The organism is Streptomyces cavernae (assembly GCF_004023625.1).
GTDB lineage: Bacteria > Actinomycetota > Actinomycetes > Streptomycetales > Streptomycetaceae > Streptomyces > Streptomyces cavernae.
In genome coordinates, this window is sequence record NZ_RPDJ01000016.1 from 56,767 (window position 1) to 172,109 (window position 115,343).

Annotated in this window: 82 protein-coding genes, 2 pseudogenes and 2 riboswitches (2 of these 86 only partly in view); of the genes and pseudogenes, 23 read left to right on the forward strand and 61 right to left on the reverse strand. The window is 71.3% G+C overall.

From position 1 onward, the window contains the following. On the reverse strand, positions 1-345 hold the 5' portion of the coding sequence (locus EF387_RS26430) for a glycine hydroxymethyltransferase (RefSeq protein ID WP_128379102.1). Its footprint begins 1,110 nt before the window's first position; only the first 345 of its 1,455 coding nucleotides appear in the window; it begins with the start codon at positions 343-345; its stop codon lies off the left edge, out of view. 30 nt (positions 346-375) lie between these two features. Beyond that, positions 376-462, reverse strand: a riboswitch (ZMP/ZTP riboswitch). 172 nt (positions 463-634) lie between these two features. Beyond that, a pseudogene (gene pdxR / locus EF387_RS26435) lies at positions 635-2,027 on the reverse strand (MocR-like pyridoxine biosynthesis transcription factor PdxR). A 138-nt stretch (positions 2,028-2,165) separates the two neighbouring features. Between pdxR (EF387_RS26435) and EF387_RS26440 the strand changes: the two are divergent. Then, the gene (locus EF387_RS26440) at positions 2,166-2,885 is read left to right on the forward strand and encodes an isocitrate lyase/PEP mutase family protein (protein WP_128379272.1); all 720 of its coding nucleotides are present in this window, start codon (positions 2,166-2,168) and stop codon (positions 2,883-2,885) included. Between the two features lie 180 nt (positions 2,886-3,065). Here EF387_RS26440 and EF387_RS26445 read toward each other — a convergent pair whose 3' ends face one another. From EF387_RS26445 to EF387_RS26505, 13 genes are all read right to left on the reverse strand, one after another. Continuing rightward, positions 3,066-4,022, reverse strand: a complete 957-nt coding sequence (locus EF387_RS26445; RefSeq protein ID WP_128379103.1) for an ABC transporter substrate-binding protein — start codon at positions 4,020-4,022, stop codon at positions 3,066-3,068. A gap of 1 nt (position 4,023) precedes the next feature. Next, complete coding sequence (locus EF387_RS26450) at positions 4,024-5,964, reverse strand: ABC transporter permease (RefSeq protein WP_128379104.1); 1,941 nt, start codon at positions 5,962-5,964, stop codon at positions 4,024-4,026. Then, on the reverse strand, positions 5,964-7,289 hold the full coding sequence (locus EF387_RS26455) for a quaternary amine ABC transporter ATP-binding protein (protein ID WP_128379105.1): 1,326 nt from the start codon (positions 7,287-7,289) through the stop codon (positions 5,964-5,966). Before EF387_RS26455 ends, EF387_RS26450 begins: the two co-directional genes overlap by 1 nt. Continuing rightward, positions 7,289-8,824: a GMC family oxidoreductase gene (locus tag EF387_RS26460; protein WP_128379106.1), complete on the reverse strand. Its 1,536-nt coding sequence runs from the start codon at positions 8,822-8,824 to the stop codon at positions 7,289-7,291. The genes EF387_RS26455 and EF387_RS26460 overlap by 1 nt, the downstream gene beginning before the upstream one ends. A gap of 188 nt (positions 8,825-9,012) precedes the next feature. Beyond that, positions 9,013-10,524, reverse strand: coding sequence for an aldehyde dehydrogenase family protein (locus tag EF387_RS26465; protein WP_128379107.1), 1,512 nt, complete (start codon positions 10,522-10,524; stop codon positions 9,013-9,015). Positions 10,525-10,697: 173 nt separating this feature from the next. After that, on the reverse strand, positions 10,698-11,024 hold the full coding sequence (locus EF387_RS26470; protein ID WP_420802621.1) for a hypothetical protein: 327 nt from the start codon (positions 11,022-11,024) through the stop codon (positions 10,698-10,700). A 135-nt stretch (positions 11,025-11,159) separates the two neighbouring features. Next, positions 11,160-11,882 carry a hypothetical protein gene (locus tag EF387_RS26475; RefSeq protein ID WP_128379109.1) on the reverse strand — a complete coding sequence of 241 codons (723 nt, stop codon included), beginning with the start codon at positions 11,880-11,882 and terminating at the stop codon, positions 11,160-11,162. 614 nt (positions 11,883-12,496) lie between these two features. Continuing rightward, on the reverse strand, positions 12,497-12,874 hold the full coding sequence (locus EF387_RS26480) for a hypothetical protein (RefSeq protein WP_128379110.1): 378 nt from the start codon (positions 12,872-12,874) through the stop codon (positions 12,497-12,499). Beyond that, entirely contained in the window at positions 12,867-14,669 is a 1,803-nt protein-coding gene (locus tag EF387_RS26485; protein WP_128379111.1) for a hypothetical protein, read from the reverse strand. The genes EF387_RS26480 and EF387_RS26485 overlap by 8 nt, the downstream gene beginning before the upstream one ends. A gap of 228 nt (positions 14,670-14,897) precedes the next feature. Then, the gene (locus tag EF387_RS26490) at positions 14,898-15,887 is read right to left on the reverse strand and encodes a malate dehydrogenase (protein ID WP_128379112.1); all 990 of its coding nucleotides are present in this window, start codon (positions 15,885-15,887) and stop codon (positions 14,898-14,900) included. A gap of 547 nt (positions 15,888-16,434) precedes the next feature. After that, on the reverse strand, positions 16,435-17,553 hold the full coding sequence (locus EF387_RS26495; protein ID WP_128379113.1) for an XRE family transcriptional regulator: 1,119 nt from the start codon (positions 17,551-17,553) through the stop codon (positions 16,435-16,437). An 855-nt stretch (positions 17,554-18,408) separates the two neighbouring features. Beyond that, on the reverse strand, positions 18,409-18,867 hold the full coding sequence (locus EF387_RS26500; RefSeq protein ID WP_128379114.1) for a DUF3017 domain-containing protein: 459 nt from the start codon (positions 18,865-18,867) through the stop codon (positions 18,409-18,411). 616 nt (positions 18,868-19,483) lie between these two features. Continuing rightward, a complete protein-coding gene (locus tag EF387_RS26505) occupies positions 19,484-20,338 on the reverse strand; it encodes a bifunctional methylenetetrahydrofolate dehydrogenase/methenyltetrahydrofolate cyclohydrolase (RefSeq protein WP_128379115.1) in 855 nt (284 codons plus the stop codon). 267 nt (positions 20,339-20,605) lie between these two features. On the opposite strand from EF387_RS26505, the gene EF387_RS26510 reads away from it, so the two are divergent. Beyond that, positions 20,606-21,163: an RDD family protein gene (locus EF387_RS26510; protein WP_128379116.1), complete on the forward strand. Its 558-nt coding sequence runs from the start codon at positions 20,606-20,608 to the stop codon at positions 21,161-21,163. A gap of 255 nt (positions 21,164-21,418) precedes the next feature. Here the strand turns inward: EF387_RS26510 and purH are convergent, their stop codons facing one another. Both purH and purN read right to left on the reverse strand, forming a co-directional pair. After that, the gene (purH, locus tag EF387_RS26515) at positions 21,419-22,990 is read right to left on the reverse strand and encodes a bifunctional phosphoribosylaminoimidazolecarboxamide formyltransferase/IMP cyclohydrolase (protein WP_128379117.1); all 1,572 of its coding nucleotides are present in this window, start codon (positions 22,988-22,990) and stop codon (positions 21,419-21,421) included. Continuing rightward, entirely contained in the window at positions 22,987-23,625 is a 639-nt protein-coding gene (gene purN / locus EF387_RS26520; RefSeq protein ID WP_128379118.1) for a phosphoribosylglycinamide formyltransferase, read from the reverse strand. The genes purH and purN overlap by 4 nt, the downstream gene beginning before the upstream one ends. A 296-nt stretch (positions 23,626-23,921) precedes the next feature. Between purN and EF387_RS26525 the strand changes: the two genes are divergently transcribed. After that, positions 23,922-24,821 carry a hypothetical protein gene (locus tag EF387_RS26525; protein WP_128379119.1) on the forward strand — a complete coding sequence of 300 codons (900 nt, stop codon included), beginning with the start codon at positions 23,922-23,924 and terminating at the stop codon, positions 24,819-24,821. Positions 24,822-24,961: 140 nt separating this feature from the next. On the opposite strand, the gene EF387_RS26530 is transcribed toward EF387_RS26525, so the two are convergent. From EF387_RS26530 to EF387_RS26565, 9 genes are all read right to left on the reverse strand, one after another. Further along, entirely contained in the window at positions 24,962-26,761 is a 1,800-nt protein-coding gene (locus EF387_RS26530) for a cell division protein PerM (protein ID WP_128379120.1), read from the reverse strand. A 615-nt stretch (positions 26,762-27,376) separates the two neighbouring features. Further along, on the reverse strand, positions 27,377-28,261 hold the full coding sequence (gene sucD, locus EF387_RS26535; protein ID WP_128379121.1) for a succinate--CoA ligase subunit alpha: 885 nt from the start codon (positions 28,259-28,261) through the stop codon (positions 27,377-27,379). A 21-nt stretch (positions 28,262-28,282) separates the two neighbouring features. Next, positions 28,283-29,464, reverse strand: a complete 1,182-nt coding sequence (sucC, locus tag EF387_RS26540; RefSeq protein WP_128379122.1) for an ADP-forming succinate--CoA ligase subunit beta — start codon at positions 29,462-29,464, stop codon at positions 28,283-28,285. 425 nt (positions 29,465-29,889) lie between these two features. Beyond that, a complete protein-coding gene (locus tag EF387_RS26545; protein ID WP_128379123.1) occupies positions 29,890-31,092 on the reverse strand; it encodes a hypothetical protein in 1,203 nt (400 codons plus the stop codon). A 198-nt stretch (positions 31,093-31,290) separates the two neighbouring features. After that, complete coding sequence (locus EF387_RS26550; protein ID WP_128379124.1) at positions 31,291-32,253, reverse strand: hypothetical protein; 963 nt, start codon at positions 32,251-32,253, stop codon at positions 31,291-31,293. Between the two features lie 215 nt (positions 32,254-32,468). Beyond that, on the reverse strand, positions 32,469-33,668 hold the full coding sequence (locus EF387_RS26555) for a VWA domain-containing protein (RefSeq protein ID WP_238431713.1): 1,200 nt from the start codon (positions 33,666-33,668) through the stop codon (positions 32,469-32,471). Then, positions 33,665-36,415 (reverse strand): DUF5682 family protein, encoded by a 2,751-nt coding sequence (locus EF387_RS26560; protein ID WP_128379125.1) that lies wholly within the window; start codon positions 36,413-36,415, stop codon positions 33,665-33,667. Before EF387_RS26560 ends, EF387_RS26555 begins: the two co-directional genes overlap by 4 nt. Beyond that, positions 36,405-36,542 carry a hypothetical protein gene (locus EF387_RS46775; protein WP_155589789.1) on the reverse strand — a complete coding sequence of 46 codons (138 nt, stop codon included), beginning with the start codon at positions 36,540-36,542 and terminating at the stop codon, positions 36,405-36,407. The genes EF387_RS26560 and EF387_RS46775 overlap by 11 nt, the downstream gene beginning before the upstream one ends. After that, positions 36,539-37,726 carry an ATP-binding protein gene (locus EF387_RS26565; protein WP_128379126.1) on the reverse strand — a complete coding sequence of 396 codons (1,188 nt, stop codon included), beginning with the start codon at positions 37,724-37,726 and terminating at the stop codon, positions 36,539-36,541. The genes EF387_RS46775 and EF387_RS26565 overlap by 4 nt, the downstream gene beginning before the upstream one ends. A 134-nt stretch (positions 37,727-37,860) precedes the next feature. On the opposite strand from EF387_RS26565, the gene EF387_RS26570 reads away from it, so the two are divergent. Together EF387_RS26570 and EF387_RS26575 are read left to right on the forward strand one after the other, a co-directional pair. Beyond that, a complete protein-coding gene (locus EF387_RS26570) occupies positions 37,861-39,231 on the forward strand; it encodes an SWIM zinc finger family protein (RefSeq protein WP_128379127.1) in 1,371 nt (456 codons plus the stop codon). Positions 39,232-39,254: 23 nt separating this feature from the next. Next, on the forward strand, positions 39,255-40,868 hold the full coding sequence (locus EF387_RS26575) for a DUF5691 domain-containing protein (RefSeq protein ID WP_128379128.1): 1,614 nt from the start codon (positions 39,255-39,257) through the stop codon (positions 40,866-40,868). A gap of 212 nt (positions 40,869-41,080) precedes the next feature. On the opposite strand, the gene EF387_RS26580 is transcribed toward EF387_RS26575, so the two are convergent. Further along, complete coding sequence (locus EF387_RS26580) at positions 41,081-41,497, reverse strand: coenzyme B12-dependent isobutyryl CoA mutase small subunit (protein ID WP_128379274.1); 417 nt, start codon at positions 41,495-41,497, stop codon at positions 41,081-41,083. 554 nt (positions 41,498-42,051) lie between these two features. On the opposite strand from EF387_RS26580, the gene EF387_RS26585 reads away from it, so the two are divergent. Then, the gene (locus EF387_RS26585) at positions 42,052-42,909 is read left to right on the forward strand and encodes an esterase/lipase family protein (RefSeq protein WP_128379129.1); all 858 of its coding nucleotides are present in this window, start codon (positions 42,052-42,054) and stop codon (positions 42,907-42,909) included. A gap of 494 nt (positions 42,910-43,403) precedes the next feature. After that, positions 43,404-44,948, forward strand: a complete 1,545-nt coding sequence (locus tag EF387_RS26590) for a M23 family metallopeptidase (RefSeq protein ID WP_128379130.1) — start codon at positions 43,404-43,406, stop codon at positions 44,946-44,948. Positions 44,949-45,055: 107 nt separating this feature from the next. Here the strand turns inward: EF387_RS26590 and pcrA are convergent, their stop codons facing one another. Then, positions 45,056-47,524 (reverse strand): DNA helicase PcrA, encoded by a 2,469-nt coding sequence (gene pcrA, locus EF387_RS26595; protein ID WP_128379131.1) that lies wholly within the window; start codon positions 47,522-47,524, stop codon positions 45,056-45,058. Between the two features lie 1,008 nt (positions 47,525-48,532). Next, positions 48,533-48,694, forward strand: a riboswitch (cyclic di-AMP (ydaO/yuaA leader). Positions 48,695-50,207: 1,513 nt separating this feature from the next. Here pcrA and EF387_RS48615 point away from each other — a divergent pair. After that, positions 50,208-50,651, forward strand: a pseudogene (locus EF387_RS48615) (C40 family peptidase); the annotation flags it as partial. A gap of 123 nt (positions 50,652-50,774) precedes the next feature. Here the strand turns inward: EF387_RS48615 and EF387_RS26605 are convergent. Continuing rightward, on the reverse strand, positions 50,775-51,128 hold the full coding sequence (locus EF387_RS26605) for a hypothetical protein (RefSeq protein WP_128379132.1): 354 nt from the start codon (positions 51,126-51,128) through the stop codon (positions 50,775-50,777). Positions 51,129-51,589: 461 nt separating this feature from the next. Next, positions 51,590-53,035 (reverse strand): MocR-like pyridoxine biosynthesis transcription factor PdxR, encoded by a 1,446-nt coding sequence (gene pdxR / locus EF387_RS26610; RefSeq protein ID WP_128379133.1) that lies wholly within the window; start codon positions 53,033-53,035, stop codon positions 51,590-51,592. Here pdxR (EF387_RS26610) and EF387_RS26615 point away from each other — a divergent pair. Next, the gene (locus EF387_RS26615; protein WP_238431714.1) at positions 53,001-54,251 is read left to right on the forward strand and encodes a methyltransferase domain-containing protein; all 1,251 of its coding nucleotides are present in this window, start codon (positions 53,001-53,003) and stop codon (positions 54,249-54,251) included. The two genes, pdxR (EF387_RS26610) and EF387_RS26615, sit on opposite strands and share 35 nt — an antisense overlap. A 26-nt stretch (positions 54,252-54,277) precedes the next feature. Here the strand turns inward: EF387_RS26615 and EF387_RS26620 are convergent, their stop codons facing one another. The 3 genes from EF387_RS26620 to EF387_RS26630 form a co-directional block, all read right to left on the reverse strand. Continuing rightward, entirely contained in the window at positions 54,278-54,718 is a 441-nt protein-coding gene (locus tag EF387_RS26620; protein ID WP_128379134.1) for an ASCH domain-containing protein, read from the reverse strand. Between the two features lie 84 nt (positions 54,719-54,802). Then, positions 54,803-55,594, reverse strand: a complete 792-nt coding sequence (locus EF387_RS26625) for a LuxR C-terminal-related transcriptional regulator (protein ID WP_420802629.1) — start codon at positions 55,592-55,594, stop codon at positions 54,803-54,805. 86 nt (positions 55,595-55,680) lie between these two features. Beyond that, on the reverse strand, positions 55,681-56,967 hold the full coding sequence (locus EF387_RS26630) for an ATP-binding protein (RefSeq protein ID WP_128379135.1): 1,287 nt from the start codon (positions 56,965-56,967) through the stop codon (positions 55,681-55,683). Positions 56,968-57,146: 179 nt separating this feature from the next. Here EF387_RS26630 and EF387_RS26635 point away from each other — a divergent pair, with 179 nt between their 5' ends. Together EF387_RS26635 and EF387_RS26640 are read left to right on the forward strand one after the other, a co-directional pair. Next, on the forward strand, positions 57,147-58,520 hold the full coding sequence (locus tag EF387_RS26635; RefSeq protein WP_128379136.1) for a PspC domain-containing protein: 1,374 nt from the start codon (positions 57,147-57,149) through the stop codon (positions 58,518-58,520). Beyond that, positions 58,507-58,737 carry a hypothetical protein gene (locus tag EF387_RS26640; RefSeq protein ID WP_128379137.1) on the forward strand — a complete coding sequence of 77 codons (231 nt, stop codon included), beginning with the start codon at positions 58,507-58,509 and terminating at the stop codon, positions 58,735-58,737. The genes EF387_RS26635 and EF387_RS26640 overlap by 14 nt, the downstream gene beginning before the upstream one ends. A gap of 875 nt (positions 58,738-59,612) precedes the next feature. Here the strand turns inward: EF387_RS26640 and EF387_RS26645 are convergent. Both EF387_RS26645 and EF387_RS26650 read right to left on the reverse strand, forming a co-directional pair. Beyond that, the gene (locus tag EF387_RS26645) at positions 59,613-60,140 is read right to left on the reverse strand and encodes a DoxX family protein (RefSeq protein ID WP_128379138.1); all 528 of its coding nucleotides are present in this window, start codon (positions 60,138-60,140) and stop codon (positions 59,613-59,615) included. Positions 60,141-60,589: 449 nt separating this feature from the next. Further along, positions 60,590-61,855, reverse strand: a complete 1,266-nt coding sequence (locus EF387_RS26650) for a hypothetical protein (protein ID WP_128379139.1) — start codon at positions 61,853-61,855, stop codon at positions 60,590-60,592. Positions 61,856-62,219: 364 nt separating this feature from the next. Between EF387_RS26650 and EF387_RS26655 the strand changes: the two genes are divergently transcribed. Beyond that, a complete protein-coding gene (locus tag EF387_RS26655; RefSeq protein ID WP_128379140.1) occupies positions 62,220-63,146 on the forward strand; it encodes a DUF4429 domain-containing protein in 927 nt (308 codons plus the stop codon). Between the two features lie 209 nt (positions 63,147-63,355). Here EF387_RS26655 and EF387_RS26660 read toward each other — a convergent pair whose 3' ends face one another. Then, entirely contained in the window at positions 63,356-64,150 is a 795-nt protein-coding gene (locus EF387_RS26660; protein ID WP_128379141.1) for a class II aldolase/adducin family protein, read from the reverse strand. Positions 64,151-64,325: 175 nt separating this feature from the next. Between EF387_RS26660 and EF387_RS26665 the strand changes: the two genes are divergently transcribed. After that, positions 64,326-64,895 carry a hypothetical protein gene (locus EF387_RS26665; protein WP_128379142.1) on the forward strand — a complete coding sequence of 190 codons (570 nt, stop codon included), beginning with the start codon at positions 64,326-64,328 and terminating at the stop codon, positions 64,893-64,895. A gap of 95 nt (positions 64,896-64,990) precedes the next feature. Next, the gene (locus EF387_RS26670) at positions 64,991-65,482 is read left to right on the forward strand and encodes a pyridoxamine 5'-phosphate oxidase family protein (protein WP_128379143.1); all 492 of its coding nucleotides are present in this window, start codon (positions 64,991-64,993) and stop codon (positions 65,480-65,482) included. A gap of 188 nt (positions 65,483-65,670) precedes the next feature. On the opposite strand, the gene guaA is transcribed toward EF387_RS26670, so the two are convergent. Next, entirely contained in the window at positions 65,671-67,242 is a 1,572-nt protein-coding gene (gene guaA, locus EF387_RS26675; RefSeq protein WP_128379144.1) for a glutamine-hydrolyzing GMP synthase, read from the reverse strand. A gap of 461 nt (positions 67,243-67,703) precedes the next feature. Between guaA and EF387_RS26680 the strand changes: the two genes are divergently transcribed. Continuing rightward, entirely contained in the window at positions 67,704-68,078 is a 375-nt protein-coding gene (locus tag EF387_RS26680; RefSeq protein WP_128379145.1) for a chorismate mutase, read from the forward strand. Positions 68,079-68,720: 642 nt separating this feature from the next. Here EF387_RS26680 and EF387_RS26685 read toward each other — a convergent pair. Together EF387_RS26685 and EF387_RS48620 are read right to left on the reverse strand one after the other, a co-directional pair. Further along, positions 68,721-69,536: a hypothetical protein gene (locus EF387_RS26685; protein WP_128379146.1), complete on the reverse strand. Its 816-nt coding sequence runs from the start codon at positions 69,534-69,536 to the stop codon at positions 68,721-68,723. 319 nt (positions 69,537-69,855) lie between these two features. Next, positions 69,856-70,197 carry a hypothetical protein gene (locus EF387_RS48620; protein ID WP_238431715.1) on the reverse strand — a complete coding sequence of 114 codons (342 nt, stop codon included), beginning with the start codon at positions 70,195-70,197 and terminating at the stop codon, positions 69,856-69,858. Between EF387_RS48620 and EF387_RS26690 the strand changes: the two genes are divergently transcribed. Then, entirely contained in the window at positions 70,196-70,888 is a 693-nt protein-coding gene (locus tag EF387_RS26690) for a hypothetical protein (protein ID WP_238431716.1), read from the forward strand. The genes EF387_RS48620 and EF387_RS26690 overlap by 2 nt on opposite strands. A 326-nt stretch (positions 70,889-71,214) precedes the next feature. On the opposite strand, the gene EF387_RS26695 is transcribed toward EF387_RS26690, so the two are convergent. From EF387_RS26695 to EF387_RS26725, 7 genes are all read right to left on the reverse strand, one after another. Beyond that, positions 71,215-72,999 carry a GMC family oxidoreductase N-terminal domain-containing protein gene (locus tag EF387_RS26695; RefSeq protein WP_128379148.1) on the reverse strand — a complete coding sequence of 595 codons (1,785 nt, stop codon included), beginning with the start codon at positions 72,997-72,999 and terminating at the stop codon, positions 71,215-71,217. A gap of 91 nt (positions 73,000-73,090) precedes the next feature. Further along, entirely contained in the window at positions 73,091-74,758 is a 1,668-nt protein-coding gene (locus tag EF387_RS26700; RefSeq protein ID WP_128379149.1) for a succinic semialdehyde dehydrogenase, read from the reverse strand. 149 nt (positions 74,759-74,907) lie between these two features. Then, complete coding sequence (locus tag EF387_RS26705) at positions 74,908-76,620, reverse strand: serine/threonine-protein kinase (protein WP_128379150.1); 1,713 nt, start codon at positions 76,618-76,620, stop codon at positions 74,908-74,910. A 107-nt stretch (positions 76,621-76,727) separates the two neighbouring features. Beyond that, a complete protein-coding gene (locus EF387_RS26710; RefSeq protein WP_128379151.1) occupies positions 76,728-78,416 on the reverse strand; it encodes a serine/threonine-protein kinase in 1,689 nt (562 codons plus the stop codon). Positions 78,417-78,485: 69 nt separating this feature from the next. Then, a complete protein-coding gene (locus EF387_RS26715; RefSeq protein WP_128379278.1) occupies positions 78,486-80,150 on the reverse strand; it encodes a serine/threonine-protein kinase in 1,665 nt (554 codons plus the stop codon). Between the two features lie 254 nt (positions 80,151-80,404). Further along, positions 80,405-83,323 carry a protein kinase gene (locus tag EF387_RS26720; RefSeq protein WP_128379152.1) on the reverse strand — a complete coding sequence of 973 codons (2,919 nt, stop codon included), beginning with the start codon at positions 83,321-83,323 and terminating at the stop codon, positions 80,405-80,407. 143 nt (positions 83,324-83,466) lie between these two features. Further along, positions 83,467-85,941 carry a serine/threonine-protein kinase gene (locus EF387_RS26725; RefSeq protein WP_128379279.1) on the reverse strand — a complete coding sequence of 825 codons (2,475 nt, stop codon included), beginning with the start codon at positions 85,939-85,941 and terminating at the stop codon, positions 83,467-83,469. A gap of 749 nt (positions 85,942-86,690) precedes the next feature. On the opposite strand from EF387_RS26725, the gene EF387_RS26730 reads away from it, so the two are divergent. Beyond that, positions 86,691-87,695 (forward strand): serine hydrolase domain-containing protein, encoded by a 1,005-nt coding sequence (locus EF387_RS26730; protein ID WP_420802622.1) that lies wholly within the window; start codon positions 86,691-86,693, stop codon positions 87,693-87,695. A gap of 30 nt (positions 87,696-87,725) precedes the next feature. Here the strand turns inward: EF387_RS26730 and EF387_RS26735 are convergent, their stop codons facing one another. Further along, the gene (locus EF387_RS26735; protein WP_128379154.1) at positions 87,726-89,432 is read right to left on the reverse strand and encodes a glycerol-3-phosphate dehydrogenase/oxidase; all 1,707 of its coding nucleotides are present in this window, start codon (positions 89,430-89,432) and stop codon (positions 87,726-87,728) included. 265 nt (positions 89,433-89,697) lie between these two features. Between EF387_RS26735 and EF387_RS26740 the strand changes: the two genes are divergently transcribed. Next, positions 89,698-90,906 carry a nucleotide sugar dehydrogenase gene (locus EF387_RS26740; protein ID WP_128379155.1) on the forward strand — a complete coding sequence of 403 codons (1,209 nt, stop codon included), beginning with the start codon at positions 89,698-89,700 and terminating at the stop codon, positions 90,904-90,906. A 736-nt stretch (positions 90,907-91,642) separates the two neighbouring features. Here the strand turns inward: EF387_RS26740 and EF387_RS26745 are convergent. From EF387_RS26745 to EF387_RS26760, 4 genes are all read right to left on the reverse strand, one after another. After that, positions 91,643-92,767, reverse strand: coding sequence for a GuaB3 family IMP dehydrogenase-related protein (locus EF387_RS26745; RefSeq protein WP_128379156.1), 1,125 nt, complete (start codon positions 92,765-92,767; stop codon positions 91,643-91,645). 140 nt (positions 92,768-92,907) lie between these two features. After that, positions 92,908-94,413, reverse strand: coding sequence for an IMP dehydrogenase (gene guaB, locus EF387_RS26750; RefSeq protein ID WP_128379157.1), 1,506 nt, complete (start codon positions 94,411-94,413; stop codon positions 92,908-92,910). A gap of 244 nt (positions 94,414-94,657) precedes the next feature. Beyond that, a complete protein-coding gene (locus EF387_RS26755) occupies positions 94,658-95,233 on the reverse strand; it encodes a sigma-70 family RNA polymerase sigma factor (RefSeq protein ID WP_128379158.1) in 576 nt (191 codons plus the stop codon). A gap of 257 nt (positions 95,234-95,490) precedes the next feature. Beyond that, complete coding sequence (locus tag EF387_RS26760; protein ID WP_003948568.1) at positions 95,491-96,102, reverse strand: response regulator transcription factor; 612 nt, start codon at positions 96,100-96,102, stop codon at positions 95,491-95,493. Between the two features lie 391 nt (positions 96,103-96,493). On the opposite strand from EF387_RS26760, the gene EF387_RS26765 reads away from it, so the two are divergent. Continuing rightward, positions 96,494-96,826, forward strand: coding sequence for a WhiB family transcriptional regulator (locus tag EF387_RS26765; protein ID WP_128379159.1), 333 nt, complete (start codon positions 96,494-96,496; stop codon positions 96,824-96,826). Between the two features lie 271 nt (positions 96,827-97,097). Here EF387_RS26765 and EF387_RS26770 read toward each other — a convergent pair whose 3' ends face one another. Then, positions 97,098-97,991, reverse strand: coding sequence for a LysR family transcriptional regulator (locus EF387_RS26770; protein WP_128379160.1), 894 nt, complete (start codon positions 97,989-97,991; stop codon positions 97,098-97,100). An 80-nt stretch (positions 97,992-98,071) separates the two neighbouring features. On the opposite strand from EF387_RS26770, the gene EF387_RS26775 reads away from it, so the two are divergent. The 3 genes from EF387_RS26775 (at position 98,072) to EF387_RS26785 (ending at position 100,405) form a co-directional block, all read left to right on the forward strand. Beyond that, on the forward strand, positions 98,072-98,740 hold the full coding sequence (locus tag EF387_RS26775; protein WP_128379161.1) for an MOSC domain-containing protein: 669 nt from the start codon (positions 98,072-98,074) through the stop codon (positions 98,738-98,740). 89 nt (positions 98,741-98,829) lie between these two features. Continuing rightward, positions 98,830-99,603: an SDR family NAD(P)-dependent oxidoreductase gene (locus tag EF387_RS26780; RefSeq protein WP_128379162.1), complete on the forward strand. Its 774-nt coding sequence runs from the start codon at positions 98,830-98,832 to the stop codon at positions 99,601-99,603. A gap of 94 nt (positions 99,604-99,697) precedes the next feature. Then, the gene (locus EF387_RS26785; protein ID WP_128379163.1) at positions 99,698-100,405 is read left to right on the forward strand and encodes an ester cyclase; all 708 of its coding nucleotides are present in this window, start codon (positions 99,698-99,700) and stop codon (positions 100,403-100,405) included. Between the two features lie 256 nt (positions 100,406-100,661). Here the strand turns inward: EF387_RS26785 and groL are convergent, their stop codons facing one another. The 3 genes from groL to EF387_RS26800 all read right to left on the reverse strand — a co-directional run bounded on the left by groL (position 100,662) and on the right by EF387_RS26800 (position 104,058). Next, positions 100,662-102,287: a chaperonin GroEL gene (groL, locus tag EF387_RS26790; RefSeq protein WP_128379164.1), complete on the reverse strand. Its 1,626-nt coding sequence runs from the start codon at positions 102,285-102,287 to the stop codon at positions 100,662-100,664. A 120-nt stretch (positions 102,288-102,407) separates the two neighbouring features. Beyond that, positions 102,408-102,716, reverse strand: a complete 309-nt coding sequence (gene groES / locus EF387_RS26795) for a co-chaperone GroES (protein WP_014178834.1) — start codon at positions 102,714-102,716, stop codon at positions 102,408-102,410. A gap of 280 nt (positions 102,717-102,996) precedes the next feature. Beyond that, positions 102,997-104,058, reverse strand: coding sequence for a polysaccharide deacetylase family protein (locus EF387_RS26800; RefSeq protein ID WP_238431717.1), 1,062 nt, complete (start codon positions 104,056-104,058; stop codon positions 102,997-102,999). Positions 104,059-104,327: 269 nt separating this feature from the next. Between EF387_RS26800 and EF387_RS26805 the strand changes: the two genes are divergently transcribed. Beyond that, positions 104,328-105,551, forward strand: a complete 1,224-nt coding sequence (locus tag EF387_RS26805; RefSeq protein WP_128379280.1) for a class I SAM-dependent methyltransferase — start codon at positions 104,328-104,330, stop codon at positions 105,549-105,551. A gap of 808 nt (positions 105,552-106,359) precedes the next feature. Here EF387_RS26805 and EF387_RS26810 read toward each other — a convergent pair. The 6 genes from EF387_RS26810 to EF387_RS26835 form a co-directional block, all read right to left on the reverse strand. Continuing rightward, positions 106,360-109,068, reverse strand: a complete 2,709-nt coding sequence (locus EF387_RS26810; protein ID WP_128379166.1) for a YfhO family protein — start codon at positions 109,066-109,068, stop codon at positions 106,360-106,362. 467 nt (positions 109,069-109,535) lie between these two features. Beyond that, entirely contained in the window at positions 109,536-110,795 is a 1,260-nt protein-coding gene (locus tag EF387_RS26815) for an RNA polymerase sigma factor (protein WP_128379167.1), read from the reverse strand. Positions 110,796-111,113: 318 nt separating this feature from the next. Next, complete coding sequence (locus EF387_RS26820; RefSeq protein WP_128379168.1) at positions 111,114-111,470, reverse strand: YciI family protein; 357 nt, start codon at positions 111,468-111,470, stop codon at positions 111,114-111,116. A 118-nt stretch (positions 111,471-111,588) separates the two neighbouring features. Then, complete coding sequence (locus tag EF387_RS26825) at positions 111,589-112,644, reverse strand: LCP family protein (protein WP_128379169.1); 1,056 nt, start codon at positions 112,642-112,644, stop codon at positions 111,589-111,591. Positions 112,645-112,781: 137 nt separating this feature from the next. Continuing rightward, a complete protein-coding gene (locus EF387_RS26830) occupies positions 112,782-115,094 on the reverse strand; it encodes a beta-xylosidase/alpha-l-arabinosidase (RefSeq protein ID WP_128379170.1) in 2,313 nt (770 codons plus the stop codon). A gap of 49 nt (positions 115,095-115,143) precedes the next feature. Further along, a protein-coding gene (locus EF387_RS26835; protein ID WP_420802623.1) for a carbohydrate ABC transporter permease crosses the window boundary here: on the reverse strand, positions 115,144-115,343 show its final stretch. Its footprint extends 697 nt past the window's final position; the window shows 200 of its 897 coding nt (coding positions 698-897); its start codon lies beyond the right edge, outside the window — the gene reads right to left on this strand; the stop codon is at positions 115,144-115,146.

Here is a 115,343-nt window from a genome sequence, read left to right on the forward strand (position 1 = left end):
GGCGTCGATGCCGGAGTGGGGCTGGGCGTAGGCGTGGGCGGCGCCGAAGAGTTCGCGGGCGTGTTCGGCGGCGACGGACTCGACGGTGTCGACGTTGCGGCAGCCGGCGTAGAAGCGGCGGCCGACGGTGCCCTCCGCGTACTTGTCGCTGAGCCAGTTGCCCATGGTCAGCAGGGTGGCCGGGGAGGCGTAGTTCTCGGAGGCGATCAGCTTGAGCATCTCGCGCTGGTCGGCGACTTCCTGGCCGATCGCGTCGGCGATCCGGGGCTCCACGCCGCGGATCACTTCGAGAGCACTGCGGAAGGCGGTGGACACGGTGGAAGGATGCTCTGGCAGGTCGGGCATGACGGCCTCCGTCGACGTGGCGTTCGCTCGCGGTTCGGCCCAGGCGCACGGCACACAGTTCGCGGGCCGCTCCCCGATGGTCGGTCCCATCCCAGCGCGCCAGTCACGGCCCGCGGGCCAGCCTACCCGGCGTCCCGGACCGCGGGTTTCCCCGGTCCACCATGCGGGCGACTCTGCACTGCGCCGGCGGGCGAGGTGGGGGCCGAGGCGGTTGGCGCGCGCACTCGAGCGGGTGGCACAACGACCATGGGCGGCCCAAGTACAGGCCGCCAGTACAGGGCCGCAGCGGTTACGGCAGCACTCCGAGCAAGGCCTCCAGTGCCCCCGTCCAGGCGTGTTCCGGTGGTGTTCCGTAGCCGACGACCAGGGCGTCGCGCGGTTCGGTGAGGAGGGCGTCGGGGTGACGGTAGTGGTCCAGTCCGTGTACCGCGAGCCCCTGCCAGGCGGCGGAGCGCACCACCGGCCGCTCCGTGCCGGGCGGCAGCCGCAGCACCGCGTGCAGCCCGGCCGCGATCCCGGTGGCGCGGACCTCGGGGGCGTGCTCGGCCAGGGCCGCGACCAGGGCGTCGCGGCGGCGCCGGTAGCGGAGGCGGGTGGCGCGGATGTGCCGGTCGTAGGCGCCGGAGGTGATGAACTCGGCGAGCGTCAGCTGGTTCAGTGCGCTGCAGGACCAGTCGGTGCCGCCCTTCACGGCGAGGACCTCGTCGAGGAGGGCGGGCGGGACCACCATCCAGCCGAGACGCAGCCCGGGGGCGAGCGACTTGCTGGCGGTGCCGAAGTAGACGACCCGGTCCGGGTCCAGACCCTGCAGGGCGCCGACCGGCTGGCGGTCGTAGCGGAACTCGCCGTCGTAGTCGTCCTCCAGGACCACCCCACCGGTCCGCCGCGCCCAGTCGACGACGGCCGCCCGCCGTTCGGGGCGCAGGGGCACGCCCGTGGGGAACTGGTGCGCGGGGGTGAGCAGCACGGCGGGGGCCGCCAGGTCCTCCACCCCGGGTCCCGAGTTCGTCGAGGCCCAGCGGAGTCGTCCGCAGACCCGTCCTGACCAGCAGGCCCCAGTGGGCGTCCAGGCCGTAGGACTCCACCGCGATCTCATGGACTCCGCGTTGCCGCAGTGCCCGGCTGAGGAGCATCAGGCCGTGGGCGAATCCGGCGGAGATCACGATCCGCTCCGGATCGGGGCGGACTCCGCGGGCGCGGGACAGGTAGTCCGTGAGGGCCGCGCGCAGTTCTGGTCGGCCACGGGGATCGCCGTAGCCGAGTGCCTCGTTGGGGGCCGCGGTCAGGGCCCGGCGGGCGGCCTTCAGCCACTCCGTGCGGGGGGAGGAGCCGAGGTCCGGCGCCCCGGGGACCAGATCGTAGGCGGGTCGGCCGGGAGTACGGGCCGGGGTGGTCGGGCCGGTCGCCGGGGACACGACGGTCCGTTCGGCCACCCGGGTGCCCGAGCCCTGGCGCGCGGTGAGCCAGCCCTCGGCGACAAGGTCGGTGTATGCGTCGGCGACGGTGTTGCGCGCCATGCCCAGGTCGGCGGCCAGGGAACGGGAGGAGGGCAGCCGGGTGCCGGGGGCCAGCCGACCGGTGCGGACCGCCTCCCGGAGCGCGCCGGTCAGTCCGCGGCGCAGACCGGTGCCGGTCGGTTCCAGGTGCAGGTCGACGCCCAAAGTGGCCCAGCGTTTCGCCATGGAAATGGACCATACCCCTGGGCCGAACCGCACGTACGGTGGTCCGCATGACGACGGATCACGCCCCCGAACCCACACCCCGGGTGAGTCACCGGATCCCGATCCCGCGGGAAGTGCGGGGTGGGTGAACGCGGAGTGGTGAACAAGGTCGAGGTGTTCCGCGCCCTCCACCACGGCAGGACTCCGGACGACCCCCTCGTGCTGCCCGGCCCCTGGGACGCGGCCGCCGCGCGCGTCCTCGCCGAGACCGGCTTCCCCGCGCTCGCGACACCCAGCGCCGGGATCGCGGACTCGCTCGGCTACACGGACGGGGGCGTGCCCGCCGAGGAGATGTTCGCGGCCGTCGCGCGGATCGCCCGGGCCGTCGACGTGCCGGTCTCGGCGGACCTCGAGGACGGCTACGGGCTCGCGCCGAAGGAACTGGTGGATCGGTTGCTGGAGACGGGCGCCGTGGGCTGCAACCTGGAGGACTCGCACCGGGGTGTCCTCAAGGATCCGCGGCAGCACGCCGACTGGCTCGCGGAGGTACGGGCCGCCGCGGGCGACCGGCTGTTCCTCAACGCCCGGATCGACACTTTCGCACGAGGCGTCGCCGATCCCGAACGAGCCCTGGAACGGGCCGCGTTGTACGTCGCCGCCGGCGCCGACTGCGTGTACCCGATCCACGCCCCGGCCGGCAGGCTGCCGCTGCTGCGGGCCGGGATCCGGGGGCCGATCAACGTCATGGGACGACTGGACGGGGAAGGCCCCTCGCCCACCGAACTCGGTGAACTCGGGGCCAGCCGGGTCACGTTCGGGCCGGGGCTCCAGCGACGCGCGGTGGCCGTGCTGCGCGATATCGCGGCGGGGCTGCGTTGAGACGCCGTGCCTGGGCCGCCCCTGCGCCGCGCCGGACCGGCCCAACTGGGGCCCTGCGCCCTGCCGGACGGCCCAACGCGGGGCCCTGCGCCATACCGGACCGCCCTGCGCGGCACCGGGCCGGCCCTGCGCGTACCGGACCGGACCGGTGCGCCACCGGACCGCCCCTGCGCCGGTCCGTCAGGACAGCCACTTCCTCCACACGGACTCGTGACCGTCCACCCACTTCTTCGCCGCCTCCTCCGGTGTCATCTTCTGGTCGGCGATCAGCAGCGAGACCTGGTTCTGGTCCTCCGTGGTCCACTCGAAGTTCTTCAGGAAGGCCGCCGCCCGGCCGCCGGAGCGGGCGAACTTCGCGTTGAGGTACTTCTGGAGGGGCGTGTGCGGGTAGGCGCACGCGACCTTCTCGGGGTCGGCGTCGCAGCCCTCCTTGTACGGCGGCAGCTTCACCTCCGTCATGGGAACCTTCCGGAAGAGCCACTGCGGGGCGTACCAGTACGTGAGGAAGGGCTTCCGCTCCTTCGCGAACTGCCTGATCTGGGTGATCTGCGCCGCCTCGGAACCGGCGAAGACGACCTGGTAGTCGAGGTCCAGATTCTGCACCAGCGCCTTGTCGTTGGTGACGTAGGACGGGGAGCCGTCCAGCAGCTGGCCCTTGCCGCCGCTCTCCGGGGTGCGGAGCTGGTCGGCGTACTTGTTCAGGTTCTTCCAGTTCGTGACGTCCGGGTGTGCCTTGGCGAAGTACGTGGGCACGAACCAGCCGATGTGGCCGGTGACCCCGAGGCCGCCGCCGCGGGCGATGGTCTTCTTGTCGGCGACGTAGCGCTGTTCCTGCTCCGGGTGGCCCCAGTCCTCCAGGATCGCGTCGACACGGCCCTGGCTGAGCGCGTCCCACGCCGGCACCTCGTCGACCTGGACGGTGTCGACGCGGTAGCCCAGTTCGTGTTCGAGGAGGTACTGCGCCACCGCCACATTTGCCTGAGCGCCCACCCAGGACTGCACGGACAGCGTCACGGTCCTGGCGCCCTGGGCGTTCGCGAAGGGCGAGGTCTGCTTGGTCATGTCGGCGGCGCCGCAGCCGGTGAGCACCAGCAGGGAGCAGCCGGCCGCCATCACGGCCTTCGTACGCGTACGCATGTCACGCTCCCTCTTTCGCGCGCCGCTGAGTCGGCTGGGTCACCCGGTCGAGCATCAGACCGAGGCAGACGATGGCCGCTCCGGCGACCAGACCGGTCGCCAGGTCGCCCTGGGCGAGCCCGAAGACGACGTCGTAGCCGAGGGCGCCACCGCCGACCAGGCCGCCGATGATGACGACGGCGAGGACCAGCACCACGCCCTGGTTGACGGCGAGCAGCAGGGCCGGCCGGGCCAGCGGCAGCTGGACCTGGCGCAGTTGCTGTCCGCTGCCGGCGCCGAGCGAGCGCGCGGACTCGAGTGCGGCCGGGTCGACCGAGCGCAGCCCCTGGGTCGTGATGCGGACGACGGCGGGCAGCGCGTAGACGACGGCCGCGGCGACGGCGGGTGCGCGGCCAACACCGAACAGGGCCACCACCGGGATCAGGTACACGAACTGCGGCATCGTCTGGAAGACGTCCAGGACGGGGCGCAGCAGCCGTTCGACGCGTGCGCTGCGGGCCGCCGCGACGCCCGTCGCGAACCCGAGCACCAGCGTCACGGCGACCGCGGCGAGGACCTGGGACAGCGTGTCCAGCGACGGGTTCCACAGCCCGAGCACACCGATCGCGGCCATCGCGAGGACCGCGGTCAGGGCGGTGCGCCAGGTGCCGATGAGCCAGGCCAGCGCCGCGACGATCAGCAGGACCGACCACCAGGGCAGCCACTGCAGTCCGTCGCGCAGCGGATCGAGGACCCAGGTGGTGAAGTGGCCCGCCCAGTCGGCGGTGCCGCCGATGTAGGGCACGCCGGAGTAGAGGTGCGCGGTCATCCAGTCGACGGCGCGGTTCACCGGCTCGGCGATGTTCACGGCCCAGGGCTCGGGCCATTCCAGTCGGCCGGTGAAGCGGCCCGCGAGGGCGACCGCCACGGCCGCCAGGAGGGCGAGCGCCCACCGCGTCGCACCGCCGCGCGAGTCGTCGAGCGCGGCCGCCGCTCCCGTCACCCGGTCCAGCACGACCGCCAGCAGCACGATCGGGATGCCCGCGGCGAGCGCGGCGCCGACGTCCACGGAGGCCAGTGCCTGGTAGACCCGGTCACCGAGGCCGCCCGCCCCGATCACCGACGCGATGACCGCCATGGACAGGGCCATCATGATGGTCTGGTTGACGCCGAGGAGGAGTTCCTTGCGGGCCAGTGGGATGCGCGCGGTCAGCAGTCGCTGGGGGCCGGTCGCACCCAGGGACGCCACCGCCTCCATCACGCCCCGGTCCGCGTCGCGCAGTCCCAGCGCGGTGAGCCGGGCCATGGGCGGGGCCGCGTAGACGACGGTGGCGAGGACTGCCGCCGGGACGCCGATGCCGAAGACGAGCACGACCGGCAGGAGGTAGGCGAAGGCCGGCAGCACCTGCATGGTGTCCAGGACGGGACGCAGCGCCCGGTGCGTGCGGTCCGAGAGCCCCGCCGCGAGACCGAGCACCGCCCCCACGACCACGGAGGCCGCGACGGCGATCACCATCAGCGCGAGGGTCTGCATGGTGGGGATCCACATGCCGAGCAGTCCGCAGGCGAGGAACGCGACCGCCGTGCCCAGCGCCAGGCGCACGCCGGCGACCCGCCAGGCGACGGCCGCCGACACGGCCGTGACGCCGGCCCAGCCCGCGGCGAGCAGGACGAGGTAGACGGCGCGCACGGAGAGGACGACCGCGTTGCTGATGTGGCCGAAGAAGTAGAGGAACAGCGGGTGGCCGTCCCGGTTGTCGATGATCCAGTCGCTGGCCCGGCCCAGGGGTTCGGAGAGGTCCACGGTGAGGGCGTCCGGCCAGGTGCCGCTCGCCCAGCGGGCGTTGGCCAGCGGCACGAGGACGGCCGCCGCCACGGCCAGGAGGGCGAGCTTCGCCGTGGCCCGGTGCTTGAGGAAGCCGGGTATGCCGGTGCGCGGGAGGGCAGCACTGACGGTGGCCATCAGCCGACCCCCTCACCGGGCTCGGCACCGGTGTCCTGGTCCGGCGCCGCGGGTGCCGGTGCCGCGGGCCGGGGAGCGGCGGACGCCGCGGGGCCCGGGGCCGCACGGTCCGCTGCCGCTGGGCCCAACGCAGCGGGGTCCGCAGTCGCCGGGCCCAGGGCCGCACGGTCCTGCACCGCCGTGCCCAGCGCCGCGCGGGCCCGTGCCGCCGCGTGGGCCACGCGTGCCTCCGCCGCCGCCTCAGCGTCGGTCCCGCTGTGAGCGGACGCGGCGGCCGTCCCCGCCACCACTCCCAGCAGGGTCTCCGGGTCCACGATCCCGAGGCAGCGTCCGTTGTCCACGACCCGGGCCGGCATGCCCGCCCGGGCCACCGCTTCGATGGCCTCGGAGACCGTGGCGTCCGGGGACACCGCCGGTCCGCCGCCCGCCTCCTCCGCGGCGGCGGCCCGCATCGCGGTGCGGACCGTCATGACCTGCTCGCGCGGCACCTCTCGTACGAACTCGCGTACGTAGTCGTCCGCGGGCGAGCCGACGATCTCCTCGGGGGTGCCCAGCTGCACGATCTCGCCGTCGCGCATCAGGGCGATGCGGTCGCCGAGTTTGAGGGCCTCGTTCAGGTCGTGGGTGATGAACACCATCGTGCGGCCCTCCTCGCGGTGCAGCCGGACGACCTCGTCCTGCATGTCGCGCCGGATCAGCGGGTCGAGGGCGCTGAACGGCTCGTCGAAGAGCAGGACCTCGGGGTCGACGGCCAGTGCCCGGGCCAGTCCCACACGTTGCTGCTGGCCGCCGGAGAGCTGGGCTGGGCGGCGTTGTTCCATGCCCTCCAGACCCACCTTCTCGACGACCTCCTGAGCCTTGGCGCGCCGCTCGCTCCTGCCGACGCCCTGGATCTCCAGGCCGTAGGCCACGTTGTCGAGGACGGAGCGGTGCGGCAGCAGGCCGAAGTGCTGGAAGACCATGGCGGCTCGGTGACGGCGCAGTTCGCGCAGCCGGGTCTTGTTCATGGCGAGCACGTCCTCGCCGTCGATGGCGAGCGTGCCGCAGGTCGGCTCGATCAGCCGGGTCAGACAGCGCACCAGCGTGGACTTGCCGGAGCCGGACAGGCCCATGACGACGAAGACCTCGCCCTTGCGCACGTCGAAGCTGACATCGCGGACGGCGGCGGTGCAGCCGGTGCGGGAACGCAGTTCGGCGGGGGCGAGCTCGGTCAGCTCCGGGTCGGCGGGGACCCGGTCGGCCTTCGGTCCGAAGACCTTCCACAGCCCGTCCACCGAGAACACGGGGGCGTCCGCCGTAGCGGTCGGGGCGTTGGTCGTGGTCATCACGCGGCACCCTCCACCAGGTCGGCGCACTTCTCACCGACCATGAGGACCCCGATCATCGGGTTCACGGCGGTCATGGTCGGGAAGACGGATGCGTCGGCGACACGGATTCCGTCCAGGCCTCGGATGCGCAACTCCGGGTCGACGACTGCGAGTTCGTCGGAGCCGTCGCCCATGCGGCAGGTGCCCGCCGGGTGGTACACGGTGTGCGCGACCTTGCGGGCGTACTCGCTGAGTTCCTCGTCGCTCCTGATGCCCGGCCCCGGACACACCTCCCGTTTCAGCCAGTTGGCCAGCGGCTCGGTCCTGGCGATCTCACGCGCGATGCGGATGCCGTCGACGAGGGTGCGGGCGTCGTAGTCGTCCTCGTCGGTGAAATAGCGGAAGTCGAGGGCGGGTTTGACGGACGGGTCCGGGCTGGTCAGGTAGAGCCTGCCGCGGCTCCTGGGCTTGGGGATGTTCGGGGTCATGGAGACCCCGTGCGCGGGGCGTCGATAGCCCAGGCGTTCGGGATTGTCCGTGAAGGGGACCTGGTAGAAGTGGAACATCAGGTCGGGTCCCGGCTGTTCGGGATCGCGTCGTACGAAAAGGCCGGCGTCGGAGTCCATCGCGGAGTTCTCGGGGATTGGACCGTCGGTCTCCCAGACGATCACCGACTCGGGGTGGTCGAGCAGGTTCTCGCCGACGCCCGGCAGATCGTGGACGACGGGGATGCCGAACTTCTCCAGGTCCGCGCGCGGCCCGATGCCGGAGTGCAGCAGCAGCCGCGGGGAGTCCACCGCGCCCGCGCACAGCAGGACCTCGTGGCGGGCCCGTACGAGGGTCTCCTCGCCGTCCTTGGTGCGGACGTGCACGCCCCGCGCCCGGGTGCCGTCCACGTCCAGCCGGAACGCCCAGGTCTCCAGCCACAGATGGAGGTTGGGCCGGTCCAGGAACGGGTGGAGGTAGGCCACCGACGCCGACGACCGCTTGTTGTCCTCCGGGTGGTACGCGAGGTCGAAGAAGCCGACGCCCTCGGTGAACGGCTTGGCGTTGAAGCCCTCCACGCGCGGCACGCCGAGCGCGGTCTGGGCGGCGTCCACGAAGTCGCGGGCGACGGCGTTGCGGTCCTTCTCGTCGACCGGGACGATGTTGTTGCGCAGCCGGGCGTAGTACGCCTCCATCGGAACGGCGCCCCAGCCCTTGGCGCCGGCAGCCTCCCACTCGTCCCAGTCGGACGGCAGCGGCTTGAACGCGATGAGCGTGTTGTGCGAGGAGCAGCCGCCGAGAACACGGGCGCGGCTGTGCCGGATGTGCGAGTTGCCGCGCGGCTGGGCGGTGGTCGGGTAGTCATAGTCGAGTTCGCCGCCGAGCAGGCCCATCCAGCGGCGCAGGGTCAGGACGTCCTCCCGGTCGACGTCGCTCGGGCCGCCCTCGATGACGGCGACCGTGACCTCCGGGTTCTCGGTCAGCCGGGAGGCGATGACGGAGCCCGCCGTGCCGCCGCCGATGACGACGTAGTCGTACATTTTCTGATGCTCGGACCTGTCGGACATGTGGGGGTGCTCCTCTTGGTCATGCAAGGTGCTGCGCGTCATGACGGGTCGCGCGGGGGGGGACGCGTCGTCGAGCCCGTCCGCGGGGACCGGTCGTACGGTGACCTGTCGTGCGGACGCGATCCCGTCCGGGGAATGGGTTGTGCTGCCGCGGGCACGTCCGGGGACCGGTCGTGCGGCCGCGTGACTCAGCCCGCGAACCAGCGCACGGGCTTGGGCCGGAGGTTGTGGTACACGTGCTTGGCCTCGCGGTACTCGGCGAGCCCGGCCGGGCCCAGTTCGCGGCCGACTCCGCTCTTTCCGAAGCCGCCCCACTCCGCCTGGGGCAGGTAGGGGTGGAAGTCGTTGATCCATACGGTGCCGTGGCGCAGCCGTCCGGCGACCCGGCGGGCGCGGCCCGCGTCGGCGGTCCAGACGGCGCCGGCGAGCCCGTACTCGGTGTCGTTGGCGAGGGCGACGGCCTCATCCTCGGTGCGGAAGGTCTCGACGGTGAGGACGGGCCCGAAGACCTCCTCACGGACGACCTTCATACCGCGGTGGCACCGGTCGAGGACGGTCGGCTCGTAGAAGTAGCCGGTGGCGGGCCGCGCGGACGACGGTTCGGGGCGTCGGCCGCCGGCGCGCAGGACCGCGCCCTCGACGAGCGCGGACGCGACGTACGCCTCGGTCTTCTCCCGCTGCTGCTCGGACACCAGCGGCCCGCACTCGACGCCCTGCTCGGTGCCGCGGCCGAGCCGGATCCGCTCGGCGCGGCGGGCGAGTTCGGCGACGAACCTGTCCCGCACGGACTCCTCGATGATGAGGCGTCCGCCCGCGGAACAGACCTGGCCGCTGTGGATGAACGCGGCGTTGAGGGCCTGGTCGACGGCGGTGTCGAAGCCCTCGTCGGTGGCGCAGGCGTCCGCGAAGACGACGTTGGGGTTCTTGCCGCCGAGTTCCAGGGCGACCTTCTTGACGCCTTCGGCGGCGGCCCGGGCGACCTTGGTGCCGGAGACCAGACCGCCGGTGAAGGAGACCAGGTCGACGCCGGGGTGCTCGGCGAGCCGGGCGCCCACCGACTGCCCCGGGCCGGTCACGATGTTGGCGACCCCGGCGGGCAGTCCGGCCTCCACGAGCAGTTCGATCAGGGCTACGGTGGTCAGCGGGGTGATCTCGCTGGGCTTGATCACGAAGGAGTTCCCGGCTGCGAGTGCGGGTGCCACCTTCCAACTCGCCTGCAGCAGCGGGTAGTTCCAGGGGGTGATCAGCGCGCAGACGCCGACCGGTTCATGCACGACCACGCTGTGGACGTCCGGTGAGCCGGCGTCCACGACTCGGCCCGCGCCCTCCGCCGCCACGAGGTCGGCGAAGTAGCGGAAGGCGTCGGCCACACAGTCGATGTCGACGCGGCCCTCCTCGACGGTCTTGCCCGCGTCCCGGCTCTCCAGCAGCCCCAGCTCTTCGCGGTCGCGTACGAGGAAATCGGCGACGCGGCGCAGTAGGGCGGCACGCTCGGCGGCCGGTGTCCGGGGCCATGCGCCCTCGTCGAAGGCCCGGCGGGCGGCCTCGACCGCGGTGTCCGCGTCCTTCTCGTCACCCTCCGCCACCACGGCGAAGGACCGGCCGTCCGCAGGGTCGAGGATCTCGCGCGTGGCCCCGGAGGCGGCACTTCGCCACGCTCCGTCCACATGGATCGTCTGCTGCGCTTCTCGTCCCGACATGCGCCGTCGCCTTTCCTTCCCGTTCACATCCGCAGATCACACGGATGTGACCCACGTAGGCGGCGTGCGCCTGCCCGGGCGACGGCGAAGCATGCGCGAACGGTGACCGAAAGTGTGCCGCATCACTTGACGGCCTCGCACGGCGATCGGCCTCGACGGCTTCGGTGCGCCTCTCAGTCGGCGTACGCCACGGCGTCCTTCTGCAGTTGCACGGCCGCCAGGAGGCTCAACTGCGGCTCCGCCCTGCGCAGCTCTTTGAGCGCATCGAGCGATGCGGGGTCTCCCGTGAATCCGACGGCGGCCAGCCGGGAGCTCACCCAGCGGGCGCGCAGTTGTGCTTCGGAGGCTGCCGCGGTGGACTCGACGAGCGCGGCGGCTCGTTCCAGGGCCGGGCGGTCCTCGGGCGAGGCCTCGGCGAGCGCTTCGCGCAGGGCCGCCGCGACGACGTCCGAGTCCCGGACGAGCAGTACGTAGTCGTTCTTCTTGTTCAGTCCCAGCATGTGGATCATGCTGGGACTCGGATCCCTTGCTACTCAAGCAACTTGAGGAGTTTCAGAGGCTGGGCCGCCGATCCGCTCGGCAGGTCCGGCGACTGCGCGGCGGAGGCTCCGGAGACCTTGACCATTCGTGTCGCCTCAGCACACTCCGCCGAGGCAGAAGGAGCCGACCGCCGTTTCGAGGACCTCCCGCTGCTCGGGCCACGCGTCGGCCGGCCCGGAGGCAAGCACGACGTAGAGTTCACCGGCGTCGGCGTCGGCGTGGATGACGCGGTCCAGGGTGCGCAGTTCCAGCCCCCACTTCTCGCTCCGGGAGGAGTAGTCCAGCTCGGCCGCCTCGCCCCGGTCGTCGGCGACGCCGGCCAGGCTGTTGCGCCGATAGTCCGGAGCCCGCTGCTTCAGGTCCTTCTCGGCGGTCCTGAGCGTGCCCAGCGGGGTGGCGTCCGGCTCGGTGACCCGGAAGACCTGCAGATAGCGCGGTCCACCGCCGGGCTCCTCGTAGAAGTACACGGTGACACCCTCGAGTCCGGACTGCGTCCGCTGCTGCCAGCTCTCCGGTACGACGATGTCGAACTCTCCTTCGGAGACGGCCCGGTAGCCCGGCGGAGGTTCGGCGGAGGACTCGGACGGCGACGCGGACGTTCCCTGCGTGGTCCCACCGGACTCCGACGGGGCGGACTGGGTCGCGCCGCCGGGTTCGCCGCCCGGGTCGGGGGCGGCGGTCGTCGGCGCGGTGGAGACCTTGGGCCGGGCGTCGTCCCGACGGGAGCCGTCCTCGCGGCCCCACAGGTACCAGCCACCCAACCCGGCCCCGGCGCCCACCAACACGGCGGCGGTCAACACCACGACCACCTTGTCCACGGGACGGCGCCAGGGACGGCGGAGGCCGGGTCCGGTCCCGGGCCCAGTCCCAGTCCCCGTCCCGGGACCAGGATCAACACCAGGACTGAGGCCGGGGACGGAGCCGATGCCGACGACCGGCCCAGGGCCGAGATCCGGACCGGGACCGAGACCGGGATACGAGCCGGGAGTCGGGCTTCCGGGATACGAGCCGGAACCAAGGCCGGCACCGGAACCGGAACCGGGGCCAGCACCGGCACCGGGGCCAGGACCGGCACCGGCACCAGAACCGACGCCCGGACCGGAACCAGAACCGAGGCCAGGACCGGAACCAGAACCGAGGCCAGGACCGAGACCGGGTCCGAGACTGGGGCCTGGTCCGGGACTGGATCCGGAGCCGGGACGCGGTCCGACACCGGAACTGGGGCCGGGCCCGGGGCCGGGTCCGGGGCCGGGCCCGGGGCCGGGTCCGGGGTCGGACCCGGGTGTCGGCTCGAATCCGGGTCGGGGCGGGGGCGGTGGGGTGCAGGGCCCCTGCCCCGTGCCCGTGTCCCAGCGCTGGGTGTCCGGGTTCCAGTACACCTCGACCCGGCCCGGACCCCCCTCGCCCTCGCCCTCGCCCTCCAATGCCACGCTCAGCTCCCCGACAGTGTGCCGACCACCTGAGCGACCGCGGCCGCCGAGGCGAGCAGGCCGGTCAGCGCTCCCGCGTCCGCGAGGGCCTGCCGGATCCGGGCGAGCCGCCCCTGCCCGGCCCGGCCCGTCTCCTCGATCTCGGCCTCGGTGTCGGCGAGTTCCCGGTCCAGTGCGGCCGTCTGGTCACTGGTGACCAGTCGGCCGAGGTCGGCGCGGAGTTCGCGCACCGCGCGCAGCAACTCCTCCTGCGCGGGGTCCCGTTGCGGCACACCAGCGCCCGGCTGGTTGACGACGTTGTTCCCGTCGCCGATCGCGAACGCCCCCTGCACATTGCTGACGTGGATGCCGCCCTTGTCGGCGCTCGGTCCCTCAGCCATTCCCATCCGCTCCCGCCTTGTTCTGCGCACTTGGCGCACTCGGCGCACTCGGCGTGCGCGGCGTGCCCGACGCACTCCGCGCCCCCGGCGCCGGACTGTTGGTGATCACGTTGTTGTCTCCGATGGCGAACGCCCCCGGCACGTTCTCAATCAGCGTGCTGCCGCCGCTGACGTTCACGATCTTCTGCGCGAACTCGTCGGTCCGGTAACCGGAGTCCTTCAGCACCTGCTTCACGCCCTGCGCGACACGGTCCTGGATCGACTTCAGATAGCGGCTGATGTCCATCTCCTGGAAGAGCGAGGCGTGATCGCCCGAACCCAGCTCACGGACCGAACCGGCGGGGCCGTCCGGCAGCGCCGAGCCGTTGCCCGCGGTGAGTATCCGCCAGGTCACGGCGGCGCCACGGCCCAGCGTCAGCAGCGCCAGGACCATCGAACGCGGAGTCCGCGCCAGCGCCCAGACCGCCTTGCCGAACGCGCTGTTGTGGCGGTACTGGTGCGCCACGCGGTCCGCGTCCTGGAAGTCGGCGCGCACCGGCAACAGGACGTGCGGGGCGATCTCCAGCATCAGCATGCCGCCCTGGGTGTGCACCCGGACGAAGACGGACGTGACGACCTCCTCCTCCCAGCCGCCGACCCGGGCCCGCAGGAAGTGCCGCCGGGCCTCTCCGCCCTCCTCGACGGACTCGGCGCGGTGCGCCAGGAACGCGTCCGGGTGGTACGGCGCCAGGTCGCGCCGCGGCAGCCCGGCCACCGGCAGGAACACGCACTCGTCGAGTTCGAGACGGCGCAGCCGGTCCCGGACCGCGCCCCCGGCATGCGGCGAGGGCAGCCGCAGCCGGGCAAGGAGTTCGTGCACCTTGCCCAGGATGATCTGGTTGTTGACCGGTCGCGGCGGCTCGGCGCGATCCGGGTCCGGCCGCAGTTCCACGGCGAGCGTCCAGGCGTCGTACGCGTGCCCGGCGCCCCGGAAGGGCCGTGCCGCCCGGTACATCACCAGCGGAGAGTGCTGTTCGAGCCGGATCCGCTGCCGCAGCCGCTGGAAGCGCCGCCCCTCGAAGCGCTCGGCCGGGTCGCCGGCCATGTCACCGAAGCGCGTCGGGTGCAGTTCGTTCGCCAGGGACCGGGCGAACTGCCCACGCTGCGCCGCGACGCACGCCGCCACCAGCAGCAGGACCACGAGAGCGGCCCAGGCGCGGAACGGCTCGACGTACACGGCGCCGGACACGCCCGTCAGCCCGGCGAGGAAGTCGGGCACGAGAACCTCGATGAGTTCGGCGAGCTCCGTTCCGTCACCGGCACCGAAGGCGGTCTGCGCCATCACGACCAGGGACAGGACCAGGACGAGCCGCCCCCACCAGCGCAGCCACCAGGCCGGTAGCCGCCGGTACCACGGGGGTTGCTCCTGCGCGCCACGGATCCACGCGGCGGCGGCCAGCATCAGGCACGGCAGCAGGAAGACGATGAGGACGTACTCGGTGACGGGGAGCCCCACCACCCACAGTCCCAGGATCACGGCCGCCCAGCCGAGTTCGATGCGCCGGGCACGCAGGGCGTGCGCCAGGACACGGGCCGCGTCACAGCCCAGTGAGGGCGCTGCGATGCGTTCCTCGTGGACGTACAACTCCTCGATGACCGCGTCGCGGTACGCCGCGTCGAGATAGGTGCCCGCACACAGCAGCCGGGTCGCCTCGCTCGCGCCGGGCGGCACACCGCTCTCGTCCGGGCGAGCCGCGTGCGACTGCCCCGACGACGGCTGCTGCGGCTGCTGCGGAACCTGGAACGTCTGCGTCAACGCTGCTCCCCCGAGGCGTGAACTACCGTACGCAACGCACTGATTGCCGTGTGCGACTGCACAGCTTAGGGGACCGGCGGGAGTCCCGGCGCGTGGTTTGCGGCGCGGGGAAGTCTGTGCACGGTGCCTTCGCATACGCCACAGGAGCGTCACAGGAAGTCCCGCGGAAACGACACGGCCCCGGGCCGGGAAACCCGGACCGGGGCCTGTGCACCGAGTTCTGTGGGATCAGATCAGGCCGAGGGCGCGCACCGCCTCGCGCTCCTCCTCCAGCTCCTTCACCGAGGCGTCGATGCGGGCGCGGGAGAAGTCGTTGATCTCCAGGCCCTGGACGATCTCGTACGTGCCGTCCTTGGTGGTGACCGGGAAGGACGAGATCAGTCCCTCGGGCACACCGTACGAGCCGTCCGACGGGATACCCATGGAGACCCAGTCACCCTCGGGGCTGCCGTTGACCCAGGAGTAGATGTGGTCGATGGCGGCGTTGGCGGCGGAGGCGGCCGACGACGCGCCACGGGCCTCGATGATCGCGGCACCGCGCTTGGCGACGGTCGGAATGAACTCGTCGGCGAGCCACTGCTCGTCGCTGACGACCTGGGCGGCGTTCTTGCCGGCGACCGTGGCGTGGAAGATGTCCGGGTACTGGGTCGCGGAGTGGTTGCCCCAGATGGTCAGCTTCTTGATGTCGGCGACCGTGGCGCCGGTCTTCTTCGCGAGCTGCGTCAGCGCGCGGTTGTGGTCGAGGCGGGTCATCGCGGTGAACCGCTCGGCCGGTACGTCCGGTGCGGCGGCCTGGGCGATGAGCGCGTTGGTGTTGGCCGGGTTGCCGACGACCAGGACCTTGATGTCGTCCGCGGCGTGGTCGTTGATGGCCTTGCCCTGCGGCTTGAAGATGCCGCCGTTGGCCTCGAGGAGGTCACCGCGCTCCATGCCCTTGGTACGGGGGCGGGCGCCGACCAGAAGCGCGACGTTGGCTCCGTCGAAGGCCACGTTGGGGTCGTCGGAGATGTCGATGCCCTGGAGCAGCGGGAAGGCACAGTCGTCGAGCTCCATGGCGGTGCCCTCGGCGGCCTTCAGTGCCGGGGTGATCTCCAGCAGGCGCAGCTTGACCGGCACGTCCGCGCCGAGCAGCTGGCCGGAGGCGATGCGGAAGAGCAGGGCGTAACCGATCTGGCCGGCCGCGCCGGTGACGGTGACGTTCACGGGAGTGCGGGTCATGGCGTTCTCCGTATGACAGCTGGCGGTGGGGCGTCCCTGCCCCGGGTGCTGGATCCCTTTCCGCGTCCGTCCGGGCTACCGATCAAGCGTACGACCAAGGTGCTCGCGCGTGCGTTTGATCGATCTCTCGGCGTCAAGAGAGATCCGGTCGTCAGGCTATCGCGCATCCGTCATCCCGGACGGCCGGGGATGTGTGGCCCGTCCCACAACAACACGAAGAAGCGGCCGCCCGCCCGGGAGAGAGGGCGTGGCGACCGCGTGGGGTACCGGAAGGGGCAGGAGGGCGATGTCATGGCGCCGACCCTCCCACCCCGCACCGGATCCCGTGGGGGTACCGTCCGCCTGCCCCGTCGGAAGCCGGGCATGCCCCTTCGATCCGAAGTATCCGAAGTATTTGGAGAACGAGGCCGCAAGGCCGATGCGGGCGTGCGGGGGCGGCAGCCCAAGACAGGGGCCCCTGCCCGGGCGAAGCGGAGAGCTCGGGGGAGGCGGGGGGAGGGAGGGAGCCGGACCGGCCGGAGGAACGGGCCGGTCCGGGAGGGGAGTACTACTCGGTGCAGCCCGTCTCACCGGTCTTCAGCGTGGCGCACGCCTTCGCGTCACCCTTGCCCTTCACGGCCACCATGGGCGTGTAGGCGTCGGTGTCCGTCTTGACCGAACCCTGCTGATCGTTCGCCCCGGAGGAGCTGACCGTCACCTGGTCGCCCGCGGCGGCCTGGGTGATCCGGGCCCAGGCCGCGTTGCACGTCTTGCTGTAGCGGACCTCGATGCGGGCGGTGCCCACCGTTGCGGTGCTGGCGGTCGTGGCCAGCTCACCGCCACAGCCCATGTCCTCCGGGTCCTGCCCGGTGCAGTCCTCGCCACTGCACTTGACCCCCGCCGGCAGCTCGGGAGCGGTGCTCGCCGTGGGGGAGGGCGTCTCCGGCGCGCTCTCGTTCTTCGTGACGCCCCCACCCTTGGTGAGGAAATACGCCGCGGCGAACAGCACGAGCACGCCGACGACTCCGGCGAGGAACATGGAGAACCGGCGCTTGCCACGCTGTTTGCCCGAGTCGGCCCGACGCGGCGCACCGGGTGCGCCACCGGAAGGTGCCGTCGCACCCCGGCCGCCACCAGGGGCGGAGCCGTTGCCGTACGGCCTGCCGTACGCGGGGGAGCCGGCGGAGCCGCCGTATCCGGAGCCGGCGCCGTACGACGCCCCCTCCCGGTCGTGGGCGGACGGCTGCGACGGCACACTCGGCGAAACGCCCGCCGGCCCCGCCACGCCGGGCGTCGCCGTGGCGCTGCGCCCGGCCTTGCCGTTGCGGCCCTTGGACGGCGGCGCACCGAACTCGCTGAGCGCGGCGCGCGCCTGCGAGATACGGATCGCCTCCATCGTCATGTCGTGCCGCATCTCGGAGCGGCTCCACGCCCGCTCCGCCAGCTCCCACATCGTCGTGAGGTGCACGGGATTGGTGCCGGTGACCTCGGCCAGCGCGACGATCGCGCCCTTCGGCGCGAGGAGCCGGCCGTTGAGATAGCGCTCCCAGGACGTCTTGCTGTAGCCGGTGCGGTCGGAGACCGCGGCTATGCTCAGCCCGCTGCGGTCCACGAGTCGCCGCAGCTGGCTGCAGAACTCGCGTACCTGCGGATCGAGTTCATCGGGCAAGGCCTTCCAACGGGCCATTGCTTCCCCCCTCTTTCCCCCCGAATGGTGCCAGTATCTTTCCCGTGCGTGACGCCCTGTGCCGAGCCCTTCTCCGGTTACCCAGTGGGGGGCGTCCAGACAGGATCCCAGTTCCCGGGGTGGGGGCGCACGGAAGTGTGTCAGACCTGGGGCATGCACCGTTGCACGCCTGCTGGCCTGCGGTCCAGTCTCCCACCGACTTCCCATAGCACCGCACGGAACCCCTGCTCATCGCGAGGGACGCCCCGGAGCGTCCCAATTGAACAGGTTAGCGGCGTTGTCGAACTCGATCAGCGTAAATCCTTGAACTTGTCAATACATCGACACAACAAGACCACGGATGCAACCCCAGTGGCCACTTCAGCGCTCGGCGGGCACACGAGCGACGATGTCGCCCGGGTCCGCCAACTTGCCTCCACATCGGACCGGTCATCCGTATATCACGTGATCGGCCGTCCGTATTACTTGGCAGGTCATCCGTACCACCTGACGAGTTATTGACCTCTTTCTGACGGTTCATCCGCGGCATCACCCGAAAGTGAGCGCGCCCGCCAGGGCGATGACGTTCGAAGTGACGGCGGAGAAGGGTGATTCGGTTCCGCAACGCCGCCCGGCCAACAGTCCGTAGCGGAATGGTCACCTCCGTGCCACAGCGAACGGACAGGTGTTGTGACCGGGATGGCACGTCCATGACTCTGGTCTCCCGGGCGCTGCAGCGCTCGGGACGGTGCCCGTCCTCCCACGGGGGAGAGGACGGGCACCGGTTTTTCCCCCGCAGAGCGCTCACTGGCGGCTTTCCTGCGGCGCCGTCGTCCGTGCACCGAATCCGAACGGGTCCTCGTCAGCGGATCGTCGTCAGCGGATCGTGAAGTGCAAGGCGTCGTTCAGGAACGGGATCTTCAGCCAGGGATCGGGCTGCGCCATCAGGGCCAGCAGCACGATGGCGGTGCCGAGCACGCCGTAGGTGACCAGGTCCGTGAAGCGGGAACGGACCGCGAGCATGCCCACGTCGGGCAGGATCCAGCGCAGTACGGCCCCGACGACCAGAGCGGCGCCGATCAGGAGCGTCCCGACCCGGAACGTGTCCAACGCGGTGAGCAGCAGCCCGAGTCCGACGGTCGCGAGCACCACGAGAATGGGCCACTGGCGTGCCGGAGCCGGGGCGTCCCGCGAGGCCGCCCGGCCGCCGCCCTCGGGGCGTGCGGTGTCCCGGGTGAACAGCGGGAACCGCCGAGTGGTGCGCCGCGGCGTGCCTTCGGCGTCCGGCGCACTGATCGCGTCCCGCACGGTGAGCTCGGGCTCGGCCTCGTTCACCGAGACGCCCGTTGCCTCGGGCCCGGCCCCGTTCGCCGAGACGCCCGTTGCCTCGGGCCCGGCCCCGTTCGCCGAGACGCCCGTCGTTGCGGGCCCGGCCCCGTTCGCTGAGATGCCCGGTGCCGCTTCGGCGGGGCCATGCTCCTGGGAGACGTGCGACCCCGCACCCGGCCCCCCGGAGGAAGGCCGCTCGCCGGACCCCGTCTCCGCGTGCGTCCGCCGCCTCGTCGCGGGCGGCTCCGTGTCCGTCCGCCGCTCCGCTGCGGGCGTCCCTGCCTTCGCCCCGCGGCCCGCCGCGGACGACCCTGGTTCGGCGGCCGGCCCTGATTCGGCGGCCGACGGGCGACCGGCCCCGGGTGTCACGGCAACGCGGCCCTCACGTCCCGCCGGATCCGCCTGCCTCGCCGGATCCGGCTCATCCGCGTCGCCCGACCGCCCCGCCGCAGGCGCCACACCCTCGGCGCGGTCGGCGCGGTCGGCGCGCTCGACACTGTCGGCGTCGGCGCCCCGCCGCCGCGCCGTCACAGACGCCCCGCGGTCAGCCCGATCCGCTCCGCCGGGCCGGTCGGCCCGGTCCGCCGGCCGCTCCGCCGCGGGCACCCGCTCGGGCCTGTCCTCAGCCGACACTGCGCTCCGCCGCCTCGACCACGTTGACGAGCAGCTGCGCACGGGTCATCGGGCCGACCCCGCCCGGGTTCGGGGAGATCCAGCCCGCCACCTCGGCGACTCCCGGGTGGACATCGCCCACGATCTTGCCCTCGGCGTTGCGCGAGACGCCGACGTCCAGCACGGCCGCGCCGGGCTTCACGTCCTCCGGGCGGATCAGGTGCGCCGAGCCCGCCGCGGCCACGATGATGTCGGCGCGCTTGAGGTGCGAGGCGAGATCACGCGTGCCCGTGTGGCACTGCGTCACCGTCGCGTTCTCGCTGCGTCGCGTCAGCAGCAGCGGCATCGGGCGCCCGATGGTCACGCCCCGGCCGACCACGACGACCTCGGCTCCCTTGATCTCCACCCCGTGGCGACGCAGCAGCGTCAGCACGCCGTTGGGGGTGCAGGGCAGCGGGGCGGGCTCGTTGAGGACGAGCCGGCCCAGGTTCATCGGGTGCAGCCCGTCCGCGTCCTTGGCCGGGTCCATCAGCTCCAGGATGCGGTTCTCGTCGATGCCCCTGGGGAGGGGCAGTTGCACGATGTACCCCGTGCACGCGGGGTCCTCGTTCAGCTCCCGGACGACGGCCTCGATCTCCTCCTGCGTGGCGGTCGCGGGCAACTCCCGCTGGATGGAGGCGATGCCGACCTGCGCGCAGTCGCGGTGCTTGCCCGCGACGTACTTCTGGCTGCCCGGGTCGTCACCGACCAGGATCGTCCCGAGGCCGGGCGTGACGCCCTTCTCCTTCAGGGCCGCCACGCGGACGGTCAGATCGGACTTGATCGCGGCTGCGGTGGCCTTGCCATCGAGAATCTGGGCGGTCATGGCTCCATCCTCGCGGATGACCCGGTCCGGTTCCAATCGGCCCCGGCACTGTCCCGACCTCCCGGCCCGGTCCCCCGTCGACGGCGAGATCCCGCAGGTTGCAGCTGCACAACACCTGAACCCGTGGTCTGGACAAGGACTACCCACCCTAGAACGATGAACGGCGCACAATCGCGGTCAGTGTTGGGGGGCAAAACCGCTCGAAACACGACGTTCCTCCGCGCCCATCCGCGTAGTCCCCGCTTTTGTCAACGGAGGAAACCCGCAATGAGTTTCGGCGCGCCCAACGACCCCTACGGTCAGCCGCAGAACCCGCAACAGGGCTACGGCTACCCCCAGCAGGGCCAGCAGCCCGGCTACGGCTACCCCCAGCAGGGCATCCCGCAGCAGCAGGGCTACGGCTACCCGCAGCAGCCGGGCTACGGCGTCCAGCCGCCCTACGCGAACTGGGGGCAGCGGGTCCTCGGCACCCTGGTCGACATGCTGGTGTTCGCCGTCCCCTACGTCCTCGTGATCCTGGGGAACGGGCGCGCCTCCACGCTCCTGGTGGCGGTCGGCGCCATCGCCCTCCTCGCCATCGCGATCTGGCAGCTGATCCAGGAGGGCCGCACCGGCCAGACGATCGGCAAGAAGGCGCTGGGCATCCGTCTGGTGCGGGAGCGCGACGGGCAGCCGCTCGGAATCGGCATGGCGTTCGTCCGCCGGATCGCCCACTTCCTGGACAGCATCGCGTGCTACGTCGGCTGGCTGTGGCCGCTGTGGGACTCCAAGAGGCAGACGTTCGCGGACAAGGTCTGCTCGTCGATCGTGATCAAGACGCAGTGAGCCGCTGAGCGCGGCAGCGGTGTCTTCCGCCCGCCACACGTGCCCGGGGCAGTGTCACGGTGTGACACTGCCCCGGCGCCTTTCCGGCTCTTCGTTGCTCTTCGTCCTGCCGGCACTTGGTCTAACCGGCTCTGCGTCCCGGCGTCTCGGCGTCCTGGCGTCCCGGTGTCCTGGCGTCCCGGTGTCCTGGCGTCCCGGTGTCCTGGCGTCCCGGTGTCCTGGCGTCCCGGTGTCCTGGCGCCCGGCCGTCTCGCGTCAGTGGAAGAAGTGACGCGTTCCGGTGAAGTACATCGTGATGCCGGCCTTGGCGGCGGCCTCCACCACCAGTTCGTCGCGGACCGAACCGCCGGGCTGGACAATGGCCTTCACCCCAGCGGCACCCAGGACGTCGATGTTGTCCGGGAAGGGGAAGAAGGCGTCGGAGGCGACGTAGGAACCCCGCGCCCGCTCGGCCCCGGCCCGCTCGACGGCGAGCTTGCAGGAGTCCACCCGATTGACCTGCCCCATCCCCACGCCGACCGAGGCACCGTCCTTGGCGAGCAGGATCGCGTTGGACTTCACGGCGCGGCACGCCCGCCAGGCGAAGGCCAGTTCGGCCAGTTCCGCCGCGGAGAGCGCCTCACCCGTGGCCAGGGTCCAGGAGGCCGGGTCGTCGCCCTCGGCCTGCAGCCGGTCGGTGACCTGCAGCAGCGCCCCGCCGTCGATCTGCTTGAGCTCCGCGGGGTTCGACGGGCCGTCAGGGGCCTTCAGCACCCGGATGTTCTTCTTCTTGGTGAGGGCGTCGAGTGCGCCCTCCTCGTAGTCGGGCGCGACGATGACCTCGGTGAAGATCTCCGCGACCTGCTCGGCCATCTCCTTGCTGACCGGGCGGTTGACCGCGATCACCCCGCCGAACGCGGAGAGCGGGTCACAGGCGTGCGCCTTGCGGTGCGCCTCGGCGACGTCCGCGCCGACCGCGATGCCGCAGGGGTTGGCGTGCTTGATGATCGCGACGCAGGGCTCGTCGTGGTCGTACGCGGCACGGCGCGCGGCGTCCGTGTCCGTGTAGTTGTTGTACGACATCTCCTTGCCGTGCAGCTGCTCCGCCTCCGCGAGGCCGCTGCCACTGCCGTCGACGTAGAGGGCGGCGGGCTGGTGCGGGTTCTCGCCGTAGCGCAGGGTGCTCTTGCGCTCGAAGGTGGCGCCGAGGAAGTCGGGGAAGACGGATTCGTCCACGGGCGCGTACGAGCTCGCGAACCACGACGCGACCGCGACGTCGTACGCGGCGGTGTGCTGGAAGGCCTCCGCGGCGAGCCGCTTGCGCGCGGTGAGGTCGAACCCGCCGTCGCGGACCGCGGCGAGCACGTCGGCGTACCGCTCGGGGCTGGTGACCACGGCGACGGACGGGTGGTTCTTGGCCGCGGCGCGGACCATGGAGGGGCCGCCGATGTCGATCTGCTCGACACACTCGTCGGGGGTGGCGCCGGAGGCGACGGTCTCACGGAACGGGTAGAGGTTGACGACGACGAGGTCGAAGGGCTCGACGCCGAGTTCGGCGAGCTGCTGCCGGTGGTCGTCGAGACGCAGGTCGGCGAGGATGCCCGCGTGCACCTTCGGGTGCAGCGTCTTGACCCGGCCGTCCAGGCACTCGGGGAAACCGGTGAGCTCCTCGACCTTGGTGACCGGCAGGCCGGCCGCCGCGATCCGTCCGGCGGTGGAGCCGGTGGAGACGAGCTCGACACCGGCCTCGGCGAGGCCGCGGGCGAGGTCCTCGAGCCCGGTCTTGTCGTAGACGCTGACCAGCGCCCGACGGATGGGCCGCTTGGTGTTCGTACCTTCGACGGTCACGGGATAACTACCTTTCGTCCCTCAATGCGATGGCCGTGGCGGGCGAGCCGCCCGACGACATCGACGAGCAGTCTTCGCTCGACTTCCTTGATGCGCTCGTGCAGAGCGACACCCTCGTCTTCGTAGTCCTCGTCCCGGACCTCCACCACGCCCTGGGCGATGATCGGTCCGGTGTCGACGCCGTCGTCGACGAAGTGGACGGTGCAGCCGGTGACCTTCGCTCCGTACGCCAGCGCGTCACGCACGCCATGCGCCCCCGGGAAGCTCGGCAGCAGGGCGGGATGGGTGTTGACGAACCGCCCGCCGAACCGCGCGAGGAACTCCTTGCCCACGATCTTCATGAAGCCCGCGGAGACCACGAGGTCGGGCTCGTACGAGGCGACGGCCTCGGTGAGGGCGGCGTCCCACTCCTCGCGACTGCCGTAGTCCTTGACCCGGCGGACGAAGGTGGGCAGACCTGCGCGCTCGGCACGCGCGAGCCCCTCGATTCCGGCGCGGTCGGCGCCGACGGCCACGACCTCGGCTCCGTACGCCTCTTTGCCCTCCTGCTCGACGGCGTCGAGGAGTGCCTGCAGGTTCGTTCCGGATCCGGATACCAGGACGACGAGTCGCTTGGCCACGGGCTTGGCGGCCACGGTGGGGCCCTTTCTCGGGAAGCTGTGTGTACGGCCGGCTTGTACTTTCGTACAAAGGCTTCGTGCCCCTGGATACAGGGAAGTCTACGAAGCGGTCGACCGTCAGCAACGATACCGGCACACCGGGCCGCCCCCACGGGACGGGGGCGTGGCCGGAAGGTAGCGTCTGTGGCGTTCCGCCGGGGAACGCCGTGTGCGCACGGGACGTTCACCACAGGACGGGTAAGCACCAGCCAGAGACCCAGTCAGTTCCGACCGGATCCGCCGAGATCCACCAAGGGGAAGACGCACACCTGATGCCGGACCGCAGCCTCCGACTCCACGCCGTCCTCCCGCCCTTCCCGCAGTCGTCTCAGCCCCGGACCGGGCTTGCGCGGGCAGCCGAGCGGGAGCCGATGCCGCCTGCGGTTCTCGCACCGGGCGGAGGGATCCTCTGGCGCGAGGGCCGGCCCTCCACTCCGGTACCGCCCCGGGAGAACTCCTCCGAGGGAGGGGGCTCCGGCGAACCCGGGGGCTCGGGGAGCACGGGGGGTGGGCAGTCGTCGGGCGGCGAGCGGTCCGGCTCCGGGCAGGCCCCGGCCGACGACAACCCCTTCGCCCCGCCGCCGGAGGGAACGCCCGACCGTCCGTGGCAGCCGCGACGCCCCGCCGGCGGTGGTGACGACGACGAGCAGGACGAGGGGCGCTCGCCCTGGGGCAGTCAGTGGAGCGACCGGCAGCCCGGCCGGTCGTCGGGCGGGGTGTTCGGGGAACGACCTCGACAGGGTGGCCCCGAGGGCCCGAGCGGGGGCCCCAACCTCCGCTGGGACCCGGCGGATCCGGCCCAGCGGCGTGCGCGCTACGCCCTCCTGGCCGGAATGTGGGCCTTCTTCTTCGCCCTCTTCAGCTGGCCGTACGTGGCCCTGCTGCTGGGTGCCCTGGCCGTCTACTGGGGCGCAAGCGCCCTGCGGTCCAAGCCCCGCACGCCCGACCCGTCGACCCCGCCCGGGGAAACCAAGCCGCAGCGGACGGCGGCGGTGAGCGGCCTGGTGACGGCCTCCCTGGCCCTGCTCCTGGTGGCCGCCACCTTCGCGGCCCAGCTGGTCTACCGCGACTACTACACGTGCGTGAACGACGCCCTGACCAACGCCTCCAAGCAGACCTGCGACAGGCACCTTCCGAAGGAGCTGCGGGGGGTGCTGGGAGCCGAGGGCTGAGCGTTTCGCCCGCGCCCGCCCCCGCCCGCCGCACCGTCCGTCCGACCGCCGCACCGTACCGCCCGTCCGCCGCACCGTTCCGCGACGCAGGCGCGCGCCGCAGCCGTCCAGCGGCGGCCGTCCGACGCACGGGGGAGCGTTCATGCCCCCTCGGGCCGATCCGGCGGCTCGGGCTGCTCCGGCCGCTCCGACCGCTCCGACCGCTCCAGCACTTCCGGCCGCTCAAGCGGCTCCGGCAGATCCGACCCATTCGCTCGAGCCGCCTGGCCCAGCGGCTCCACTGATGCCACTGGCTCCAGCGGCTCCAGCGGCTCCAGCGGCTCCAGCGGCTCCAGCGGCTCCAGCGGCAAGAAGTCATAAGGCTCCAACGCCGTGTCCGCACTCTTCGACACGGACGGAGACGGTCCCGGGCGGGCCTTCGTCCGGCCGGGCGCCGTCCCACCCCGTCGGGGCAACCACCACAACGACGACCGCACGCGGAACGACCGCTCCCCACGGCCGCGGCCACGCCGCCCACGCAGCCGCCACGCTCGTACCCCGAGAGCCACCGGCACGCCCACCGCCACCGTCCACGACGCCGCCGCAGCTCCCGTCGCCCACCACACGGGCCCGAAGTCCGCCAGCGTCCCCACTCCCAGCCGCCCGCCCGCCAGCGCGGCGAGCCCCGCACACCCCGCCCCGGCCAGCAGCCCTGCCAGCCCGGTCACCCCGGCCGTCCGTCCCGCGGACCACACGGCCCCCCGCTCACCGTCACCCGACACTGTCGAGGGCGCGGGCGCGGGCGCGCGGGCAGGTACCCCCACCCGCAGCACCCCCCAGGCGACGGCCACCCCGCCCGCCAACGGCACCACCCCGACGACCCACCCGGCCACCACACCCGGCCCGGGCCCCGGCACCGCGGCCAGCAATGGCAGCGGAGGCAGCAACGGCGCCGGATCGGACGCGAACGGATGCACGCCATGGCCGGTGCCGAGCAGGAACCCGGGACCCAGCGCGTAGGCCATCGCCCAGACCGCCGCGTTCGGCACCAACGTCAGACACAGCAGCAGCACCGCGAACCGCCCCGACCACCCCTCGGCGAGCTGGCCGAACGCGTCCCGAACCGCTCCCCCGTGCCACACCACCGAGACCCCCGCCAGCACCGCGCCGCCTCCTACCAGCACGGCCATCCCGGCCCCGGCACCCCGCAGTGCGGGGGCAAGGCACCCGCGAAGCCGTCCGGCCGAATCGGGACACAGCCGCCCCGCGGAATCGGCGCGCAGCCACCCACCGGAATCAGAGCGCAGCCACCGGCCGGAATCGGAGCGCAGCCGCTCCGCGGAGTCCGACCGCAGCCATCGGCCGGAATCCGGCGGCAGCTCTCGTTCCGTGGCAGGCGACTCGCCCGGGGTCCGCCCGCCCTCCGCCCATGCCCCGGCCCCGGCGGCCGCCGCCACAACCATCGGCAGGGACGTTCCCACCCCCACCCACGACGGCGGCAGCGCACCCCCGGCCGCGTACGCCGCCACCGCACCGGCCACCGCGAGATAACCGGCGACCACCCCGCCCCACACGGCACGCGCCGACCCCTCCGTGGCCTCCCGGGTGTCCCGGGCCGCCCGGTGCAGCAGCGTGACCGGGACCGTGGCCAGCAGCAACGGCGTCACCCCCACCGGCGCCGAGGCCCCGGACAGCGTCTCCGTCCGGACCAGTTCCACACCGTGCGCCAGCAGCCACAGCGACGCGGCCATGTGCAGTGCCCCGCCCGGACCGCTGTCCGGATACGGCGAGCTGACCCACAGCACCATCACCAGCACGGCGGCCGAGCCGAGTCCGAGCCCGGCCGCGACCACACCCGCGAGCAGACCGGCGACCGGTCCGGGTGAGCGCTCGCGCCACCGGGTGTGCTGCGAGGTCGACGACGACTGGACGCGGTCGCTGAGGTGGGTCACGACCGTCATGCTCCCAACGGCAGCCGTTTTCGCCTCGTAACGGACGAACACTCGCCGTGTCGATCAATATGCACTTATGTGCTTTTTCATGCGAAGGGCCGTTCCCTGAGCCCGTTCAGCCCAGCCATGACACCGAGTCAGGCCTTCACACCACGTCAGGCCTTCACACCGAGTCAGGGCTTCGACAGAGGCCCCACTGGCGCCTGGCACGGCTGTGCGGGGCGTGCCGCCGCTGGTGCCCGCCGGTCCGGTCTCCGCCGCCCAGGTGGCACTGCACGCGGCGCTCCGCGCGCGCCTCGACGGCGGGCCGGAGCGGCTGCTGTCACAGGCCCGGTGACGACGACGGGCCCGCACCCCTGGCGAGGGGTGCGGGCCCGCTGCTCGTGCGACCCCACGGCCCGCGCGTGTGCGCGCGACCTGGGGTCCATACGCGTTGTGCAGTGCGCGTGCAGTGCCTGTGCAGAGCCTGCAGTGCGTTTGCATGTGCACCCGCGTACGTGCGCTACGCGTATGCGTGCGCGCGTCCGGACCGTCCGGCCGTGCGCTACGCGTATGCGTGCGCGCGTCCGGACCGTCCGGCCGTGCGCTACGCGTATGCGTGCGCGCTTCCGGACCGTACCGGCGTCAGCCCGCGAGGATCTCGCGGGCCAGCTTCGCCGTCTCGGTCGGGGTCTTGCCGACCTTCACACCGGCGGCCTCGAGGGCCTCCTTCTTGGCCTGGGCCGTGCCGGAGGAGCCGGAGACGATGGCGCCGGCGTGGCCCATGGTCTTGCCCTCGGGCGCGGTGAAGCCGGCGACGTAACCGACGACCGGCTTGGTCACGTTGGCCTTGATGAAGTCGGCCGCGCGCTCCTCGGCGTCGCCGCCGATCTCACCGATCATCACGATCAGGTCGGTGTCGGGGTCGGCCTGGAACGCGGCGAGCGCGTCGATGTGGGTGGTGCCGATGATCGGGTCACCGCCGATGCCAACGCAGGAGCTGAAGCCGATGTCACGCAGTTCGTACATCATCTGGTACGTCAGCGTGCCGGACTTCGACACCAGGCCGATGCGGCCCGGCTTGGTGATGTCGGCCGGGATGATGCCGGCGTTCGACTGACCGGGGGTGATCAGGCCGGGGCAGTTCGGGCCGATGATGCGGGTCTTGTTGCCCCTGGCCTGGGCGTGCGCCCAGAAGGAGGCCGTGTCGTGGACGGCGATGCCCTCGGTGATGACGACCGCGAGCGGGATCTCGGCGTCGATGGCCTCGACGACGGCGTCCTTGGTGAACTTCTCCGGGACGAAGATGACCGTGACGTCGGCGCCGGTCTTCTCGATCGCCTCGGCCACGGTCCCGAAGACCGGGATCTCCGTGCCGTCGAAGTCGACGGACGTGCCCGCCTTGCGCGGGTTGACACCGCCGACGATGTTCGTGCCGGAGGCCAGCATGCGCTTGGTGTGCTTCTGGCCCTCGGAGCCGGTCATGCCCTGGACGATGACCTTGGATTCCTTGGTGAGGAAGATAGCCATGGTTGTGTTTGACCTCGTCCCTTACTTCGCGGCAGCAGCCAGCTCGGCGGCCTTGTCGGCCGCGCCGTCCATGGTGTCCACCTGCTGCACGAGCGGGTGGTTGGCGTCCGTCAGGATCTTGCGGCCCAGCTCGGCGTTGTTGCCGTCGAGACGCACGACCAGCGGCTTGTTGACCTCTTCGCCCTTGCTCTTCAGGAGCTCCAGGGCCTGAACGATGCCGTTGGCGACGGCGTCGCAGGCGGTGATGCCGCCGAAGACGTTGACGAAGACGGACTTGACGTCCGGGTCGCCCAGGATGATCTCCAGGCCGTTCGCCATGACCTCGGCCGAGGCGCCGCCACCGATGTCGAGGAAGTTGGCGGGCTTGACGCCCTTGTGGGCCTCACCGGCGTACGCGACAACGTCGAGGGTGGACATGACCAGACCGGCACCGTTGCCGATGATGCCGACCTCGCCCTCGAGCTTCACGTAGTTGAGGTTCTTGGCCTTGGCCGCGGCCTCGAGGGGGTTGGCCGCCGCCTTGTCCTCGAGCTCCTCGAAGTCGGGGTGACGGAACTCGGCGTTCGCGTCCAGCGAGACCTTGCCGTCGAGGGCCAGGACGTCACCGGAGGCGACCTTGGCGAGCGGGTTCACCTCGACGAGGAGGGCGTCCTCGGCGATGAACGTCTTCCACAGGATGACCAGGACGTCGGCGACCTTGTCGGCCACCTCGGCCGGGAACTGCGCCGCGGCGACGATCTCCTGGGCCTTCTCCTTGGTCACGCCCTCGTTGGCGTCGACGGGGATCTTGGCGAGCTTCTCGGGCGTGGTGGCCGCGACTTCCTCGATGTCCATGCCGCCGGCGACGGAGGCCATGGCCAGGAAGGTGCGGTTCGTGCGGTCGAGGAGGTAGGAGACGTAGTACTCCTCGACGATCTCCGGAGCCGTCTCGGCGATCATCACCTTGTGGACCGTGTGGCCCTTGATGTCCATACCGAGGATGTCCGTCGCCCGGGCAACTGCCTCGTCCGGGGTGGCGGCCAGCTTCACGCCGCCGGCCTTGCCGCGACCACCGACCTTCACCTGGGCCTTGACGACCGACTTGCCGCCCAGCCGCTCGGTGATCTCGCGCGCCGCCTCAGGCGTGTCGATGACTTCACCGGCCAGCACCGGTACACCGTGCTTGGCGAAGAGGTCCCTCGCCTGGTACTCGAACAGGTCCACGCGCTTCCGTCCCTATCAGTGATCTAGCGGTTCGTTGGATGCGTGGGCGTGCCGCGAAGGGCAACGTGACGACGTCCGCTGTGTGTCACAAGGAAGGCGCACACGGTGTCCGAGCGCGCGGCATGTCCGTCTCGCAGATTATCCCCGGTCGGCGTGGCTCCCTAAATCGCATCTCACAGATGAGCGGTGATTACGGTCACAGAGCGGGCCTCACCGGGCGGGGGCACGCCTGGTGAGACCCCTCGAAGGGCCCGTAAGGCCTCATGGCGGGCGGTTTCCGTCCCCGGGAAACCGCCCCCTCAGCGGCCGGTGCGCGACCGGACGAGGCGACGGATTTCGGCCGTCCGGCCGCGCGGCATCGGCGGGGTCCGCGCCTCTGACTCCCTCCGGAGGCCGGTCGGAGTCAGAGGCTTCTCAGACTCGGCTCAGATGCTGTACGGGGCGGCGTGCTGGGCGTACGGCCGCACATAGCTCGGGGTGACCGCGTCGGCCACGCCCTCGACACCCGTGACGGCGTTGTCCGCGAGCGGCTGGGCGCCGGCCTCCACGGTGCCGGTGAGGCCGGCCGCGAACGGGGCGGCATCGCCGGTCACGACGTCCTGCGCGAACGGGGTGACGTCCGTGACCACACCGTGCGCGAGCGGCCGCACGTCGCCCGCGAGTCCGTGTGCCAGGCCCGCGGCGCTTCCGCCGACGCCCTGGACGACGGGGCTCACCTGGTCGCTGACGGTCCGCACCAGCGGGTCGGCGGAGTCGACGACACCGCCCGCGAACGGGGTGACGTCACCGGCGACGAGATCCTGCGCGAAGGGCGCGGCCTGACCCGCGACACCGTGCGCGAACGGCGGCACTTCGGCGGCCACGCCGCCCGCGAACGGCCGGACGTCGCCGACCACAAGGCCGGCCAGAGCGGTCGCATCGCCGACGGCCTGACCGGCGACGGGGACCGCACCGTGCACGGCCGTGGCGGCGATGGGCGGCAGCGCGGCGGCCGCCGTCTCGTCGACGACCGGGCCCGCGGTCCCGCCGACGCCCTGGACCGTGCCGGGCGCCTCGGCGACTGCGGACTGGGCCTTCGCGGTGAGGGCCCGCTCCACCTCCGGGGCGAAGGCGGAGAGTGGACCGAAGAGGTAGTCGATCTCGTCGGTGGCACCCGAGACGGTGTCCTGGGCGTGGGCGGTGACCCCCACGCCGGCCTCCTTGGCCTCGGCGGCGGCCTTCGGAGCGGTGGTCGCGGTCTTCTGGGCGGTGGTGACCGTCCTGTGGGCAGCGGCTGCGGTCTTCTTGGCGCTGGCTGCCGTCTGCTGGGCGGTCGCTGCCGTCTGCTGGGCGGTCGCTGCCGTCTGCTGGGCGGTGGCTGAGGTCGCCTGCGCCTTGGCGGCCGTCTGCGAGACGGCGGACTTGGCGTGGCCGGCCGGGTTGGAGACCTCCACGTGGGCGCCGGCGGCGTGACCGGCCGTGCTGTGCGCGGCGACGGCGTCGGCGACGTCAGCGACGCCGGTGTCGGTGTCCGGCACGGACAGGGACGGCTGCGGCAGTTCGTCCGCGCCGGCGGCGGTAGAACCGAGCGCCCACGCGCCGGTGACCCCGGCGGCTATGACGATGGAGCGGCGGATGTTCTTGTTCATACGTGCGTCATTCCTTCGGAATTCCGAGAATTCCGGCCCTGGTCGAGGAAATCAGGACGTCGATGTCCCTTTGCGATGACGGTGACGAGCGACCAGTGACCGGGATGGCTGTCCGTCCGGAGATCGGAGGGATGTCCGGACGGCGGGCAGACCTGATCCCGCCCCCGCGCGGCAGGTCTCTGCGCGGGTGGATCTGCCCTAGCCGGGGAATTCCGGTATGTCCTGGTGGCGTTCGCGGGTCGCGTGCGCGGCGGCCCGGGCCACTGCCCCGTATGCGAGCCGCACGGTCATGTGCTGATCGAACGAGACGGCGTGCGCGTCGGAGTGCCGCGTGGACCCGTTGTCGACGGCGGACCGACCGCCGAGCGCACCTGCGGGATCCTCACCGGGTGCCTGGCGAGCGGGCCGGTGCGTGTCCCGCTGCGGGCTGCCGGAGGGCCGCGCATGTGCGCTCGGCACCAACAGCCAACCGCCTGTGAACTGCGGTCCGTACGAGGCGGGGGCCGCGCCGCGGCTCCCCTCTTCGCTGCGCGTCGCGCTGTCGGCTTTGCCGCCCGGCCCACCCGTTCCGTCCCCTGGATGGGGGTTGGTGACCACCGGCGGGAGGGGCTCCGGGATATCGGGAAGTTCCGGCAGCCCCGGTATCCCGGGCATCCCGGGTATCCCGGGTATCCCGGGAACTCTCGGAAGAGCAGACAGCGCCGGCAAGTGCGCGGGTACGTCGGCGACCTCGCCGCTGACCCTCTCCACGAGGTCCCCGACAGGCCGTACGACCTCGTCGCCCGCAGGCCTCACCGCTCCCGTCGCTCGCGTCGCCCCCTCGGCCGAGCGCTCGACCTCACGCTCGACCGACCGCGCGACACCGTCCCGCACCGGCTGCACCACTCTGTCGTCCGCACGCCGCACGACACCCTGGACTTCGGACCTGTCCGTCGAACCGGACGATGCCTTCGTGTTGCCCAGGGGTTGCCCCGGTGCCGCCCGGTGGTTCACGACGGGCCGGACGACCTGCTCCACCGCGGACTTCGCAGAAGGAACGATCCCCGAGGAGGCCCCGCCCGAGTCCGCCTGCGCCTGCCCGCCCCAGATGAAACCGAGCGTCACCAATCCGCCCAACAGCAGCACCACTTGCGTCACACGCCGACCCGCGGTACTGCGCATGCTGCGCAGTACGGCACCGGTCAGTGCTGCTGAAGCAGTCAAAACGAGGAAGGCTCCCGTACTGGGGTGGGGGACGAACGCGTGGAGTGGGGGCACGCGCGGGGGCGGCGCGAGTCGGCGCACCGTCGCAGTCGCGACGATATTCGCACGGGACGCCCGAGGTTGCGCAAGCCCCCCGTTACCGATGGGTACTCATATCCGGTTTTCCCGGGAGGTCACGCACTGTCCGGTATCGGCAACGGCCGCTTCTCGATCGCCGCCGCCATGATCTCGGGGAAGAGGTCGGGTGTGCACGCGAACGCCGGTGCCCCCAGCGCCCCCAGGGCCGCCGCATGCTCGCGGTCGTACGCGGGCGCCCCTTCGTCGGAAAGCGCCAGCAGTGTCACGAACTGCACCCCCGACGCCTTCATCGCCGCGACCCGCTTGAGCATCTCGTTCCGTATGCCGCCCTCGTAGAGGTCGCTGATCAGCACGACGACGGTCTCCGAGGGGCGGGTGATCTGCGACTGGCAGTACGCGAGCGCCCGGTTGATGTCCGTGCCGCCGCCGAGCTGAGTGCCGAACAACACGTCAACCGGGTCGTCGAGTTGATCGGTGAGATCCACCACGGCGGTGTCGAAGACAACCAGCCGGGTGGAGATGGACCGCATCGACGCCAGCACTGCGCCGAACACCGACGCGTACACCACCGACGCCGCCATCGACCCCGACTGGTCGATACAGAGGATGACCTCCTTCTTCACCGACTGTGCGGCGCGCCCGTACCCGATCAGCCGCTCGGGCACGACCGTGCGGTACTCGGGCAGGTAGTGCTTGAGGTTGGCCGCGATCGTGCGGTTCCAGTCGATGTCGTGGTGACGCGGCCGGCTGATCCGGGCGCTGCGGTCGAGGGCGCCGGTGAGGGTGGCCCGGGTGCGGGTCGCGAGCCGCTTCTCCAGGTCCTCGACGACCTTGCGGACCACCGCGCGTGCCGTCTCCTTCGTGGTCTCCGGCATCGCCTTGTTCAGCGACAGCAGGGTGCCGACGAGGTGTACGTCCGCCTCCACCGCCTCCAGCATCTCCGGTTCCAGCAGCAGGGTGGACAGCCCGAGCCGGTCGATGGCGTCCCGCTGCATCACCTGGACCACGGACGAGGGGAAGTAGGTCCGGATGTCCCCCAGCCAGCGCGCCACCGACGGCGCCGACGCCCCGAGCCCCGCCGAACGGTCCCGCCCCTGGCGCGCCTTGTCGCCCTTTCCGTACAGCGCGGCGAGGGCTCCGTCCATCGCCGCGTCCCGCCCGCCGAGCGCGCAGCCGGTCCCGTCGGCGGTGTCCCCGCCGAGCACGAGCCGCCACCGCCGCAGCCGCTCGTCCCCTCCGGACGGCGGGCTCCCGGGCCCGGCCGACCGCACCGGGCCGTTCGTCGGAGTCGTCATCCGGCCACCCCCACTGGGTCGTTCACAAGGTCGTTGTCATCCAGTCCCAGCAGCAGACGCAGCACCGGCAGCACCGCGTCCGCGCGTTCGTCGTCGAGTTCCGGCGCGAACCCGGGCACCCTGGCGACGACGCCCGACGCGCCGCCCCGTGCGCCGGGCCCCCGTCGCACCAGCTCACCCAGCGTCCTGCGCACCCCGGGCTCGTAGGCCGAGAAGGTCCGCCGCAGCAGCGGCAGGACGTCCGTGAACGCGTCCGCCGGCACACCGGTCAGCCAGGCGTCGACCAGTCCGAGCAGTCGCTCGTCATGCACCAGCAGTAGCCCGCCCCCGGACCCGCCGCCCACGAAACCCTCGATCCACGCTGCGGCGTCCCCCGGCGCCGTCCCCGGGGACAGCACGAGCCCCATCAGCCGTGCCGCCTCCTCGTGCGCCAGTTCCCCGTCGTCCAGCAGCAGCCGCACCGCGCGTCCGCGTACCACCCCGGGAACGACGTCCCGAGCGCACAGCACCCGCAGCACGGAGTACCAGCGCAGCCGTATGACGGGCCGTTGCCCGGACTCCCCCTGGACGCTGTCGTTCCGCGCCTCCCCCAGCAGTCCCACCGCCCCGTGCACCGCGTCCACATGACGGCGCATCTCCTCCGCCGCCTCGGCGTCGAGGGCCGCACACGCCGGGGGCAGACCGACGAAGATCCGTTCGGCGAGGCCCGCCGCCACCTCCGTGAGTGCCTGCGTGTCCGTGCCGCGGACGTCGCCGTAGCGGAGGGAGCGGACCAGGGCGGGGAGCGCCTGCGCCAGATGACCGACGTCCGCGTCCAGGGCCGCGCGGTCGGCGAGGACGCGCATCACCACGGGCAGCGCGTCCGGGAGTTCGGCCAGCAGACAGTGCTCGGCCAGTGCCGTGACGTCGGCGAGCGCCCGCGCGGCGACGGCGTCCGTCTCCACCTTGGCGGTGGCGGCCGACGGCACGGTGGTGCCCCACACCCCCGCCTCGGCGACCCGCACCGCCAGCTCCGGCTCCCAGCGCAGCCGCCAGGTCTCCCGGAACGTCCCCGTGCTGCCGCGTGAGGCCACCGGCTCGCCCCAGTCGACGCCCAGGAGCCGCAGACGGTGCAGCAGTCTGCTGCGGGCGGCGTCGGTGTCCTTGCGCAGATCGAGCTCCAACTCCCGCTCCTGCACCTCGGGCCTCAGCCGCAGCCGGCGCTGGAGCCGGTCGAGGTCACGCTGGAGCGGCACGGCCGGTGCGGTCTCCGGCACCTCGCCCAGGACCTCCCCGACGACGAGCCGCTCGTGCACCAATCCCAGCGGGACGTCCGAGCCCTCGCACATCACCGCACGCACCGCGTCGGTCGTCTCCCCCAGGCCCGCGAGCGGGCGCCCGCGCACCACGGCCAGTGTCTCGGCGAGCCGCACCGCCTCGATGACGTGCGCCGACGACACGATGCGGTCCTCCTCCCGCAACAGCCCGGCGACCTTGGTCATCCACCGCTCGACGGGCCGGTCGGGAACGCTGAACAGATGCCCGTACCATCCCGGCGACTCGATCCCCGCCCCGTACCCGCTGACCCGCGACAGCCGCCGGTAGGTCCACGGCACCCAGGTCATGTCGGTCTTGACCTTGGCCAGCCCCCTGACCAGGGCCCGGTCCGCGGCCACGGCGCGCTTCTCCCGCAGTGCGGGCACATGCCACGCCCCGCACACCACGGCCACCCCCGCGCCGAACTCCCGCTGTGCCGCGCGTACCTGAAGCCGCATATGGGCCTCCCGTACGAGATCCCGCGTGTGCCCTCCGACGCCGTAGGTCTCGCGCAGAGCCGCCATGGCCTCTTCGAGTACCTCGAAGGGCCCGAACGGGTCGGCCTCTCCCGTACCCCGGTGCTCGACGACGTCCTCCCACCAACGCTCGGGATCGTCGTAACCAGCGGCCTCCGCCAGCACGGCCAGCGGATCGATCCGTACGGCGTCGTCCCCGGCCGGGCCCACCCCGTCCGGCGAACCGGGCGGATCCGACAGGCTCGACGGACCGGGCGGTCCTGGCGGATCCGACGGTCCGGACGGATCCGACGGCCCGGACGAACCATCGGACACACGCGAAGCGCCGACCCCCGCCCTGGCGTCAGCCGTCAGACCGGCCGCGGGCGGCGCCGCGCCAGCGGTCGGCGGCGCTGCGACCCGTGCCGCTCCCCCGGCTTCCCGGGAACCGCCCGCACCGCTGCTGCCGCCCGCCGGCACAGCCCCCGTGCCGTCGCCCGAACGGGCCGCGTCGGCACGCTTGGGCGACGCGGCCGCGCCGGTCCCGGCAGGGGAACCGGCGGCAAAACCCGCGGCCGCCGGTCCACCCGGTGCCTCCCCCTCCACGGCCCCCGGCCCGTGCGGCGGCCCCCCGGCCGCGCCGTCCTCCCTTCCCCAGGCCAGCGTGTGCGTCGCCGGGAGGTCGATGAAGCGGGCCGGGACGCCCTGCTCAAGGGACCAGCGGATGGCCACCCACTCCGGGGAGAACTCGGCCAGCGGCCAGAAGGCCGAGCGGCCCGGCTCGTCGACGGCATGAGCGAGGAGCGCGACCGGGGGCCGCATGGCCTCGTCGGCGGCCAGGGGAATCAGCGCATCGGCCTCCGGCGGACCCTCGATGAGCACCACCGAGGGCCGGGCCGCTTCCAGCGCGGCCCGCACCGCACGGGCCGACCCGGGCCCGTGGTGCCTCACCCCGAGCAGCAGCGGCCCTCCGTCCCGCTGCTGCTCAGCGCCCATCGCGTGCCTCCCTCTTGCCCCAGCCCGTGTCCTCTTCCGGATCGACAGCCCACAGCACCATGCGCTCCCCCTCACGCCCCGACGGCTCGAACCAGCTCCCGGTGATGCCCCGCACAAGTCCCGTCACGCGCTCACCTCCCGGCACGCCCGGTAGAAGTCCTTCCAGCCGTCACGCTCCCGGACCACGGCCTCGAGGTACTCCTGCCAGATCACCCGGTCGGCCGCCGGGTCGCGGACCACGGCGCCGAGGATGCCCGCAGCGACGTCACCGGGACGCAGCACGCCGTCGCCGAAGTGGGCTGCCAGGGCGAGCCCGTTGGTGACGACGGAGATCGCCTCGGCGGTCGAGAGCGTGCCGCTGGGCGACTTCAGCTTCGTACGTCCGTCCGCCGTGACACCGTCGCGCAGTTCGCGGAAGACCGTGACGACCCGGCGGATCTCGGCGATGCCGTCCGGCACGGCCGGCAGGTCCAGCGAGCGGCCGATCTGGTCGACACGACGCGAGACGATGTCGACCTCGGCGTCGGCGCTCTCCGGCAGCGGCAGCACCACGGTGTTGAAGCGGCGGCGCAGCGCGCTGGACAGGTCGTTGACGCCGCGGTCCCGATCGTTCGCCGTGGCGATGAGGTTGAAACCCCGAACGGCCTGCACCTCCTCGCCCAGTTCCGGTATCGGCAGGGTCTTCTCGGACAGGATCGTGATCAAGGTGTCCTGGACATCCGCCGGGATTCGCGTCAGTTCCTCGACCCGGGCCGTCATCCCCTCCGCCATGGCCCGCATGACCGGGCTGGGCACGAGCGCGTCACGGCTCGGCCCGTGGGCGAGCAGCCGCGCGTAGTTCCAGCCGTAGCGGATGGCCTCCTCAGGCGTCCCGGCCGTGCCCTGCACCAGCAGCGTCGAGTCACCGCTGACCGCGGCGGCGAGGTGCTCCGAGACCCAGGTCTTCGCGGTGCCGGGCACGCCGAGCAGCAGCAGCGCCCGGTCCGTGGCGAGGGTGGTGACGGCGACCTCGACGATACGGCGCGGGCCCACGTACTTCGGCGTGATCACCGTGCCGTCGGGCAGGGTGCCGCCGAGCAGATAGGTGGCGACGGCCCACGGCGACAGCTTCCAGCGGGCCGGGCGCGGCCGGTCGTCCTGCGCGGCCAGCGCCGTCAGCTCGGCCGCGAAGGCGTTCTCGGCGTGCGGGCGCAGAGCGGTCGCCGCCGCCTGCTCCACGGGCGGGCGGGCGCCCGCGTCCGTGTGCGCGTTCGCACCCGCGGACTGGTCGTGACCCTGTTCGACGGTCGTCGGCTCAACGGACACAGGCATGGCTGAGTCCCCCTCCAGCTCGGCCGGTTCGGTTCTGGTGACTACCGTGCACCACGCCACTGACAATGCGTTGTGACCTGCGGAAACGGCGTCGCGGGAGTCGATTGTCAGTGGTGGGTCCTACCGTCGACGACATGACTCAGCAGGGGGTGCGCTGGACGGCGGACCAGGTGCTGGCACTGGCGCCTGATGTCGCGTCACGCAAAGCAGGCAGCAAACTCGGCGCGGCCGGACCGTGGTCGGAGGCCGGCAGCTCGGACGAGGGGACGGTGTGGGGGCTGTGCAAGGGCAGTGGGAGCAAGCCGTACCAGACGGTGATCGATCTCGCGGACGCCGCGGGGCCGGCATACAAGTGCAGTTGTCCCAGCCGCAAGTTCCCGTGCAAGCACGCACTGGGACTGTTGTTGCTGTGGGCGGGCGGGGACGGAGCGGTGCCCACGTCGCAGGCTCCGGACTGGGCGGAGCAGTGGCTCGCGGGCCGGCGAAAGCGTGTGGAGGACAAGCGGTCGGCGGGCGGCGGGAGTTCCACGGCGGGTGATCCGGAGGCGGCGCGCCGCAGGGCCGAGCGCCGCGCCGAACGGATCACCGCGGGGGCCACGGAGCTGGAGCAGCGCTTGGCGGATCTCCTGCGCGAGGGCCTCGCGTCCGCGGAGCGGGCGGGGTACGGCCCTTGGGAGGAGACGGCGGCCCGGATGGTCGACGCGCAGGCCCCGGGACTGGCCGCGCGGGTAAGGGAGTTGGGGGCGATACCGGGGTCCGGCCCGGGCTGGCCGGTGCGACTGCTGGAGGAGTGCGCGCTGCTGCACCTCCTCGATCAGGGCTGGCTGCGCCGGGGGGAGCTGCCGGAGGGCCTTGCGGCGACGGTCCGCTCGCGGGTCGGTCTGCCCGGCTCTCCCGACGGCCCCCCGCAACGTGACAGTTGGCTGATCCTGGCCCAGTACGACACGGGCGACAGCCGCCTGACGACCCGTCGTGTCTGGCTGTACGGAACGCGGTCGCAGCAGATACGTCTACTGGTGTCGTACGGGGCCGCGGGCCGCGCCCCGGAGCTGACGCTGCCGGTCGGTCTGGCCCTGGAGGCCGAGCTGTCGCTGTACCCGGGCGCTGGGCAGCTGCGGGCGGCACTCGGCGAACAGTTCGCGCCCCCGGCCCCCACCGCGACACGCCCCAGGGGCCGGACCCCGTCCCAGGCGGCGGCCCGCTACGGCGAGGCGCTGCACAACGACCCGTGGCTCGACTCATACCCCTTGACCTTGGAGCGCGTCATACCGACACCGGCGCAGAACACGGACGACGACAACTCGAGCATCTGGCAACTGGCCGACGCGGACGGCGACCTGGCCCTCCCGCTCACTCCGGCGTTCACTTCCCGCCCGGGCCTGTGGCGCCTCGCGGCGCTGTCCGGCGGCGCTCCGGTCACGGTCTTCGGCGAGTTGGGCCACCGCGGCTTCACTCCGCTGACGGCCTGGCCCGAGGCGGAGGGAGCGGCGGTGGCACTGTGCTGACACGATCGCGGAAGGAGGACGCGGTGAGCCCCTCGGACTCGGCTGCGGCTCCCGTCCTTTGGGAAGAACTGGTCACCGCGGCACTGCTCGGCACCGACCGGCGCACACCGCCCGTGGAAGCGGCGGGGCGGGACGCTCCGGTGGCACTGCTGGACGCTGCGGCCGTACAGACGGTACGCCGCAGGGCCGGACTGCGCCCGGCCCCTGCGGCACCGCGCCCTGAGCCCGCGGCAGTGGACACCCGTCCGCTGCTCCCCCCGGCGGCGGCCCGGCGCCTCACGATGCTCCTGTCCGACCGCCCCGCAACGGGTGGCGGCGGGCGCCGCGGTTCGGCCCCGGACCTGATGGAGCTGCTGCCACAGTGGCTGGCGCTGGCGAACGAGCGCGGCTTCGCACCACCGCCGGAAGCCCTCCCTCCGCTGCTGGACGCGGCGCGCGGTCGCACGGACCTCCGCCCGGCGGCACTGCGGTTCGCCGGACCACGGGCGTTGTGGCTGGCGCGTCTGAACCCGGACTGGCGGTTCGCTCTGCGCGCGGCACCCGGCGGCGGCGCCGCACTGCCGTCACCCGCGGAGCCGGAGGGAGTGGAACGACTTTGGCAGGAAGGGCTGTTCGCCGAACGGGTGGCGCTGCTCACCGCGCTGCGTGCGCACACCCCGGCGAAGGCGAGGGAGTTGCTCGACACGACGTGGACCACGGAGCGCGCCGAGGACCGGCTGATGTTCCTCGACTCTCTCCGGACGGGCCTGTCCGCGGCGGACGAGCCCTTCCTGGAGCGGGCCTTGGCGGACCGCAGCCGCAACGTACGGTCGACTGCGGCGGAGTTGCTGTCGGCGCTGCCCGATTCGGAGCTGGCCGGGCGGATGGCGGCCCGGGCGGCGTCCTGCGTGGTCGTCGACCCCACGGCGGAGACAGCGACGATCATGGTCGAGGCACCGCACGAATGCGACGCGGGAATGGAGCGCGACGGGATGGTCGCCAAGGCCCCGGCCGGGCGGGGGGAACGGTCATGGTGGCTGGGCCAGCTGGTGGAGGCGGCGCCACTGGACACCTGGACCGGCCGGCTCGGGGGGCGCGGTCCGGAGGAGATCGTGGCGCTGCCCGTTGCCGACGACTGGCGGGCGGAACTGCACGCGGCATGGTGCCGGGCCGCCGTGCGGCAGCGCGATCCGCTGTGGGCCCGGGCCCTGCTCGGCGCCCCGGCCTCACCGGAGGCCGGGGGCCCCGGAGCGGTCTCGCTGGCCGAGCGGGCGAAGCTGCTCGCGACACTGGACAAGGAGGAGAGGGCCACGTGGGTGGCCGGCTTCATCGCCGCGCACGGGCTCTCGGAGGCGTTCCAGTTGCTCGGGGTCTGTGCGGTGCCCTGGACGGAGCCGTTGGGGCGGGCGGTGGTGGACGCACTCAACATCGCCCGTGACGCGGGCAGCTATCCCTGGAGCTTCAGCGGGGTGATGGGGCTCGCCGAGCGCTGCCTCGACCCCGCGGAGGCCACCCGCCTCGACGCGCTGACCGCCACTCCCGACGAACCGGAAGACGCCTCGCCCGGCGCCGGCGGGTACTGGGCTGAGGCCTTTCAACGGCTGGCGGGCACGCTGCGCCTGCGTGCGACCATCCGCGAAGAGCTGACCGCTCCTTAGGAAGGGTGACCCGGGCGGACCGGGTGCGGGCTGTTCGCCCTCCCCGCTACCCATCTCCATTTCCCGGACGTCCTGGGGATCCCGGAGTCCCGGGGATCCCGGACGTCCCGGGGATCCCCCGGGATTCGCCGGATTCCCGGGACGGGAAGGGGCGTAGGGCGAATCACCGGCAACCCGCCGCCCGTGGGTGGCGCCGCGCGACAGCCGCGCTCCTACGCCTCCGCCGGCTGGCGCACGTTCTCCCGCACCCATTCAACGATCGACTGCGTGGTGGCCCCGGGTGTGAAGATCTCGGCCACACCCTTCTCCTTGAGCGGAGGAATGTCCGCCTCAGGAATGATCCCGCCGCCGAAGACCTTGATGTCCTCCGCGTCGCGCTCCTTCAGAAGCGCGATGACCGCCGCGAAGAGCGTGTTGTGGGCTCCGGAAAGAATGGAGAGCCCGATCGCGTCGGCGTCCTCCTGGATCGCGGTGTCCACGATCTGCTCGGGAGTCTGGTGCAGCCCCGTGTAGATGACCTCCATACCGGCGTCCCGCAGCGCCCGGGCGATCACCTTCGCACCACGGTCGTGCCCGTCGAGCCCCGGCTTGGCCACCACCACGCGGATCGGACCGGCTGCCACACCCATCACTGCCTCCATGAACCGATTACACCGATCAGCAGAAAACTACGCAGGCCCATATGGGCCGAAAGAGTCTTTACGAGTCAGTACAGCTGGATACAGGTTCACCCAAACAGGGGCACAGAGCCAGTACCAACCCGAACCGACCCTCTTCAACCCACATCAAGCGTCGAACAACTCCAACACCCGCCCCACCCGGCGACACCAGCGAGCGCCGGGAAGTGAACGAACGTTATCGCCAGCATCCCGCAACCGGCAGTTTCATGGCACCAACCGAGGGGGAAATCACACGGTGGGACACGTTCGCCGCGCACTGCTCCAGGCCTTCCGGGACGGGCCGCACAGGGACAGTCGCAAGGGGAGCCGCTTCGAGGTCGCCGCACCAGCCCATCGACCGCACGGCGGGTGGTGGGGCTCTTCGGCAACCGCACAAGGAGGGCTTATCGTCACTCCACCGGCGTAAGCCAACGCCACTCGTGCGGCGCCGGCCTCGTTCCAGGCTCACCATGAGGGCACACGGGGGACAGAGCCGTCCTCGGAGTGCCGACGGGAGGTCGGCCATGAAGGTCACCAGGGTTCTGCCCTTTCTGCCGCTCTGCCAGCGCCTGTTTCCCAGCAGGCTGGCCGGGCTCTCCATCGCGCTACTGAAGGCGACCGCGTTGGAGGTGGCGATCCTCGCCGGGCACCTCCTGCTTTACCCGTCCGGCATCGCCCAGGAGCGCCGTACCCGCCCGCTCCCCCTCCCGCCCGACACCACATCCCTGCCCACCGAGGCCACACCCCCCGTCGTGCTGCTGCACGGCTTCATCGACAACCGTTCGGTCTTCGTCCTGCTGCGCCGCTCCCTCGCCCAGCACGGCAGGCACCAGGTCGAGTCGCTCAACTACTCACCGATGACCTGCGACATAAGGACGGCCGCAGAACTGCTCGGCCGGCACATAGAGGAGATTTGTGAGCGGACCGGACAGCCTGAGGTGGACATCGTCGGTCACAGCCTCGGCGGGCTGATCGCGCGCTATTACGTGCAGCGACTGGGCGGTGACGTCCGGGTTCGCACCCTGGTAACCCTCGGCACCCCGCACGGCGGTACCCGTGTGGTTCCGGTGATGGACGCCCACCCGATCGTCCGTCAGATGCGACCCGGTTCCGCGGTCATCGAGGAACTGTCCGAACCCGCGCCAAACTGCCGCACCCGGTTCGTCAGCTTCTGGAGCGATTTGGACCAGTTGATGGACCCGTTGGAGACGGCCTGCATCACCCATCCGGACCTGCTCGCGGAGAACGTCAGGGTGAGCGGCATCGGCCATCTCGCCCTGCCCGTGCACCCGGCGGTCGCGACGGGGATAAGGCAGGCCCTGGAGACCGAGGACTCCGGACCCCTTGCCGCCACCGGAGCCGACGGACTGACGGTGGCCTGACACAGCACCGGCCTCCGCAGCCCGGCAGCGAGACGGAAGGCGCCCGGCGGGCGCCAACTGACGGACGGCAGACAGCCGGGGCAGCTGACGGACGGCAGGCGGCAGGCGGCAGGCGGCAGGCGGCAGGACCACCGAATCGCCCGTCGTCAAGCCGACTCGGCGGAGACGCCCAGCAATGACCGACGAGTGACCGACAACGACCGATCCTTGACGTCCTGCGGCAACTTTCAGCCTTCAGTCGCACCCTCTGGGCGCCCCGCGGCACCCAAAGACCCCTCGAGCACACCCCCGCACGCCCCAGTCGAAAGCGCCCCACACCATCGAACGCATTTCGAACGCAAAGCCAAGGTCTTACCGAGGGAGCCCCGAAAGACGTCCGAATGCCCCTTTCCTGCATCCGTAAAACCTGTTGAAGATTGTCGCGCCCGCGGACCGCCGGGTACAGTCGCCGCACTGCTCTGCCAGCCCCTGCTGCCGAGGCGAAAGAGAAGTTGGTGAACGACCGTCACCCGTCGGGGATCATGACCACCCCGGCTCCGGCTCCCGAGGCCGCTTCGGCGCACTACGCGTCGTACGACCAGCAGGGCGCCACATACGGCGGCTTCACTTCTTACGACGGCCACACGGCGGGCGGTTTCGCGACCGCGTACGCCACCTCGGCCTTCGAGACGGACCCCCTCTTCGGGGATCTTCCGGGCGGGCAGGACTCCGGCTCGTACGACGCCACCCAGTGGTCCACCGGCGGCCACGACACGCTGGGCGGCACCCACGGGACGCTGAACTACGACCCGTACGCGGCCCAGCACCTCGCGGCGTACGAGACCGGCAACTACGACACCAGCGGCGTCTGGGGAGGCTCCGGCTTCCAGCACCTCGCCGAGATCCCCACCCAGCCCACGGGGCCCGACCCCAGCGGCCAGTGGGACGCCGGCGCCTGGGCGCAGACCGCCGACCAGTCGGGCCTCACCCAGCACTGGACGGCGCCCACCTTCGAGACCGGCGTGTACGACGCGACGGCCTGGAACTCGGACGGCGGCACGCAGGACACCCACGAGGCGTACAAGCCGCAGCCGACGGAAGCCTATGAGCATCCACAGCCGGACGGGCACGAGCAGTACGAGCAGGCGCACGAGCAGTACGAGCACGGCCACAAGCAGTCCGGCGATGCCTATGAGGGCGTGCCCTTCGACCAGCAGGCCACCTCCGTCTTCGAGCACGTAGCGCACGAGGAGGCCGCCGAGGGCGACGAACCGGTGCTGCTCGAGGGTGTCGAGGAGACGATCCCGCGCCCCCGGTCGGCAAACCGTTCCCGCCGCCGTCCTCCCGCGAAACGTTCCGCGATGCTCACCGTCGCTGTGCCCTCGGCCTGTGTGATGGGCGTGGCCGGGATCGCCGCCGCCTCGGTGGGCGCGGGCCTGGACGACACCAAGGAGAACACCACCAAGGCGGCGAAGGACACCGCCGTGCAGGCGGCCACCGCCAACAACAAGCTGGACACCCAGCTCGAGGCACTCTCCGCGGCCGCCGACGACTACGCCGACCGCGCCAGCCGCACCCAGGAGCGCATCGACCTCAAGGCCCAGCAGGAGGCCGACCGGAAGAGGGCGCTGGCCGAGGCGGCCCGCAAGGAGCGGCTGCGGCCGAAGTTCGCACTGCCGGTCGCGCAGAAGGGGCTCAGCGCCTACTACGGTCAGGCCGGCATCAACTGGATGTCCGCGCACACCGGAATCGACTTCCCCGTCTCGTACGGGACGACGGTGATGGCCGCGACCGATGGCACCGTCCGTACGCAGTGGAACAGTGCGTACGGGAACATGGTGATCCTCACCGCGAAGGACGGCACCGAGACGTGGTACTGCCACCTCGCCACGTACCGGGTCGCGTCCGGTACGGCCGTGAAGGCCGGCGATCCGATCGCGTACTCCGGAAACTCTGGGAACTCCACGGGACCGCATCTGCACTTCGAGGTCCGACCTGGCGGGGGTTCGCCCATAGACCCGCTGCCGTGGCTCCGCAGCCACGGACTGAACCCGACGTAGACCACCGGCTGGACCCGACGAGAGTCAGGCCCGGACCCGACAGACAGCCCAGGCCGGACCCGACGGGGGTCCGGCCTCTTCCGCTTCCGGGACCGGACCCCGGCGGACTACAACTTCTCCACCGGCGCGTACCGCAGGAGCAGTCGCTTCGGCTTCGCGTCCCCGAAGTCGATCGTCGCCTCGGCGTTGGCGCCCGTCCCCTTCACGGCCACGACGGTTCCCAGGCCGAACTGGTCGTGTGTGACCCGGTCCCCGACCGCCAGGGAGACGACCGGCTTCTCCGTGGCACGGCGCGTCGCGAAGCCGGAGGCGCCGGAGGCCGACGAGCGCGAGCGGGACGACGACAGTGAGGCCGCCACCGCCGAGGCCGGACCCGACATCGGAGCACCGGCCGCTCCCGTGCGCTTCCAGCTCATGTGCGCTTCCGGGATCTCCTCCAGGAAGCGGGAGGGCGGGTTGTAGGAGGGCTGGCCCCACGCACTGCGCATCGACGACCGCGTCAGATACAGCCGTTCCCGCGCGCGCGTGATGCCCACGTACGCCAGCCGCCGCTCCTCCTCCAGTTCCTTGGTCTGGCCGAGGGCGCGCATGTGCGGGAAGACGCCGTCCTCCATGCCCGTCAGGAAGACGACGGGGAACTCGAGACCCTTGGCGGTGTGCAGGGTCATCAGCGTGATGACGCCGTCGCCTTCCTCCTCGTCCGGGATCTGGTCGGAGTCGGCGACGAGCGCGACCTGCTCCAGGAAGTCGGAAAGCGTGCCCGACTCACCCTCCCCGCGCTCCTGCTCGAACTCCAGGGCGACGGCGGCGAGTTCCTGGAGGTTCTCGATACGGGTCTCGTCCTGCGGGTCCGTCGAGGCCTGCAACTCGGCGAGATAGCCGGTGCGTTCCAGGACCGCCTCCAGGACGGTGGCAGGGCCCGCGCCCGACTCGACGATGGTGCGGAGGTCCTCCATGAGCGTGTTGAACCGCTTGACGGCGTTGGTCGAGCGGGCCGCCATGCCGTAGGCCTCGTCGACCCGGCGCAGAGCCTGCGAGAAGCTGATCTTCTCGCGCTGCGCGAGGGCGTCGATCATCGCTTCGGCGCGCTCGCCGATGCCCCGCTTGGGGACGTTGAGGATGCGCCGCAGCGGGACGGAGTCCTCCGGGTTGGACAGCACGCGCAGGTACGCCAGGACGTCCCGGACCTCCTTACGTTCGTAGAAGCGCACACCGCCGACGACCTTGTACGGCAGGCCGACACGGATGAAGACCTCTTCGAAGACACGGGACTGGGCGTTGGTGCGGTAGAAGACGGCGACGTCCCCGGCCTTGGCCTCCCCCGCGTCCGTCAGCCGGTCTATCTCGTCGGCCACGAACTGTGCTTCGTCGTGCTCGGTGTCGGCGACGTAGCCGGTGATCCGGGCGCCCGCGCCCGCGTTGGTCCACAGGTTCTTGGGACGGCGTGATTCGTTGCGCTCGATGACCGCGTTGGCGGCGCTCAGGATCGTCTGAGTGGAGCGGTAGTTCTGCTCCAGCAGGATCGTCGTCGCGTCCGTGTAGTCCTCTTCGAACTGGAGGATGTTGCGGATCGTGGCGCCGCGGAAGGCGTAGATCGACTGGTCGGCGTCGCCCACGACGCACAGCTCGGCCGGGTGCAGCTCCTCACCGGACGGATCCGTCCCCGAGGGGCCGACGAGCTCCCTGACCAGGGCGTACTGAGCGTGGTTGGTGTCCTGGTACTCGTCGACCAGGACGTGCCGGAAGCGACGGCGGTAGTGCTCCGCGACATCCGGGAAGGCGCGCAGCAGATTGACCGTCGTCATGATCAGGTCGTCGAAGTCGAGGGCGTTGGCCTCGCGCAGCCGCGACTGGTACAGGGCGTAGGCCTGGGCCAGGGTCTTCTCGAAGCCATCGGCGGCCTGCGCCGCGAAGTCCTCCTCGTCGATCAGCTCGTTCTTGAGGTTCGAGATCTTGGCGCTGAAGGACTTCGGGGGGTAGCGCTTGGGGTCGAGGTCCAGGTCACGGCAGACCAGGGCCATCAGGCGCTTGCTGTCGGCGGCGTCGTAGATCGAGAAGGACGACGTGAAGCCCAGCTTCTTCGATTCCCGGCGCAGGATGCGTACGCACGCGCTGTGGAAGGTCATCACCCACATCGCGTTGGCGCGCGGGCCCACCAGCTGCTCGACGCGCTCCTTCATCTCGCCCGCGGCCTTGTTGGTGAAGGTGATCGCGAGGATCTGGCCCGGGTGCACATGGCGCTCGGCCAGCAGGTACGCGATGCGGTGGGTGAGCACGCGCGTCTTGCCCGAGCCGGCGCCGGCCACGATGAGCAGGGGGGTGCCGGAGTGCACGACCGCGGCGCGCTGGTTTTCGTTCAGCCCCTCGAGCAGGGCCGCGGGGTCGATGGCAGGCCGGGGCGCGCCGTCGCGGTAGTAAGCGTCGCGGTCCGGCGGCACGTCGAACTTCCCGCCGAACAGATCGTCCGGAATGGGCTCCGGTACATGATCGTCCTCGGGCGGCGGCGGGGGCTCTTCCTCTCCGCCCCGGGGGGCCTTGAGGTTCGCCAGAAAGCTGTCGTCAAAGAGGCTGCTCATCGCTCTCCGAGTCTAGGCCGCCCCACTGACAACCCGCCGCCGCCCTGAGAACTCCGCCTCATCCGGGGGTCCGGGGGTCCGGGATTCCGATGTCCGGGATCCGATGCCCGGGGATCCGATGCCCGGGGATCCTGGGTTCCGATCTTCTGGGGTTTCCAGGCTTCGGGGTGCCGGGCTTCCAGGGTGCCGATCTTGTGGGGTTTCCAGGCTTCCGGGGGGCCCGGGCTTCCGATTGGTTCCGATCCTCGGACGCGTCCCGGGGTTCCGGGGCCCGGGGTTCCGGGGCCCGGGGTTCCGGGGCCCGGGGTTCCGGGCTCTCTGTGCTCCGGGGGCTCTGTTCTGCGGCCTTCCTGGCCTTCCGGTTCCGCGGCCTTTGCGTGCGCCAGGTGCCAGGCGCCAGAGGTAGATGATCATCTTCCCCGGCTGACCGCCCAGCGCCTTCTCACCGACAGCGCCCGCCCCATCACGCTCGGCGATCGGTCCGGCGAAACGCGGCCCTCCACGGCCCCGTGGAGGGCCGCGTCCGAACGCCGGCGGTCCGCCGTCCGCATCGAAGGCCGCGCTCCGCCACCTTTGGTCGCCCGAAAGGGCAGATCCACCGCGATCCGACGGCACCGCCAACGGTCGCCACCCCAGGAAGACGATCTCGGCGGGCCGCCCACGGTGGCCCACTGCTCCGAAACCCCGCCCCAGGCGGAGCCTCTCGAATTCTGGCGATCCCTCAAAGTCCGCTGACGCACGAGCGTCACCTCGTCGAGCACGTGAGGCTTCGGCGCCAGGCGCCTTTCAGCCGGGCCGAACGGACCCTTGCGCCGCAATCGGGCGGACCCGTCACCACGGACAAGTCGCCGTAGATCCATCCCGATTGACCGTCAGGATCGAGGTTTCGGGTCAAGGTCACAAAAACGTATCGGGCAGTTCGGACATCAACCTTCACAGAAGGCACACGAATTGGTTAGCCTCACCGGCAGGCCATGCGTATCCCTCACCGGCGAACGTCGCCGGGAGTTGTGGCCTCCGCCGAGTCCGGCACGTCCGGAGCCGGGGACCCACCGAACTTGGGGTGAATCGGTCCAACTGCCCTCCGGGGCAAGGATCGTAGGGCAAACCTTCCGGAACAACCCGCCCGAACCCGACAGCTAACCCGGTAGGCGGATTACGGAAGGAGTCGCCTCCCTTGGCGTCGCACCGCAGAGAGCGGATCAACACCCCTGGGGGGACCGGTCTACGGACCCCCGCCCTCGCCACGGCGGCCCTCGGCTCCGTGGCCCTGCTCGGCCAGACGGCGGATGCAGCGTCGGTGGCCGAAGTGAAGCCCAGCCGTGAGGAAGTCCAGGACCGCATCGACAGCCTCTACCAGCGAGTGGAGACGGAGTCCGAGCGGACCAACTCGACCCGGCAGCGGTCGGCGGCGGAGCGCAGGCGCGGCGGAGCTGGTCCCCTTGACGCCGTCTCGCGGCGCGCCCCGAGCGGCAACGAAGCACGCCAAGGGTCGAGTTCCTTCGTGGCCTCCCCGTACGGCACCGGTTCCGTCCCCTCTCCGCGCCAGGGCTCGACGCCGGCTCGGCCGCCGGCCGACGGTGCCGCGCTGTTGAGCCTGGTCGCCAGCCGTCAGGCAGAGACGATCGCCGACGCTCCGGCCGCCCAGCGGACCGAGACGGGGCCCAAGGCGCTCGAGGCGTCCCCCCGCGCCCTGGAGGCGCCCAAGGCGCTCGAAGCACCGAGGGCGCTCGGGAGTTCGAAGGCCCTGGACGTCCTCAAGGGCATTGAGGCCGTCACCGGGCCTCCCACCGACCTCCAGGCCAAGAAGACGTCCACCCAGCAGAAGCTGCGGCAGGCCCGGGAGTTGCTCTCGAAGGTGACCGGCTCCACGACGGGAGCCGTGACCGGGGGCATGAAGGCGCTGGAGGCCGGACCGACGGCGCAGACGCAGCCCTGGGCACAGCCGCAGCCGCAGACGCAGACGCAGATGCCGGTACAGGGGCAGATGCCGGCACAGGCACAGATGCCGGCACAGGCGCAGATGCCGGCACAGGTGCAGGCACCCTCGGCGCTGGACGCATCGGCAACCGCCCAGCCGTGGGCCCTGGCCCAGACCCAAGCCCAACCCCAGGCACAGACTCAGGAGCCTGCTCAGCAGCAGACCGGGTCCTGGCCGACGCTCGGCGGGGGTGCGCAGCAGTTCCAGGGAGCGGCCTTCGCCGCCGACCCGTTGCAGTCGGGCTTCCCGACCGACACGCTCGTCGGACTGCCCCTGGACGCCGGAGCCGGGCTGCCTACCCAGACCGGCGGGGGCCTCCCCTCCGGGATAGCCGGGGCCATGGGCACGGGCATGCCCACGGGGTCCGTCGGCACGGGCACCGGCACCGGCACCGGCACCGGCACCGGTATGGGCATGGCCAACGCCATGCAGGCCGGCTACCCCGCCGACCCGATGCAGTCGGGCTTCCCGACCGACACGCTCGTCGGACTGCCCCTGGACGCCGGAGCCGGGCTGCCTACCCAGACCGGCGCAGGTTTTCCGGGGGTCATGGACACCGGCGCGATGGCCACCATCGGGATGGCCAACACCGGGATGGCCACCACCGGGATGGCGAACGCGACCACCGGCAGCGGTGTCGCCATAGGCACTCAGACGGGCTTCTCCGCGGACACCCTGGTCGGTCTCCAGACGGGCGCCGCCTCGGGTCTCCCGACGGGTGGCGGCACCGGCTACGCGGCCGGAGCCGGCACCGGCACGCTCGGCTCCGGCTCCGGCTCCGGTTCCGCCGACTCCGCCAAGGCCGCGAAAGCCGTCGCCTTCGTCCAGGCCCAGACCGGGAAACCGTGCGTCTGGGGGGCGAGCGGTCCGGGTTCGTACGACGGTCCGGGGCTGGTCCAGGCCGCGTGGCGGGCCGCCGGAGTGATGCTCCCGCGTGCCATCTGGGACCAGGTGCAGTCCGGCACCACGCTCGTCTCGGTGGCCGACGCGGTGCCCGGCGACCTGATCTTCTACTACGACGACGTCAGCCACGTCGGCATCTATGTCGGCGACGGCAAGATGATCCACGCCGCGAACCCCGGCTCGTACGTCAGCGAGGATTCGATCTACTCCATGCCGATCCACAGCGTGGTACGGCCTGGGTGACCTGCTGACGCTACGTATTGAAACGTGTCGCATGTTGAAACGTGTCGCACGCGCGCGTGGGATGTTCGCCTCTCACGCGCGCGTGGCGTTTGACGGAGCGGGTCAGCTCATAGGGACACCGGGTCAGGTCCAGAGGACCGCGATGAAGATGTTCGCCGTGGTCAGCAGCCCGACCAGGCCGAAGAGTCGCTTGTCCACCGTCTCCTCGTCGCGCTGGACGTAGACCAGGCCGAGGATCACGATCAGCAGGGCCAGCTTGACGCCGATCTTGACGTTGTTGACCGGGTCGTCGTCGGCCTGGTTGAGACCCACCAGGACCACGCCCGTAACCAGCATGGTCAGCGCGCCGTGCAGCATCGCGGGGACGAAGCGGGCGGTACCCGCGCCCATCGCCTTCATCTGGGTGAGGAATCCGCCGAGGAGGGACGCGATGCCGACAATGTGCAGGCCTACGAAGAGGTGGATGAGTACGTCCATGGCGGGGAGCCTAATCGTGGGCTTCCGACCCCCTGCGCGCGGCCCCTTGCCCCGTGCAGCCGCCGCGCACCTCCTGGCGCCCGGCGGCCTCGCTGCGCACCCGAGCGGGCACGGACGCGTGCACGACCACCAAGCGTGCGGCATGCACAACGCGCCCGCATAACACCCCGGCTGCGCCTGTGGGCTTGTATCCACCGCATCGGTCAGCGGACCGCGTGAAGCGGCGGCGCCATGCCGGGATCATGTACGCATACGGTCTCGCGCCGGTAAACGGGGAACATTTCCGCACAATGCGTTATCCCTTCGTACCTCGCGGGTCTAGCGTCCTCTCTCAGGTGACCGGCTCCCCACCGCCGCCCGGGCCAGGGGCGGCCGTCGGGCACCACCACCGAGAAAGTCCGGCGGCGGTCCGCTCCCCCTGTGCGGGCCGCCGCCGGACGCGTGACTCCCTCGCCTCCTCGTCAACCGCCGATCTCCCGCAGCGCCTGCCCCAGCGCCGTCACTCCCGCCTCGATCACCGCTGCGGGCGTGGCGGCGTAGCCGAGGAGCAATCCTGGCGGCCCGGGGAGTTGGCGATGCCAGGACAAAGGGTGGGTCTTCACACCGTGGGCGACCGCTGCCGCCGCCAGTTCGGTGTCCGCGAACGCCGCCGCTTCGAACGTGACCAAGAGGTGCAGCCCCGCCGCCGCTCCCCGTACCACCGCCCTCGGCAGATGCCGCCGGATCGCCTCCGTCATGGCGTCCCGGCGACGGCGATGGCGTCGACGCAGCATGCGCAGATGCCGTTCCAGTTCGCCCGACTCCATGAGGCGCGCGAGGACGAGTTGAGGGAGGGCGGCGTTGCCAAGGTCCGCGAAGCGCTTGGCGTCGACCAGTGTGTCGCGGTAGCGCGGGGGCGCGAGCACCCATCCTGTGCGCAAAGCGGGCGCGAGCAGCTTGGACACACTGCCGGCGTAGCAGACCCGCTCCGGCACCATGGAACGCAAAGCCGGGACCGGCGCCCGGTCGTAACGGTGCTCGGCGTCGTAGTCGTCCTCCAGCACCACTCCACCCCAAGCCATGAGCTCCCGCCGCCGTGCCCCGCCGAGCACGACGCCGGTCGGAAACTGATGCGCGGGCGTCAGGGCCACGGCCCCCACCCCCTGTTCGCGCAGTGCGTCGACCCGTACGCCGTCCTCGTCCAAGGGAACCGGTGGCGTCTCGAGCCCTTGGTTCCGCAAGTGCTGCCGCACTCCCAGCGACCCCGGCTCCTCCACCCCGATCGCCCTGATGCCGTCCTCCCGCAGCACGGTCCCGATCAGCCCCAGCGCCTGCGCGGTCCCGGCCACGATCAGGACCTCCCGGGGGTCGGCCGCGATCCCCCGGTACCGAGCCAGCCAGTACGCGACGGCCCGCCGTAGTTCCTCCGTTCCCCGCGGATCCCCGTACCCGAACCCGGACGTGGGCAGCTCCGCCAGCACCGCCCGCTCGGCCCGCAGCCAGGCAGCCCGCGGAAACGCCGCGAGATCGGGCGCACCTGGGGAGAGATCGATCCTGGACGGCAGGACGCGCACAGCGTCGAAGACGTGCACTGTGGGCGGCGTGGTGAACAGGGCCTCTGCGGAGGGTGTTCGGCCGATCCCTCTCGCTTGCTCCACGGGCGCCCCCGGCACCGCGACCACCACCGTGCCGCCACGCCCCCGCCCTTCCACATGCCCGTCCTCCGACAGGCGCTGGTATGCCTCCGTCACCACGCCCCGCGACACACGCAGGTCCGCGGCGAGGGCACGGGTGGCCGGGAGGCGGCTGCCGAGAGGGAGACGCCCGTCGGAGATCGCCTGCCGCAGCCGCTCCGCCAGCCATTCGGCCCGCCGCCCGAACGGCGCTTCCCTGATGTCCAGTTGCAGAAAATCCGCCCCCGCGGACATCGAGGGCCGCGAAGGTACCGAATGCACCGAGGACACGGAGGGTGCCGGGGACGCGGAGAGTGCCGAGGACGCGGAGGGCGCCGAGGACGCGGAGGGCGCCGGGGACGCGGAGGGTGCCGGGGAGGCGGAGGGTGCCGGGGAGGCCGAAGATACCGAAGGCGCCAAGAGCTTCGGCGCCCCAAATACTTTGGCCCTGTTATCGGCGCTCCCTTTGGACCTGTTCACCGAGCCATTCTGGCCCGAGGGTCAACTCATGACCATGAACACCTCCGCAGACACCGACACTTACACGCAGACCGACACGAACGTGGGCGCAAGCATGGGCACAGCCATGGGCACGGGCATGGGCACAGGATGGGCTGAGGCAACGAACTCGGCCTATGTGCACGGCTATTCCGCGCACGAGTCCCAGCGCCTCGGCGACCAGGCCGACACCCTCGCGGAACTCCTCCACGCCGGCACGGTCTACCCACCGGGCAGTCGCGTCCTGGAGGCCGGCTGTGGCGTCGGCGCCCAGACCGTTCACCTGGTGGCGGCGAGCCCGGAGGCCCATTTCACCGCGGTCGACATCTCCGTCGCGTCTCTGGACCAGGCGCGCGCCCGAGTACCGGCCACCGCCCGGGTCCGATGGCTCCACGCCGACCTCTTCGATCTCCCCTTCCCCGAGGACGAGTTCGACCACGTCTTCGTCTGCTTCGTCCTGGAACACATCCCCGACCCGCAGAGGGCCCTCACCGCCCTGCGCCGTGTACTGCGCCCCGGTGGCACTCTCACCGTCATCGAGGGCGACCACGGCTCCGCCTTCTTCCACCCCGACAGCACCTACGCCCATGCCGCGATCGACTGCCAGATCCAACTCCAGGCCATGGCCGGCGGCAACGCCCTGCTGGGCCGCCGCCTCCACCCGCTGCTCACCGCCGCCGGCTACGAGAACGTCGTGGTCCGTCCGCGCACGGTCTACGCCGATCGCTCCCGTCCCAGCCTCGTCGAGGGCTTCACGCGCAACACCTTCACCGCCATGATCGAAGCCGTACGGGACGAGGCCCTGTCGGCGGGTCTGACCACCCCCGTGGACTGGGACCGAGGCGTCGAAAGCCTCCGCCGGACCGCCGAGGGAGACGGCACCTTCCACTACACGTTCTTCAAGGCGGAGGCCACGAACCCAGGTCGTTCAAGGGTGCCGGACCGACCGGCGAACCCGGTCCGGCGGGACTGACCCCGTCCTCGGCGACCGGACGGACCCTACCCACGAAGATCCGCTATGAGCCGAAACCGCTCCAGCACGGCCATCGTGCTGTCGTCCACGGCGAACGTCTCGTCCCCCAGGGCCTCCCTCATCGCCGCGCTGTGCCAGAACTTCTCATGTGCCGTCCGCCACTCGGCCACACTGGTGTGCCCCTCGCCCTCGTTCACCGCGTGTTCGAGATCCACCTCGGCGAGCGGCACCACCCGCACGTCCGTGACCTCCATGACGGCTACCAGCCGCTCCTCGGAGTCCGGGACCGTGTAGCGAAGCCCGGCTTCCGGCAGGGCCTCCCCTTCGTGCTCGAAGTCGACCAGCAGTCCGGTCGTCGTGGTCTTCGATCCGTCAAGGATCGCGGCGACCAGCCGGTCCCGTAACCTGCCGGGGAAAGCGAACTCCGACCGGGGCAGGGCAGCGAGCTCGCTCTCGTTCCACTCCATGCTTGTCCTCCGTTGTCAGCAAAAGCTGGTGTCCACACTCCGACGGTGTCTCCGGGCGGACCTCGCTCGGCGTCTCCCGAACCGTCACACCAGCCGTCGCGCCGTGGCCCAGCGCGTCAGCTCATGCCGATTGGACAGCTGGAGCTTCCGCAGGACCGCCGAGACATGGGACTCGACCGTCTTGACGGAGATGAAGAGCTGCTTGGCGATCTCCTTGTAGGCGTAGCCGCGGGCGATGAGACGCAGGACCTCGCGTTCCCGCTGAGTGAGCCGGTCCAGATCCTCGTCCACCGGTGGGGCGTCCGTGGAGGCGAAGGCGTCCAGGACGAAGCCTGCCAGGCGCGGGGAGAAGACCGCGTCGCCGTCCTGGACGCGGAAGATGGAGTCCACCAGGTCCGTGCCGGTGATCGTCTTGGTGACGTATCCCCGGGCGCCGCCACGGATGACCCCGATGACGTCCTCGGCGGCGTCGGAGACGGAGAGCGCCAGGAACCGCACCGGCTGCTCGGTGTCGCCCATCAACCCCGAGCAGCGCCGCAGTACTTCGACGCCACCGCCCCCGGGCAGATGCACATCCAGCAGGACGACCTCGGGCCGGGTGGCCGTGATCACGGAGACCGCCTGATCGACGTCGGCGGCCTCTCCGACGACCTCCACCCCGGTCCGTGCGGTCTGCCCGATCTCGGCCTGTACTCCCGTTCGGAACATACGGTGGTCGTCGACGAGCACGACCCTCACCCGGCGGCCGACGCCGCCGTCCGCTCCGGTGCTCTCCCCCGGCTCGTCCGGCTCGGTGACGCCGGGATCGCTCGACGCGCCCGGTATGTCCGCCGTGTTCCGGGCCGCGGGTTCGCCGGCTCCGGCGCCTGACGTCAGACCGCTGGACACACCGCCCGCAGGCGGCTCGTTCGCCCCCGTCGCACCGCCCGGCGTTGCTGCGTCGGCTGCCCCGTTCGCATCGCTCATGACGTCTCCGCCCTCTCCATCTCCAGCTCGACCTCCGTGCCGCCCCCGGGTACCGCGCGGAGGCGGGCCGTGCCGCCGTTGCGCTCCATACGGCCGATGATCGATTCTCTAACGCCCATGCGGTCGGCGGGTATCGCGTCGAGGTCGAAGCCGGGGCCCCGGTCACGGACCGACACGAAAACCGTACTGCCCTCGACCTCGGCGAAGACCTGTACCGCGCCGCCCTCGCCACCGTACTTGGCGGCGTTCACCATCGCTTCCCGCGCGGCCTGCATCTGTGCTCCCACCCGTTCGTCGAGCGGGCAGTCGCCGACCACCACGACCTCTATGGGCACGCCGTGCTTGTCCTCCACTTCGGCGGCATTGCGCCGCACGGCCTCGGCGACGGTCCCGGGCTCGTCGTCCTCGTCCTTGCCGGTGCCTTCCGGTTTGTAGAGCCAGGCGCGCAGGTCGCGCTCCTGGGCGCGCGCGAGGCGGCGCACTTCGCCGGGGTTGTCCGCGTTGCGCTGTATCAGCGTCAGCGTGTGCAGAACGGAGTCGTGGACGTGGGCGGCGACCTCCGCGCGTTCCTGGGCGCGGATGCGCATCAGCCGTTCCTGGGAAAGGTCCTGGGTCATGCGCACGAGGTAGGGACCGGCCAGCAGGGCTATGCCGACGAGCACGGCGAGCGCGGCCTGGAGGACCGAACTGAGGTGGGCGGCGGAGCCCTGGAGGACGAATATCCCGGAGACGCCCGCGGTGACCAGCAGCACGCCGGCCGCTGAACGGGCGAGCGTGATCGTGCGCCGGCGGCGGCCCACCTCCACCCAGCGGGCCCGCCGTGCGTTGTCGGCCTGGCGCCACACCAGCGCGACGCCCGCACCGACGAGCACTGCTGGCAGCAGATAGGCCTTGGCGCCACTGCCGAGATCCACATTGCCGATGAAGATCAGGGTCACCACGACCATCGCCAGCAGAGCGACGATCTGACCTCTGTCGGGCTTTCGGGCGACCAGCCTGCGGCGGCCGTCGGGCGACACCTCCGCCGTCAGGGCGGAGGGCCGCTCGGCATCCACCCCGCCGACGCCGAGCGGAACGAAGAACCAGAAAGCCGCGTACAGCAGCGCGCCGAGGCCGTCCGCCGTGAACAAGCCGACGAAGGCGACTCGTACCCAGATCACGGGCAGTCCGAGATGCCCGGCGAGCCCCCGCGCCACCCCTCCCAGCCAGCGTCCGTCGCTGCTGCGATAGAGCTTGCGCGGCGGCCGCGGTGCGTCGAGTGGAACTGCTGCGGCTTCCGGCATGCCAACGATGGTCACATGCGGCGCGGTCCGGGGCATCAGGGTCGACCCCCGATACTCCCCTGATCTTCACACGCCCATGGTTCGAACAACTCCCGGGCCGCTCGTCAGGGGCGGATATCAGGGTTCGGCCAGGGTCATCCCGACTGCCGCGCGACCGCCGTGCCCGTCACCATGGACGCATGACAGATCAGCAGCACGCAGCAGCGGCGCCGGATCCCGGCCCGCTCCCCGGCTCCGGCGCGGAGGCCGGGCCGCGGGACGCCGTGCCCCCCGCGGGAGAGGAACCGCGCGCGCCCGAGCTCCCGCACAAGTTCCGTCGCGACCGACGGCACAAAGTGCTGGGAGGCGTGTGTGCGGGGCTCGGGCGGCAGTGCGACATGGACCCGGTGATCTTCCGGATCGGGCTCGCGGTGCTCGCCGCGACCGGCGGGATAGGGCTGATCTTCTACGGTTTCGCATGGCTGTTCGTCCCATACGACGACGAGGAGGAGAACGAGGTACGCAGGCTCCTCACCGGCCGCGTCGACGGCCCGGCGCTGACGGCCGTGCTCTTCGCGCTCGTCGGCTGCGGGGTGTTCCTGTCGATGCTGAGCAATTTCAGCGTGCTCACCTTCGCCGTGATACTCGGCCTGCTGCTGGCGGGCGCCGGGTACTGGTCGCAACGGCGCGGCACGGCCGACCCCGACCCGCTCGCGGCCCAGGCCGCGGCTGACGCCCCGCCGGAGGCGCAGGCACCGCCGGTCCCGGCCGCCTTCCCGTCCTGGTGGCGCGACCCCATCGTCAAGGACGGCACGCACGTGGGTGGCACCGGCTATCTCTGGGGCCCGAAGGAGGCTCGGGACGTCGCGGCGGCCACCAATATCGCGCGCGGCAACTACCGTCAGGAGACTCCCACCCGGCACTGGGAGTCCAAGCCGCGCGGTCCTCGCTGGATAGGTGGCTGGGTGTTCCTCGTCGCGCTGCTCGCGGGCGCGATCGGCATAGGCGCGACCTGGGACGACCACGCGCTCGGCACCAGCCTCCAGACCGGGTTCGCGAGCGCGCTCCTGGTGTTCGGCCTGGGCATAGCGGTGAGCGCGTTCCTGGGGCGTACGGGAGCGGGTTCGATCATCCTCTCCGTGCTCACGGCGGCGCTGCTGGCGGCCTCGGCGGCGCTGCCGAAGGACATCAGCACGCAATGGGACCGCACCACGTGGCGGCCGGCGGCGGTGGCGGACATACGGCCGAAGTACCACCTGGGCACGGGCGTCGGCACGCTGGACCTGAGCAAGGTCACGGTGGCCGAGGGCAAGACGGTGACGATTCGCGCCGAGGTTGGCGTGGGCCGGCTGGAGGTGGTCGTACCGAAGGGTGTGAGCGCGGAAGTCGACATCGAGGTGGGCATCGGCGACATCCAGCTGCCGGGCGACGACGAACGGGACGTGGACGTGCAACCGGGCAAGCACAAGGAGATCACGCTCGCCTCCTCGACCGGGGCCAAGAGCGGTGGCACGCTGAACCTCAGTCTGGAAGTGGGCCTGGGACAGGCGGAGGTGAGCCGTGCTGCGGCATGAGTTCCAGCCCGGAAGACTGATAGCGGGCGTGTTCCTGACAATAGCGGGCATAGCGTACGTCGGTGACGCGGGCGGCGCTTGGGAGACACAGTGGTTCGCGGTGATACCGCTGGTCACGGCAGGCCTGTTCCTGGCGGGCGCGGTCGGCACGGTCGCTCACGCGATACGCGGACGACGCACGCAGATACGCGAGCGCCAGGTCCGTGCGGACACCTGACCCCGCGGGTCCCCTTGCACCCCACAGCCCGGCCCTCTTGCCCCACTGAGGGCCTCGCGGGAGACGGAAGGACCCTCCGGTCAGCTCGCAGCACGCACCAGGGGAGGCCCCACAGCGCCGCCCAGCCGGAGCAGACAGGCAGCCAGACAGACAGGGCACGCCGAGGCGGGAGCGGAAGGACCCTCCGGTCAGCCCGCAGCACGCGCCAGGGGAGGCCCCATGCCGGCGCCAGGGGAGGCAGCGACAGCGGACCGGGAACCCTCATGGCCGGCCGGGCAGAGAGCCACGGAGCGAATCACAGAGGGAGACCGTCACCCCCAGGACGGAGCGGCCCTCGCCCAGCCGGGCCGGCCGCCACGCCGCGCACGACACCACAGGAACACCGGCACGCCAGGCCGAAGGCGCCAGGGAGCCAGCACGCCAGGACCCGACGGGAGCCGCCCAGCCGGAGCAGACAGGCAAGCAGGCGGGGGACGCCGAGCCGAGGCGGGAGACCCGACACCCCGGGCGGGGATGGCGACCGGCAGGCCAGGACAGGAAGGACGCCGCCACGCCTTGACGACGCCACGCCCGCCGGAAGAGCACCCCGGCCATTCCGCGACGAGGCTGGAGGAACACCGGCACGAAAGTGGGAGGTCACCTGCGCGTCGGGGCGGGAAGGGCGTCGGCCGGGCGGAGCGGGCAGGCGCCGTCAGGCCGGGCGGGGCGGGCAGGCACCCTCAGGCCGGGCGGAGCGGGCAGGCACCCTCAGGCCGGGCGGAGCGGGCAGGCACCCTCAGGCCGGGCGGAGCGGGCAGGCACCCTCAGGCCGGGCGGAGCGGGCAGGCACCCTCAGGCCGGGCGGAGCGGGCAGGCGCCGTCAGGCCGGGCGGGCGTCAATAGCCGGCTCGCCGTTGGCTGCGGCGTCCGCGGATGGCGGCATCCAGGGAGAGGACCGAGGCACCGGCCAGGACCAGGGGGAGCCAGGCCATCAGGTAGACCAGGTCGTTGCCGTAGTAGTACGGGTCGGAGGCCCAGCTGACGGTCAGCCAGAGGCTGAGTGAGATGAGGGCGCCACCGAGGGCCGCGAGGCGGGCCATCAGACCGATCAGGGTGCCGATGCCCACGGCGAGTTCGCCGAGGGCGATGGCATAGCCGAAGCCGATGGGGTTCTTCAGGGCCATGTCGACCAGGGCGGGGATGGCTGAGCTGTCGCGTACGCCGCGCATCATGTCGCCGATGGAACCTGAGCCGGAGTCGGACATGAAGGCGCTGTCGGTGAGTTTGTCCAGGCCGGCGTAGATGAAGGTGACCCCGAGGAAGACGCGTAGCGGGAGGAGGGCGTAACGGGTGGCGGTGTCCCGCCAGTCCCGGCCACCGTCGACATAGGGAGTGTGTGTGTCCGTACGAATGCCGTGCGCCATGGCTGCCGCCGCCTCTCGCCCGCCGTATCGTTCGCCCCTCAACAGGACCATACGTACGACAAGCCCGAATCGCTCAATGTTGACGCAACCTTTTTCGAGGAGAAAGCTGAGAAATCCTCACTTTCCGGCCTACCTGGGGCTCCGTCCCCGTAACACCGGGCTCCGCATTGCCCCGTAACGGCAACCGCCGCTCCGGCACTGCAATCGCTGCTTCCTCGGGGCGAGCGCTACTCCGTCTCAGCAACCGCTACTCCCTCAGGGCGAGCGCCAATCGGTCACAGCAACCGCTAGCAGCCGCTATTCCCTCAGGGCGAGCGCCATCAGGTCACAGCATCTTGCTCCGTCGCAGCATCTTGCTCCGTCACGGCGTCGCTGCTCGCGCACGACAAGCACCACTCGCTCGCGACAAGCACCACTCGCTCGCGGTAAACGCTAATTACTCGCGGCAGTCACTCGGTCACATCGATGACGCAGCGGTTCGTCTCGGCCCCGGCCGCCGTCACCACCTGGACCACCACACTCCCCGGCTCGACCTCCGCCGGCACCGGTACCACCAGCATCGAGTCCGTGGGATTGCTGAAACCGCCGGTCACCGGCACCAGCGGCACGTGTACGTGCACCGAACCGATGCGCACCATCATCCGGGACAGCCGGTCCGCGGTATTCGCCCCCGGCGGCACGAAACCGGCGCCGCGGATCTCGATGTCGTCGCCGGTGCGGATCGGAGCGTCGAGGTCGCCCGCCTCGCGGGCGCGCACCACGGAGAGGATCACCGGGCGGCCACCCTCCGCGTACTTCCCGGCGAGATACGTCCCGGCCGAGACCAGCACCAGAAGGGCGAGCCCCCACGGCAGGTCGGGGAGCTGATCCGGCCGCCGGGCCAGCCGCACCGCGGCGAAGACCAGTGCGACGGCCCCCACCAGCACGTACTGGGTGTCGGCGAAGCTGCCGCGGCCGGAGTCGTCGGTCAGCAGGTCGGCGGCCCGCGGCCGGTGGGCGCGGACCTTCTGCAGCCGCTGCGCCAGCACACGCAGTCCCACTACGCGTCGGACCAGCACGGCGATCCCGCACACCACGGCGAGCACGGTCACCACCCCGGCTCCCCGAGCGAGGTCGAGTCCGGCGATCAACCGGTCGCGCTCGTCCGGTCCGGAGGCCGCGGCGAGCCGGCCCGCCAGTACCAGTACGGCGTAGACGACGAAGAGCACCCAGGAGGCGGCCACGACGCGCGAGGTGGAGAGCCGGTTGTCCTCACCGATCACCGGCGCGAGGGCCCCACCCCTCGCCCGGTGCAGATACCCCGCGCCGGTCAGTCCGCCGCCCACCACGAGCGCGGCGAGCAGTCCCGCGGTGCGCGCGGAGGTCCACCCGGTTCCCACGGCGGTCAGTGCCTGCACCAGCAGCAGGGCGACGAATCCACCCGCCACCACGATCGCGGTGCGCCACCACAGCCGGGCCAGCCAGAGCTCGCCCTCGGCCCGGCCGCGCTCGGCGACGAACTCCGCGGACTGGGTCAGTTCATCCGAGACCCACTGCCGGGAGGCCGCCGCCGAGTGGGCGAGGGCGGCCGGCAGTCCGTGCCCGGACGCCAGTTCGTCACGCTTCGCAAGGAATTCGGCGACCGCACGCCGATGGCCCTCACGCGCCCCGTGCGGGCAGTCCCCGCAGGCGCACCCGCCCCCGTGCGCGCCCTGTCGCACCTCCTGCACCGCCACGCCCGCTACCCGCCCTTCCCGCACCACCGGACCACCCCGCACCCGCGGCCGCGCCCGTGCCCGCGTCCGCATCGGGCATCCGCATCCGCATCCGCACACAACACCCGCAGGCCCCGTAGCTCCCGTACCGGGCACCCCCGACGGGTTTCCGGTCCGATCCCGGCACCCCCCGGCCCCGGGCGCCACCCACCGGACCCACGTACGCCCACACCCCACGCCACCCGCGCCGCGGCCGCACGACCGCCCGCCGCGCCACGGGGTGACAGCGCATTGTGCCGTACGCCACCTCGTCCCCGCCCGGCAGGTCCGGTCAAGCCGGGTGAAGTCGGCACCTCCCTGTTGACCCGGCTGCGAGAATTCCCGTATGGCCGAGATCATCCAGCGTGACGGGACCTGGGCCTTCGATGGCAGCACCCTCCGGATCACCCCCGGACTCCACCGTTCCGTGCCGCTGTTCAGACAGACGTACGGAGAGGTGGCCGTGCCGCTCGAAGCCGTGGCGGGCGTGGTCTACGAACCTGAGCGCAAGCGGGGCAGGCTGCGCCTGCGGCTGCGCGAGGGCGCGGACCCGCTGCTCCAGGCGACCGGCGGCAGGCTGCCGGAGCCCGCGGACCCGTACCGACTGACCGTGGATCTCGACCGTTCGGGGGTCGCCGAGTACGTCGCGGAGGAGATCCGCCACGCGCTGCTGCTGGAGCAGATCCCGAAGGAGCCCACGAAGGCCTACCTGCTGGCGGGACCCCCGGTGCCGGTGTCCGTGCGCTCCAGCGACGGGACGGTGAGCTACGACGGCACCCAGGTGCGCATCGACTGGAGCGACACCTCCGACAAGGTCAAGCGCGCCACCGGTCCGCGCATCATCCGTATGCCCGATCTGGTCCAGGTCGAGTGGCTGCCCAACTCCGGTTACGAGGACGGCTTCCTGCGGTTCGTCACCCGCGAGACCGTGTTCTCCAAGCTGCCGCCGGAGAAGGACCCGTACGCGCTCGATCTGTGGGGCAACGCCCGCCGCGATCTGCTGACCGCATTGGTCGCCACCGCGGTCACCGCGCGGCTGCCCCATCCGTCCACCCATTCCGGGGACCACCTGGACGGTGCGGACCGGCCGAGCTCCGCCGCCCGGCCGAGCCTTGCCGCCCGGCCGGACCTGACGCCCGCCCTGTCGCTGCGGAGCGACCACCATGACGTGCTGCTGCGCAGACTGCGGGAGTTGGGCGAGTTGCACCGCGACGGAGTCCTCACGGACGAGGAGTTCGCGGCGACCAAGGCAGCCGTGCTCCGCGGCTTCTGAGGCTCCGGTTGCTCGCTGCACGCTCGATCGGGCGAGGCACGCGCTCGCCCGCGAGAGTCCTGCCCGACCCGACGAACAACGTGCCTGACCCAGCGAGAGTCTGCCCGACCCGACGAACAGCGTGCCTGACCCGGCGAGGTGTGTGCCCGACCCGACGAACAACGTGCCTGACCCGGCGAGGTGTGTGCCCGACCCGGCCAGTTGCGTGCTCAGCTCAGCAGGTCCGGTTCGCTCCGGCTGATGTCCTGCCACAGCGGCTGGTAGTTGATCCAGGCCACCAGGTCGCCGCCGAGCTGCTCACGGGTCGCGACGGCGAGACGGTGGTCGATCAGCACGGGCCGGCCGGCGGCCCGAGCGGTGAGCTGCACCTGGCAGGACCGCTCCATCGACAGGAACCACCAGGCCGCCGCGTCCACCGAGTCGCCGACCGTGAGCAGCCCGTGGTTGCGCAGCACCAGCGCCTTGCGCGACCCGAGCGCCGCCGCGATGCGACGGCCTTCGGCGGCGTCCACGGAGACGCCCGTGTAGGCGTCGTAGAGGGCCTGGTCCTCGTAGAAGGCGCAGGACTCCTGGCTGATGGGGTCGAGCAGTTCGCCGAGGGCGGCCATGGCCCGGCCGTGCACCGAGTGGCAGTGGGCGACGGCGACCACGTCCGGGCGGGCGGCGTGGACCTGGGCGTGCACGGTGAACGCGGCCTGGTTCACGTGATAGCGACCGTCGATCACCTGCCCCTCCTCATTGGCGAGGACCAGATCGCTCACGGTGACGTGCTTGAACGGCATCCCGAACGGGTTGACCCAGAAGCAGTCGGTGAACTCCGGGTCGCGCGCCGTGATGTGGCCTGAGACCCCGTCCTCGAAGCCGTACCGTCCGAAGATCCGCAGCGCCCCGGCCAGCCGCTCCTTGCGATGGCGCCGCTCGTCCTCGAGCGAGTCGTGCATGGGGGGCATCGCGAACTTCAGTTGGTCGGTGGGTCGGGGCAGGGGCGGCGTGGGCCCGTGCATATGTCCTCCGGAATTGGGACCGCTTCGTACGGAGCGGAAGTTACCCCCGGTCATGAGGAGAAGACAGGGCGGTTCCGTGAAGAGGGTGCACAACCGTTACGCCGGGTCGCTTGTCTGCCTCGATAGGACCTGGCTTTGTCCGTACATATTGAATGCGCTGTCAATAAGGAGAGGCATGAACCATGCGGAGCGACGGATCTCCGGGCTGCTGAGGCAGATCGCCACCGGAGACTCCGCCGTGCTGACCGACCGCGGCAACTCCCCTGCCCGGCTCGCCGCGCTCGTGTACATCGCCGAGCAATACGGGTTCCGATACGCCCAGACACGCCGGGTCGGCCAGCGGCTCGAGGTCGACGTCCTACGTGACCGGGGAGCCGAGGCACAGCGCCGCGCCGTTGCGACGCTCGCCGACTTCCCGCAGGCGGGCACCAAGAACGGCCCCGCGCCCGGGATGCGCCGCCGTTCGCTCAAACCGTTGCGGCACGCCTCCGAGCCGGTGGCCCTGCTCAGGGCGCGCATCGAGTACGACGCCCAGGCCGGGGACCTCCACTGGCGTCCCAAGGCGGTCTTCATGAGCGCCGTGTCGCTGGCGCTCACGCTGCTGTTCCTGCCGGTGGGCTGGCTGACGGCGCTGGCGGTGGGGCTGCCGACCTTCGCGATCTTCATGATCGGGCTGTGGGTGGAGGTTCTGCGCAAGGACCGGATCGCACGACGACTGCGCGCCGCGGGCTTCGACTGGGACTGACTTCGCCCCGCACAACGCCCGGTCGGCGCGACGCGAACGGCTGTCGCCGACGAACTCCGACAGTAGATGTCGGGTTTCGTCGTCACACTCTCCGTATGAACAAAACCCGGAACGTGAACTGGGCGGCCTTCGCAGCCGAGGAGCCGGAGCTCGCCAAGACGGTCGAGGACCGCTTCGCACGATATCGGCACCACATCCTCGCCACCCTCCGCAAGGACGGGTCGCCACGCACCACCGGACTGGAAGTGAGTTTCCTGTACGGGGAGTTGTGGCTCGGCATGATGCCGGGCTCGGTCAAGGCTCTGGATCTGCGGCGGGATCCGCGGTTCGCCCTGCAGGCGAATCCGGGGCCGGGAACGGAGATGGACGGCGGGGATGTACGGATCGGCGGGCGGGCGGTCGAAGTCACGGACGCGGAGACGCTCGCACGGTTCACCGAGGCGGTGAACCCGCCCGAACCGGAGGCCGTCCATGTCTTCCGCGCCGAACTGACCGAGGTGGTGCGGACGTACGTGGAGGACGAGACCTATCTGGTGCTGGAGACCTGGCAGCCGGGTGAGCCCGTGCGGAAGGTCAAGCGGACCTGACGCAAGGCGACACGAGGCGAACGCGAAAGGCGCCGCCCGAGTGGACGGCGCCTTCACACACCGGACGGGACCACAGCCCGGCAGGGACTACATTCCGGGAGGAACCGCAGCCCCGCACGAACTAGGCCCGGCGGGCACTACACCCCGGCAGGAACCACAGCCCGGCAGGAACCACAGCCCGGCAGGGACTACTCCCACTCGATGGTCCCCGGCGGCTTCGACGTCACGTCGAGCACGACCCGGTTGACGTCCGCCACCTCGTTAGTGATCCGCGTCGAGATCCGGGCCAGGACGTCGTACGGCAGTCGCGACCAGTCCGCCGTCATCGCGTCCTCGCTCGACACCGGGCGCAACACGATCGGGTGGCCGTACGTACGGCCGTCGCCCTGGACGCCGACCGAGCGGACGTCCGCCAGCAGCACCACCGGGCACTGCCAGATGTCGCGGTCGAGGCCGGCCGCCGTGAGTTCCTCGCGGGCGATGGCGTCGGCCTCGCGCAGCAGGTCGAGACGCTCCTTCGTCACCTCGCCGACGATGCGGATGCCGAGGCCGGGGCCCGGGAACGGCTGGCGCTGGACGATCTCGTCCGGCAGGCCCAGCTCCTGGCCGACCATGCGGACCTCGTCCTTGAACAGCTTGCGCAGCGGCTCGATCAGCTTGAACTCGAGGTCCTCCGGCAGGCCGCCCACGTTGTGGTGCGACTTGATGTTGGCGGTGCCCGAACCGCCACCGGACTCGACCACGTCCGGGTAGAGGGTGCCCTGGACCAGGAACTCCACCGGCTGGTCACCGGGAGCCTCGGCGACGATCTCGGCCTGCGCCTGCTCGAAGACCCGGATGAACTCCCGGCCGATGATCTTCCGCTTCTCCTCGGGGTCGGAGACGCCCTTGAGCGCGGTGAGGAAACGCTCCTCCGCGTCGACGACCTTCAACTGCACCCCGGTCGCCGCCACGAAGTCCTTCTCGACCTGCTCGGTCTCGCCCTTGCGCATCAGGCCGTGGTCCACGTAGACGCAGGTCAGCTGGGAGCCGATGGCCTTCTGCACGAGGGCCGCGGCGACCGCGGAGTCCACGCCGCCGGACAGACCGCAGATCGCGCGCTTGCCGCCTACCTGCTCGCGGATGGCGGCGACCTGCTCGTCAATGACGCTGCCGGTGGTCCAGGACGGGGTGAGGCCCGCGCCCCGGTACAGGAAGTGCTCCAGCACCTGCTGGCCGTGCGTGGTGTGCATGACCTCCGGGTGGTACTGGACGCCGTACAGCTTCCGCTCGTCGTTCTCGAAGGCGGCGACCGGGACGACGTCCGTGGAGGCGGTGACGGCGAAGCCCTCGGGGGCCGCGCTGCACGCGTCGCCGTGCGACATCCAGACCGACTGCTCGTCCGGAGTGCCCTCGAAGAGGGTGGAGCCGGACTTGCTGACGTGCAGCGGGGTGCGGCCGTACTCGCGCGCTCCGGTGTTGTCGACGGTGCCACCGAGCGAGGTCGCCATCAGCTGGAAGCCGTAGCACATACCGAAGACGGGGACGCCGGCCTCGAAGAGGGAGCGGTCGACGGTCGGGGCGCCTTCCTCGTACACGGACGAGGGGCCGCCGGAGAGGACGATCGCCGCGGGGTTCTTGGCGAGCATCTCGGCGACCGGCATGGTGCTCGGCACGATCTCGCTGTAGACCCGCGCCTCGCGGACACGACGGGCGATGAGCTGGGCGTACTGTGCGCCGAAGTCGACTACCAGAACGGTGTCGGGGGGTGCAGTGGGCACGGGTTGCCTTCCGGCGGGGAGCAGGGTCTGTGGTTGCCGATTCTACCGGGGCCGTGTGGCGCGCACCGGGGGCTTCGCCCGTCCGCGGCCGGACCCCGGCTGCCGGCCCCGCTTCCGCGTCCGCCTCCGGAGCCGTCGCCGCCTGCGCGTGGGCTGGAACGCCCGTCGCACCCTGCCAACCCACGAAGCCCTCGGCGGGGCACGACGGAAGCCCGCGGCAGGAGCCCACGGCGGAAAGTTGCCCTTCTCCGTGCCCGTGGCCCATACTCGGCCCCATGCGCGAGCACTCGACCTTCCTCTTTACCTATGGCAACCGGCCCACCGGCTGCCATGGTCGTGCTGCTTGAGCAACTGACAAGCGACTTCCCAGGCGCCCCGGGCCGACAAGGTCCGGGGCGCCTGGCGTTACCGGATCCTGCCGGGCCGGGGCACCGTCCACACTTCGCGACGAGGAGCCCCAGATGCCCACCACCACCGCCACCGCCACCCCCAGCACCAGCACCAGCACCAGCACCAGCACCAGCACCAGCACCCAGGCCACCGCCGCCACCGCCCCAGCCACCACCGAGAAGACCGGCGCCCGTACCGCCGAGGCCGCCGATGTGATCAGTGGCGCCCGGGAGCGCATCGACGCGCTCGACGAGCGGATCATCGGCCTCATCCAGGAACGGATGGCCGTGTCCGCCGCCATCCAGGACGCCCGGATCGCCTCCGGCGGCCGGCGTGTGAACCTCTCGCGGGAGATGGAGATCCTCGGTCACTACAGCGGAGCGCTCGGCAAGCCCGGCACCTCGCTCGCGATGACGCTGCTGGAGCTGTGCCGGGGCCGGATCTGAGTGCTGCGCACGCACGTACCCATGGCTCCTCACCCGTACGGCGCGTGACCGCCGCGCGCGGCGGTTCGTTGGCCCAGGTATCCGTGCCAGCCAGGGGCGGGCCCGAAAAAACCACGCGTGGCTCCGCTGGAGCGATGAGGCGTGCGGGGCGTACCGCACGCTGTGGGACCTCGCTCCAGAGTCGCGGCCGGACGGCAGGGGACAGCAGCCCGGTCACGCAACAGAGCGGTCGGCTTCGGGGACGCCCGGAGCCGACCGGCGGAATCTGTCCAAGACGGTCGAAACGGTTGCGGAGGCCGCGACCCATCGAGCACGATGCGTAGAGAACTCCTCAAGCCCCCTGCAAGTCCCCCAGCGCATGACAGCACTGGAATGTCCGACTGCCAATGGTCTATACCAGGCGCACGCCTCGAGTGAGCCGGAGCGGCCACCGGCGGTCGGCGAGGTCGGCGGCGCAACCCCCCGGCGCCGCTCTCCGGCACCGACGCTGCCCTGACGTCGGTGCGACGGTCGAGGGGCCCCGCGGATCCGTCCCGCGGGGCCCCTCGCTTTTTCATGCAGGTAGTTGCGGGCCGACCCTTCGGGTCGCCACGCCCCACCTCTATTCGGCGGACCGCCGTCCCGCGCCCCAGCCCGTGTCCGTCACGCCGTCTTCCCCAGCTTCTCCAGCTTGCCGAGCTTCTCCAGCTGTGCGTCGATCAGCGACGCCTGGACCTTCGTCTTGTCGGCGTCCAGCATGTTCATCGCGTAGAACGCGACGAGGGTGGAGCCGCTGCGCACGACCGTGAAGGTCATCGGCACCGAGGCACCGTCGACGGCGCCCTTCAGCTTGTACGCCACGGCCTCGTCGCCCTGGGTGGGGTCGGACAGTGCCGTGACACCGGTGTACTTGAAGTCGGTGTGCTCGAACGCGGTGCACTTCTTCGACGCGGTGCGCAGCTCGCCGAGCACCTCCTCGGCGTCGTTCTCGCCGTGCGCGAGAAGGGCGAGCGAGGTCACGGTGGCGTCGAGGCTGTCCGTGGCGGTGAACGTACGGCCCACACGGGCCGCGGCCTTCGGGTCCGAGGTGAACATGAACATGTCCGCGAGCGGCTGGCAGGCCGCCGGGCTCGCCGGCACCGTAACGGCCGGCATGTCCGCTGCGGGCAGCGTCTCGACCTTGTACGCCTTGACGTCGCCGCTCGCCAGGGCAGCCTTCTCCAGTTGGGCCTGGCTGAGCGCCCCCACGCCCTCGTCCCTGCCGGAGCCCGAGCCGGAACCCGAGCCGGAGCCGGAGGACGCGTCCCCGCCCTGCGCCGGCTCCCCGGACTTGTCCGTCTTGCCGGCGCCCTGCGCGGTGGCTCCCTGCGACGCCTTACCGTCGCCCTCGTCCCCGCCGGAACCGCACGCCGCGGTGAAACCCAGTGCGACCACCGCAGATGCGGCCAGCACGACCCGCGACACCATCGACTTCACCATTCATCACCTTCATGTCTTACGGCGCGTCCACGCCGACGTCACATGAAATCCCCCAACCAGCCACCATTACCAGCGATTTGCAGAACGATCGGAAGCCCTGCCCGCACCCCGCAGGCCCCGGTGGCTCACCACCGGCACGCAGGACCGGATATGTGACACAGCACACATAAAAAGGTTGTGAATGGTTTGCAACCATTCACAGCCACTCTCAGTCACATCACGTGGAACAAGGGCCACTCCGCGCCCCACGAGCGGCGGCCTCTCGTCACGTTCGGGCTGCCACCCGGCAGCACGCCGGATCCCCTCCAGTTCTAGAGGTCTAGATGAAGCTTCGCCGTGCCATGGCCGCGACTGCCGTACTGGCGCCACTTGCGCTTCTGTCGGCACCGGCCGCGTTCGCGACCGAAACCCCGTCCACCCAGACCCAGTCCCCCACAGCGTCCGCCTCCGCGGGGGACACGTCGTCGCCCTCGGCCAGCGCGTCGAGCGACTCGAGCGCGTCGGCGTCGAGCACGCCGAGCACCACTGCGTCGACCGGCCCCACGCCGTCGACGTCCGCGACCCCGAGCACCACCCCGCAGACGCCCACCTCGCCCCCGGCGAGCTCGGCGGCGCCGCAGCCCGTCCCGACCGAGCTGTGCCCGATCGACGAGAACGGCATGGACGAGGGGTCCCAGCTGAGCCTCGACGTCTCCGGTCTGCCCGGCAAGATCGTCGCGGGCAGCGGCTGGCACACCTTCACGCTGACCGCCGCCAACCACAGCGAGCAGGCGATCGGCACGGTCCAGTGGCTCGCCGCCGTGGACAACGACTCCATGAGCGACGACGAGAACGACTGGCTGAGCACGTACACCCAGCTGGAGTTCCTCAACCCCGAGACGAAGGAGTGGGAGTCCCTCGCCGACGAACTCGGCAACGGCCTGTACTTCGGCGAGACGGAGTTGAAGGCCAAGGAGACGGTCGCCATCAAGCTGCGCCTCAACATCAGCGCGAAGGCTCCGGTCGGTGACGGCTGGGCGATCGGTCTCGGTGGCTACGTCGACGCCGAGAAGAACTGCATCCACAGCGCCTACGCCGAGTACGACTTCACCGTCCTCAAGCCCGGCAGCAGCAACGAGAACCCGGGTGAGGCCAAGCCGGGCAAGGGCGACAAGCCGCCGGCCGGCGGCAAGGAGCCGCAGGGCGGCGCCAAGGCGATCCCGCCCACCGGCAGCCTCGCCACCACCGGGTCAAGCTCCATGCTGCCGACCGTCGGCCTGATCGGCGGGGTCGCCGTCGTGGTCGGCGCAGGGGCGATCTACACGGTCCGCCGCCGCACCAAGGGCGTCGGCGCCGGGTCGGACGCCGCGTAGGAACGCGGCCCGCGGCGAGCCACTCGCCAGAACCTCCCGAGAGGTTCGTGAAAGACGGAAGGACCTGCGTTCGGAGGGGAGCGCGGGTCCTTCGGCTTTCCCAGCCACCGCCGCGCCCTCGGCCTCCGCGCGCCAGCCAAGCCTTCGCCCCCCGCCCCCCACCGAAAGCCCCCGACTGCCGCCGGCCAACGCCGTGAGCGAGGGCCCGGAAGGGCCGGGGCCCGGAAGAGCCCGAGGCCCGGAAGAGCCCGAGGCCCGGAAGAGCCCGGGGCCCGGAAGGGACTGAAAGGGCTTGGATGGGGACGGGCGCGGCCGCAGGATCCCCGTCAGCCCGCCGAGGACCCCTTGGGCGGCACCGTCGGCATCCCCAGGAAGCGCAGGGCGCCGAAGGCGTCGGCCGGGACCGCCGGGTGGCGGGGTTCCACCGGCTTCAGCCGTTCGTACGCGGCCCCCTGCGCCGGACGCGGATCCGCCTCCCCCTCGTTGGGCCAGTACGACATGGCCCGCTCGGCCTGGGCGGTGATGGTGAGCGAGGGGTTGACGCCCAGGTTCGCGGAGACGGCCGCGCCGTCGACGACCGAGATGCCGGGGTGACCGTACAGCCGGTGATAGGGATCGATCACACCGCTCTCGCGCGAGTCGCCGATCGGGCAGCCGCCGAGGAAGTGCGCGGTCAGCGGGGTGCCCATCAGCTCACCCACGTTGGAGCCCGCGAACCCGTTGATCTCGGCGGCGATCGCGGAGGCCGCCTCGGCGGCGGCGCGGATCTGCTTGGGGTTGGGCGCACCGTGGCCCTGACGTGCCGTCAGCAGCCCCTTCCCCACACCGTCCGGCTTCAGGTACGTGGTCAACGAGTTGTCCAGGGACTGCATCACCAGGCCGATGATGGTCCGCTCCGACCAGCGACGGTTGGACAGCGAGCGCAGCACCAGCAGCGGGTGCCGGGCCGCGTTCGTCAGCCAGCCGACGACCCTCGACGAGCCGTCCGCATAGGGCACCTGGAGGATCGACAGACCGCCCATCGAGTTCGACCCCTTGCCGTAACGGACCGGCTCGATATGGGTGTTGGCGTCGGGGTGGATCGATGAGGTGATGGCCACGCCGCGGGTGAAGTCCACCCTCGGAGCGCCATGGGCCTTGCGGTAGCGGCGGTTGTCGGTCTGCGCACCCACCAGCGCCTCGGAGTTGGTGCGGGTCAACTCCCCCAGCCGGTCCGAGAGGTACGGGAGCCGACCGCTCGCCTTCATCCGGTGCAGCAGCGTCTGCGTGCCATAGGTGCCGGCCGCGAGGACCACGCGCCGCGCCCGGAAGACCCGGCCCGCGCCGCGCCTGCGCCTGTTGTCGGTGGGCAGGGTGGTCACGGCGTAACCGCCCTGCGAGTCGTCCGTCAGCGCGACCACGGTCGTCATCGGGTGGACGACCGCGCCCGCCTTCTCCGCCAGGTACAGGTAGTTCTCGGTGAGGGAGTTCTTCGCGCCGTGCCGGCAGCCGGTCATGCACTCGCCGCACTCGGTGCACGCACGCCGGTCCGGGCCCGCGCCGCCGAAGTAGGGGTCGGCGACCCGCTGCCCCGGGGCGGCCTTCGCCGCTCCGTCGGCGTCCTCGCCGTCGCCGAAGAACACGCCCACCGGCGCGAGGTGGAAGCTGTCGCCCACCCCCATCCGCTGCGCGGCGGCCTTCAGGTGGACGTCCGAGGGGGTCATCGTCGGGTTCAGCCGCACCCCGAGCATCCGCCGCGCCTGGTCGTAGTAGGGCGTGAGCTCCTCCTGCCAGTCGGTGATGCCCTTCCACTGGGGGTCGTCGAAGAAGGCCTTCGGCGGGACGTACAGCGTGTTGGCGTAGTTGAGGGAGCCGCCGCCGACCCCCGCTCCCGCCAGCACCATCACATTGCCCAGCAGATGGATGCGCTGGATGCCGTACATGCCGAGCCGCGGCGCCCACAGGTAGTTCCTGACGTCCCAGGAGTTCCGGGGCAGCGACTCGGGTGAGAAGCGGCGGCCCGCCTCCAGGACGCCCACGCGATAGCCCTTCTCGGTCAGCCGCAGCGCGGTGACCGAGCCGCCGAAGCCGGAGCCGACGACGATGACGTCGTAGTCGTACGCCTGTGACACGGGCTCTCCTCGTTGAGATCCTGGGGACGGGGGTACGCGGACATCTGCGGTCCGGAGGGTTTACCCCGGCCCCGGACCGGGGGCGTGACCCCTACCGGAAGCGCAGCACCTTCATCGCCTTCAGGCTCCGGCTCATGAACGCGGCGTACTTCTCGTCGTCCATCCCGAGCGACGGGGCGAGCGGCAGCAGCCGCTGCTGGGCGACGGTCTGCGCCTCGGTGTACTTGAGGATGCCCTCGGAGCCGTGCCGGCGGCCGAGGCCGGAGTCCTTCATGCCGCCCATCGGCGACTGGACGCTGCCGTACGCGGAGGCGTAGGCCTCGTTGACGTTGACCGTGCCCGTGCGCAGCCGTGCGGCGACCTCGCGTCCGCGCCGGCCGTTCTTCGTCCAGACCGAGGCGTTCAGGCCGTACGGCGTGGAGTTGGCGAGTTCGACCGCTTCTTCCTCGGTTTTGAAGCGGTAGACGGAGACGACCGGGCCGAAGGTCTCCTCGGCGCAGACGGCCATGGGGGCCTCGACTCCGTCGAGGATGGTCGGCTCGAAGAAGTACGGGCCGACGTCCGGGCGGGCGATGCCACCGGCGATGACCTTGGCGCCCTTGGCCACCGCCTCCTCCACGTGCCGGCTCACGGCCTTCAACTGCCGCTCCCCGGCCAGTGAGCCCATCTCGGCCCCGTACGCGAGGGACGTGCCCAGTCGTATCGCCTTGGTGCGGGCGGCGAACCGGTCCAGGAAGTCGTCGGCGATCGACTCGTGGACGTACAACCGCTCGATGGATATGCAGAGTTGACCCGCGGAGGAGAAGCAGGCGCGGACGGCACCGGCGGCGGCCTTGTCGAGGTCGGCGTCCTCGAGCACCAGCATGGCGTTCTTGCCGCCGAGTTCGAGGGAGACGCCGACGAGCCGGGCGGCCGCGCCCTGGGCGACCTCGCGGCCGGTGCGGGTGGAGCCGGTGAAGGAGACGTAGTCGGCGTGTTTGACGACCTCCGGGCCCACGACCGGGCCCTCGCCGAGCACGACTTGGAAGACCTCCGCCGGGAGGCCCGCCTCGATCAGCAGGTCCCGCGCCCACAGGGCGGTCAGGCAGGTCTCCGTGTCCGGCTTCATCACCACCGCGTTGCCGGCGACGAACGCGGGGAGCGCGTCGCCCACCGACAGTTCCAGGGGGTAGTTCCAGGGGGCGATCTGGCCCACGACACCGCGCGGATGGCGCAGTTCGGTGACCTTCGTCAGGGTGGGGATGGCTCCGGTGTGCCGCTTGGGCCTGAGGTACGCGGCCGCCCTGCGGCCGTAGTGGCGGGCCTCGATGGCGAGTCCCTGCACCTCCTCGTGCGCGTGCAGGCGTGCCTTGCCGGTCTCCAGCTGGATCAGGTCGAGGACCTCGGCCTGACGGTCGAGCACCAGGTCGTGGAAGCGGAGCAGTACGGCGGCGCGCTGCCGCACGGGAACCTGGGCCCAGACCGCCTGCGCCTTGCGGGCCCGTTCGAAGGCCTCCAGGACGTCCTCGGGCGTCGACTCGGGCAGGTCGGCCAGCTTCTCGCCGGTGAACGGCGTGTGGTTGGCGGTCCGCCCGGAACCGACAACACCCTTGGTGAGCTGGGCGATCAGCTCCGGAGTGACCACGTCTGCGGCCGTGCGGACGCCCGGAGGGGCCGGGGCGATCGGGTTGGTGCCGAGAGTGTCGGCCGCGGACGACACCTCGCGGGTGTCGGCGGTCGTTTCCGTGCCGGGCGTTTCCGGGGCCTGCGAGTCGCTCATGGGCCGCAGCGTATTCCCGTGCCGGGCCTTTTGGTACCCGTTGGTAACCCGCTTTCACGGGTCGCGCACATGGCGCCAGCGATCACTGGCAACAAACGCGCTGATCAGGAAGTCGGAGGATCCCCGCGCCGACTGCGACCACGTTTTCATCACACGGTGTGGATCTCCAGATTGGCGAGGACCCGTTCGGCGATCTCCCGGCTGGGCCCGGTGAAGTCACCCTTGCCGGGGTAGTCGATCCAGAGCTTGTAGAGGTTGCCGGACTTGGTCTTGTAGTAGAAGTAGCGCGCCTCGCGCAGGCGCGGGGCCTTGGGATCAGTCCGCTCGTCGGAGTAGACGACGGTGTTCTCCGCGGACGCCCTGCCCCGGTACGACGTCTCCTTGGTCGTCACCTTCGGCGCGGGCGACTTCGCCATGGCAGAGAAGCTGCTGTCGTCCGTCTTCTTCATCTCGTCGGCGTCCTCGTACGCCTCCGCGATGGCGCTGCCCGCGATCTCGTTGAGGCCGTCCTCGGACTTCTTGTAGAGCGTGAGGTTGACCGACATGGCATAGCTCGGTTCGTAGTACGCGACCCAGTGCCCCTTGTCCAGCGCGCGGTTGGGCTCGCTCCTGGCCCAGCCCGGTGGCAGACCCAGCGTCGCCCGGACGTCCGCCTCCTTGTGCCGGGCCCAACCGCTCGGCAGCTTCTCCTCGGACGAGTTCCCCAGCTGCTGGTACGCCGCCACCAGCGCCGTGGCGACGACGACCGCCCCGATCCCGAGCCACGCCTTGCGGCCGAGCCGGACTCCCTTGGCCGCCTTGTCTCCTTGGACCGGGTCGAGGCCCTGGACGCCGTTGGTCACGGGGAGTTGGGTGGCCCGCGTCTCCTGCGGGGGTCTGGCGGCTTCTTCCAGGAGGTGACGGACGCGGGCCGCGTTCGGGCGCCGGGCCGGGTCCTTGTCGAGCAGGCCGTTGATCGCCTCGGCCAGCGGCCCCTGGGCCACCGCGGGCGCCGCCGGCGTGGCGTTGAGGACGGACTGCAGTGTCGCGGGGGTGTTGCTGCGGCGGAACGGCGAGACGCCCTCGGTCGCCGCGTACAGCACCACGCCGAGCGACCACAGGTCGGACGCGGGGCCGGGTCGCTGGCCGAGGACCCGCTCGGGCGCGATGTACTCGGGGGAGCCGACGAAGCCGCCGGTGTCGGTCAAGGCGGTCTCGCCCTCGATCTGGGCGATGCCGAAGTCGGTGAGGACGACCCGGTCGTGCCGGCCGAGCAGCACGTTGTCGGGTTTGACGTCGCGGTGCAGGACTCCCGCCGCGTGCGCCGCCTCCAGTGCGCCCAGCACCTCGAGTCCGATCCGGGCCGCCTCGCGGACGTCGAGCGTGCCCTCCTGGAGCGCGGCGCCGAGGGAGCGGCCGTGCACCAGCTCCATGACGATCCACGGCCGGCCGTCGACCACCGCGACGTCGTGCACGTTCACCACCGCGGGATGGTCGAGCCGGGCCGCCGCGCGCGCCTCGCGGCGCATCCGCTCATGGGCGTTGGCGCGTTCCCGTTCGGGAAGATGGTCCGGGACCCGCGGCTCCTTGACCGCGACCTCACGGTCCACCATCTCGTCCTTCGCCCGCCACACCGTGCCCATGCCGCCGTGGCCCAGTTTGGCCAGCAGGCGGTAGCGACCGGCGATCAGCCGGCCGGCGCCGTGGTCCTCGGTCCACCGTTCGGGCTGGGGCACGGGCTCCGGCACAGGCCCCGGCACGGGCGGCGGCACAGGCTGGGCGTAGGGGTTCCCCGGCACCGGGCCGGCACCGGGCCGTGGCGGATGCAGCACGAAACTCGTCGGCTCGTCTGCCCGGTAAGACGCGCCCCCGTCGTTGCTCATGGGACATGCCTATCGCGTGCGGCGCGTGGGTTCCACCGTGCGCGTTTTTCAGTCACAGACCCGTGACGCACTCCATCCGGATCTGTCCGTTTCGCGGCTTGCGGGGTTTACCGCGCCACCGTGAACGTGTCCACGGCGACGTCGAAGATCTCCCGGGCCTGCCGCGCCTTCCCGACCGGTGCCGAGACCCACACGTCGTACATCCGCCCGTCCTGTTCCCAGCACAGGTCGACGGTGTGCCGGGGGCCCTCGGCGGCGGTGAAGCCGTTCCAGGTGAACTCCCAGAAGGCGGCCGGATGTCCGTCGTGCGTGGTCCCGGTGACCGTGCCGTCGCGGTAGCCGGGGTTGGTCGTGGGTCCCTCGGTGTGCGCGCGTCGCAGCACGGCGAGCGGTCCGCCCGGCTCGGGGTCGGCCTGCTTGATGCCTATGCGGAAGGTGCCGTCGGCCGACAGGTAGAAGATCCGTTCGCCCTCCGGGCTCCGGGTGAACGCCTTGGGGACGGCGAGTGAGAAGCCGTCCGGGTCCTCGGCGGACCGGTAGCCGGACGGCAGCGAGCGGGCGGCGGCCGGGGTGCGCTCGCGGGTGACGGTCACGGTCGGCCCGGGCGGCGCGGCCGGCTTGGGGAGCGCAGTGGTCGGGCCGGTGGTGCTCGCCGGGCCCTTGGGGCTCACCGGGTCGGTGGGGCTCGTCCGTTGCGACGGCGAACTGCCCGGAGCCGATGTCGTCGGCACCTTCCCGTCGTCGCCGTCCTGGTTCATCAGCAGCGCCGCCGCCGAGAACCCGGCCCCCGCCATCGCGGCGACCAGCGCGGCGGCGACCAGCATCCCGCGGGTGGGAGTCCGAACGGGCCCCTGGGTGACGAGGGGTGTGGGCGCTTCGGGCAAAGGGTCGGGCGGTGGCTTCGGCACGGTTCTGCGCTCGGGCACGTCCCGCCCCGTCGGCGGGTGGTGCGGCGCGCGCGGGGTGCGGCCGGTGTCGAGGAAGGCGCGCAGCATGCGCTCGGCCTCCACCGCGTCGAGCCGCCGCTCCGGATCGCGTTCCAGCAGGCCCCGGACGACCGGCAGCAGCGGCTCCGCGGCGGCCGGGGGCCGGATGTCGTCGACGACCACCGCGTGCAGGATGCCGCCCAGGGAGTCGCGGTGGAACGGCGATTCACCGCTGAGCGCCGTGCACAGCAGCGCTCCGAGCGACCACAGGTCGGACTCCGGCCCGGTCCTGGTCCCGGACATCCGCTCGGGCGCGGTGTACTCGGGCGAGCCGACGAAGGAGCCGCTCTCGGTGAGCGTGGTCGCGCCCGCGACCTGTGCGATGCCGAAGTCGGTGAGTACGACCCGGCCTTCCTCGGACAGCAGGACGTTGGCGGGTTTGAGGTCGCGGTGCAGTACGCCGGAGCCGTGCGCCTTGCGCAGTGCGCCGAGCAGACCGATACCGATCCGGGCGGCCTCGTCGGCGTCCACCGGGCCCTCGTTCGTGATGCGGTCCGCGAGGGAGCCGCCCTCCAGCAACTCCATGACGATGAAAGGGCGTTCGTCGTCCTCGACGACGTCGTGCACGACGATGATGTGCGGATGCCGCAGTTGGGCGACCGCGCGGGCCTCGCGCAGCGTGCGTTCCCGCTGCACCCGGGCCTCGTCCGCGGAGAGCGTGCGGTCCAGGGCGAGTTCCTTGACCGCGACCTGGCGGCCGAGCAGTTGGTCCGTGGCGCGCCAGACCACTCCCATGCCGCCCCGCCCGAGCCTTTCCTGAAGGCGGTAACGCCCAGCGATGACCCGGAAGTCGTCCCCCTCGGTCCCCATGCGCCCATCATGCCGCACGCGTTCGCGGGGGCAAGGTCGGCTTTCGGGCCCTCGGAACCCCTCCGGGGGTCAGCTTTCGCCCGGTTGGCGCCAGCTGCGGAGAATGGTGTCGAACTGGTCCCGCGTGGTCGCCCAGTCCTCGGCGGGCGACGACATGTAGATCAGATACTCCACACCATCCCGACTGATGTACGACTGTTCGATCGCACGGCGCGGTCCGGGGAATGGGTCCGCCGCCACCGCCGTCCAGGTGAAGTCCCACAGCGCGCCCGGGCGGTCGCGGTAGACGTTCTCCTCCAGGCTTATCCGCGCGTATTCCGGCAGCCGGGGTGTCACCTGCACTTCCAGGTCCCGCAGGTGTCCGAACGCGGAGTCGAAGTCCGGTGCGTCGTCGACGGCGATCCGTACGAAGTGCTTGCCGTTGTCGGGGGTGTAGTCGATCTGCGTTCCGTTCACCTGCCGTTGCCAGCCCTTGGGCAGGGCGAGGCTGAAGCCCTCGGGGTCGGTGACCCGGACCCAGCCGTCGGGGAGGGAACCGGCCGGTGCCGTGGGCGACTTGGTGGGGCTCGGCTCGCCCTTCGGGCTCGTGCCCTCCGTAGGGCTCGCGCTCCGCTTTCCGTCGTCGCCCACGACGACGGAGTCGTTGCCGTCCCGTTCCCCATAGGCCATCAGCGCGGCGACCCCACCACCGGCGAGGGCCGCGAGGGCCGCGACGATGACGAGGGCCCGGCGCAACCGGCGCTTCCCCGGCCCGTCGACAGTGGCCGAGTTGTTCGCCGCGGTCGAGAGCTGCTCCGGGCCGGGAGCCGGGTCCGGAGTCGCGCCACCCGCGGGGGGCCAGATCACATGACTGGCGCCCGAGTCGTGTTCGCCGGTCGGCACGTGCATCGTGGGCACGTACGCGTGCACCGTCCGCGACTCCCGCCCCTCCGCCGCCTCGGCCAGCATCAGTTCGAGTTCCTCGGCGGAGGGCCGGGCGTCCGGCTCCTTGCTGAGCAGGGAGGTAATGACCGATGTCAACGGCCCGGCGTGCCGGGGCGGTTCGGGCTCTTCGCCCACCACGGCCTGCATGGTGGTCAGCGGCGTGGTGCGGCGGAACGGCGACAGGCCCTCGACCGCCGTGTAGAGCGTCGCGCCCAGCGACCACAGGTCTGAGGAGGGACCGGGGTCGGCACCGCGGATGCGTTCGGGCGCCAGGTAGTCGACCGAGCCCACGATCTCGCCGGTGCGGGTGATCGTCGTGTCGCCCTCGACCTGGGCGATGCCGAAGTCGGTGAGCTTGACCCGGCCGTCCGCGGCGAGCAGGACGTTCCCGGGCTTGATGTCGCGGTGGAGTACGCCTGCGGCGTGCGCGGCGCGCAGGGCCCGCAGCACCCACAGGCCGACACGGGCGGCCTCGCGCGGTTCGATCTGCCCCGACTCCTGGATGGCGTCCGCCAGCGACCCGCCCTCGACCAGTTCCATCACGATCCACGGCCGGCCGTCGTGCTCGAGGACGTCGTGCACCGTGACGACGGCGTCGTGGTTGATCCGGGCGGCGGCCCGCGCCTCCGTCTGGGTGCGGGTGAGCAGAACCGCCCGGTCACGCTCCGTGACGTAGAGCGCGGCGGTGAGCTCCTTGATGGCGACGGCGCGGTGCAGCAGCTCGTCCTGAGCGCGCCACACCCGGCCCATGCCACCGCTGCCGATGGAGTCGACGAGCCGATAGCGGCCCGCGATGAGCAGGCCCTGCATCTGATTCAACGTTTCCCCGTAATTGGACTGGACAACGCTCAGCGTAAGGACCAGTCCCAGTTCAGGGAACGGGGCGCGGCACACGGAGACACCACTGTGACGGTTCTCCCTTCTCGGTCCGGAAGGCAACCTTCGCCGTCCGCCGGACGTTTGGTCCCGGACCGCGCGACGCCGGACGTGACGCCGCGGCACGGTCGCGGGTGCGCCGGTGTGTAACGCGCTGTCGCGGCCGGGGAGTTGTACGGCGTACCCGGTCAGGTCGTCCGGTACGTCGCCGAGGCCTGCTCGTACAGCCGGGTGACCTCGTCGCGTTCCGCTTCCGGGCCGCGGAGCTGGACCACGTGGTACCGCCCGCCGACCAGAATGGCCAGATTGCGTACGAAGAGCTCCTTGCCCTCGGCGTTGGTCCAGGTGAACTGGCCCTCGGCCATGGTCCGTCCGCCGACGTCAATACGGCGCATTCCGCTGGAGGTGGCCCAGGTCGAGTCGCGGAAGGGCTGCAGCTCGGGCTCCGACTCGCGCTGGTAGGTCATGGGGTCGCCGCTGAAGTCCTTGGTGCTGTCCCGGCCCGGTACCAGGATCAGCTCGAAGTTGCCCTGGTAGTAGATGACTTGCCCGCGCGCGTTCTTCGGCTGTCGGTTCCATCCTTTGGCGACCGCCACCTCGAAGCCCTCGGGATCCCTGCGCAAGGAGAAGCCCTGCGGGAGCTCGTTGGTCTGGGTCTCGGTCGCGTTCTTGGTGGGCTCCTCGGAGGTCCGGCCGGGTGTCGCCTCGGGTGACGTTCCGCCGGTCCCCGTGTCGGGCTGCGCGGAGCGGCTCGGGGCGGGACCGGCCTCGCCGACGGTTCCCGTGGCGTCACCGTTGGTCCTGCCGCTGCCGTCCGGTTCGGCCTTCGGCATGAAGACCATGGCGTACGCGATCGCCGCCGCCAGCGCCAGCAGGATCAGCAGCACGAGGTTGCGTCCGAGCCGCTTTGGCTTGCGCTCGTCCTTACGGGCCCGCTTGTGCCGCCCGCTGGTCGCGGGCAGCCCGGCTCGGCGCTTGCGCACCAGCTCGCCGCGGCGCCGCACGATGGGCAGCCGGCTCGGGTCGACGGGCGGGGCGACCACCACGTCCGAACCGGCCTCCGGCTCGGGGGCGGACCGCACCAGTGAACGCAGCCAGCCGCGCAACTCCTCGAAGTCGAGGCGCTCGGTGGGGTCCTGACGCAGCAGGGACTCGACGACCGGCCGCAGCGGCCCGCACTCCTCGGCGAAGGCGGGCGGCTCGGAGACGACGAGCTCGACGAGTTCGGCGGTGTTCTCCTCCGGGTAGGGCGCGTGCCCCTGCACGGCGCGGAAGAGCAGCGCACCGAGCGCCCAGAGATCGGTGGCCGGGCCGATGGGCGCCGCCAACTGCCAGTTCTCGTGAACGGGGCCCGCCTGCTCGGGCGCCCACCGCTCGGTGACCGGACCGACGACCGCCATCCGGGCCTGCCGCGCCCGCTCGGCGGCGAGCGCCGTGGTGGGGCCGCGGCGAGGCGCCGACGCGGGGGCCACGTGGTCCCAGCGGGCGGCGCCGGGGGCGCTCGGTGCCTCGGACCCGTACGGGGCGGGTGCGGTCGGGGCGTCCCCGGCACGCTCGAGTTGCCCTGCGCCGTTTCCGTACGGCGCCGGGGTGTTCGGAGTGGGCATGCCCGGCGAGAGCGAGCCCGGCGCGGGCGTGCCTGGCATGGGCGTGTGCGGAATCGGCGCGCCCGGCTGGTGCGTGCCTGCTGTTGGCCTGCCCGGCATGGGCGTGCCCGGGTGCGAGGGCCTGCCCTGCGTCGGGGTGCTGCTTCCGTTCGCTGTCCGCGCGTCGTCGCTGGTCGCGGCGGTGATGCCGGGGATGCCGGTGGTGCTGCCGTTGACGTTGCGGGGGAGGGCCCCGTGCCAGGGCTTCGCGGTGCCGACGCCGTAGGGGTCGGCTATCTGACCGTGCGGCGACCGGCCGGTGACACTCTCTCCGTTCTGCCCGCTCTCCCCGCTCTGACCGCCCTGACCGCCCTGACCGCCCTGACTACTGTGACTGCCCTGGTCGCTCCGCCCGTTGGGCCCGCTCTGCCCCGGCAGTTGCGGGAGGGACTGCTGTTCGCCGTGCACCCGGGCGGCGGCGCGGGCTCCGGCGCGATAGGCCGCGATGGCACCGGCCCGTGCGGCACGGACGTCGTCGGCCGCGTCCAGCGCACGACCGGCGGCCGCGGCCGGCGAGGTGTTGGGCACCGCGTTGGGGCCCGCCGTCGTGTCCAGTGCGCGTGCCTCGATGGCGGCGCGGCGCGCCGCCTCGGCCTCGGCTCCGCCCAGCCCACTGGTCACGACACCGTGCGCGCCACCGGGACCGGCCCCCGACGCGCCACCACGTCCGGACAGCCCCGGCCCACCGGCCCCAGCCCCACCGGGCCCACGGGTCCCGCCGGGCACCGGCGGAACGCCACCCGAACCGAACCCTGCCGGGACGCCACCCGAACCGGGCCCCGCGGGGCCGGCGCCGCCTTCGGCCGCCGGTCCCCGGGGTGTGTCCCCGGGTGTGGGCGGCCCCGCCGGATCGGGCACCGGGTCATACCCGCACAGCGCCTCCTCGGCGGCCCCGGCCGCGAGGCCGGTGAGCATCACGCGTCCGTCGTCGCAGACGAGGACGGTGCGTGCGGTGATGTTCCGGTGCACCCAGCCGTGCGCGTGCAGGGCGCGCAGCGCGGTGAGCACGTCCGCCGCGACCTCCGCCGCCCGGTAGGGGCTCAGCGGCTTCTCGGCGAGCAGCGCGGCGAGCGGGCGGGCCGCCACCAACTCGCTCACTATCCACAGCGACCCGCCCTCGGCGAACACGTCGAAGACCTGGTCGAGCCGGGGATGGTCGGGGATCTGCGCGGCTGCCTGCGCGGCCTCGATGGCGCGTCGGACGGCCGGGTCCGTGGGACGACGAGTGGTGCGCGCTGCGGGCCGCCGGGCGCCGGCGTCCCGTGCGACGAATCCCTCTGGCAGTCCGTCGGCGTCCAGCACCTCCGCCTCGAGTATTTCCGGCAGCGGCACCTGACGGACCAGCACTTCCTGACCGCTGTAGGTGTCGAAGGCCCTGGACTCGGCGAACTCGTACTCGTCCGACGGCGGCAGCGGCAGACGGTAGCGGTCGGCGAGCACTCGTCCGGCGTAGTCGTCCACGATCCCTCCCCCGACCGCCCGGTTGGTCAATTCCGTACGCCATGCGTCCCGTTGTGGATGCGTACGGTCCGCAACCACTCACGATACGTGCCGGAGGCAACCCTCAGTGAAAGGATGCCAGATCTCAACCAACCGTCATCGGCCTAGGCCTTTGGCCGGAAGGTCTCCGTGAGCGTCTCCCATGTGTTCTTCCGCAAACCGCTGTCCCAGTCACTGGCTTTGGCGGTGTACATGAGCGCGTATCCCTGGGTGGGGTCGACGACGAATCCGCGGTCGATCGTCCGGTACTCCGTACCGCCCTCTACGTAGGTGAATTCCCAGTCGGCGGCGTTCCAGTCGCGGTACTCGACCTTCTCGATACGGATCCGCTGGTACTTCGAGCGGAACATGCCGCGCTCTTGGTTCTTCCAGTCCGCGACCGGGTCGTTCTTGGGCGTCGAGGTCCAGGCGACCAGGAGCCGCTGCCCGTCCGGTCCGGTGAAGCGGGCACCCGTCGAGCTGGTCGACTGGTAGGTCCAGCCCTCCGGCAGACCGATGGAGAAGCCCTGGCTGTGCTTGTAAGGGGTCGTTGCGGTCGTGCCCGACTCCTTGCCCGCGCCGCTCGACGAGCCGTTCGAACCGGTCGCGCCACTCGAAGCGGTCGAGCCGTTCTCGCCGGATCCGACGCTCTCGTCGTCGTTGGACCCCGAGTCCGTGTGCGAACCCGAACCGGAACCGGCGCTTTCCTCGTCCGACGCGCCCGCCCCACCGGCCCCGGGAACCGCCCCGGCCGACGCCGACTTGGTGTCCCCGCCCTTACCGCCCGGCGAGGAACTGCCGCCTCCGTCGGCCAGCACATAGGCCAGCACCGCACCGATCACACAGAGCACCACCACGACGGCGATGATCACCAGCATCCGCTGCGGCACCACATCCGTGAGGGAGGCCCGGGGCGGCACCGGCCGTCCACCACCGGTTCCGGCACTCGCGACCGCCGCACCGGAGTGCACCCGGGTGGCAGCACTGTCGCCGGTCTCGGCAGGCGTAGCCGTACCTCCGGCCCGGGAGCCGGACTCCACCGCCGCGGCCGGCGCACCCGCCGACTCGGCACTCGCCGACTCGGACGCCGCCTGCTTGGCGGATGCCGTCCTGGCTGACGCCGTTTTGGCTGACGCCGCAGCCGAAGCAGGTGCGGTGGCAGGGGCTGAATCGGTGGTGGAAGAGGAGGCCGCCGGGGCTTCGGAGGAGGCAGCGGGAGCGGATGCCGCACCGGCTCCGACCGCCTTGGTGGCCGAGTCTTTCTTGGTAGCCGCGCCTTCCTTGGTAGCCGGGCCCTCCTTGGTGGCCGTGCTCTTCTTTGCGCCGGAGGCGTTGGCGGTGTCGGCGCTGTCGGCAACGTCTGGCGCCGCGCCGGATCCAGTACCAGTGCCGGTATCCGTACGGCTGTCGGCGCCCGTACCGCTTCCGGTGGTGCCCTTGTCGGCGCTCGTGGTCTTGCCGCCCTTGGCAGCCTTCCCAGCAGCCGCAGGCGCGGGCGGAGGCGGAGGCGCGGGCGCCGGCGTCTCGGTCGCTCCCCCGGCGGAAGTCTTCGCGCGTGCCGCGACCGCCGTTGCCCCCGCCGCCTTGCGGACGGAACGCAGGGCCCCGCGCCAGCCCTCCCCGGAGTCCTCCTTCTTGCCGCCCGAGCCTCCCGGACCGCCCGAGCGGCTGGAACTCGCCTTCTCCTCCGGCGCCGGAGGCAACGGCACGACCTTCGTCGCCTCCATGGGCTCCGGTTCCTTGGGCTCCGGCGCGTGGATCACGTCCAGCAGCATGGACCGGGCCGCGGCGTCGTCGAGACGCTGCGCCGGGTCCTTGGCCAGCAGCCCCAGGATCACCTTCTCCAGCAACCCCGCGTTCTGGGGGCGCGGCACCGGCTCGGTCATCACCGCGGTCAGCGTGGCGATCGCCGACCCCTTGTCGTACGGCGGCACACCCTCCACCGACGCGTACAGCAGTCCACCGAGCGACCAGAAGTCCGCCGCCGGGCCCGGCTTGTGCCCACGGGCCCGCTCCGGCGAGATGTACGAGGGCGCTCCGACGAGCATGCCGGTCGAGGTGATGGACGGGTCGCCCTCGACCTGTGCGATGCCGAAGTCGGTGAGCACGACACGGCCGTCGTCGGAGATCAGTACGTTCGAGGGCTTCACATCGCGGTGCAGGATGCCCTCGCGGTGCGCGGACCGCAGGACGTCGAGCACGGCGAGCCCGACCTCGGCCGCCCGCCGGGGCTCCAGCAGACCGTCCTCACGGATGGCCTCCGCGAGGGACTTGCCCTCGATGAGCTCCATCACGATCCAGGGCCGGTCGTCCTCGTCGACGACGTCGAAGACCGTCACGGCGCCGTTGTGGCGGATCCGCGCGATGGCCTTGGCCTCCCGCAGGGTGCGGGTGATCAGCCGACGCTTCTCGTCCTCGTCGATGCTCGACGGGAACCGCAGTTCCTTGACCGCGACCGTGCGGCCCAATGTCTCGTCCTTGGCACGCCAGACCGTACCCATGCCGCCGCGGCCGAGGACTCCTCCCAACCGGTACCGCCCGGCGAGGAGACGTTCGCTCTTGTCCTGACGGGATTCTCCCGCCCGCTCCGCCTCCGACATGCGTCCCCTCATGCAACCCGCCCTGACAGAGCCTCCATTGTCTCTCACCCCCGGACCGCCCGACGCCCAGGGTGCCTCTCCCGCGAGGCCCGTCCTCCGCCGATGGCCCACCTGCCCCTCGGGCCGCAGCGCCATCTGCCTTGCGCTGTGGGACGGGTGACACCCATACAGGATCGCCCCACCGGAACGCCGTACTCCGCTACGAACTTCCCTGAAACGGACGGACTTTCTCCGCCATTCCGACCAACTCGGCCCTCGGTGGCGCTCCGCGACCCGCGCTGCCACGCGGTATCCAGGCGCCACCCTGCCCTGCCCGCAGTCCGCCCCTCCCCCGCACCTCGCACCGGGCACCCCTGAGCCCAGGGGCACAGAACCCCCGGGGCACAAGACCCCGGAGCCCGGCAGCCCAGAAGCCCGGAAGCCCAGGGGGCAGGAACACAGGGGTGGGAACAGAGGGGGTTGGAACACAGCGGGCAGGACCACAGCAGCACAGGCGGCCCAGAGGCGCACGGGCCTCTTGAACCCGCCCCCTCGACCACCCGTTCCCCCCTCGCCGAATTGGCCGAATTTCCCCCATCATGGTTCGCACGCGAGGAAGGACCACGATGCGGCTGCCCCAGACCCTGCGGCTCCGGTCGCCCCGAGTACCCCGAGCAGCCCAAGCGCCCCGAGGACCCCGGGCACGCCAGACACCCGGCAGCATCCGATCCCTCCGTGCACTGGCCCTGCCCATCGCCACCGCTCTGCTCGTGCTCCCCCGTTCCGACACCCACGCCCACCGGCCCCCGCCCACGGACGCCGTCCTCGGGCTCCTCGTCACCCGGGGCGAAGCTCCGGCTGCGGCGCTCCTGGCCGCCCAGGAGACGGGGTCACGCTTCGCGCACGCCGAGGCCACATCAATTTCGGCCATCCGCCGCTTCGACCACTTCCGGGCCGGCAGCATCACCAAGACCCTCATCGCCACGGTCGTGCTGCAACTCGCCGCCGAGCACCGGCTGTCGCTCTCCGACTCGGTGGAGGAGCATCTGCCGGGCCTGGTGCGCGGTGCCGGGAACGACGGACGCGCGCTGACCCTGCGCATGCTGCTCACCCACACCAGCGGGCTCCCCGACTTCACTGCCGACACCAAGGGCACCGTGCCCGTCACCCCGTTGGAAGCGGTGCGGCTCGCCGTCGCGGACCGGCCCACGCCCAGTGGGCACTACGCCTACTCCAACACCAACTACGTCCTACTGGGCATGATCATCAAGCAGGTCACCGGCGACTCCTACGCCGTCGAGGCCGAGCACCGGATCATCACGCCCCTGCGCCTGACCGGCACCTCCTTTCCGGGCACCCGCACCGCCCTTCCCGCCCCGCACGGCCGCGCGTACACCGCCGACGGAGTCGACGTCACCGATCTCGACCCGCGCGTGGCCGGCGCGGCGGGCGAACTGGTGACCACCCTCGCCGATCTGGACCGCTTCTACGCGGCCCTGCTCGGCGGTGAGCTGCTTCCCGCGCCGCAGCTGCGCGAGATGCTCGACACCCGGGCCGCACACGGCGCATACGGCATGGGCCTGTTCCCCGCGCGGCTCCCGTGCGGTACCACGGTGTGGGGCCACAACGGCCGTATCTCCGGGAGCTACGTACGCACCGCGGCCACCCGGGACGGCCGGCGCGTCCTCACCTTCCGCGTGAACACGGAGGCTCTGGCGGACCCCCGCCTGGAACCCGCCCTCCTCACCGCCGAGTTCTGCCCCCGCGGTCCCTGACGGTGTCCGGCACCCTTACGCCCCGGATACCTATAACGGCACGATGTCCGGGGCACCCAGCCGGGCGGCGTCGGCCGTCAGGTCGTCGGGCTGCCGCTGCGACTCCCGCTCGGCCTCGACCCGCTTCTCGTAGTGCTCGATCTCCTTCTCCACCTGGTCCTTGTCCCAGCCGAGCACGGGCGCCATCAGTTCGGCGGCCTCACGGGCGCTGCGCGTGCCGCGGTCGAAGGTCTCGATGGAGATCCGGGTGCGCCGGGTGAGTACGTCGTCGAGGTGCCGCGCCCCTTCGTGCGAGGCCGCGTACACCACCTCGGCGCGCAGATAGTCATCGGCCGCCTGCAGGGGCTCGCCCAGCGACGGGTTCCTGGCGATGAGATCGAGCAGTTCCTCGGTCAGCGCGCCGTACCGGTTCAACAGGTGTTCCACGCGCACCACGTGCAGCCCGGAACGGGCGGCGATCCTCGCTCGCGCGTTCCACAGCGCCCGGTACCCCTCCGCCCCGAGCAGCGGGATGTCCTCGGTGACACACTCGGCGACCCGCTGGTCGAGCCCGTGCACGGCCTCGTCCACCGCGTCCTTGGCCATCACCCGGTACGTCGTGTACTTGCCGCCCGCCACCACCACGAGGCCGGGAACGGGGTGGGCCACGGTGTGCTCGCGCGACAGCTTGCTGGTGGCGTCCGACTCCCCGGCGAGCAGCGGCCGCAGTCCGGCGTACACACCCTCCACGTCGTCCCGGGTCAGGGGCACCGCGAGCACGGAGTTCACATGCTCCAGCAGATAGTCGATGTCCGCGCTGGAGGCCGCCGGGTGAGCCTTGTCGAGGTCCCATTTGGTGTCGGTTGTGCCGACGATCCAGTGCCGGCCCCAGGGGATCACGAACAGCACGGACTTCTCGGTGCGCAGGATCAGCCCGGTCGTCGAGTTGATGCGGTCCTTGGGCACGACCAGGTGGATGCCCTTGGAGGCCCGTACGTGGAACTGGCCGCGCGAGCCCACCATCGCCTGGGTGTCGTCCGTCCACACGCCCGTGGCGTTGACGACCTGCTTGGCGCGGACCTCGTACTCGCCGCCCCCCTCCACGTCCTCCACCTGGGCGCCGACGACGCGTTCGCCCTCGCGCAGGAAGCCGGTGACCCGGGCGCGGTTGGCAACCTTCGCTCCGTAGGACGCGGCCGTGCGCACCAGCGTGGCCACATAGCGCGCGTCGTCCATCTGGGCGTCGTAGTACTGCAACGCCCCGACCAGGGCGTCCTTCTTCAGGGCCGGGGCGACGCGCAGGGCCTTGGTACGGCTGAGATGCCGGTGCACGGGCAGCCCGCGGCCGTGGCCGCGGGCGGTCGACATTGCGTCGTAGAGCGCGACGCCCGATCCGGCGTAGAACCGCTCCCACCCCCTGTGCTGCAAGGGGTAGAGGAAGGGCACGGGCTTCACGAGGTGCGGCGCGAGCCGTTCCAGGAGCAGTCCGCGTTCCTTGAGCGCTTCGCGTACGAGAGCGAAGTCCAGCATCTCCAGATAGCGCAGGCCGCCGTGGATCAGCTTGCTGGACCGGCTGGAGGTGCCGGAGGCCCAGTCGCGGGCCTCCACGAGACCGGTGGACAGGCCTCTGGTGACGGAGTCCAGTGCGGTGCCCGCGCCGACGACTCCGGCGCCCACGACGAGTACGTCCAGTTCACGCTCGGCCATGCCCGCGAGTTGCTCAGCGCGCTGTGCCGGTCCCAGTGTCGCCGTCCTCACCGCTGCCTCCAGCTGTCGGTCGCGCCCGCCGCACCCTCTTCGGGGGTGTGCCCCGGCTGGCATCCCCCATGCCCAAATTGTGACCGCGATAGCCGCAGTCAGCCACCGCCCGTTCGCAGCCTGTGGACAACACTCGGGGAACACCGGGCCCGCAATGCCAGAAAACGGTCATATTTACTCCTAGTCTGACATTGCGCTCGCCCATCCTGTCCACAGGACTTGCGCCCTCGCCCCCCTCCGGCTACAGGAAGGACGGCCCGCCCCCATGCCCGCAGATCTCGCCGTCATCGGACTCGGCCATCTCGGCCTGCCCCTGGCACAGGCCGCCGTCGCCGCCGGCATCCCCACCCTCGGTTATCTCACCGGGCCGGAGAGCGGCGCCCTGACCCCCGCCGAACTGCGCCGGATGCTCTCGGGGGGCTTCCGCCCGGCCACCGACCCCGCCGGCCTCGGCCGGGTCCGCACCGCCGTCATCTGCGCCCCGGCCCCCCGCGGCGCGGACGGCGCCCTCGACCTCGGCCAGGTCGCCACGGCCGCCCGCACCCTCGCCGCCCGGCTGCGCCCGCACACCACGGTGATCCTGGAGTCCCCCGTGCCGCCCGGCACCACCGAGGACTTCCTGCGCCCCCTCCTCGAAGAGATCTCCGGACTGCGCGCGGGCCGGGACTTCCACCTCGCCTACTCCCCCAGCCGCGTCGACCCCGGCAACCGCGTCCACGGCCCCGCCAACACCCCCAAGGTGATCGGCGGCCTCACCCCCGCCTGCACCGAGTCCGCCGCCGCCTTCTACGGACGACTCACCGACAAGGTGGTACGCGCGCGTGGACCACGCGAGGCGGAGACCGTGCAGCTCCTGGAGACCAACTATCGGCACGTCAACATCGCCCTGGTCAACGAAATGGCCGAGCTCTGCCACGAGTTGGGCGTCGACCTGTGGGACGTCATCCGCTGCGCCGAGACCAAACCGTTCGGCTTCCAGGCCTTCCGCCCCGGCCCCGGGGTCGGCGGCCACGCGGTCGCCCAGGACCTCGCGGGCCGCCCCGGGCGCCCCCTGCGCCTGGTCGAACTGGCCCAGCAGGTCAACAACCGCATGCCGCGCTACGTCGTCCAGCGCGCCGCCACACTCCTCAACGAACACGGCAAATCCGCCCGCGGCGCACGCGTACTGCTCCTCGGCGTCACCTACAAGCCCGACCTCGCCGACCAACAGGGCTCCCCCGCCCACGAGATCGCCGTCCGGCTGCTGGAACTCGGCGCCTCCGTCAGCTACCACGACCCCTATGTCCCGGCCTGGAGCGTCCTCGGCCGCCCGGTGCCCCGCGCCGACTCCCTGTACGAGGCGGCGGCCGACGCCGACCTCACCATCCTGGTCCAGCAGCACCGCACGTACGACCTCCAGGGCCTGTCGGTGAAGGCACAGTTGCTGCTGGACACACGGGGGGCCACTCCTACGGGGGCGGCGCATCGGTTGTGAAGGGGGGCGCGCGGGTGGCTGGGCTTCCGGGGCTGGTGGCGCGTGGTTCCTCGGCGTCGATAACGTACGGCGGGGCCTATCGCAGCGGGTACTGCGGCAGGCTCCTGGCAAGTGAACGGAGTGTCCACCCCTAGCTCTCGTGGGGGTGGCCGCTCACTTCCCGTAAATCCGCAAGATCCACCTCCTCCGGCACCCGGACCACCCACGGGCGGGTCCGGTACCGTACAAAAAGGTGGAGCCCACCGCAGCGGTCACTGCGGCAGGCTCCTGGCAAGTGAACGGAGTGTCCACCCCTAGCTCTCGTGGGGGTGGCCGCTCACTTCCCGTAAATCCGCAAGATCCACCTCCTCCGGCACTTCACCATCCGAAGACGGATCCGATCCCAGCGGGTGGGCTTGCGGTGACGTCCCATGGGCCGCCCCCTTCCATGACGCCGCCCAGTGACCCGGTGGGCAGTCCATTGGAGTTCGGGCCGGGCCCCGAGGGCCGGGGTCCGGAACGTGCTCCTTGGAAGGGGGCGCCCCAAAGAACCGGGGCGCCGGAATCGGACACTATCGGCTCAGAACGCCCGTTCAGCCCACATTCGCCCCGAACGCAACCGTGCGCCCCTTACCGCACAACACGCTCCCACGCGGCCCCGCCAGGCCACGTCGACACGCAAAAGGGCCCGGTCACCCTCCCGGGCGACCGGACCCTCTCGTCAGCTGAAGCAGTCGGCTGAAGCCGAGCGCAGCGCCTACCGCTTGTGCTGCGAGTCCGCCACCGTGACCTCGACCCGCTGGAACTCCTTCAGCTCGCTGTAGCCGGTCGTGGCCATCGCGCGGCGCAGGGCGCCGAAGAAGTTCATCGAGCCGTCGGGCGTGTGCGAGGGGCCGGTGAGGACCTCCTCGATGGTGCCGACCGTGCCGAGGTCGACCTTCTTGCCACGCGGCAGCTCCTCGTTGACCGCCTCCATGCCCCAGTGGTGGCCCTTGCCGGGCGCGTCGGTGGCGCGGGCGAGCGGGGAGCCCATCATCACGGCGTCGGCGCCGCAGGCGATCGCCTTCGGCAGGTCGCCGGACCAGCCGACACCACCGTCGGCGATGACGTGGACGTACCGGCCGCCGGACTCGTCCATGTAGTCACGGCGGGCCGCAGCCACGTCCGCGACCGCCGTCGCCATCGGCACCTGGATGCCGAGCACATTGCGCGTGGTGTGCGCGGCGCCGCCGCCGAAGCCGACCAGGACGCCGGCCGCGCCGGTGCGCATCAGGTGCAGGGCCGCGGTGTAGGTGGCGCAACCACCGACGATCACCGGGACGTCGAGCTCGTAGATGAACTGCTTCAAGTTCAGCGGCTCGTGCGACCCGGAGACGTGCTCGGCGGAGACCGTCGTACCCCGGATGACGAAGATGTCCACGCCCGCGTCGACGACGGCCTTGGAGAACTGGGCGGTGCGCTGCGGGGACAGGGCCGCGGCGGTGACCACGCCGGAGTCGCGGACCTCCTTGATGCGCCGGCCGATCAGCTCTTCCTGGATCGGGGCGGCGTAGATCTCCTGGAGGCGGCGGGTGGCGCCCTCGTCGGGCAGCTCGGCGATCTCGTCGAGCAGCGGCTGCGGGTCCTCGTGCCGCGTCCACAGACCTTCCAGGTTCAGTACACCGAGGCCGCCGAGCTCACCGATGCGGATGGCGGTGGCCGGGGAGACGACCGAGTCCATGGGGGCGGCCAGGAACGGCAGCTCGAAGCGGTAGGCGTCGATCTGCCAGGCGATCGAGACCTCCTTGGGGTCCCGGGTACGGCGGCTCGGGACGACGGCGATGTCGTCGAACGCGTACGCCCGACGGCCGCGCTTGCCCCGCCCGATCTCGATCTCAGTCACGTCTGTGGCCTTTCCCTCTGCGTTCGGCGCGTTCCAGTATCCCCGACGCGCACGACAGGGGCGGCCCCGGAACCTCCCGGGACCGCCCCTGTGCGGTTGTCCGTGCCCCACGCGCGCGGGGCGGCGCTTACCGGCGGGTGTCAGCGGCGGCTGTAGTTCGGCGCCTCGACCGTCATCTGGATGTCGTGCGGGTGGCTCTCCTTGAGGCCCGCCGAGGTGATCCTGACGAACCTGCCCTTGTCCTGCAGCTCGGGGACGGTGCGGCCGCCGACGTAGAACATCGACTGGCGCAGACCGCCGACCAGCTGGTGGACGACCGAAGCGAGCGGGCCGCGGTAGGGGACCTGGCCCTCGATGCCCTCGGGGACGAGCTGCTCGTCCGAGGCGACGCCCTCCTGGAAGTAGCGGTCCTTGGAGAACGACTTGCGGTCGCCGCGGGACTGCATGGCTCCGAGGGAACCCATGCCGCGGTACGACTTGAACTGCTTGCCGTTGATGAACAGCAGTTCGCCCGGTGACTCCTCGCAGCCCGCGAGCAGCGAGCCCAGCATCACCGTGTCCGCGCCCGCCACCAGGGCCTTCGCGATGTCACCGGAGTACTGCAGGCCGCCGTCGCCGATGACCGGGACACCGGCCGCCTTGGCGGCGAGCGAGGCCTCGTAGATCGCGGTCACCTGCGGGACGCCGATGCCGGCGACGACGCGGGTGGTGCAGATCGAGCCGGGGCCGACACCGACCTTGATGCCGTCGACACCGGCGTCGATGAGCGCCTGGGCGCCGTCCTTGGTGGCGATGTTGCCGCCGATGACGTCGACACCCGAGGAGTTCGACTTGATCTTGGCGACCATGTCGCCGACCAGCCTGGAGTGACCGTGCGCGGTGTCGACGACGATGAAGTCGACGCCCGCCTCGATCAGGGCCTGCGCACGCTCGAAGGCGTCACCCGCGACACCGACCGCGGCACCCACCAGCAGGCGGCCCTCGGAGTCCTTGGCGGCGTTCGGGTACTTCTCGGCCTTCACGAAGTCCTTGACCGTGATCAGGCCCTTGAGGACGCCGGCGTCGTCGACCAGCGGAAGCTTCTCGATCTTGTGGCGGCGCAGCAGGTCCATGGCGTCGGTGCCGGAGATGCCGACCTTGCCGGTCACCAGCGGCATCGGCGTCATGACCTCGCGGACCTGGCGCGAGCGGTCCGTCTCGAAGGCCATGTCACGGTTGGTGACGATGCCGAGGAGCCTGCCGGACGGGTCGGTGACCGGGATACCGCTGATGCGGAACTTGGCGCACATCGCGTCGGCCTCGGAGAGCGTCGCGTCCGGGTGGACCGTGATCGGGTCGGTGACCATGCCGGACTCGGAGCGCTTGACCAGGTCGACCTGGTTGGCCTGGTCGGCGATGGACAGGTTGCGGTGCAGCACGCCGACGCCACCCTGGCGGGCCATGGCGATGGCCATGCGGGACTCGGTGACCTTGTCCATGGCGGCGGACAGCAGCGGGATGTTGACCCGTACGTTCTTGGAGACGTACGAGGCGGTGTCGATCTGGTCGGGCGCCATGTCGGACGCGCCCGGCAACAGCAGCACGTCGTCGTAGGTCAGCCCGAGTGTCGCGAATTTTCCGGGCACTCCGTCGACGTTGGCAGTCATGACACCTTCCCCAGATGGCCTTGATCGGTGCGGATGTCCATGCTAACGGGAAGCAAGGGTCTCTCATTCCACGCTTGACATCGGCCCGTACTCCGCACCTCGGTACGTTGGCGGGCCCGCTCCCGTTCAGGCGCCCCCGGCGGGGCGCCCGGAGCGGACACGCTCGGCTTCGCTCGGGCACACCCGGTGGGGACGCGCCCGGCGGACCGGAAGCGGAAGCGAAGGACTGCCGACCCGCCCGCGGCTACTGCTCCGCCAGGGCCCGCAGGCGGCTCAGCGCCCGGTGCTGGGCGACGCGCACCGCTCCGGGGGACATGCCCAGCATCTGGCCGGTCTCCTCCGCCGTGAGGCCCACCGCGATCCTGAGCAGCAGCAGCTCGCGCTGGTTCTCCGGGAGGTTGGCCAGGAGCTTCTTGGCCCATTCGGCATCACTGCTCAGCAGGGCGCGTTCTTCGGGGCCCAGGGAGTCGTCCGGTCGTTCCGGCATCTCGTCCGAGGGCACCGCGGTCGAACCGGGGTGCCGCATCGCGGCGCGCTGCAGGTCCGCGACCTTGTGCGCGGCGATGGCGAAGACGAACGCCTCGAAGGGCCGCCCGGTGTCCTTGTAGCGCGGCAGCGCGAGCAGCACCGCGACGCACACCTCCTGGGCGAGGTCCTCGACGAAGTGCCGGGCGTCACCCGGCAGCCGCGACAGGCGGGTGCGGCAGTACCGCAGCGCCAGGGGATGAACGTGGGCCAGCAAATCGTGTGTGGCCTGTGGTTCACCTTCGACCGCGCGATGTACGAGGGCACCGATCACCGTCGTCTCGTCTTCGCGCATCGGTCCATGGTGCCTTGGCGTTGTCCCGTCCGTGGCACCGCGTCCGTAGTTGTGCACCGAAGCGTTATGAGCAGGTGCACCGGAACTCATCTCCTGCGCCCTCCCCTCCCGCTCGACCGACTCGTCCCCGAGGAACTCCACACCCTCAAGGATGCGGCATCCGCAGCGAAACGGGCAGCGGGCACTTTCCCGGCCCCCGTACCGGCCCCGCCCGCCGTGCGGCAGGCGGGGATCGCCGGACCCCCGCGACGGCGCACCTAACGGACCAGACCCCACCGGAAACCGAGCGCCACCGCGTGCGCGCGGTCCGAGGCGCCGAGCTTCTTGAACAGGCGGCGGGCGTGCGTTTTGACGGTGTCCTCGGAGAGGAACAGTTCGCGGCCGATCTCGGCGTTCGAGCGGCCGTGGCTCATGCCTTCGAGCACCTGGATCTCACGCGCCGTGAGCGTCGGCGCCGCACCCATCTCGGCCGAGCGCAGCCGGCGCGGGGCCAGCCGCCACGTCGGGTCGGCCAGCGCCTGGGTGACCGTCGCCCGCAGTTCCGCACGGGAGGCGTCCTTGTGCAGGTAGCCGCGGGCGCCTGCGGCCACGGCGAGCGCCACCCCGTCCAGGTCCTCGGCGACGGTGAGCATGATGATGCGCGCGCCGGGGTCGGCGGAGAGCAGTCGCCGGACGGTCTCGACGCCGCCCAGACCGGGCATGCGCACGTCCATCAGAATCAGGTCGGAGCGGTCGGCACCCCAGCGGCGGAGGACTTCCTCGCCGTTGGCCGCCGTCGTCACGCGCTCTACGCCGGGCACTGTCGCCACCGCGCGGCGCAGCGCCTCTCGGGCAAGCGGGGAGTCGTCGCAGACGAGGACGGATGTCATGGCCGCCCTCCGCAGCTGATGCGCGTCACCTTGAGCCTCCAGGCTGGTTACGAATCGTCACCTGTGCGGTCGACATCCCGAGCCGATCGGACACCTTCCCGAGCGCTTGTTCCTTCAACCGCATCCGCACTCTCAACGATGGTCACTCGAAAGAGTTACGGGTCAGACAGCCACGATCGGCACTCTACGTGAGGGGACGGACACGGTGCAGACACCCGGGGCGGACCCTCAACGTTTCATCACAAGGCGTGCCCCATTCGGCCGGTTTTCTTCCCATTTGCTGGTGTCTGTAGCTAGATTCGCAATGAGTCATATTTTCATCTCCTTAGACGGTAGATGTACGGTCTAGGGCACTCGTATCCGCTCAGAGACGGCAGCAAGGGGACGTGCAATGGCAGATTTCTCCCGCCTTCCCGGACCGAACGCGGATTTGTGGGACTGGCAGCTCCTCGCAGCCTGTCGAGGGGTCGACAGCTCGCTCTTCTTCCACCCGGAGGGCGAGCGCGGTGCGGCACGGAGCGCACGTGAGAACTCGGCCAAAGAGGTTTGCATGCGCTGCCCGGTACGCGCGGAGTGTGCGGCGCACGCGCTCGCGGTGCGCGAGCCCTACGGGGTCTGGGGCGGACTGACCGAGGACGAACGCGAGGAGCTCATGGGACGGGCGCGCAACCGGCTGGTGCCGGCATCGGCGTCCGGCACCTCGGGACATCCGATGAACGACTGAAGTAACGTTTCTTCTAGGGCGCGCGTATCGCGTGCCCTCGTTTTTCCAGGCTTTGCCCCGCTCCTGCCGCCCGGCCCCTGCCTCCCCCGGGCCTCTCCGCTCCCGGCCGCCCGGTGACCCCGCCCTCCCCGCGGGCCTCTCCGCTCCCGGCCGCCCGGTGACCCCGCCCTCCCCGTCTCGCCGCGCGCCCCCGGCCCAGTCCCGTCCCGTCCCGTCCCCTTCTTCTCTTCTCCGTCGGCGTCTTCTCCTCCGTCAGCGTCTTCTTCTTCCGTCAGCGTGCCGCCGCGCGTGCCAGGTGGTCGAGCGTGGCCGCGACCGCGGGCACCCGGGCCAGGTCGGGCAGCGTCAGGGCGACGATCTCCCGTTTCACGGCCGGCTCCAGCCTCACGACGCGCGTCCCCCTCGGCCGTACCGACTCGAGAGCGAGCTGCGGGAGCACCGCGACGCCCAGCCCGGCGCCGACCAGACCGACCACTGCCGGATAGTCGTCCGTCGCGAAGTCGATGCGGGGTTCGAAACCAGCGCCGGCGCAGGCCTCCACCAGTTGACGGCGGCAGCGCGGGCAGCCCGCGATCCAGGGTTCGCCGGCGAGTTCCCCAATGGCGACGGCATCCGCCCCGGCCAGCGGGTGCCGTTCGGGCACGAGGCCGACCAGCCGGTCGGTGAGCAGCCGGCGCACGACCAGGTCGTCCCACTCCTCCGTGGCCGCGCCCGCGTACCGGAACGCCAGCGCCACATCGCAGTCGCCCTCTCGCAGCATCTCCACCGACCGTGGGGGTTCGGCCTCCTCCAGGGAGACGCGGGTCCCGGGGTGCGCGGCGCGCAGGGCGGCGAGTGCGGCGGGGACGAGGGTGGAGCTGCCGCTGGGGAACGACACGAGCCGGACCCGGCCCGCGCGCAGTCCCGCGATCGCGGCGACCTCCTCCTCGGCGGCGGTGAGCCCGGAGAGGATGCCCGCGGCATGGCGGACCAGGGCTTCGCCGGCCTGGGTGAGGCGCATCTCCCGACCGGTACGGATCAGCAGCGGAGTGCCCACGGAGGCCTCGAGCGCCTTTATCTGCTGGCTGACGGCGGGCTGGGTGCAGCCCAGTTCCCGACCGGCCGCGGAGAAGGACCCCGTGGTGGCGACGGCGCGCAGGACGCGGAGATGACGGGCCTCGATCATGCGGCGAGCATAAGGGCGACTTGGGGCAACCGCCGAATACTGCGTCGACGCTTTGGTGTCGATCGCTTACCGTGCGGTCCATGAAGCTTCTTTCCGTGAATGTGGGCCGTCCGAAGGCCGTGCCGTACACCGACCACGCCGAGGGACTCACCGGCATCGACAAACTGCCGGTGGACGGGGCGGTCCGGGTGACCGCCCCCGGGCCCAAGGGGGTCGGCGGCAGTGGGGTGGCCGGGGACACGATCTGCGAGCTGAGGCACCACGGCGGGGACGAACAGGCCGTGTACGCGTTCGCCCGGGAGGACCTCGACGGCTGGGAGCGCCAGCTGGGCCGAACGCTGCGCAACGGCTCGTTCGGCGAGAACCTCACCACGGAGGGGCTCGACGTCTCCGGGGCGAAGATCGGCGAGCGTTGGCGGGTCGGGGCGGAGGTGCTTCTGGAGGTCACCTCCGGGCGGATTCCCTGCAACACCTTTCAGGGGCACGTGGGCGAGAAGGGCTGGGTGCGGCGCTTCACGCAGGCCGGGGCGCCGGGTGCCTATCTGCGGGTGATCGAGCCGGGCGAGATACGGGCGGGCGACGCGATCGAGATCGTGCACCGGCCGGAGCACGAGGTGACCGTGGCGTTTCAGTTCCGGGCGGTGACCACCCGGCGGGAGCTGCTGCCGCGACTGCTGGCGGCGGGGCCGGCGCTGCACCCCGAGGCCGCCGAGAAAGCTCGGGCATATGTGGCCAAGTACGGCTCGTAGGGCGCGACTCAGGTGGTCCTCGTGAAGGCCCTGCGTGGGTGTGTGACGCAGGGAAAAGGGGACGGCCTTCCGGTCTCTAATCTTGGTTCATGACAACGGCTTTGATTACGGGATCGACCGCGGGCATCGGTGCCGCGTTCGCGCGGCGGCTCGCCGCCGACGGCCACGACCTCGTCCTGGTCGCCCGCGACACCAAGCGGCTGCGCGAGCAGGCCACCGAGTTGCACGACCGGCATCGCATCGAGGCGGAGGTGCTGACCGCGGACCTGGCGACGGACGATGGCATCGAGGCGGTGGCCGACCGGCTCGGCGACCGCAGGAATCCGGTGGACCTGCTGGTCAACAATGCCGGCTTCGGCAACAAGGGCCGCTATCTGGACGTCCCGATGTCCGACGAGCTGAGGATGCTCAAGGTGCACTGCGAGGCGGTGCTCCGGCTGACCTCCGCGGCGACCGAGGGGATGCGGGAGCGCGGGCGTGGCGGCGTCATCAACGTGGCGTCGGTGGCGGCGTTCGTGCCCCGCGGCACCTACGGTGCATCCAAGGCGTGGGTGGTGCAGTTCACCCAGGGCGCGGCGAAGGACCTGGCGGGCTCCGGGGTCCGGCTGATGGCCCTGTGTCCCGGTTTCGTGCGCACCGAGTTCCACGAGCGGGCGGGCATGGGCACGGACAACATCCCGGGCTGGATGTGGCTCGACGCGGACAAGCTGGTCACGTCGGCGATGGCGGATCTGTCGCGGGGCAAGTCGCTGTCGATTCCGGATCCTCGCTACAAGGCGCTGATGGGGATGGTGAAGGTCGTGCCGAGGGGGCTGGTGGGTGGGATCACGTCACGTACCGGGCGCAAGTACGGGCCGCAGTAGGCATCACCAATCCTCCCGAACAGGGCGCAAGGTGCGAATCGCACTAAAATAGGGGTGGATTCAGCCGGAGTCAGGGGGGCCGAGAGGCGGCGTCATGACCTTTGTGCAACTCATCGACTGCAAGACCAGCCGGTTCGACGAGATGAACCGGCTCATGGACGCCTGGGTCGAGCAGACCAGGGGAAAGCGGACCGCGACACACAATGTGATCGGGAAGGACCGCTCGGACGCGTCGCACTTCGTCGAAATCGTGGAGTTCCCGTCCTACGAGGAGGCGATGCGGAACTCCAATCTCCCGGAGACCGACCGCATATTCCGACAACTGGTCGAGCTGTGCGACGAGATGCCCACCTTCACGGACCTCGACGTGGTCCGGGACGAGCAGTTGTACACGGCCAACGCCCGAAGGCTCTTCGAACTCATCGCCACCGAGGGTGAACTGCCCCAGTTCGACGATCTGATCGCGGAGAACTACCACGACCACGACCCCGCCAACGCTCAGGACACCATCGGGCGGGACGCCATCCGGCGCGAGATGGAGATGTGGCGCGGGGCCTTCGACTTCGCCTTCACCGTCGAGGACCAGATCGCCCAGAACGACCGCGTCTGCACCCGGTGGTCGTGGAACGGAACGCAGAAGGGCGAGTTCCTCGGAATTCCGAACTCCGGCGCCAAGGTCACCATGGACGGTGTCACCATCCTCCGCTTCCAGGAGGACGGGAAGATCGTCGAGGGCTGGTGGGAGTACGACCGGCTCGGGCTGATGCAGCAACTCGGCGCCCTGGACCCGTTGGAGCTCTGACCGCCGGGTCGCGCCCGCCCCTGCGACCCCAGCCCCTGGCCCGTGCGGCCCGCACGGGGCAAGGGCCTGCGTCCCCGTCAACCCCGCCAACCCCCGGCGGACCGCGCCGGATTGCAGCCGTAAGCCGGATTCCGGCCGTAACGGGAACACAACCGTAGCGGGAGCCTCCCGTACACGGGAAACGTGCCGAGGCCCGGCACTCCGTGATGGAGTGCCGGGCCTCAAGCCGTCACAGGGTTGGCTGTGACTGACCGGTTCAGTGGGAGTGGCCGTGGCCGTGGCCCGCTGCCTCCGGCTCCTCCTCGGCCGGCTTCTCGACGACCAGGGTCTCGGTCGTCAGGAGCAGCGACGCGATGGAGGCGGCGTTCTCCAGGGCGGAGCGGGTGACCTTGACCGGGTCGATGACGCCCTGCTTGACCAGGTCGCCGTACTCGCCGGTGGCGGCGTTGTAGCCCTGGCCCTTGTCGAGCTCGGCCACCTTGGAGACGATGACGTAGCCCTCGAGGCCGGCGTTCTCGGCGATCCAGCGCAGCGGCTCCACCGCGGCACGGCGGACGACCGCGACACCGGTGGCCTCGTCGCCGTCCTTGCCGAGGCCGCCCTCCAGGACCTTCGCGGCGTGGACGAGCGCGGAGCCACCACCGGAGACGATGCCCTCCTCGACCGCGGCGCGGGTCGCGGAGATGGCGTCCTCCAGACGGTGCTTCTTCTCCTTCAGCTCCACCTCGGTGGCGGCGCCGACCTTGATCACGCACACGCCGCCGGCCAGCTTCGCGAGGCGCTCCTGGAGCTTCTCGCGGTCCCAGTCGGAGTCGGTGCTCTCGATCTCGGCCTTGATCTGGGCGACCCGCCCGGTGACGTCCTCGGACTTGCCGGCACCGTCGACGATCGTGGTGTCGTCCTTGGTGACGGTGACGCGGCGGGCGCTGCCCAGCACGTCCAGGCCGACCTGGTCGAGCTTGAGGCCGACCTCCTCGGCGATGACCGTGCCGCCGGTGAGGGTGGCGATGTCACCGAGCATGGCCTTGCGGCGGTCACCGAAGCCGGGGGCCTTCACCGCGACCGCGTTGAACGTGCCGCGGATCTTGTTGACGACGAGGGTGGAGAGGGCCTCGCCCTCGACGTCCTCGGCGATGATCAGCAGCGGCTTGGAGGAGCCGGCCTGGATGACCTTCTCCAGCAGCGGCAGCAGGTCCGCGATCGCGGAGATCTTGCCCTGGTGGATGAGGATGTACGGGTCCTCCAGGACGGCCTCCATGCGCTCCTGGTCCGTCACGAAGTACGGCGACAGGTAGCCCTTGTCGAAGGCCATGCCCTCGGTGAAGTCCAGCTCCAGACCGAAGGTGTTGGACTCCTCGACGGTGATGACACCGTCCTTGCCGACCTTGTCCATCGCCTCGGCGATGAGCTCGCCGACCTGGCTGTCCTGCGCGGAAAGACCGGCGACGGCGGCGATGTCGGACTTCTCGTCGATCGGGCGGGCCGTCGCGAGGAGTTCCTCGGAGACCGCGGCGACGGCGGCGTCGATGCCCTTCTTCAGGGCGGCCGGGGAGGCACCCGCGGCAACGTTCTTCAGACCCTCGCGCACCAGGGCCTGGGCGAGCACGGTGGCGGTGGTGGTGCCGTCACCCGCGATGTCGTTGGTCTTGGTCGCCACCTCCTTCACGAGCTGCGCGCCGAGGTTCTCGTACGGGTCCTCGACCTCTACCTCGCGGGCGATGGTGACGCCGTCGTTGGTGATGGTGGGCGCGCCGAACTTCTTGTCGATGACGACGTTGCGGCCCTTGGGGCCGATGGTCACCTTGACCGTGTCGGCCAGCTTGTTGACGCCGCGCTCGAGGGCGCGACGGGCGTCCTCGTCGAACTTCAGGATCTTCGCCATGGGAGCGTTGGCCCTCTCAGGAAACTAGAGGTGAAATGAACCGCGCCCCCGACGCCCGGCTTCTCATCGGTCGCGGGGGCCAGGGGCGCAGCTCACAGCAAAAGCAAAATGCTCGGTGAATTACTTCTCGATGATCGCGAGCACGTCGCGAGCCGAGAGGACGAGGTACTCCTCGCCGTTGTACTTCACCTCGGTGCCGCCGTACTTGCTGTACAGGACAACGTCGCCGACGGAAACGTCGAGCGGAAGGCGGTTCCCGTCCTCGAAGCGGCCCGGGCCTACGGCCAGGACGACGCCCTCCTGGGGCTTCTCCTTGGCGGTGTCCGGAATGACCAGGCCCGAAGCCGTGGTCTGCTCGGCGTCCAGCGGCTGGACCACAATGCGGTCCTCGAGCGGCTTGATGGCAACCTTGGAGCTGGCGGTCGTCACGATCCGACCTCCCCCTTCGGAGATCTCACGGGGTTAACTGTCTGAGGTGGCGACCAGGTCGATCCGTCGTCGCGGGTGCCGGACCTGCCCGTCGCGTTGTTGGCACTCTCCGGTGGGGAGTGCCAGAGCCGAGACTATGACCGCGGTTAGCACTCGGTCAAGCGGAGTGCCAATCACGGCGGTGCCGCGCCGTCTCCCCGTCACCCGGGGGCAGTCACCACGCAGCCCTCGCGGCGGCCCGTCACGATCCGCGCCGGCCGGGCGCGCCACGGCCTCCGGCTCAGAGGTAGTCCTCGAGGCGTGCGACCGCGTAGCCGCTGTCGGTGACCAGTTCCAGGAAGCGGCGGATGGCGTCGGGCATGCTGCCCTTCCAGACCTCACGGCCGCGGAAGTGGGTGAGGACGATGTCGCCGGGGCGCAGTCGGCGGTCGCTCTCACGGTACTCCCAGCGGTCGGCGAAGACCTCCTCGTTCCACAGCGGTACGGCCTTGATGCCGCAGGATCTCGCGGCGCGCAGAGTGTCCCGGTTGTAGTTGCCGTACGGCGGCCGGAAGACCGCGGGCCGCTTGCCGTACCGCTTCTCGATGACGTCCTGCATGCCGCAGATCTCGCGCTTCTGCTCCTCGTACGACAGGCCGGGCAGACGGGGGTGGTTGAGGGTGTGGTTGTTGATGGTGACACCCTGCGACTGCATCTTCCTGAAGTAGCCGTAGTCGTCCTTGATCAGGTAATCGCTGAGGAAGGCGGTGTAGGGGATCTTCAGGTCGTTCATCATGCGCAGGAGCGCGGGGTCCTTCTCCGCGCCGTCGTCGATGGTGAGGAAGACGACCTTGTCCGTGGTGGGGACGGTCGTGAAGACCGGCGGGAGAGCCTGGTGGTTCTTGACCTCGAACCCGTGACGGGTGGTCAGCCTGGGTTTGACGGCAGGCGGTCGGGGCGCGGGCAGCGGGACCTTCTCCAGCCCCCAGCGCCTGGCCGCGACGGCGCGGGCCCGTTGTGCGGCACGGAGGCGGGAGGCGTACGAGTCGCCCTCCGGAACCGCGCCCTTCGCGACCGATCCCTTGGAGGCCGAGTCCTGGGGGGCCGAGTCCTTGGAAGCCGAGCCCTTGCGAGCCGAGTCCTTGGAAGCCGAGCCCTTGCGAGCCGAGTCCTTGGAAGCCGAGCCCTTGCGAGCCGAGTCCTGGGGAGCCGGGCGACCGGACCCTTGGGAACTCCCGGGCCCGGTCGATCTCTCATGCCCGTGGGATCTCTCCGGTGCGGGGTCGGGACCGCGGGCGCCGTTGTGCGTGCCGGAGGGGTCCGCACCGCCGCAGGCCGAGGCGAGGAGGGCGGCGGCCAGCACGACGAGCCCCGTACGCGACGTCCGCTTGACTCCTGAATTTCTCTTTTCTTCCTTTTGTCGTACGAGTCGCATGGTGCCGCATGCTCCCAGTCCGGGCCCGCCCCACCGCGCCGACACCGCCGCCCCCCTCGTGCCATCCACCGACTGGCCCACCCCCGAGCTCCAGGCTCCGCTCGAGCGAGGGATGTCGCCGACATGGGTTCGACCTCCCGTGACGCTCAGCGATGGTCGTCGTGGCCTTCCCGACGATGGAAGCGCTCGACAGCTTCATGGCCGCACGGCACGTCGCCGAACGCCCCACCCGTCTGGCCCACAATGGACCGGTGAACGACTTCGCCTCCCTGCTCACCCCCGAGGGCCGCGCCCTGCTCGCCGAGGTGCGCGGCACCGACCCCGCGCGGGAGCTGGCCGTCGCGACCCGGCTGCGCCGGGACCATCCCGCCGCTCTGGTCTCCGCCGCACTGGCGCAGGCACGGCTGCGGGAGCGGGCGGCGGCGAAGTTCGGGGCGGCGGACGCGGGCCGGATGTTCTTCACCCCGCACGGGGTCGAGCAGGCGACGCGGACCTCGGTCGCGGCCCACCGCGCAGAGCGTCTGCGGGCGCTCGGCGTGCGGTCCGCCGCCGACCTCTGCTGCGGCATCGGCGGCGACGCGATCGCGTTGGCGCGTGCCGGGATCCGGGTGCTCGCCGTCGACCGCGACCCGCTGACCTGCGCCGTGGCCAGGGCCAACGCGGAGGCGCTGGGGCTCGCCGAACTGATCGAGGTACGGGAGGCGGACGTCTCCGACGTCGACACCTCCGGCCATGACGCGGTGTTCGTGGACCCGGCCCGCCGGGGCGGACGCGGCCGGATCTTCGACCCCGAGGCGTACTCACCGCCGCTCTCCTGGGCCGTCGCCGCCGCCCTGAAGGCCCCGTACGCGGCCCTGAAGATCGCACCCGGCATCCCGCACGAGGCAGTCCCGGCCGAGGCCGAGGCGGAGTGGATCTCGGACGGCGGGGACGTGAAGGAGGCGGTGCTGTGGTTCGGCACCGAGCCGGGCGCGGTGCGGGCGACCCTGCTGCCCGGCCCGCGCAGCCTGCTGGGCCGGGGTCTGCCCGACCCGCCGGTGCGGGAGCCGGGGCGTTATCTGTACGAGCCGGACGGCGCCGTCATCCGGGCCCATCTGGTGGCGGAGGTGGCGGCGGAGCTGGGCGGGGGTCTGCTCGACGGGACGATCGCGTACATCACGGCGGACGAGCCGCTCACCACCCCGTACGCGACGGCCTACGAGATCACCGACCGGCTCCCCTTCAACGTCAAGCGGCTGAAGGCACTGCTCAGGGAGCGCGGAGTCGGGATCCTGACGGTGAAGAAGCGCGGCTCGGCGGTGGAGCCGGAGGAACTGCGCCGGAAGGTGAAGCCCCAGGGACCACATTCGGCGACGGTCTTCCTCACCCGGGTGGCGGGCGCCCCGACGATGCTGCTGGGGCACCCGGTGGAGGGCCCGTAACAGGGCTGTGCATGCCGAGGAACTCGTGAAGTTCGCGGACGCGGAACGCCTGGTCGGGGTGGGTGTGGTCGGCGGGTCATGTTCGCGGTGGCGGCCCGGTGACGCGCGAGGCGGCGTTGTCGGGGCGGTGGCCGTACTCGCCGGCCGGGCGCCGGTGCAGCATCAGCGTGCCGTTGACCTGCTCGACCGCCCACCGCTTGGGCCGCGGACGAAGGCCTTGCCCTGGTCGTCGGGGTTGCGGCAAGACGACCTCGACGGTGATGTCCAGCAGCTCTCGTTGCCGAACCGCTTCCCGCTCTCGCCGTCGGCCTGCAGGAAGCGTCACGGCACCCGGCCTGCCACCACGCGCGCTGCGCTGCGCCCACTGCTCGGTGTCATGGTCCAGCCCGGCCGCGCACCGCACCGCCCACCGGCCACCGGCCAGGCGATTCTCGGGCTTTCTCAGCCACCATCACGACGAGGTGGAAAAAGGGCCCGGTGCACGCTCAGGATGAAGGCGAGAATGTGTGCGGCGAGATATCGCAGGCAAATGAGGAAGAACAGAAATAATCCGTGGCACATCATGGCGATGACCGCCCGGACCAGGTCGCAGATGAGGATCTGACCCAGGATCTGGCGCGCCGTTGCGGGACGGGATTCCTAGGGTCATTTCCTATGCATTACCGTGCACATTGCCCCTGCGCATTTCCGTGTGCATTAGCGAATCCTTCCTTCGTCGCGGGGTGCGGTGTCCGGCGTGGGGCCGTCCACTGGTTCTTGCGTTGGTCAGCCTGCCTGGCTCCGAGGGGCGCGTTGGAAAGAGCGGTGGTCAGGGTGCGGGGCGGCCGTCGCCTGGGGCCCGTCGCCGACGGACGTGGCCGACGGCGCCGAGCAGAATCAGGGCGGTGAGCGCGGAGGCTGCGGCCGCCATGCCAAGGCGCAGCCCCGGCGGGTGGAAGGTGCAGGTCACGCTGGTCGCGGAGCCGTCGAGCGGTACGGCGATGAGCCCGTAGCGGTTCTGGGCTGGCACGGCGGGAGCGTCGCCCGCGGCACAACGCCAGCCGGCGATCCGGGGCGCCGCGACGACCGCGGTTCCGGTGCTGCCGGCGGGGAGTTCGGCACGGATGGTCCCGCCCGAGACGCTCACCCGGGTGGCGCCGGTGTCCTTCAGCCGTTCGACGGCGGTGCGCAGCCGGGCGGTGTCAAGGCAGCCGACGGCGCCGTCGGGAACAAGGCTCGTCCTGTCCGGGGACAGCTCGATCCGGAACCGTCCGGAGGCCGGGACCGTGCCCAGCCGCTGCATGGAGGCGATCTTGGTGAGGGCGGAGTCGGAGGGGTAGTCGGCCCTGAACCGCCCGGTCAGCCCCTGGGCCGAGGAACCGGCGAGCCGCGCGGTGCCCGAGAAGTGCGGCGCCCACAGATACACCTCGTCGCCGGCCTGGCAGCTGCCCGTGATTGTCGGCTTGCGTCCGGCGGTCGCGGTGGGCAGGGGGCCGAGGCGCAGCCCCAGCCGCGGGTAGTGACCGCGGGAGGGTGACGTTCCCTCCGCGGTGCGCACCGTCAGCCGAGGCAGGGTGTACACGCGCGTGCCCAGCAGCAGTTCCTGGTTGCGGTACGGCGAGGCCCCGAAGGCGGAGACGCCGTTGCGGCCATGAGCGCCGTCCCCGGGCGGCCGGAGCGTCACCAGTGGGGGCACGTCCTGCCGGGTCACGGTCACCCGGCTGCCGTCCTTGGGGAACCAGTTCTGGTGCGGGTCCGGCGGGGAGTGCACTCGGGCGCCGATGGAGAAGATCGCGTCCGTGACAGCGTTGTCCAGGCTCTGCAGGTTCCGGCCGCGCGAGGTCCAGCCACCCCCCAGAGCGGTGAGCATGCTGCTCAGGACGTCGGAGGTGTGGCTGCTGTAGTACTGGGCGCCCTGCCCGCCCACCAGCAGCGGGTCGTTGGCCACGGTCTGTTCGCGGCCCGGGTCGGTCCGGTACCGGGGCCAGCCGTCGGCTTCGGCGACCGCCCGCGCCTGCTGCTCCTGCCGCGCACCCCAGGGCGCGTAGTCGTCCATGCGCGCCAGACGCAGCCGCGTGTCGACGGCGGAGGTGGCGGCGGCCTCGCCGAACTGTGTGCATAAGAGCAGGACCACGGCGAAAACCAGGTTCCTGCTGCCGCGCCGCCGGAGCAGGACCAGGCCGCCCAGGGCGCCGACGGCGGCGGCGAGGGCGAGCGGGAGGGTGAAGGATCGGCTCGTCAGCTCGCTTTTGCCGGCGAGGGCGAGGATCAGGGCGAGCAGCGCTCCCGCCGCGCCCAGTGCGCGCGGGCCCGGGGGGCCGTACGACAGCGCGTGCCAGGCGGCGATCACCAGCAGCGCGCAGAGCACGAACGCCTGGCGGTACCCGCTGCCCACTGGGACGGCGAAGGCGTGCCAGAACAACTGGGTCGGGCCCCATTGCATCGACAGCGTCATCGCGACCACCAGCAGTGTCCATCCGCCGCGCACCCGTGCGGGGACCGCGCGGTGGAAGGGCAGGGCGAGTGCGAGCAGCAGCGCCGAGCTCCCCACGAACACGGACGGAGTGCCGAACTGATACGTCGTCGGCAGCAGCCGGGCCAGCAGGTCCTCCGTCGCGACGGGTACGAACCGCCCCCACAGGTTTGGAGAAGCGTGCTTGCTGCCGAAGTAGACCACCGACACCAAAGGCGCGGCCAGGCCCAGGCCCAGGGCCACGGTCAGGACGGCGCGGCCCGCCGCCATGAGCCGCTGCCGGCGCGACAGGTCGGCGAGGCACAGCCGCAGCAGCACCACCAGGCCGGCGCCGATCGTGGCCATGTACGCCGTGTAGAAGTTGGCGATCCACACGATCGTCACGATGAGGACCCCGAGGACGAGGCGCCGCCCCCGCAGCGCCCATTCGCCGACCAGGCACAGCAGCGGCAGGGCGATCAGGCCGTCAAGCCACATCGGGTTGTACGAGGCGTCCGCCAAGCTCCAGCCGCACAGGGCGTACGACATGCCGAGCAGTCCCGCCGCCCACCAGGGGCCCGGGCGCAGGCGCAGCAGCAGCCATGCCATGGCGGCACCGGCCGACGCCGTCTTGAGCACGGTGATCACATACACCGCGAGGTCGATCTCGTCCCGCGGGAACACCGCCACGAGGAGGGCGAACGGGCTGGCGACGTAGGTGCCGAGGTCGGGCAGGAAGCCGGCGCCGAGCCCGGACTGCCAGTTGAGGAGCAGGCCGCCATCGGCCCTGCCGTGCAGCAGGTCCCACAAGTGGGCGTGGTAGGGCACGTACTGGTTGCCCAGGTCGTTGACGCTCCGGGTGCGCGGTCCGAAGGGGTAGCTGCGGGCGATGACGTCCGCGACGCAGAACGCGGTGACGCTCAGCACGGCCGCGAGCAGGGCCGCCTTCCCCTCGGGCCCGGCCGGCCTCGGTCCTCTCAGCCACCGGGGTGCGCGGCGGCCCGGCGGCGGATCGGCGGACGGCCGCGGTGCGGCGTCCGACGGCCGGTCACCACCGCCCGCGATGGAGACGGCGGTCTCCTTCATGAAAGGGGCTGCCGGCTTCACATCCGGCCCCTGTCCGCGCGACACGCTTTATTTGCGCAGGCAAATATGGGGAAATCGGGTGTTCTCCGTAAACCACTCACCGAAAGGATCGAACAAGCCATCCCTGACAGACCCCCAGAGAAATCAGGCCACACGGCATGCTGCACCTGACATCTCGTCCGGTGCTTTCGCTCACCGCGTCTCGTTGGTTCCCCGCGTTAGATGGGCTCCGCCCGCCGATGGTTGTGCCGCCACTGAAAGTGATGAGAAGAATTCCGAATAGTGGGGGCAGCCGCACGCCGACAGGCCGCACGCCCCCCGGCAGGCCGTCCCCCCGGCAGGCCGTCCCCCGGCGGACCGTCCCACCGGTCCCGCTCCCGCCGGCTCCCCTCATCGAGCGGGACGAGCCGGGCCGGCTCCTTCTGACGACGTCGTGGGTCCTGTCCGTCTCGCTGTTCCACGCAGGGCTATCCGCAGTCCTGCGCCCGCCGCAGCAGCAGCTCTCGTTCCCGTTCGTTGCGGGTCAGCCGCGCGGCCCGCTCGAACTCCGCCCTCGCCTCAGCCGGGCGGCCCAGGCGGGACAGCAGGTCGCCGCGCACGCTCGGCAGGAGGTGGTAGTCGCGCAGGGCTGGCTCCGTGGTCAGGGTGTCGGTGATCTTCAGGCCGGCTTCGGGGCCCTCGGCCATGGAGACGGCGACCGCTCGGTTCAGCTCCACCACCGGGGACGGGGAACGGGCGGCGAGCAGGCCGTAGAGGGTGGCGATGCGTGGCCAGTCCGTGTCCTCGTAGGTGTGGGCGTGCGCGTGGCAGGCTGCGATCGCGGCCTGCAGGAAGTACGGGCCGGGGGCGCCGGTGGAGACCGCGTCGGCGCGGCCCAGGGCGGCGATGCCGCGGGCGATCAGCATGCGGTTCCAACGGGTGCGGTTCTGGTCCTTGAGCAGGACCGGCTCACCGCCGGGCCCGGTGCGGGCGGCGGTGCGGGACGCCTGGAACTCCAGCAGCGAGGTCAGCCCGTGCACCTCGGGCTCCTTGGGCATCAGCCCGGACAGTACGCGGGCGAGCCGCAGCGCGTCCTCGCACAGGGCGGGGCGCAGCAGGTCGTCGCCGGCGGTGGCCGAGTAGCCCTCGTTGAAGATGAGGTAGATGACCTCGAGGACGGAGCCGAGCCGGGCCTCGCGCTCCGGCCCGTAGGGCACCTCGAAGGCGACGTTCCGGGTGGCGAGGGTCCGTTTGGCGCGGACGATCCGCTGCGCGACGGTGGCCTCCGGCGCCAGGAAGGCCCGGGCGATCTCCGCCGTGGTCAGTCCGCCGAGCAGCCGCAGGGTGAGCGCGATCCGCGCCTCGGCGGACAGGACGGGGTGACAGGCGGTGAAGACCAGCCGGAGCAGGTCGTCGTCGATGTCGTCCGGGTCGGCGGGCTCCGCCGGGGCGACCGTGGTCTCGAGGTCACGCCCGATCTCCGCCAGTTTGCGTGCGTAGCGCTCGCGCCGTCGTACGAGATCGATCGCTCGGCGTTTGGCGGTGGCGGTCAGCCAGGCCCCGGGGTTGTCCGGAACCCCGTCCCGCGGCCACTGCTCCAGCGCGGCGACCAGTGCGTCCTGCGCCAGTTCCTCCGCGATCCCGACGTCCCGGACGACGCGGGCGACGGCCGCGACGACGCGGGGGAACTCGATGCGGAAGACGGTCTCGATGGCGGGGCCCGCGGGGTCCGTCGGCTCTGCTGTCACAGATACCCATCAGACACCCGCGGGGCCGTCCCGCCAAAACGGGGATCCGGGGCTCGGGGGTCCTTGCACTGTGAGCGTCCGGTCGCGTGGTCTGGTGCCGGGGGCACCTCCCACGCCTTTCGGGCTGTGGGGGAGCATCGCAAGGCGCCGGAGAGCCCTGGATGGGGTCCCCCCGCTCGAGCGAGGCCGAGCGGGGGGAGGAGCTACCTGGGCTTTTCGGCATGGGGGCGATGGGGGTGCCGCCTGCTCGAGCGCAGCCGAGAGCTTGGGGAGCGGTGCCGGACCACGCGACCCGGGCGGGCATGGTGCAAGGACCCCTCAGCCCTCGGCGATCTCCCGCACCTCGCAGGTCACCGTCCAGTGCTCCTCGTGCACCTTCAGGAACCGCTTGGTCCACTCGATGGCCTCGGCCTTGTCCTTGCACTGCATGATCGCGTAGCCGCCGACGACCTCCTTGGCCTCGGTGAACGGGCCGTCCGTGACGGACAGCTGCCCGCCTTCCCAGCGCACCCGGGTGCCCTGCGCGGTCGGTGTCAGCCCGGCGGTGTCGAGCATGACCCCAGCCTTCGTGATCTCCTCGAGCAGCTCTCCCATACGCTGCATCAGCTCCGGGCTGGGGCCCTCGGCGGGTGCGGTGTTCTCGTCGATCTGCACGAGCGACAGGTAACGCGGCATGGTGACTCCTTCGGTACCGAGGCGGGGCTCGTCCCCGCCTCTCACCCGTGCGTCGAACGACGAAGGCCGGGATCGACACCCTCTCCGAACTGCTTCGAAGATTTTTTCCGAGCAGGGCTCAGCGCAGCGACTCCCACAGATCGCTCGCCTCCGGTTCGTTCGCCACCACCCGGTTGGGGTTCGACGGCGCCTGCACCACCGGCATGGTCAGCGTCGTGACCTCGGAGGACGACAGGTCCTTGAGGCTCTGGGCCAGGCCGGCCAGTTCGGTGAGCGAGTCCAGGTCCGTGTCCGTCGTAAGGCTCTTCGTGAGTGTCCTGGCTACGTCGTACAGCCTGGTCGGGCTGGTCAGCAGGTCGGTGGAGCCGACCTGATCCAGCAGTGCCTTCACCAGCTGGTGCTGGAGTTTGATGCGGCCCAGGTCGCTGCCGTCGCCGACGCCATGACGGGTACGGGCGAAGGCCAGGGCCTGGGTGCCGTCGAGGTGGTGCTCGCCGGCGGCGAGTTCCAGACGGCTGTCCTCGTCGGTTATGGCGGTGTCGGTCGTCACCGTCACTCCGCCGAGCGCGTCCACCAGGTCCGCGAAACCGGCGAAGTCGACCTCGATGTAGTGGTCCATGCGGATGTTGGTCATGGACTCGACCGTTTTCACCGCGCAGACCGGACCGCCCACTTCGTACGCGGAGTTGAACATGGCGCCGTACCGCACCGCGGTGCTCCCGCCGGACTTCCGCGGGCAGGAGGGCCGGGTCACCAGCGTGTCGCGCGGGATGCTCACCACGGTCGCCCCGGTGCGGCCCTCGTCGAGGTGCACGATCATCGCGGTGTCGGAGCGGGCCCCGCCGCTGTCGCCGCCGCCCAGTTCGGCGTTGCGTTCGCCGCTGCGCGAGTCCGAGCCGAGGACCAGGATGTTCAGCGCACCGCTGGGCACCTCCGAGACGAGGGTGGAGGCCGACGGTGAAGGGGCGAGCGCCACCCGCGCCGGCCGGTCGTCGCCCAGGGCGCTGTCGATGTCCACGCTCTCGATGTTGCGGTTCAGCTGCCAGTACGCCCAGCCCACCCCGGCGGCGGCCAGGGCCAGTCCCCCGGCGACGGTGAGCCCGACGACCTTGAGTACTCCCGGCCGTCGGCCCCCGCGTCTTCCCCTGCGTCCGTGCTCGTCTTCTCCCGTCACACTCGGGAACGTACGTCCGAATTATTACAACGGTAAACCTCCGACCCGCTTTTCTTGAGAAAAACTCATCTTTCGTCACGGACAGGACCGACAGCACCGACACGCCCCGGACAGTTCGGCAGGTGTCCGTAGTCTCGCTACTTCACCCGCACCTCACACCGCATCCGCCGTCCGGGACCGACCACCCGTTCCGGCCCCGTCAGTGTCACCGGCACCGCATGCCGTACGTCCTCCTCCGCGCTGGACGACCCGAACCGTAGTTCCAGCTCCCCCGGTTCGACGATCCGTTCGCCGTCCGGGCCGGTGTACGCGGCCAGGTCCGCCGGAAACGTGAACTGGACCTCGGCCGACGCGCCCGCCTCCAGCGGCACCCGCGCATAGCCCACCAGCCGGGCCACCGGGCGGGCCACCTTGCCCACCGGGTCGTGCAGATAGAGCTGGACGACCTCCGTACCGGGCCGGCCCCCCGTGTTGCGGACCGTCAGACGCAGCGTCGTCGCGCCGTCCGTCGGGACCCGGTCGGCGTCGGCGGACGGCGTCTGCCAGTCGTACGCCGTGTAGGACAGCCCGTGGCCGAACGGGAACAGCGGGGTGGGGTCGAGGCTGCTGGCCTCACCCCGGCGGCCGAGCGGCGGGGCGAGATAGGTCCACGGCTGCCCGGCCGGATCGCGCGGCACGCTCACCGGGAGCCGTCCCGACGGGTTCACCCGCCCCGACAGCACCCCGGCCACAGCCGGGCCGCCCTCCTCGCCCGGGAAGAACGCCTGCACGATGGCCGCGCACCGGTCCGCCCAGCGCCCGAGCGCGTACGGGCGGCCGGAGAACACGACGAGTACCACCGGTGTGCCGCCGGTGGCCGCCGCGTCCAGCACCCGGTCCAGCAGTGCGCCCTGCCCCTCGGGCAGTTCGAGGTCGGCCGCGTCGCAGCCCTCGCCCGAGGTGCCACGTCCGAACAGCCCCGACCGGTCGCCGACCGCGACCACGCACACCTGGGCCGCACCCGGATCGTCCACGAACCGCGCGTCCGGCAGCTCCGCACGGAGCGCGTCGAGCAGCGTCGGCACGGCCACGCCCATCGGCAACTCGGGGTGATCCAGCAGGACGTGGCGCGGGAACGTGTAGCAGCCGAGCATGGCCGCCGGGTCGTCGGCGAGCGGGCCGAGGACCGCGATCCGCCGCACCTCGGGGCCGATCGGCAGCAGCGGGCCGGTGGCCGTGCCGGTAGCGGTACCGGGGGCCGTGCCAGTGGCGGTACCGGGGGCGGGTCCGTTGGACAGCAGGACGACCGACTCCTCGGCCAGCCGCCGTGCCAGCGCCCGCGCAGGGGGCGGATCGAAGTCCAGCGCGCCGTCGGTCGCGGGGGACGGCACGGCGGGCGGCGCCCAGTCCGGGTCCAGCAGACCCAGCTCGCACTTCTGCGTCAGGACCCGCAACGCGGCCCGGTCCACGAGGTCCTCGTCCAGGGGCCCGGTCCCGAAGCAGCGCACCGCCGGGAGTTCCACGTCCACGCCGGCGGCGAGGGCAAGCGCCGCCGCCCCCGCCGGGGAGTCGGTGAGCCCGTGCGCCGACTCCAGGAAGGAGACCCCGAAGTAGTCGGCGACGACCGTACCGGTGAACTGCCATTCCTCCCGCAGGAGTCCGGTGAGCAGCCGGTGGTGGGCGTGGGCCGGCAGCCCGTCGATGTCGTTGTACGCCGCCATCACCGACCGCGCGCCGCCCTCGTGTACCGCCATCTCGAACGGGGGCAGGATGACGTCCGCCAGTTCGCGGGGGCCGAGCGACGCGGGCGCGTGGTTGCGGGCGCCGCGCGAGGCCGAGTACCCGGCGAAGTGCTTGAGCGTGGCGACGACGCCGGCGGCCTGGAGGCCCTGTACGTAGGCGGTGCCCACCGTCGCCACGAGGTGGGGGTCCTCGCCGATCGACTCCTCGGTGCGGCCCCAGCGCGGATCCCGTACGACGTCGAGCACGGGAGCCAGCCCCTGGTGGATGCCGACCGACCGCATGACGGTCCCGATCGCGGCCGCCATCTCCTTCACCAGGGCCGGGTCGAAGCTCGCGCCCCAGGCGAGCGGCGTGGGGAAGATCGTCGCCTGCCAGGCCGTGAAGCCGGTCAGGCACTCCTCGTGCGCCAGGGCGGGCAGCCGGAAGCGGTTCGCGGCGCGGATCCGCTCCTGGAGGGAGGCCAGCCGCGCGGCCCCCTCGGCCGGCTCCACCGGCGCCGTGCCGAAGGGACGGGTCAGCTGACCGAGGCCGTGCGGGAGCAGTTCGCCGAGGTCGAGTTCCTCGGACAGGGCGTGCTGCAGCGGGGCCATGTCGCCGCCCGGGGTCTCGTTCGAGCCGGGCCAGACGCTGTAGAGCTGGGCGGCCTTCTCCTGCGGTGTCATCCGGGCGAGCAGGTCGGCGGCGCGGACGTCTGCGGGCAGGGCGGGGTCCTGCCAGGGGTCGGTCATGTAACTCCTCGTATGGGTAAGGGAGTTCGGTATGTCGGGCGGTCGTCGGTCAGCCCTTGGTCGCGCCGAGCGTTATGCCGCCGATCAACTGCCGTTCGGCGACCGCGTAGAAGGCCAGGGCGGGCACCATGGCGAGCACCAGGTAGGCGAAGATGCGGGCCACGTCGGCGGCGTACTGGCCCTGGAACTGCTGGATGCCGACCGGGATCGTCCACCAGGTGGGCTCGCTGAAGACGAGCAGCGGCAGCA

Excerpts from the sequence above, each read along its gene's own strand:
- EF387_RS26660 (WP_128379141.1), bottom strand. The coding sequence starts at position 64,150 with ATGCACGGGCCCACGCCGCCCCTGCCCCGACCCACCGACCAACTGAAG.
- EF387_RS26480 (WP_128379110.1), bottom strand. The coding sequence starts at position 12,874 with ATGGCTGAGGGACCGAGCGCCGACAAGGGCGGCATCCACGTCAGCAAT.
- EF387_RS26665 (WP_128379142.1), top strand. The coding sequence starts at position 64,326 with ATGAACCATGCGGAGCGACGGATCTCCGGGCTGCTGAGGCAGATCGCC.
- EF387_RS26725 (WP_128379279.1), bottom strand. The coding sequence starts at position 85,941 with ATGTCGGAGGCGGAGCGGGCGGGAGAATCCCGTCAGGACAAGAGCGAA.
- EF387_RS26820 (WP_128379168.1), bottom strand. The coding sequence starts at position 111,470 with ATGCCGCGTTACCTGTCGCTCGTGCAGATCGACGAGAACACCGCACCC.
- EF387_RS26785 (WP_128379163.1), top strand. The coding sequence starts at position 99,698 with ATGACCTTTGTGCAACTCATCGACTGCAAGACCAGCCGGTTCGACGAG.
- EF387_RS48620 (WP_238431715.1), bottom strand. The coding sequence starts at position 70,197 with ATGCCGTTCTCGTCGATCGGGCACAGCTCGGTCGGGACGGGCTGCGGC.
- EF387_RS26740 (WP_128379155.1), top strand. The coding sequence starts at position 89,698 with ATGCCCGCAGATCTCGCCGTCATCGGACTCGGCCATCTCGGCCTGCCC.
- EF387_RS26550 (WP_128379124.1), bottom strand. The coding sequence starts at position 32,253 with ATGCGCAGTACCGCGGGTCGGCGTGTGACGCAAGTGGTGCTGCTGTTG.
- EF387_RS26765 (WP_128379159.1), top strand. The coding sequence starts at position 96,494 with ATGGCAGATTTCTCCCGCCTTCCCGGACCGAACGCGGATTTGTGGGAC.
- EF387_RS26615 (WP_238431714.1), top strand. The coding sequence starts at position 53,001 with ATGTCCAGTTGCAGAAAATCCGCCCCCGCGGACATCGAGGGCCGCGAA.
- EF387_RS26555 (WP_238431713.1), bottom strand. The coding sequence starts at position 33,668 with ATGACGACTCCGACGAACGGCCCGGTGCGGTCGGCCGGGCCCGGGAGC.
- EF387_RS26680 (WP_128379145.1), top strand. The coding sequence starts at position 67,704 with ATGCCCACCACCACCGCCACCGCCACCCCCAGCACCAGCACCAGCACC.
- EF387_RS26630 (WP_128379135.1), bottom strand. The coding sequence starts at position 56,967 with ATGCCGGAAGCCGCAGCAGTTCCACTCGACGCACCGCGGCCGCCGCGC.
- EF387_RS26700 (WP_128379149.1), bottom strand. The coding sequence starts at position 74,758 with ATGAGCGACTCGCAGGCCCCGGAAACGCCCGGCACGGAAACGACCGCC.
- EF387_RS26775 (WP_128379161.1), top strand. The coding sequence starts at position 98,072 with ATGAAGCTTCTTTCCGTGAATGTGGGCCGTCCGAAGGCCGTGCCGTAC.
- pdxR (WP_128379133.1), bottom strand. The coding sequence starts at position 53,035 with ATGTCCGCGGGGGCGGATTTTCTGCAACTGGACATCAGGGAAGCGCCG.
- EF387_RS26495 (WP_128379113.1), bottom strand. The coding sequence starts at position 17,553 with ATGGCCCGTTGGAAGGCCTTGCCCGATGAACTCGATCCGCAGGTACGC.
- EF387_RS26670 (WP_128379143.1), top strand. The coding sequence starts at position 64,991 with ATGAACAAAACCCGGAACGTGAACTGGGCGGCCTTCGCAGCCGAGGAG.
- EF387_RS26585 (WP_128379129.1), top strand. The coding sequence starts at position 42,052 with ATGAAGGTCACCAGGGTTCTGCCCTTTCTGCCGCTCTGCCAGCGCCTG.
- EF387_RS26510 (WP_128379116.1), top strand. The coding sequence starts at position 20,606 with ATGAGTTTCGGCGCGCCCAACGACCCCTACGGTCAGCCGCAGAACCCG.
- EF387_RS26445 (WP_128379103.1), bottom strand. The coding sequence starts at position 4,022 with ATGCGTACGCGTACGAAGGCCGTGATGGCGGCCGGCTGCTCCCTGCTG.
- EF387_RS26470 (WP_420802621.1), bottom strand. The coding sequence starts at position 11,024 with ATGCTGGGACTGAACAAGAAGAACGACTACGTACTGCTCGTCCGGGAC.
- EF387_RS26715 (WP_128379278.1), bottom strand. The coding sequence starts at position 80,150 with ATGCAGGGCCTGCTCATCGCGGGCCGCTATCGGCTCGTCGACTCCATC.
- EF387_RS26810 (WP_128379166.1), bottom strand. The coding sequence starts at position 109,068 with ATGAAGGAGACCGCCGTCTCCATCGCGGGCGGTGGTGACCGGCCGTCG.
- groL (WP_128379164.1), bottom strand. The coding sequence starts at position 102,287 with ATGGCGAAGATCCTGAAGTTCGACGAGGACGCCCGTCGCGCCCTCGAG.
- EF387_RS26620 (WP_128379134.1), bottom strand. The coding sequence starts at position 54,718 with ATGGAGTGGAACGAGAGCGAGCTCGCTGCCCTGCCCCGGTCGGAGTTC.
- EF387_RS26565 (WP_128379126.1), bottom strand. The coding sequence starts at position 37,726 with ATGCCTGTGTCCGTTGAGCCGACGACCGTCGAACAGGGTCACGACCAG.
- EF387_RS26710 (WP_128379151.1), bottom strand. The coding sequence starts at position 78,416 with ATGGGGACCGAGGGGGACGACTTCCGGGTCATCGCTGGGCGTTACCGC.
- sucD (WP_128379121.1), bottom strand. The coding sequence starts at position 28,261 with ATGGCTATCTTCCTCACCAAGGAATCCAAGGTCATCGTCCAGGGCATG.
- guaB (WP_128379157.1), bottom strand. The coding sequence starts at position 94,413 with ATGACTGCCAACGTCGACGGAGTGCCCGGAAAATTCGCGACACTCGGG.
- EF387_RS26655 (WP_128379140.1), top strand. The coding sequence starts at position 62,220 with ATGGCCGAGATCATCCAGCGTGACGGGACCTGGGCCTTCGATGGCAGC.
- EF387_RS26685 (WP_128379146.1), bottom strand. The coding sequence starts at position 69,536 with ATGGTGAAGTCGATGGTGTCGCGGGTCGTGCTGGCCGCATCTGCGGTG.
- EF387_RS26805 (WP_128379280.1), top strand. The coding sequence starts at position 104,328 with ATGGCCGCACGGCACGTCGCCGAACGCCCCACCCGTCTGGCCCACAAT.
- EF387_RS26545 (WP_128379123.1), bottom strand. The coding sequence starts at position 31,092 with ATGAACAAGAACATCCGCCGCTCCATCGTCATAGCCGCCGGGGTCACC.
- EF387_RS26450 (WP_128379104.1), bottom strand. The coding sequence starts at position 5,964 with ATGGCCACCGTCAGTGCTGCCCTCCCGCGCACCGGCATACCCGGCTTC.
- EF387_RS26635 (WP_128379136.1), top strand. The coding sequence starts at position 57,147 with ATGACAGATCAGCAGCACGCAGCAGCGGCGCCGGATCCCGGCCCGCTC.
- EF387_RS26455 (WP_128379105.1), bottom strand. The coding sequence starts at position 7,289 with ATGACCACGACCAACGCCCCGACCGCTACGGCGGACGCCCCCGTGTTC.
- EF387_RS26570 (WP_128379127.1), top strand. The coding sequence starts at position 37,861 with ATGACTCAGCAGGGGGTGCGCTGGACGGCGGACCAGGTGCTGGCACTG.
- EF387_RS26560 (WP_128379125.1), bottom strand. The coding sequence starts at position 36,415 with ATGGGCGCTGAGCAGCAGCGGGACGGAGGGCCGCTGCTGCTCGGGGTG.
- pcrA (WP_128379131.1), bottom strand. The coding sequence starts at position 47,524 with ATGAGCAGCCTCTTTGACGACAGCTTTCTGGCGAACCTCAAGGCCCCC.
- EF387_RS26830 (WP_128379170.1), bottom strand. The coding sequence starts at position 115,094 with ATGACCGACCCCTGGCAGGACCCCGCCCTGCCCGCAGACGTCCGCGCC.
- EF387_RS26690 (WP_238431716.1), top strand. The coding sequence starts at position 70,196 with ATGGACGAGGGGTCCCAGCTGAGCCTCGACGTCTCCGGTCTGCCCGGC.
- EF387_RS26460 (WP_128379106.1), bottom strand. The coding sequence starts at position 8,824 with ATGTCCGACAGGTCCGAGCATCAGAAAATGTACGACTACGTCGTCATC.
- EF387_RS26770 (WP_128379160.1), bottom strand. The coding sequence starts at position 97,991 with ATGATCGAGGCCCGTCATCTCCGCGTCCTGCGCGCCGTCGCCACCACG.
- EF387_RS26490 (WP_128379112.1), bottom strand. The coding sequence starts at position 15,887 with ATGACCCGCACTCCCGTGAACGTCACCGTCACCGGCGCGGCCGGCCAG.
- EF387_RS26605 (WP_128379132.1), bottom strand. The coding sequence starts at position 51,128 with ATGGACGTACTCATCCACCTCTTCGTAGGCCTGCACATTGTCGGCATC.
- EF387_RS26705 (WP_128379150.1), bottom strand. The coding sequence starts at position 76,620 with ATGAGCAACGACGGGGGCGCGTCTTACCGGGCAGACGAGCCGACGAGT.
- EF387_RS26780 (WP_128379162.1), top strand. The coding sequence starts at position 98,830 with ATGACAACGGCTTTGATTACGGGATCGACCGCGGGCATCGGTGCCGCG.
- EF387_RS26580 (WP_128379274.1), bottom strand. The coding sequence starts at position 41,497 with ATGGGTGTGGCAGCCGGTCCGATCCGCGTGGTGGTGGCCAAGCCGGGG.
- EF387_RS26760 (WP_003948568.1), bottom strand. The coding sequence starts at position 96,102 with ATGACATCCGTCCTCGTCTGCGACGACTCCCCGCTTGCCCGAGAGGCG.
- EF387_RS26645 (WP_128379138.1), bottom strand. The coding sequence starts at position 60,140 with ATGGCGCACGGCATTCGTACGGACACACACACTCCCTATGTCGACGGT.
- EF387_RS26505 (WP_128379115.1), bottom strand. The coding sequence starts at position 20,338 with ATGACCGCCCAGATTCTCGATGGCAAGGCCACCGCAGCCGCGATCAAG.
- EF387_RS26465 (WP_128379107.1), bottom strand. The coding sequence starts at position 10,524 with ATGTCGGGACGAGAAGCGCAGCAGACGATCCATGTGGACGGAGCGTGG.
- EF387_RS26755 (WP_128379158.1), bottom strand. The coding sequence starts at position 95,233 with ATGCGCGAAGACGAGACGACGGTGATCGGTGCCCTCGTACATCGCGCG.
- EF387_RS26525 (WP_128379119.1), top strand. The coding sequence starts at position 23,922 with ATGCCGGACCGCAGCCTCCGACTCCACGCCGTCCTCCCGCCCTTCCCG.
- EF387_RS26530 (WP_128379120.1), bottom strand. The coding sequence starts at position 26,761 with ATGACGGTCGTGACCCACCTCAGCGACCGCGTCCAGTCGTCGTCGACC.